The sequence below is a fragment of the Streptomyces sp. NPDC048291 genome (assembly GCF_043201715.1).
Taxonomy (GTDB): domain Bacteria; phylum Actinomycetota; class Actinomycetes; order Streptomycetales; family Streptomycetaceae; genus Streptomyces.
Window position 1 is genome coordinate 455,807 of record NZ_JBICZC010000004.1, and the last position, 113,345, is coordinate 569,151.

The following is a 113,345-nucleotide window of genomic DNA, read 5'->3' on the forward strand; positions in this document are numbered from 1 at the left end:
GACGCGGTCTGCACCTGGGCCTGCTGGCCCGCGGGCAGGTCCGCGAGGAGCGTGGTGTCGGCTGCCGTAGCCTCGGCGTCGTTGTTGGGCTGGGCAACGCTGCCCGAGGCAACACCCACGACGCTTCCGACGGCGGTGACCGCGGTGGCCGAAGCCACTGCGAATCCCCGGACCGAGATCCGGCTCACACGGTTTCCTTCCAGCATCGCCCGCTTCGGTGACCCTGGCGGACGCAATCTTGCCCCTGGCACTGGTCTCCTCACTACTGGGTCACGGGAGACACGGGCCCGGTGGGCAACTCCCCTCGGGGAGCGCCGCGTGGTGCTCGGGCGGCATACGACGTCGCTATGGAATTAGCAGTGATGCTTCTGTTGTTCCGTACCGCTGGGGGTACAGGTGTGTCGTATGCGGGGCCTGACAGGAGTGAGACTCTGCCGTAACCCGACGCCGGGTGGCAATTCAGAGTTGCGTGTGAAAGCTCACATGCGGTTTCTCCCTGGGGATTTCAGGAAACCACCACGCGCGAAGGCGCCGCCCGGCTAGGCTCGGGGCCTTTGCCGGACGGCGCCAACGGGTGGGCGGTCAGCCCAAGTTGGACACAGGGGTCAGATGGTTCAGATGTGACCGTCCTCCAGCATTTCGGTCACAAGGGCGGCGATCTGGGACCTCTCGGACCGGGTGAGGGTGACATGCGCGAACAGCGGATGCCCCTTCAGCTTCTCCACGACGGCGACCACACCGTCGTAACGCCCCACCCGCAGATTGTCCCTTTGCGCCACATCGTGGGTCAGAACGACCCGTGAATTGGCGCCGATCCGGGACAGAACGGTCAGCAGGACGTTCCGTTCCAGCGACTGGGCCTCGTCCACGATCACGAACGCGTCATGCAGGGAACGGCCGCGGATGTGGGTGAGCGGCAGCACCTCCAGCATCCCGCGGGCGGTGACCTCCTCGATGACGTCGCGACTGGTGACCGCCGAGAGGGTGTCGAAGACCGCCTGCGCCCAGGGGCTCATCTTCTCGGCCTCGGAGCCCGGCAGATAGCCCAGCTCCTGCCCGCCGACCGCGTACAGCGGCCGGAAGACCATCACCTTCTGGTGCTGCCGGCGTTCCAGGACCGCCTCCAGGCCCGCACAGAGCGCCAGCGCGCTCTTGCCGGTGCCGGCCCGGCCGCCCATCGACACGATCCCGACGTCCGGGTCGAGCAGCAGGTCCAGCGCGATGCGCTGCTCGGCGCTGCGGCCCTTGATGCCGAACGCCTCACGGTCGCCGCGCACCAGGCGGATGTTGCCCTCCGCGGTCACCCGGCCGAGCGCCTTGCCGCGCTCCGACTGGATGGTCAGCCCGGTGTGCACCGGGAAGTCGGCGGCCTCCGGGACGTACACGTGCCCTTCCTCGAAGAGGATGTCCACCTGTTCGCCGGGCAGGGTCAGTTCGGACATCCCGGTCCAGCCCGAGGAGTCCGTGATGGCGAGTTCGGCGCGGTACTCCTCGGCGAGGAGGCCGACCGACGACGCCTTGATCCTGAGCGGCAGGTCCTTCGAGACGACGGTGACGTCGTACCCCTCGGCCTGCAGGTTGCGGGCGACCGCGAGGATGCGGGAGTCGTTGTCCCCCAGGCGGTAGCCGCTCGGCAGCACGCTGGGGTCCGAGTGGTTGAGCTCGACACGGATGGTGCCGCCGAGTTCCCCGATCGGGATGGGGGCATCGAGGCGACCGTGCCGGACCCGGTAGTCGTCGAGCAGGCGCAGCGCCTGCCGGGCGAAGTAACCGAGTTCGGGATGGTGCCGCTTGGCCTCCAGTTCCGTGACCACGACGATCGGGAGCACTACCTCGTGCTCCTCGAAGCGGGCCATGGCGTTCGGGTCGGCCAGCAGGACGCTGGTGTCGAGAACATAGGTGCGCCGGTCGGACTTGCGGCGCGTTGTGCTGGTCACCACGGAAGGACGTACCCCCTCGGATGAGGTCGGGGAGCGACGATGGCGAGCTGGACCGGTTGACGGCCACCCTGCACGGGCCGAAAACCGGCCCCCCGCTGCTTCTTCCGTGCCGTGACCGCACGGTCGGGCTGGTGCAAAGGGCCTCCCGGGCGGACGGCCCCGAGCCGCCCGCTGAGATCCGATGCCCGGGGTTCGGGCGTCGACCTGTCTGGCTTATGCCCTCGAACATGCGCCGCCATGCCACGGTCCGCAACGACGCGCAGGTGAACTCCGTGTTACTCGCGCCCCAATATGGGTGATTTACGCCTCATGGGTGGCGTGCGGTCATCCACCGTGACGACGTGGTCATCCAGCGTGGCGGCGGTGCCGGGGGTCGTATGCCGTGTTGACGTCCGCCGTCACGATGACGTCACCCGCCGTAGCGGCGGTGCCGGGCGGCGTAGTCGCGCATGGCGCGCAGGAAGTCGACCTTGCGGAACGCGGGCCAGAAGACCTCGCAGAAGTAGTACTCGGAGTGGGCGGTCTGCCAGAGCATGAATCCGGACAGCCGCTGCTCGCCGCTGGTACGGATCACCAGGTCCGGGTCGGGCTGGGCACCGGTGTAGAGGTGACGGCCGATCATGTCGACGTCGACGGCGTCGGCGAGGTCCTCCATCGCGACGCCCTTGTCGTGGGCGTCGAGAATCATCGAGCGGACGGCGTCGGCGATCTCCTGACGGCCGCCGTAGCCGATGGCGACGTTCACCAGTATTCCGTCGACGTGCGCGGTGGCCTCCTCGGCCTCCTTCAGCGCGGTCTGCATCGGGGCGGGCAGCAGGTCGGGGGTGCCGACGTGGTGGACGCGCCAGCGGCCGTCGGCGGCGAGGGTGCGGACGACGTCCTCGATGATGCCGAGGAGCGGGACCAGTTCCTCCTTGGCGCGGTCGAAGTTGTCGGTCGACAGCAGCCAGAGGGTGACGACCTCGACGTCGGTCTCGGAGCACCAGCCGAGGAACTCCTCGATCTTCTCCGCGCCGACTCGGTGGCCGTGCACCGTGCTGGATCCCGCGGCCTTCGCCCAGCGCCGGTTGCCGTCCATGATGACGCCGATGTGCTTGGGCACCTGAGCGTGGTCCAGGTGGCCTTCCACCCGGCGTGCGTAGAGCCTGACGAGCAGGCCGCGCAGCTTGTCGCGCAGGTTCACTTGAAGTCCGCCCCTCGTGAATCGGATGCGGGGGTCCACGTGGAGTCGCGTGGAGTCCGCGTGCTTGGGGATGCGGGAGTCCGCGGGCCGAAGCCTACCCCTCCGGGGGTTGAGCCCGTTGACGCCCCAGGGGGCGGGGGGTTGAGGCCGGTGCGCGACCGCGGGCGGGTCGTGGCTGGTCGCGCAGTCCCCCGCGCCCCTGCGGGGCACGGCCCTGAGGCCGATTGAAAAGTGGGTGAAAAAACGGGCCGGTCCGTGGGGGGGAGACGGACCGGCCCGAGGGGGGGCTTCCACCATAACCCTTCGTAAGTGATGCTGCGCGCATCAGCACGCATCAACTACTCTCCGGAGTCGCCCGGCGACGCCCCGACGGGCCCGAAGCACTGGATTCGGGGGTCCAGCATGGCCGATTCACAACGGAATCCCAGGAAAAGTAGCCGCTTACGGGGAGATCAAGAGGGTTTGGGCCGTCTTGTGGACGACTCGCCGAGTTGTTCACCCGTCCCCCCGACGGGCTACCCCGGGTGCGAACGACGCCTTGACGGGAGCGAGTGGGGCGATACGGCACCGCGCAGCCCCCTCCACCGCGCGGTACCGCCCGCGCAGCTTTGCTCACGCGAATTACCTTGGTCTGAACTTACGTGAGCCGATCGGGTGATACGAAGCAAATGAGGTAACGATGTGAGAACACTGTGAAAATGAGAGATGAACAAAGGGGTGCACTCTTCACTTATGCGTAGATCTACGCCCTAGAGCACGAGTTGCCCCTATTGATCACTGACGCCCCTTAATGTGTCGCCTTGATCGTTTCACTCTCCGCATGGCCGCACGGGCGTCCGGACTCCCGGACGGCGGTTCTTGGCCATTCTTCGCCGCCTGGCATTCCAAGGCCGGTGCATCAGGGCCGGCGCACCGGTCTGCGGGCGTCGAAGAGGTGCCGGGAGCTGTGCGCCACGAAGGGTCCCTCCGTCTCGATCCGCCGGTGCAGGGCCCGGAGTTGCGGCTCGTACGCCTCGACCGTGAAGCCCGGGACCAGCCACACGACCTTCCGCAGGAAGTGCACGACGGCCGCGATGTCGTGGAACTCCATCCGCAGCCGCTCCGCCCGCAGCCCGGCCACCTCCAGCCCGGCCGCTTCGGCCGCGGCGCGCTCGGCGTCGGGGTGACGGCCGCCGCGGACGGCCTCCGGCTGCGGGCCGAGGAAGAACTCGACGAGCTCGAAGACGCTGGCGGGCCCGACGTGCTGCGCGAAGTACGTGCCGCCCGGCCGCAGCACACGGGCGATCTCGGCCCAGTCGGCCCGCACCGGGTGCCTGCTCAGCACCAGGTCGAAGGTCCCGTCGGCGAACGGCAGCGGGGCGTCCTCGGGCGAGGCGACGACCACCACGCCGCGGGCGCCCAGCAGCGCGCTCGCCTTCGGGACGTTCGGCGGCCAGCCCTCGGTGGCGGCGAGCAGCCGGGGCCGGTCCGGGGCCGCCGTACCGAGGGCGAAGTCGAACACCTCGCCGCCGCCGGTCTGGATGTCGAGCGCCGCCGCGGCCCGGGCCAGCCGCCCGCCGGCCGCCCGGGCGTACCCCCAGGAGGGACGTGCCTCGGTGGCCCGCCCCTCGAACCAGGAGAAGTCCCACCCCTCGGTCGGCACGGCGGCGCCCTCGGCGACGAGGTCCTCGAAGGTGCGGTGCGTGGGGTGCATGGGGTGCGTGCGCTGCGTCCGCTGCTCTGCCATGGCCGCAGGATCGCAGCGGACTGTCAGTCCCCGCTGCTAATTTCACCCGCCATGACGACCCACGACACGTACACCGCCGGCGAGAAGGACATCCTCCACGCGAGCCTGGACCGGCACCGGGACGCGGTCCTGTGGAAGCTGCAGGGACTGGACGACGAACAGCTGCGGCGCCCGATGACGCCGTCGGGCACGAACCTGCTGGGGCTGGTGAAGCATCTCGCCTCGGTGGAGTACGGCTGGTTCGTCTCGGCGTTCGGCGGCGAGGTCGAGCCACTGTGGTTCGACCCCTACACCGACGACGACCTGTCCGTCGGCCCCGGTGAGACCACCCAGCAGATCACCGACTTCTACGGCCGTGCGCGCGCCGCGTCCGACGCGGTGATCACCGGACGCCCGCTGGACACCCCGGGCCGCCCGGACTGGCGCGACCACGAGGTCTCGCTCCGCTGGGTCCTCGTCCACATGATCGAGGAGACGGCTCGGCACGCCGGGCACATCGACATCCTGCGGGAGCTGATCGACGGGGCGACGGGGGACCATCCGCGCGCCACGGGCACGGCGTGACGAAACCGCGGGCGGCGCCCCCGCCAGGAGGGGGGCGAGCGCATCAAGGCGCCGCCGTTACCGCCCCCATGGGCTCCCCCGTGGCGTGATCCCGCAGGACCAGCAGCACGTACCCCTCGTCCACAGCCTGCTGCCCGTCCCCGTCCCCGCCCTCGTCCCCGCCCTCGTACGGCAGGAAGCCGTTCCTCCGCAGCAGCCGTACGGAGGCGGTGTTCTCGGCGAAGGGGTCGGCGAACAGGGGCCGTACGGTCTCCTCCCGGAGGAAGAGGGCGAGGGCGCGGCTGCCGACGCCTCTCCCCCAGTAGGCCCGCCCGAGCCAGTACCCGGTGAAGCGGCGCTCGCCGTCCCACCAGGCGACGATGTTCCCCGCGACCTCGCCGTCCGCGACGACGGTCCGCACCCGGCCGCTCGGGTCCCCGAGCACCCGCTCCCTCCAGTGCCGGAGGAAGGCCTCGCGCGGCCGGGGCGTGAACCTCGACCGCCGGACGGCCTCCGGGTCGTGCTCGTAGGCGAGGAAGATCTCGAGGTCGTCGTCCTGCACCGGCCGCAGCCGAACGTCATCGGTCGTCATGCCGGCGAGTGTGGCACCCGCCACTGACAACGCCGGGCGGCCGGCGCTACGCCACCAGCGGCCGGACCTCCTCGGTGGTGAACCGTACGAAGCCCTCGGGGTCGGGTTCGTCCGCGGTCGGCTGGAGGATGACGGTGTCGGCGCCGGCCTCCACGAGCCGCTGCACGGCCTTGGCTACGGCGTCCGCGTCGCCGGCGACACCGAGGTCGGGGACGGACTCCAGCCCCTCCGCGACGAGTTCGGCACGGAGCCGGGCGGGGCCGTCGGACCCGGTGGCGGTCAGCAGGTACACGACCACCGTGTGCGGCTCGTCCGCGCCGCGCCCCGCGGCCAGCCGCCCCTCCTCGATGAGCCGCAGGGCCCGGCGCACCCCGTCGGGCGAGGTGGCGGAGGTGAGAACGGTTCCGTCGGCGGCGGCACCGGACAGGCGGAGGGTACGGGGTCCCTCGGCGCCGGCGAGGACCTCGACGGGGCCGGCGGGCGGCCAGTCGAGCGCGACACCGTCCAGCCGGACGTACCGCCCGTCGACCGTGACCCGCTCCCCGCGCAGCAGGGCGCGCAGGGCGTCGAGATGCTCGCGGAGCAGGGTCAGCGGGGACTCGGCGCGGGCGCCGACCTGGCCCATCCAGTCCTGCACACCGTGCCCGACGCCGACGATCGCGCGCCCCGGGAACATCCGGTGCAGCGCGGCGACCTCCATCGCGGTGACCGCCACGTTCCGCAACGGCACCGGCAACAGCCCCACCCCGACCCGCACCCGCTCCGACCACCCGAGCGCGGCCGCCGCCGCGGAGATCCCACCCTCCCGGAAACAGTCCTCCCACAACCACAACTCCTCAAGCCCCACCCCATCAGCAACACGAACGACGTCCCGAAGCCGCTCGGGGGGTAGCTGGGGACGGAAGACTGCGCCGAGTGATGTCATGGGGGAGGTATTACCCGGGGACCGACTCCGTCACAACAGAATCGTGTTCCGGCAGGCAGAGCATCCAGGTCACGGGCCAGCCTGGCTGACGTCCGGTACCCGGGCCCCGGCCCGGCGGGCGAGTTCCACTGCCTGGGGGCCGGCTCCATGGGCGTCGGCGGGGAGACCAGGGGTGTGACTCGGCAGCTGACGGATGACGTAAAGGCGGCGCGGCCCAGGTACCGCGAGCACCGCGGCGAAGCGGGGATCGCCCGCGAACCAGATCTCCCGTACCTGTGCCTTCCGTTCGGCGCCGGCACGCTTGCCGAGGCGGCCTCCCCACCAGATGGAGCGCACGTGCGAGTGCATCACCATCGTCACCTGCTGGTCCGGCACCTCAGGGTTGGGCAGGTTCAGCCAGGCATAGCCCTTGCGGACGCCGGGGATGTTGCCGATCCCGCTCTCCGGAGCTTCGTACATCTGCCAGGGGTACTGTCGCAGGATGAGCCGCGCGCGGAACGCTCCCCTCCAGTAGGCCCACTGGAGAAACGTCCGGTAGAACGCGTAGGCCATCGGGACGAAGAAGAGCCACAGAGTCCAGGTGACCGACATGCTGACGTACCACGCCAGCAACGCCACCCAGGCAACAGGCCAGAGGACCTGGCCGAGGGCGGCACAGATCAACAGCTTCGTCCAGGCCCGGCGGGTCGCCTGATCGTCCCAGGCCGTGGGATGGGTGGGCGGCATGTCAGTCCTTGTCGGGTACGTCATCGGCTACATCCGGGAGGGGGTTCTCGAAACTGACCGTGCCGGCGATCTCCTTGAGCAGGGCACAGTAGTTCCTCGCTCGTGTGACGGATGTCGTGGCGAGCGAGAGAATCGCGACGCGCCGGCTGTCGGGACACGGCACGTAGACCGTGGCCTGGAGCAGCTCGCACGGGGCACCGAGGTTCAGTTCCGGTGGCGCCGTCGTGCGTGTCTGCACGAGCGCGGCGGAGCCGCACGGCAGCTCCAGCATCTCGATGTACTCGGCGTTCTCCGCGCCGACTGCCGCGCGGGCTGCCAGGACGCTGCGCGGAGCCCATTCGGTGGCCCGCTGGGCAAGCGTGAAGAGCGACAGGAGGGGACCGCCGTCTCCCTCGTCATCTGCATGCAGACCAAGGCAACAGTGCACTGTTCCTGCTTCGAGGAGCAGTCGGGCCAGCCGGAACACCGGACCGTGCCCGGCCGACGGCTCCGCCGCCGCTGTAGGTTCGCGCTCTGCCGTCGTCAGATCATGCAGGGGGAGCGGGACGAAACCCGGAGGCAACGCGAACCAGATGTCGGCGTCGACGTTCCTGGCCGAGGCATCGATCACGTACGGGGCGCCGGTCATGAGGCCTCGCCCGCACCGCGCAGGAGGAAGTGAAGCGCGCCCATGGCCGCTGGCACGTCGATGCCCAGGGTTCTGGGTCCGTCGAGGAGGTTGCTGACCGTCTTGGCGGCATCGTTGTCCAGGGTGTCGACGAAGCTGCTCGTCACGCCATAGACGGCTGTGCCGGTCCCCAAGATCGTCGCGGGTTTGTCGATCTTCTCCACGATCGGGGCCAGCCTGCCTCCGAACACCCGCGAATGGGCCAGGAAGCTGGCCGCCCCGCCGGCAGCCTCGGCCTCGGACTTGATCGAGGAGCCGACCGACCTGAGTGACGTTCCGCCATTGGCTCCGGCTCTCGCCAGCCTCTGTCCGAGGGACAGCACTTCATCTCCCTCTGCCACGAGCGAAAGCAGTTCACCCGACTCCCCGACCGAGCGCAGTCCGAGGTAGGTGCCCTTGGCCACCGCCCCCAACCCCGGCAGCATCCCCAGGAAGTCCCCCGCGACGCCCAGCAGGTTGCTCCAGAAGTCGATGTCCAGTTCGTCCTGGGTGAAGCCGTCCTCCAGGGAGGCCAGGACCTCGGGGTCGCCGACCCGCAGGCCGAAGGCCGTTCCGCTGAGCAGGCCCGCCGCGAGGAACAGCATCCAGGGGGCGACGGCCGTGAGGCCCAGCAACGCGATCACGCCCAGTACGGCGGCGCACGCGCTGAGGATGTCGGGGAGGTTGTCGCCCAGCCAGTCGGTGAACCTGTCCCACCCGTTCGGCTCGTGCGGCGCCAGCCGGTGTGTGGCGTCGCCGATGTGCCGGGCCCGCCTGCGCGCGGTCTCCTCGTGCTCGTCGGCGAGAGCGCGGGCACGCTTCAGTACGTCGTCCAGGTCCCCCTGCGCCGCCGTGACCTCGGCGTTCGCCTTGTGCAGGGCCGAGTCGCCCTTGCCCGCGATCCGCTCGGCCTCGTCCGCGTGCCCCCGGGCCCGCCGCAACGCCTCGCGGGCCTCCTCGGCCTCGCCGTCGAGTTTCTTCGCGCGCCGCTGGAACTCCTCCAGCTCCGTGCCCCAGAGATCCAGTTGTCCGGCCGCCCGGTCGACGGAGTGGGCGCCGTTCGTCAGGTTGAGCGGCAGCGGGCCGTCCTCCAGCTGCGCACGAAACGCGACGGCCGCGTCGCCCTCCCAGTAGCTGCCGTTCATCAGCTTCGTGACCTTGGAGTGCGCCCTCTCCATCTCCTTGGCGCAGTCGGACAGCTTGCGGCGGAGGTCCCGCACCAGGTCGGTGCTGCCGGGCGCCGGGTCGAAGCCGAGATGGGGGTAGCGGCTCGCGACGGTCACTTGCCCCCGCCCCTGCTCCGCGTCTTCTCCAGCGCCTTCTCCAACGCCACGTCCACCTCGTGGAAGTCGTCCTTCGCCTTCTTCGTGATGTCCGTGAGCTCCCCGATCTGCTCGGCGATCTCCTTCGCCCCGTAGTGCCACTCCTCCTGGAACCGGTCACAGGCCCTGTCCAGGTCGTCCGTACCGAGGCCGTCGGCACCCGGGGCACGCAACGCCTCCCGCAAGGCGGTGAACGACTCCTGCGCCTTCTTCAAGTCCCTGAAGAACCTGTCCAGTTCCGTGCCGTCGATCTTCAACCGGTCAGCCATGTGCATTCCTCGTGGGGCTGGGGACGGCCGGAAGCGGGGACGCCGAAGTGACGGGCGCGAGGCGGTTCACCGGGGTGACTCCAGGTGGGGCTGGGGGTCTCTTGCCCCGCTCAACGATCTCCGCGTGCCCGGGTGACACGTATTCGGGCCTCGGACAGAACCCGCCGCCCGCGTTGTGGATACGGTCGGGGCGAGCAGCTGCGGTGCAGCCACGGAAGGGGTCGGGTGTGAGGCGCTGGCGGGACGGCCGGGGAACGTTGCTCGTGCACGGGGAGGGGGGCCGGCGGGAGGCCGTTCCGCTGGAGATCGCCGTGTCCTATCGTGCGCGCACCAGAGGGTTGCTCGGGCGGGACGGGATTGACGGCGCGATCCTGTTGTCGCCCGCCAACGGGATCCACACCTTCCGGATGCGGATGGCGATCGACGTCGCCTACCTGGACCGCCGGATGAACGTCATCGCCGTGCGGACGATGCCACCGGGTCGCCTCGGCCGGCCCCGTCTCCGTTCCCGGCATGTGCTGGAGGCGGAGGCGGGAGCGATGGCGGGCTGGGGTGTGGCGGTGGGGACGAGGGTGAGTGTCGAGGAGGGGCGGGCGGGGTGACGACCGGAGCGGCCGGGCTCGGGAGGATCCTCAGGAACCGGTCCGCGGGAACGTGACCTCCACCCGGCGGTTCTTCTTCCTTCCCTCCTCCGTCGAGTTGTCCGCGATCGGGTACTGCTCGCCGTAGCCGCGTACGTCGAAGGTGATGTTCGGGTCGTTCAGGTCCTGGTCGAGGACGCCCTGTACGGCGTTGGCGCGCTGGCGGGAGAGGACGTCTCCGTGGGCCGAGGTGCCCAGGTTGTCGGTGAAGCCGAAGACGCGGACCTGGGTCGGGTTCTGCTTCCTGATCTCGTCCGCGATCGCCCCGATCCGCGCCTTCGCCGCCGCGCTGAGCTTCGCGCTGTCCTTGCTGAACAGCACCTCGGCCTGGAGGGCGAACGTCACGTCCGCGTTGGTGTCCTCACGCCGTTCGTCACCGCTCTGGTCCTCCACGACCGACTTGATGTCCAGCACCTTGGGCTCGGCGAGGGTGGCGCCCTCGGGGAGTTTCAGGTCGGGGTCGGTGGGGTCGATCTTCACGGGGGCACCGGCGGAGGGTTCCGTGCCCGGGGGGACGCTCGGGTCACCGCCGTCCGCACGGGCGGTCGTCGCGCCGTAGAGGTTCGCGGCGAGGAGGAGCGTCGCGGCGCCCAGGGTCAGGGAGAGGCGTGGAGTGGTCACTTCGGCCTCACCCGGAGATCTTGATGGTGCCGCTGGAGAAGGTGGGGAGTTGGAGGGTGACCTCGGTGGTGTCGGCGGGTGGGGCGGGGAACTGCATGAAGACGGGGATGGTCTGGCCGGCCTGGATCTGGTTCAGATCGGTCGTGGTGAGCGGTCGTCCGTCCGTGTCGCGCAGGACGTAGTAGCGCTTCTTGCCCTTGGAGTCCACGAGCGTGGCACCGCCCAGCGACGTACCGTGCTTGACGATCTCCGTCTCGTCACCACGCAGTGCCACCGGGACCACGACCGTCTGGGAGCCGTCGTTCTTCATGTTCGCGTTGACGGTGAGGAAGCCGCCCGAGTCCCGAACCGCGGAAGTGACCTGGAGGAGGAGCCCGGAGGGACCCGAGAGTTCGGCGAGGGGCGTCGCGGACTGCCCCTCCTGCGCGCTCGGCTGGGAACCGGTGCTGCTGGAGGCCGATGCCGACGATCCGGGCTTCTTGTCACCACCGCTGTCGCCACCGCCGCCGCATCCGGCCACGCCGACGGCCAGGCCGACCGCGACGGCCAGGGCGACCGTCCCCTTGCGAGCCTTCGCAGTGAACCGAACACTCATCGCTACGCCTCCTCCTTCACTCGTCGATTCCGTTTGTCAGTCGGCCAGGTGGACGTCGAAGAGGTCCTCGGGGCCCGGGAGATGGGTGAGATCGGCCGGGTCCAGGGTCCAGTTGCGGTCCTTGCAGGTGAGTTCGGGCAGTGCGCCGCCCGCACCGGACAGCGAGAACGTGCAGAGGGGCTCGATCACGGCCGTGGCATGCGCCGTCGACTTCATGTTCTCGGTGCCGGGTACGACCGAGCTGCCCACGGTCTTGTTCGTCTCGGCGTCGACCTTGTAGCTCAGCGGCGGCGCGGCAGTGCACTGTGCCGTCGCATCATTCTGGGCGGCCAGTTCGCTGGCACGCCAACACGAGTCGGCCACCGCCACATTGCCGTCGAAGATGTCCTGCCACTTGGTCGGGTCGAGTACGTCTTTCACCCACTGGTCCGTCAGCTGGTCACGCGTGTTCATGGCCGCGGCGAGCGCCGCGGCATCGGCGGCCGTCTGGGCGCCGTTCCGGTTCACCGCGGCCTGGCCGACCGCGAAGTATGCGAAAGCGAGAAAGAGCAGGCCCCCCACAACCGTGATGTAGATGGGGAAGGCCTGCCCGGAGTCGCCGTAACGGCGGACACGCATCACACGATTTTGCCGATCTGCGTCAGGATCGCCTGCAGGATCGTGTTTCCGATACTCGTCCCCGTAACGGCCAGCACGATCGCCACCACCACCGCGATGATCCCGAGATACTCGACCGCGGTCTGACCCCGGTCGTCGGCACGGCGCTGCATTGCGACAAGCATCCTCAGCATCAGGTTGCTCATGGTGCTCCCCTCCGGGTTCGGTTCCGATCCTGGCAGCGTATGGCGGAACATACCCTTCGGTGGAGGGTCCCGAGACCCAAATCCGGACCCAGTTCACCCGGTTCTTCTCCGGCCTCATGTCAGGCCACCCCCAGCCACTTGGCCGTCGCCTGGGCGCGGGTGGGGGTGTGGAGCTTGGCGAAGATGCGGTTGATGTGGTTCTTGACGGTCTTCTCGCTGATGAAACAGACGGCGGCGATCTGCTGGTTGCTCATGCCGGACGCGATGAGGTCCATGATCTCCGCCTCCCTGCCGCTCAGTTGAAACCGGGACTGGGATGACTGTCCCACAGTGGATTGCAATTGTGAAAGGTCTGTGTGGGTAAATTTCTTTGGTAGAGCTCGTAGTTCCGGTTTCGCGTGTGCAGTTGCGTTTCCTCTGACGTGCGCGAGCAACGCGTTCGTCGCCGTCGGGGTGAAGTGCGGGCGGCCCCGGCCCACGTCCCGTACCGCCTGGGTCAGCTGCTGTGTCGTGAACTCGCCGTGGACCAGGTAGCCCCCGGCGCCCAGCCGGACCGCCTCCTGCACGAGGTCCGTCCCGTCGCTGTACGTCAGCATCATGACCGGGGCGACACGGACCAGGTGGGGCAGGGCCGCGATGCCGTCCACGCCGGGCATGCGGACGTCCAGGAGGATGACGTCGGGGCGGTGGTGCAGGGCCGCCTCGTAGGCCGCGCGGCCGTCCTCGGCCTCCGCCACCACCGTGAGGTCGTCCGCCGCGGAGAGAACGGCCGTCAGGCCCGCGCGGATCACCGGGTTGTCGTCGGCCACCAGGACGCGCAGTGCCCTTGGTCCGTCGGCCGTGCCGGTCGGGTCGGTCGGGTCGGTCATGTCAGTGGCACCTCCACTCGGACCTCCGTGCCCTTGTCGGTGGTCAGTTGGATGCGGGCGCCCACCGCCGCCGCCCGTTCCGTCATGCCGAGCAGGCCGAAGTGGCCGGTGCGGCGCAGGTCTTCCAGGGACGTGTCCGGGGGCAGGCCCCGGCCGTCGTCGTGGATCGTCACCACCAGGTGGGTGGGGGTGGTGGCGGCCCGTACGTCGACTCTCGTCGCGTGTGCGTGGCGGTGCGCGTTCTCCAGGGCTTCCGCCGCGATGCCCAGCAGCTGGCGGGCGGTGGGGGGCGGGAGCGGGACGGGGGCGGCGGGGCCGTCGTACCGGGCGGGGAGGGCCGTACGGGCGGTGAAGCCGGTCGTCAGCGAGCGCAGTTGGGAGAGTACGTCGGCCTCCGGGTCGCCGCGCAGGTCCGTCAGGAGTTCGCGGGACTCCGCCGCCGCCCGGCGTGCCGCGCGCGCCAGCAGCTCCGCCTGCCGCCTGATCAGGGCCGGGTCCAGGCGGTCCGGGGACACGGCCGCCGACGCGGCGAGGCCGTCGGCGACCAGCGCCACGCCGTACAGCGTCTTGGTCACCGAGTCGTGCATCTCGCGGGCCAGCCGGGCGCGTTCCGCGTTCGCCGCCGTGCTCGCCGCCTCGGTCGCGGCCAGGCGGGCCCGGGTCTCGGTCAGGGCCTCGGTGGCGGTGCCGAAGCGGAGCATCAGGTTGCGCAGGGTCGAGCCCATCGCTCCGGTGATGACGCAGAGGCCGGGGAGGAGGAGGGACTCGGCCAGTACCGAGTGGGGGTGCTTCAGCGCCTCCTGCGCCACCAGGAGGATCAGCGACTGGAGGGACGCGAAGACCGCCGCTCCGCGCCAGCTGTAGAGGAGGCCGGCGAGGAGCGGGGTGCAGACGCTGACGTAGGCGAGGGTGGTGTCGGGGCCCGCCGAGATCAGGAGCAGGGAGCCGAACAGGGTGTCGGCGGCCAGGAGGGTGGGGTGGCGCAGGAGGAGGGGGCCGAAGCGCTGCCAGTCCCGGAAGAGGACGTACGAGACCATGAACGTGACGACCACGGCCGAGCCGACCAGGCGGGCACCCAGGCCGGGGCTGGCGTTGAGGAGCGCGGCGGGGGTCGCCACGGCGATCATCGCCAGACGGAGGCCGAAAACCTGCCGGCACATCGCCTGGAGGGCACGGACCTCGACCTTCACACCGTCCGCGGCCGTCGTGGCGTCCGTAACCGTCGTGTCCTGCGCGGTCTTCACACCGCCCGTGACCGTCGTGCCGCCCGTGACCGTCGTGCCCTGCGCGGCCCTCACACCGTCCGTGGCCCTCACACGGTCCGCAAGCGTCTCGTCGTCCGCAGCCGCCGTGCCCGCCGCTCCGGTGGCGTAGGGCGCGGTCTTCTCGTCGGCCTCGGCCTCGGCCTGGGCCTGGACTTGAGCCTCGGCCCCGGCCGCGTCCTTGCTGGTCGCCACGGTCGTCATCTCCGCCTGCCTCCTACTTCCCCGTGACCGACCCGAAGTCGACGCCGGAGCCGAGCAGCAGGCCCGCGGCCAGCAGCAGCATCGTCGCCGGGACCATGAACGTGGTGATCATGAGGGTGGCCCTCGGTACCGCGCGGGCCGCCTTGCGGCGGGCGTTCTGGGCGTCGGTGCGGCGCATGTCCTTGGCCAGCGCGACCAGGGTGTCGACGATCGGCGCGCCCAGTTCCTCGCCCTGCTGGAGTGCCGTCACGAACATGGCGACCTGCTCGGAGTCGTTGCGGCGGCGGAGCTCCGCGAAGGCCTGGCGGCGGCTCATGCCGAGGTCCATCTGGCGCAGGGTGATGCGGAGTTCGTCGGCCCAGGGGCCCTCGTAGTGGGTGGCGACCCGGTCCAGGGCCTGGCGGAAGCCGAGGCCTGCGCCGACCACGACCGCGAGGACGTCGAGGAAGTCCGGCAGGGTGCGCTCGATGACGTCCTTGCGGAGGCGGATCGCCGACCAGATGCCGACCTCCGTCCAGAACGCGCCGAAGAGGAGGAGCAGGACGGCGACCAGCCACTGGCCGCGGAGGAGGAAGACCAGGAAGCCGGTGCCGCCGAGGGCGCCGTAGACGGCGCGGCGGGCCGCGTAGCGGTCGATGGTGAGGCCGCCGGGGTTGCCGGCCAGGTCGATCCTGCGGCGGTACTTGGCCACCTGGCGCGGGCCCATCAGGCGGAGGACCGCGGGGGCGTAGCGCATGCCCATGCGGTCGATGAGGGAGTTGGCGGCGCCGGTGCGGGTGGCGCCGACCTCCAGGGCGATGGCCAGGTCGGCGGGGAGCTTCGCGTCCGCGCGGTACATGCGGACGCCCGCGAAGACGCCGTAGACGGCGAGGGCCATGAGGAGGGCCAGGAGGAGTGCCATGTGACATACCACCTCTTACCTATACGTCGATTGCCTATACGTCGATGCGGCTGAGGCGGCGGATGAGGACGAACCCGATGACGTACAGCCCGAAGGCGATGACCACGGCCGCCTGGCCGAGCCCGGTGCCCGTCATGCGGGCGAGGGTGCCGTCCTTGACCCCGTTCATCAGGAACAGGGCGCCGACACCGAGGACCGGGACGGCGTACGACGTCATCGTCACCTGGGAGAGCTGGGTGCGGATCTCCCGCCGGGTCTCCTTGCGCTCCTCCAGGGTCTCGGTGAGGTTGCGCAGGGCGGAGACGACCTGGCCGCCGGCCCGGTTGGAGAGGACGAGCGTGGTGACGAGGACGACCAGTTCGCGCGACGGGAGCCGCTCGGCGAGCTCGCCGAGCGCGTCGTCCATGGAGTGGCCGACGGCCAACTGGTCGGCGACCTTGGCGAGTTCCTCGCCGGCCGGGGCCTCGAGCTCCTCCGCCGCCATGCCGATCGCGGTGCGCAGGGCGAGGCCGGCATGGGTGGCGTTGGCCAGGATGCGGGCCAGTTCGGGGAGTTGGCCGATGAACCGCTCGATGCGTTTCTGCCGCTGCCAGTTGAGGAACTGGACGGCGGCGAAGACGCCGAGGAGGCCGGCGACCGGACCGAAGAAGGGGGCGAGGGCGGCCTGGCCGATGAGCCAGAGGGAGGCGACGGCGGCGAGCATGTAGACGAAGAACTCGCCGGGCGTCACGTCCAGGCCCGTGGCCGCCAGCCGGAGTTCCAGGCGGCGGCCGACCGACGTGCCGCGCAGCCGGCGGTCCAGGTTGCGGAACCGGCGCCGGCGGCCGGAGAGCGGGGCCTGTCCTGAGTAGGAGAGGCGGTCCACCAGGGCGGCGCGCTGGGCCCGGCCGGAGGCGTAGGCGTGCAGGCCCAGTACGGCCAGGAGGCAGGCCAGCAGGGTGATGCCGGTGGTGAGGGTGACGAGGTCGTGGAGGGACATGGGCCGCCTACCGGGCTTCTCGGGTGGTGAGCTGGTCGAAGTGCTGGGCCACGCCGAAGGCCTGCGGGATCGGCTGGCCCGCCATGTAGAGGCGGTCGGCGGTGCGGCGCGGGAGCGGGTGGTAGCGGAAGACGCCGTGGACCCGCCCGTCGTGGGTCATGGGCTGGGCGTCGAAGCGGGCCACGGTCGCCAGCCGGTACGGCTCGCTGCCGTGGCTGTCGAGCATCGCGATCTCGGTGATCCGGCGGGCGCCGTCCGCGAACCGGGTCAGCTGGACGATCACCTCGACCGCGCTGTTGATCTGGTCGTGCAGGGCGACGAAGGGGACCTCGACGTCCGACATGGAGGCCAGGGTCTGGAGCCGGGTCAGCGCGTCCTCCGCGCTGTTGGCGTGGACGGTGGCGAGGGAGCCGTCGTGGCCGGTGGACATGGCCTGCAGCATGTCGAGGGACTCGCCGCCGCGGACCTCACCGACCACGATCCGGTCGGGGCGCATCCGCAGGGAGTTGCGGACCAGGTCGCGGATGGTGACCTGGCCCTTGCCCTCGACGTTCGACGGGCGGGACTCCAGGCGGACCACGTGCGACTGCTGGAGCTGGAGTTCGGCGGAGTCCTCGATGGTGATGATGCGTTCGTGGGCGGGGATCAGGCCGGACAGGGCGTTGAGGAGGGTGGTCTTGCCGGTGCCGGTGGCGCCGGAGACGATGATGTTGAACTTCGCCTGCACCAGGCCCGCCAGCAGGAACACCATGGGCTCGTCGAGCGAGCCGAAGCCGATCAGCTCCTGGAGGGTGAAGGAGCGCGGGAAGCGGCGGATGGTGAGGGTGGGGCCGGTCAGCGAGAGCGGCGGGATGATGACGTTGACGCGCTCCCCTGAGGGGAGGCGGGCGTCGACCATCGGGTTCGACTCGTCGACGCGGCGGTTGACGGTGGAGACGATGCGTTCGATGGTCTGCATCAGCTGGTCCGCCGAGACGAAGCGGAGCGGCAACTGCTCGACGCGGCCGCCGCGTTCGACGAAGATCGCGTCGGGGCCGTTCACCATGATTTCCGTGATCGACGGGTCTTCGAGGAGCGGTTCCAGGATGCCGAGGCCGAGGGCCTCGTCGACGACGCGGCGGATCAGCTGGGAGCGTTCGACGGTCGACAGGACCGGGCCCTCGCGGCTGATGATGTGGCCGAGGACGCGTTCGAGCCGGGCCCGGCGCTCGGCGGCGGCCAGCGCGCTCATCTCGGCGAGGTCGATCTCCTCCAGGAGCTTGGCCCGGTACGAGGAGACCAGGTGGCCGTCCTCGCCCCGGCTGCCTTGCTCCTCGGGGGAGTTGATGCGTGCCCGCAGGCTCATGGTGGTCCGTGCTCCTCGTTCAGTGGTCGACGGGCATCGTGGCGGACTTGGTGGCGTTGCCGAGGTCCTTCCACATGATCTTGGGGATGTGGACCGTGGCGGTGACGGTGACCGAGTCGCCGCCGCCGGAGGTCGCGCAGCTCACGTGGATGCCGCTGCTGACCGCGGACGCGCAGGCGGCGCCGACGTCCTGCTGCAGCGAGGCGGCGCGGGCCCCCGCCCGCGCCGCGGTACCGGCCTGCTCGGCGGCGTAGGCGACGGCGCCGAGCTGGATGCCGGCCAGGCCGACGATCAGGAGGACCGGGAGGAAGCCGAGGTACTCGACGGCGACCTGGCCGCGGTCGCGGTGCTGCCGACGGGGAAGACGGGGGTGCGGGGGGCGGGAGCGCATCTCAGTTCTTCACCTCCTCCACGGTGCCGGCGTGGCCGTGCACGGTGACGGGGAAGTCGATCGAGCCGGGGAAGAGGACCGGGACGCGCAGGGAGACGTCCGCGGTGACCGTGCCGGTGCCGCCGCACCGGTCCACCGTGGCTCCCTCCCGCCAGGAGCTGGAGAGGTCCGCCAGGGCGGCCTGCTCACAGACGCCGAAGCGTTCCCCCCGGGGGACGGCGGTGCCCGCGCGTACGCCCTCGTCGGCGGCGTTGCCCGCGAGGGTGAAGGCGTAGCCGACGAGGACGGCCTGCCACATGAGCACCAGGGTGAGGATGATGACCGGGGTCATGCCGAGGAGTTCGATGCTGACCTGGCCGCGGTCGCCCGCGGGTGCGTGGGGGCGGGCCGCGCAGTTCCCCGCGCCCCTGAAGGGGCGCTCACCGCGACGCCCTGCTTTTAGGGGCGCGGGGAACTGTGCGAACAACCCCCACCGGCCCGCACCCGACCGACGGCCCACCGCCCCCGCACCCGGCCACCGGCCTCTCACGGCAGCTCCTTGCGTCGCCGGAAGCCCACCGCCGCCCGTTCCCCGCCCCTGGCCCGTGCCCCGGACCGGCGTGGCGGTGCCGTCTCCCCCGACCTGACCAGTCCGAGCTCCCCGGCCAGCCCCCACAGCGCCTGCTTCACGGTGCTCCGTGCGTCCAGCTCGTGCATGCGGCCCGCGTCGACCGCGCCCTGGAGTTCCTTGAAGTTGGCGGGGATCGGGGTGCCCGCCATGGCCGTCCCGGTGATGCGGGCGATCAGCGCCGGCTGGATCTCCGTACCGCGCGTGTACCGGTTGACCACCACGGTCGTCTCCTCGGCCTTGCGGATCTGCAGCCGGTCCCACATCCGTACCGTCCGCTTCGCCGCCCGTACGGCGACCACGTCCGGCGTGGTGACCAGGAGGGCGAGGTCGGCGGTCTCCACGGCCGCCGCGCCCGCCCCGCCGAGCTGGGCGCCGCAGTCGACAATGACCACCTCGTAGCGGGAGCGCAGGGCGCTGAGGATCTGGCGGGCGGCGCGGTCGGTGACCTCCTCGCCGCGTTCGCCCTCGGCCGGGGCGAGGAGCAGGGCGAGCCCGGAGTCGTGGCGGAAGACGGCCTCGGCCATGACGCGTGGGGAGATGTCGTTGACCGCGGCGAGGTCGGCGACCGAGCGGCGGAACTGGACGTCCAGGTAGGAGGCAACGTCCCCGGTCTGGAGGTCGAGGTCGACGAGGGCGGTGGAGTGGCCGGAGGCCTGCGCGGCGAGGGCGATCTGGACCGCGACGAGGGTGGCGCCGGTGCCGCCCTTAGCGCCGCTGACGGTGACGACGGTGCCGCCGACGCCGGCGAAGACGTCGGCGCCGTGGCCGAGATGGCGTCGTACGCCCGTGGACCACTGGGCGACGGCCTGCACGCGGCCGGCCAGTTCCTCGTAGCTCAGCGGGAGGCCGACCAGGCCGCGGGCGCCGGAGTCCATGGCGGCGGCGAACAGGCCGGGGCTGGTGTCGGTGGTGACGAGGACGACGCCGACGGCGGGGAAGCGCAGGGCCACCTCGCGGATCAGTTCGAGGGCCGGGACGGGGCCGATGCGTTCGTGGACGACGACGACCTCGGGGAGTTCGTCGACGGACTCGGCGGCGGCCCGGGCCAGGGTGTCGACGAGTTGCGTGGAGTCCACGACGGGGGCCAGCGGTTCGGCGTCCGGGAGCTGGCTGAGCAGGGAGACAAGGGTGCGGACGGCGTCCGCGTCACCGACGGCGGGGAGGATCCTGATGGGCATGGAGGGCGCCTCTCACTTGTCCGTCGCGAGTTCGTAGGTACGGTCCTTGTCCGGCACGGTGGTCGTCGTACCGGGCGCGACCAGGGCGAGCCGGACCCGCTGGGCGAAGGACTCCGCGTAGGTGAGGCGCTGGGCGTCGAGCGTGGACAGCGCGAAGGTGATGGGGACGGCGTCGCTGGGCTGCTGGTTCCGGTTGTCCGGGTCCACGTAGCTGAGCTGGGCGCCGACGTCCAGGACCCGGGCGTCGGTCACGATGATCTTCGACTCGTCGGGGTCGCTCTGCTGCTTGCCCTCGAAGGTGGCGTAGACGTTGACCCGCGAGCCCGGGGTGATCTTGCCGGCCACCCCGGTGGCCGCGTCGATCATGATGGCGACCTCCTGCTCGCCCGGCTTCAGCTCGGGCTGGTCGACGATCATGTCGGTCTGGAGCAGCGAGCCCTTCTTGAGGGTGGTGACCGCGATCTTGCCCTGGATCTGGCTGAGGCTGGTGACCGCGTTGGCGGACAGCCACCGCTTGGGCAGCGAGATCTTCCGGAACTGGCTCGCGCTCAGCGTGGTGTACGGCGTGACGTCGGACCGGAGTTCGTACGCGGTGACCTTGGGGCCGACCTCGGACTTCGCGTTGTCGATGACCGAGAGCACGCCGGCGAACGCGGCGAGCGCGCAGAGCACCGACAGGATCAGGAGTATCACGCCGCGGCGCTGACGGGAGTTCATGGACCGTGCGACCTCATCGGGGAAGCGGGGAAAGTGGGGGAAGCAGGGGGAACCGGGCGATGGCGGGAGGTACGGGTCAGGCGGGCGTCCGCTGTTCCAGCGCGCGGGGCGCCGGCGGGTCGTAGTCGGGCGGGGTGGCGGAGCAGAAGACACAGCGGTCGCCGATGACGTCGATGCCGCACCAGTGGCAGCTGGTCTGCCGTACCGAGGTGACGAGTTGGTAGAGGACCGACAGGTCGGCGAGGTAGCTGGTGAACTCGATCATCCGGCCGGTGCCCCACCACACGGGTGACTCGGCGGGCAGCGGGGTCTCGCGCAGCCCGTGCGCGCCCCAGGCCTTGGCGAGGCCGCCGATCCAGTCGGACTGAAGCTGCCCCCTGGCGACCAGCATCCAGGTGCTGAACTCGGGGCCGTTCAGCACGGCCTCGGGGGCGACGCGGACCAGTTGCGGCTCGGGGTGGGCGACGACGCCGAACTGGGTGCCGGGCATCCAGGACTTGGCGTGCGTCTTGAGGCCGACCGGGACGCGGTCCAGTTTGGCGACGGAGCCGAGGACGGCGCCGGAGTGGATGTAGTGGGTGAGCAGCCGGCCGGCCGACGCGAGCACGCCGGGGCTGAGGTCGCAGGAGGCCAGCTGGCGCAGCTGCCGGGCCAGGACGGCGATGCCGAGCGGCGGCAGGTCGGGGCGGAACAGCGCGATCCGGTCGCTCTCCAGGAGGGAGCGCAGGGTGTGCAGGCGCCGGACCACGGCTTCCGGTACGGCGTCCGAGTAGACGACGACCACGTGTCCGTACTGCTCGATGAGACCCACGAACTCGGCGAGGGCGTGGTCGAGGGGCCGCTGGTCGAGGTCCTTCAGGACGACCGCGGGCATGGTCCGCTCGTCCTGGATGGGCAGCGCCATGTCGGCACTGGTCACGGCAATGGCAGTTGGCACGCGCAGCTCCCCGCTCTTCACACCCGGCGGCCCACCGGTGTTACTCCAATGAGCCGGGACGACTTCATTGCGTGACTTCCTCAGCACTGTAACCACGCGCCTGTGACCGGAGAACAGCGTTTGTGTAGCTGTCTGGGATCCGTGACCGCACAAGTGACGCCAAATCGGGACAGGTTGAGCATATGACCGGGGCCCGTTCAGCCCCGCGGGGACTTCCTCCGGCCTTTGAATTTGGTCTGGACCTATTGACACGTGAATTGGTCTGGACCACCTTGTTTGTCATGCCCAGACTCATCCCCCGGCTCGTGTCCCGGCATGCCGGACAGCGACGCATCCGCACCTGGTCGGCCGTGGCCACCCTCGCCACGGCACTCGCGATGGCGGGCCTGGCCTCCGCGCCCGCCTCCGCCGCCGACATCAACAACGCGAAGAACCCCGGCTTCGAGTCGGGCCTGTCCAACTGGACCTGTTCCGCGGCCAGCGGGACGACGGTCTCCTCCCCCGTGCACTCCGGCGCCGCCGCGCTGAAGGCGACCCCGGCCGGGCAGGACTACGCCCAGTGCAGCCAGACGGTGGCGGTGAAGGCCAACTCGACCTACACGCTGAGCGCGTGGGTGCAGGGCTCCTACACCTACCTCGGCGTCACCGGCACCGGCACCACGGACGTGTCGACCTGGACCCCGAACACGACCTGGACCCAGCTGTCGACGACCTTCACCACCGGCGCCTCGACCACCTCGGTGACGGTCTGGACGCACGGCTGGTACGGCCAGCCCGCCTACTACGCCGACGACTTCTCGGTCTACGGCCCCGACGGCGGAGGCGGCTCCGACCCGGCCCCGACCGTCCCGGCGACCCCGGCCGGCCTCGCGGTCTCCGGTACGACGTCCTCCTCCGCCTCTCTCTCCTGGAGCGCGGTGTCCGGCGCGACCGGCTACAACGTCTACCAGAACGGCACCAAGGTCTCGGCGGTCACCGGCGCCTCGGCGACGATCACCGGGCTCGCGGCCTCGACGTCGTACTCCTTCCAGGTCAGTGCGACCAACTCGGCGGGTGAGTCGGCGAAGTCGTCGGCGGTGACGGCGACGACCACCGCGACCGGCACCGGTGGCGGCGGCTCCGTGCCCAAGCACGCGGTGACGGGCTACTGGCAGAACTTCAACAACGGCGCGACCGTGCAGAAGATCTCGGACGTGCCGTCCTCGTACGACATCATCGCCGTCGCCTTCGCGGACGCGACCAGCACCCCGGGCGCGGTGAGCTTCACCCTCGACTCCGCCGGCCTCGGCGGGTACACGGTCGACCAGTTCAAGGCCGACATCAAGGCCAAGCAGGCGGCCGGCAAGAAGGTCATCATCTCGATCGGCGGCCAGAACGGCACGATCTCGGTGAGCGACTCGGCGTCCGCGACGAACTTCGCCAACTCCGTCTATTCGCTGATGCAGACGTACGGCTTCGACGGCGTCGACATCGACCTGGAGAACGGCATCAACGCCACGTACATGAGCCAGGCGCTGCGCTCGCTGTCGTCGAAGGCGGGCTCGTCGCTGATCATCACCATGGCCCCGCAGACGATCGACATGCAGTCGACGTCCAACGGGTACTTCCAGACGGCCCTGAACGTCAAGGACATCCTCACGGTCGTCAACATGCAGTACTACAACAGCGGTTCCATGCTGGGCTGCGACGGCAAGGTGTACAGCCAGGGCTCGGTGGACTTCCTCACCGCGCTCGCCTGCATCCAGCTCCAGGGCGGTCTGTCGCCGTCCCAGGTGGGCCTCGGCCTGCCGGCGTCGACCAGCGCGGCGGGCAGCGGCTACGTCTCGCCGACCGTGGTCAACAACGCCCTGGACTGCCTGACCAAGCTCACCAACTGCGGTTCGTTCAAGCCGTCGACGGCGTACCCCGGCCTGCGGGGCGCGATGACCTGGTCGACGAACTGGGACGCCGCGGCCGGGAACGCGTGGTCGTCCTCGGTGGGCGCCCACGTGCACGCCCTGCCGTAACCGGCGGGAGGGTCCCAGCGGCCGGTCCGGCCGCCGGGACCCGAACCGCTCCGGGCGCCACGGCCGTCCGCCGACGGCAGCCGTCGCGCCCGCGGCGCGGCACGCGGGTACGGCGTCCGCTCACGCGTACTGGACGCGGATCCTCGCGCCGTCCCCCGCGACCCCGTCCCGGACGTCGACGTACGCGCACACCTGGCGCGTGAACCACAGTCCCTGCCCCGGCTCCGGTTCGCCGCCGGGCGGCGGCACGAACCCGGCCAGCGGGTCCGCCACCGCCCGGCACAGCCGCAGTTCGCAGACGCAGGCCGGGGCCTCGCCCCAGGCGAGGATCTCGATCACCGGCCCGTGCGCGGCGGCCGCCGCCCCGACGGCCCGGCCGAACAGCCCGGCGTCCACCGCCGGAAGCCCCCGCCCCGCGGCCCAGGCCCCGACCGCCTCCGGCGCGGGCAGCCGCGCCGCGGACTGCGGCGCCGGGGGCAGCGGTACGGCGTCCAACTCCCGCACCAGGACCGGCGGCTGCTCGTACACCCCCGTCCCCGGGTGGGCCCGGCGGGCCGCGTCGACGACGGCCGGGCCCGCCGTACGGGTGTCGTACGCGCACAGGGCGGTGGTGGCGAAGGGCGCGAAGAGCAGGTTGGCGAGGGACTCGTAGCGGATCCACTCGGTGCTCTCCCGCACCGAACGACCCGCGCGCCCGGCCCAGTCGGGCTCCATGAGGAGGTGGACCCGGCCGCCGGGCCCGGCGTTCGCCGCGAGGTAACCGGCACCCCGGGCCACGGCGTTGGCGGCCGTACCCGTGTACCAGTCGGTGTGGTCGATGAAGCCGACGTCCCGGGCGTCGGCGCCGAGCGCGTCGCGCAGGGCTGCCAGCAGGCCGGGGCCGGCGATGGCGACGGGCGGGGGCTCGTCGGGCGCGGCGAGGCCCTCGGCGAGGAAGGGCAGGGCGGCGGCGACGAACCCGTCGTCCGAGCCGAACACGGCCATCCGGTGGTCGAACCGCCCCTGGGCCGCGGCGGGGCGCGCGCCCGTACTGGTGGTACTCATCGGGTCTCCTGTGCGTCGGCGCCGGACGGTCACCCGGGCGGCGGTCCGCCCGTGATCAGCCGGCCCTCCTCCCGGCCGTCCGACCAGCGTCTCCCGGCGGACCGGGTGAACGCACACGGGCATCACGCGGGCGGGTGCACTTCGGCGAGGGCCGCTTGCGGTGTCGGGCACACGCGTACACTGCGCGGCCGGTTTTACCATCTTGACCTGTTCATGCCATCACTTGGACGATGGGCGGCACCCGCACAGCCCACGCACAGGTACGTCGCACCGGACCACCCCCACCTCTCCCCCAGGAGACCTCATGCGACTTCGCACGCGCGCCTCCGGCGCCCGCGGCGGCAGACGGACCGCCGCCCTCGGCGCCCTGCTGGCCCTCGCCCTCGCGGCCCCCGTGTCGGCGACCGCGACCCACGCGACCGCCGACAGCGCCCGGCCGTCCGCCCCCTCGGCCGACGACGTCCGGCAGTACGAGATCCACCAGAGCACCACCCCCGTGACCCGCGCGGCCATCCAGCGGACCGGTGTCACCGTGGACGAGGCCGACGAGGAGACGGTGGTCGTCTCCGGCCGGGCCGCGCAGATCGCCGCGCTGAAACGGCTCGGCTACGAGGTCACGCCCCTCGGCGCGGCCCCGGACCGGTCGGCCCCCGCCGATCAGCTGCGGCTGTTCGACTTCCCGACCGCCGACTCGAAGTACCACAACTACGCGGAGACGAACGCCGAGATCGACCAGCGGCTCGCGGCCTACCCGGGCATCATGAGCAAGCAGGTGATCGGCAAGTCGTACCAGGGCCGGGACATCGTCGCCATCAAGGTCAGCGACAACGTGGCGACGGACGAGAACGAACCCGAGGTCCTCCTCACCTTCCACCAGCACGCGCGCGAGCACCTCACGGTGGAGATGGCGCTGTACCTGCTGCGTGAGCTCGGCGCCGGGTACGGCACGGACTCCAGGGTCACGAACATCGTCGACAGCCGCGAGATCTGGATCGTGCCGGACCTCAACCCGGACGGCGGCGAGTACGACATCGCCACCGGGTCGTACCGGTCGTGGCGCAAGAACAGGCAGCCCAACTCCGGTTCGTCGTACGTCGGTACGGACCTGAACCGGAACTGGAACTACAAGTGGGGCTGCTGCGGGGGCTCTTCTGGATCGACGTCCTCGGAGACCTACCGGGGTGCGGCCGCCGAGTCGGCGCCCGAGGTGAAGGTGGTCGCCGACTTCGTGCGCGGCCGGGTCGTCGGCGGCAAGCAGCAGATCAAGGCCGGGATCGACTTCCACACGTACAGCGAGCTGGTGCTGTGGCCGTTCGGCTACACGACCGCCGACACCGCCACCGGGATGACCGCGGACGACGCCGCCGCGTTCAAGGCGGTCGGGCGGAAGATGGCGGCGAGCAACGGCTACACGCCGGAGCAGTCGAGCGACCTGTACATCACCGACGGCTCGATCGACGACTACCTGTGGGGCACCCAGAAGATCTTCGACTACACCTTCGAGATGTATCCGACGTCCAGTTCCGGCGGTGGTTTCTACCCGCCCGACGAGGTGATCGAACGGGAGACCTCCCGGAACCGGGACGCGGTGTTCCAGCTGCTGGAGAACGCGGACTGTATGTACCGGTCGATCGGGAAGGAAGCACAGTACTGCGGCTAGCCGCGAGAGCACCGCTCCGGCCGTGGGGCAGCCAGGGCCGGAGCGGTCCGGCGACTACTTGTCGCTGCCGAGAACCTTGTCCTCGGCCTTGCTGTCGGCCTTGTCGTCGGCGTCGTCGGCCTCTGCCGCGGCTTCTCCCACGGGGAGGTCCGCCGCTTCCGCCTTCTCCGCCTCGCCGTCGTCGAAGTACGCGTCGAGGACCGCGTCCAGCTGCTCCTCCCACTCCTTGAAGCGGGAGCGGGACGTCGCCTCGATCTCGATGGGGTACCAGCGGCGTTCCGGCGTGTGGACGGTGATCGTGAAGCGCCTGCCGAAGCGGGGCGCCTCGGTCTCGATCGCGCCGATCTCGTCCCAGCGGAACTCGCAGTTCTCCTCGTCGAGGCTGAGGCGCACGCCCTGGCGGTCGGCCACTATCCGGGCGCGCCGGTCGGCGGCCTCGAAGGCGGGGCCCTCGGCGGTCTCATCGGCGTCGGCGTCATCCGCGTCGTCCGCGTTGTCCGCGTCGGCGGCGGCGTCCTCGGCCGGCGTGGCGTCGGCACCGGCCACGGGCTCTGGCGCCGCCTCCGCCGCTTCCACCTCCCCTGCCGCCGCTGCCTCTTCGACCTCCTCGGCCTTCTCCGGCCGGGCGTCCTCCGCCTTCGCGTCCGCGGGCTCGCCGGACGCGGGTGAGGTGAGCCCGGGGATGAAGGCCGGGTCGAATCCGGCGCCTTCCAGGGGCTGGCTGTTGGCTCCTATGCGCTGCTCCACAGCGGGCAGTATGGTCCAAAAACCTGTGCCGGACACAGCCAGCCCCGACTTCGTTATCAGACGCCTACACGAAGACGCCGAGCACGCCCGCCACCGCGAACCCCGCGACCGACAGCACCGTCTCCAGCACGGTCCAGGTCTTCAGGGTGTCCCGCTCGGTGATGCCGAAGTACTTGGCCACCATCCAGAACCCGCCGTCGTTGACGTGCGAGGCGAAGATGGAACCGGCCGAGATGGCCATGATGACGAGGGCGACGAAGGCCTGGGAGTGGTCGCCCTCGGTGAGGAGCGGGGCGACGATGCCGGCCGTCGTCACGATCGCCACCGTCGCGGAGCCCTGGGCGACCCGCAGGACCACCGAGATCAGGTACGCCAGGACGATCACCGGCAGGCCGACGCCGTGGAAGGTGTCGGAGAGGGCCTGGGCGACACCGCTCGCCTTCAGCACGGCGCCGAAGATCCCGCCCGCGCCGACCACCAGCAGGATGTTGCCGACCGGCTTGAGGGACGCGGTCGACACGGTCTCCAGGGACTTGCGGGACCAGCCGCGCCGGATGCCGAGCAGGTAGTAGGCGAGGACCAGGGCGATGGTGAGGGCGACCATCGGCGTGCCGAAGAACTCCAGCACCGAGCGGCCGGTGGAGGGGTCCAGGGCGATGGAGGAGAAGGTCGAGGCGAGGATGAGGACGAGGGGCGTGCCGATGATCGCCAGGACCGTGCCGAGCGGCACAGGCTTCTCCTGGGGTTCCACTCCCGCGGCCCGCTGCTCCGCCACCACCGCCTGCCTGGCCTCCTCGGCCGCCTCGACCATGTCCTGCGGTACGGCGACGAAGATCCGCCTGCCGATCCACGCCGAGTACGCCCACGCGGCCAGCACCGCCGGGATGCCGCAGACGACGCCCATGAGGATGACCCAGCCGAGCTGGACGTGCAGCAGCGCGGCGGCGGCCACCGGGCCGGGGTGCGGCGGCAGGAAGGCGTGGGTCATGGAGAGACCGGCGAGGAGCGGGAGGCAGTAGAGGAGGATCGACTTGCCGCCGCGCTTGGCCGCCGCGTAGACGAGGGGCGCCAGGACGAAGATGCCGACGTCGAAGAAGACCGGGATGCCGAAGACGAGGCCGGTGAGGCCCATGGCGAGCGGGGCACGCTTCTCCCCGAAGAGGTTGAGCAGACGGGTCGCCAGGACCTCCGCGCCGCCGCTGACTTCGAGGATCGCGCCGAGCATCGTGCCGAGCCCGATGATGATCGCGACATGGCCGAGGATGCCGCCCATGCCGGACTCGACGGTGGAGACGGCGTCCGAGCGCTGGACGGTGCCGAAGAGTTCGGTGACCGAGAGCCCGGCGAGCAGGCCGACGGCTATGGAGACGGCGAGGAGGGCCACGAAGGGCTGGAGCCTCGCCTTGATGATGAGGAAGAGGAGCAGGGCGATGCCGATGGCGGCGACCGTGAGGAGGCCGGCGGTGCCGTCGAGGAGGAGGAGCAGGCCTCCGGTGTGGGGTGGGGCGGTGGGGGTGGCGGAGGCGGCGAGCGGTAGGGACATGTGGGGGTCCTCTTCTGCGTAAGTGCATCGCGCTTTCGGGCAGGGGAGGTCGCCGCACGGCACCCGGGCGGGTGCCGTGCCGTGACGGACGTACGGTGTGCGGGAGTTGACGGAGTATCGGCCTCAGCCGAGGACGGCGAGGGCGTCGATCTCGATGAGGAGGCCGGCGGGCAGACCGACGTACACGGTCGTGCGGGCGGCGGGCGGGGCGGTGAGCGCCTGCTCCTCGAAGTAGGTGTTGTAGATGCCGTTCATCTCGGCGAAGTGGTCGACGTCCGTCAGATAGACGCGGATCATCATGACGTCGTCCCAGGACGCGCCGCCCTCCTCCAGGATCGCCTTGACGTTGGCGAGGGTCTGGAGGGTCTGCTCGCGCAGGGTCGGTCCTGCCGGGGTCGGGGGCCTGCCCTCCTCGGCGGGCAGGAAGCCGACCTGGCCGGCGACCTGGAGGATGTTGCCCTTGCGGACGCCGTGCGAGAACTTCGCGGGCGGGGTGGTGTGGGTCGCGGGGGTGAGGGCGGTCTTCTCGGTCATCTGGTGCCGGCTTCCTTGATCGGTGTTCTGCCTGAGTACTCGCCGCTGATCGCGTCCGCGGTACGGCGCACCTGCGGGAGCAGGGTGAGGAGTTCCTCGGCGGTGACGACGACGTTGGGCGCGGAGACCGACATCGCGGCGACGACGCGCCCGTCGGCGCCGCGGATCGGTGCGGCGACGCAGTTGATGGACTCCTCGTGGCCGCCGAGGTCGGTGGCCCAGCCCTGTTCGCGCACCCTGGCCAGTTCCTTCAGGAACGCCTCCGCGTTGGGCGTCGAACGGGCCGTGTACATGGGGTAGTCGAGCTTGTCGGCGAGGGCCCGGCGCTCGGGCTCGGGCAGGTCGGCGAGGAGCAGTTTGGCGACGGCGGCGACGGTGATGGCGACGGGCTTGCCGATCCGCGAGTACATGCGCACCGGGTAGCGGCTCTCGACCTTGTCGATGTAGAGGACCTCGCCCTCCTCGTACACGGCGAGGTGCACGGTGTGTCCGCAGGCCGTGTTGAGGCGGGCCAGGTGGGGGTGGGCGATCTCGCGGACGTCGAGGTTCTCCATCGCCTCCTGGGCGAGGGCGAAGAGGCGGGCGCCGAGGCGGTAGCGCTGGTCGGACTGGCGGTAGACGAGCCCGTGTTCGTGGAGGGTGCGCAGCAGCCGCAGTGCGGTGGACTTGTGCACGCCGAGGCGTTCGGCGACCTGGCCGAGGTCGGCGGGTCCCTCGGCGAGCAGCGGCAGGATGCTGAGCGCTCGGTCGACGGTCTGGCTCATGGGCTGGGTACCTCCTCTTCGGCCGCGTCGGCTTCGGTCCAGCCGGGGCCGAGTCGAAGTCTCCCCCACGCGTCGGCGTCCAGGGCGGTCAGCCGGTCGGTGGTGTCGCGGGCGGGGGGCGGGGCGAGGTCGGCGGGGGTGGTCAGGGCGGCGGCGGCGAAGAGGTGGCCGAGCCTGAGTGTCTGCGGGAGCGGCAGGCCGCGCAGGAGGCCGGAGAGGAAACCGGCGGCGAAGGCGTCACCGGCGCCGACGGTTGCCACGACGTCGACGGCGGGGGCGGGTTCGAAGGTGCCGGTGGGGTGGGGCCGGGGGGTGGGGACACTCACCGGCGCTGGCAGGGTGCCGCCCGCGCCCACCCTCCCCCGCTCTCGGCTTCGCGCGAGCGGGGGGACCCCCATCGCCCCGGCGGCACGACTGCCCGCGGCTGGAAAGGAGGGACGGTCGTAGCGCCCTTTTAGGGGCGCGGGGAACTGCGCGGCCAGCCCCCACCGGGCCGCGGCCGAGACGAAAGCCGTCGCCCCCGCACCGCCCTGCTTCACCACCAGCACCGCCGGCTCCGGCAACAGGTCCCGGACCGCCGACGGCCCTCCCGTCACCCCCCACGCCTGCTCCGCCTCGTCCTCCCCCACGAAGACGACGTCGGCCCGGCGGGCCAGCTCCAGCAGGATCCGCGAGCCGTCACCCGAACCCCACAGCCCCGCCCGGTAGTTCACGTCGAACGACACCAGCGGCGGCTCTCCCCCGGCGGGATCCGTCAGCTCGCGCAGCAGCCCCAGGCAGCCGTCCGACAGGGCCGCCGTGATCCCCGACAGGTGCAGGATCCGGCCCGCGCGCACCGCCGCGAGGTCCACCGTCGCCGCCGACATCGCGGACGCCGCCGACCCCGCCCGGTAGTACGCGACCTCGTGCGCGTCCGTCGCCCGGTCACCGGCCGTACGGAAGTAGACCCCGGTCGGCCGCGCCGGATCCCGGCCCACGGCCGAGACGTCCACGCCGTACGAGGCGATCGTCTCCAGCAGGTGGTCGCCGAACCCGTCCGCGCCGACCCGGCTGACCCAGCGCACGGCGTGCCCTGCGGCGGCCAGCGCACACGCGACGTTGGACTCGGCACCGCCGATCGCGCGGTCGAAGGACGGCACGTCCGCGAGGCGCCCCGGCCGGGTGGGCACAAACGTGACCATGGACTCGCCGAGCGCGACGACGTCCACGGCGTCAACGGCGCCGGTGGCCTTCACGATGGTCGTGGCTCCTCGTCGTCGGGGAAGGGTCGCTGCGGGCTCCATTGACCCGGCGTTGGCGTGGATGTTAGACAGCGGTAAGCGATATACGCAATGGACGTTGCACAGAATGCAACCAACCTGATCAGGGAGGCTCCGTGTCCCTCGACACCGGCACCGAAGCGCTCGCCCGGCTCGCGAAGGAACGCGTCGACCACCGTTTCAAGGGCCTCCCGCCGGACGCCGAGGGCCTCACCGTCGGCGAACTGGCCGCCCAGCGCCGCAACCTGTTCACGGACGGCTTCGCGACCCCGGTGCTGGCCCTGTCCGCCGAGCGTCTGGAGCACAACCTCGCGCTGATGGAGTCGTACACCGAACGGCACGGCCTCGCCTTCGCCCCGCACGGCAAGACCTCGATGGCCCCGCAGCTCTTCCACCGGCAGACCGGGCGCGGGGCGTGGGGCATCACCCTCGCCGTGCCGCACCAGGTGCGGGTGGCGCGGGCGTTCGGCACCCGCAGGGTCTTCCTCGCCAACGAGCTCGTGGACGCCCCGGCGCTCCGCTGGATCGCCGGCGAACTGGAGCGCGACGCCGACTTCCGTTTCGTCTGCTACGTCGACTCCGTGCGCGGGGTCGAGCTGATGGACGCCGCGCTGCACGGGACCGCCCGCCCCGTGGACGTCGTGGTCGAGCTGGCCGCCGGGGAGGGCGCCCGGACCGGCGTCCGTACCGAGGCGGAGTGCGCGGCGGTCGCGGACGCGGTGGCCGCGACGCGGACGCTGCGGCTGGTCGGGGTGGCGGGGTACGAGGGCGAGGTCCCGCAGGCCGACCCGGACCGGGTGCACGCCTATCTGCGCCGGCTGGTCGCCCTCGCCGTCGGGTTCGACAGGGCGGGCCGGTTCGCGGGCCTGACGGAGATCGTGGTGAGCGCGGGCGGCAGCGCCTGGTTCGACGCGGTCTCGGACGTCTTCGCCGGCATCCCCGAACTGTCGGCGCCCGTGCTGAAGCTGCTGCGCTCGGGCGCGTACGTCTCGCACGACGACGGCCGCTACCGGGACGTCACCCCCTTCAACCGGGTCCCCGAGGAGGGCGCCCTTGAGCCCGCCTTCCGGCTCTGGACGCAGGTCGTCTCCCGTCCCTCCCCGGAGCAGGCCTTCACCAACGCGGGCAAGCGGGACGCGGCCTACGACCTCGACCTCCCGGTCGCCCAGGTGATCCGCCGGGCGGGCACCGAGCGCCCGGCGACCGGGGTCGCGGTCACCGGCCTCTCCGACCAGCACGCCTGGCTGCGCACCGGCCCCGACGCGGACCTGGAGGTCGGGGACTGGGTGGGCCTCGGCCTCTCCCACCCGTGCACGTCGTTCGACAAGTGGCAGCTGATCCCGGTGGCCGAGGCGGACGGGACGGTCGTCGACTACATCCGCACGTTCTTCTAGGAGGGGTCGTGGAGCAGCTCGTCATCCGGGACGCGGACGTCGTCGACGGCAGCGGGGGACCCTCCTACCGCGCCGACGTGGTGATCGACGGCGGCCGGATCGTGTCGATCGTCAAGGAAGCCGCGGCGGCGGGCTGCCAGCGCCCGCGGGCGGTGCGGGAGCTGGACGCGGAGGGCCTGGTCCTCTCCCCCGGCTTCGTCGACATGCACGCCCACAGCGACCTGGCCCTGCTCCGCGACCCCGACCACAGCGCGAAGGCCGCGCAGGGGGTCACCCTGGAGGTCCTGGGCCAGGACGGCCTGTCGTACGCCCCGGTCGACGACCGCACGCTGGCGGAGGTCCGCGCCGCGATCGCCGGCTGGAACGGCTCCGGCGACGACATCGACGTCGACTGGGGGTCGGTCGGCGAGTACCTGGACCGCCTCGACCGGGGCATCGCCGTCAACGCGGCCTACCTCGTCCCGCAGGGCACGGTCCGTGCGCTCGCCGTCGGCTGGGAGGACCGCCCGGCGACCCCGGCCGAACTGGACCACATGCGCCGCCTGGTGGCCGAGGGCCTGGCCCAGGGCGCGGTCGGCCTGTCCTCCGGGCTCACCTACACCCCCGGCATGTACGCGCCGGACGCGGAACTGACCGAGCTGTGCAAGGTGGTGGCGGAGTACGGCGGCTACTACTGCCCGCACCACCGCTCGTACGGCGCGGGCGCGCTGGAGGCGTACGCGGAGATGGTGGCCCTGACCCGGGAGGCCGGCTGCCCGCTCCATCTGGCCCACGCCACCATGAACTTCGGCGTGAACAAGGGCCGGGCCCCCGAACTGCTGGCCCTCCTCGACGAGGCCCTCGCCGCCGGCGCCGACATCACCCTCGACACCTACCCCTACACCCCCGGCAGCACGACCCTCGCGGCGATGCTGCCGAGCTGGGCCAACGAGGGCGGCCCTGCGGCGGCCCTGGCCCGCCTGGCCGACGACGACACGTCCGAACGCATCCGCCACCACCTGGAGAGCGTCGGCTCCGACGGCTGCCACGGCGTACCCGTCGAGTGGGCCACGATCGAGATCTCGGGCGTGGGCGACCCGGCACTGTCCGGCTTCGTCGGCCGGACGGTCGAGGAGTCGGCGCGGCTGCGCGGCGAGCCCCCGTGGACGACGGCCCGCCGCCTTCTCCTGGCGGACCGCCTCGCCCCCTCGATCCTCCAGCACGTCGGCCACGAGGAGAACGTCCGCACGATCATGCGCCACCCGGTCCACACCGGCGGCTCGGACGGCATCCTCCAGGGCGCGAAACCCCACCCCCGCGCCTACGGCACGTTCCCGCACTACCTCGGCCACTACGTACGGGAGCTGGGCGTGCTCTCCCTGGAGGAGTGCGTCGCCCACCTCACCGCCCGCCCCGCGGCCCGGCTGCGCCTGCCGGACCGCGGCCTCGTACACGAGGGCTACCGCGCCGACCTCGTCCTCTTCGACCCGCGGACGGTGGCGGCGGGCTCGACGTTCGAGAACCCACGCCAACTGCCGACAGGCATCCCCCACGTCCTGATCGACGGCCGCTTCGTCATCGAGGACGGCCGCCGCACGGACGCCCTGGCGGGCCGAGCAATCCGACGCACCCCGCTGTAGCGCCCCTGAAGGGGCGCGGGGCTGTATCCGATGTGCGGCTGCCGCCGCGTGGGCGCGACCAGCCCCCACCCACCCGCACCCGAAAGCGGCGCCCCCAGCGAAGCGCTACGGCTTGGGCAGGGTGCAACCACTCGCGCTGAGGTTCAGCACATTCCCCGTCGTGAAGCACGCCGGAATGATGTACGTCTCCTCCGCGTAGTTGATCCCCTGCCGCACCGTCACGTTCCCGCTCTCGTCCACCTCGCACGGGTTGTCGACGGTGCACCGCTCCCCGTCCTCGTTGCCCGTGTTGTTGACGGCGACGACCTGCCCGGTGGTGGTGTCGATCACCGGCGACCCCGAGGTCCCGCCGATCGTGTTGCACGCGGAGGTGTAGCGGACCGAGTCCTTCCAGGTCCAGTCGCCCTCCTTGAGCCGGTACACGAACCCGTCGATGTTGCAGCTGTAGATCGTCTTCCAGTAGCCGGAGACGACCTTGATGGCGGTGCCGGCGGTCGGGTGGGTGGCGCTGACGGTCAGCGGGCTGATGCCGTAGGAGCTCTTGATCGCCGCGTACGTCGTGGTGGTGCGGTAGATCGTGACGTCCGTGTCGGTCATCGTCGAGTAGACGACCTGGTTGGCGCGGAGCGTGGCGACCCTGGTGCCGGAGGAGTTCAGCAGGCCGAAGGTACGGCTGGAGGACTGGCCGGTGATGACCTCGCCGGGCTCAGGGAAGCCGGTCTCCAGGCAGTGTCCGTTGGTGAGGACCAGCGCCGGGTCGCTGTCCGCGGAGTTCGGGAAGCGGATGACGGAGCCGGAGCAGTTGCTGAGCGAGACGGTGCCCGCGAAGTTGACGGTCACCGCGGCGGCCTTGGCCGTCTGCGGCGCCGCGACCGCCGGTGCCGTGCCGATCCCGGTGATGGCCAGGGAGGCGAGCGCGGCGACGAGAGGCTTGTTCATGTGGGGGTCCCCTCTATACGACGAGGTGACCGGAGATCTTCCGGCCACCCGCTGTTTTTGTCATGCACATTCTCAACACAAGTGGCCGCGCGGGCAAGGAGCTGTTTCAGGAACGGTGTTGGCGGATTTCCGCACAGGCGGCGTCGATGTGCTCGACCAGCATGCGGCGGGGCCGGTCACCGGCCCCCTCCGCCCAGGCGGTGGCGAGCTCCCGCAGCTCGGTCCGCAGGTAGTTACGGGCCTTCGCGTCGACCGACAGCTCCGCCCAGAACCGGTCGACCAGGCCCGCCAGCCCGACCGTCGCGCCGGCCACCGTCAGCGTCGCCCGCAGGGTCGTGAGCCACGGTTTCCGCCCGGAGAGCCGGGCCACCGCCCGCCGCAGCACCCGCTCGTCCAGCCGCATCAGGACGGTCTTGATGAGCCCTTCGAGGGCGTCGGCGCCGGTGGAGGTCCAGGCGTTGTACCAGACGGTCTCGACGTCCTTCTGCCGTAACTCCGCCTCGACCAGCCGCATCAGACTGCTCTTCCCCATGCCCCAGCCGGCGTCCACGGCAAGGGTCAACGGGGTCGCGGACCGGGAGTCGTGCAGCAGCTTGGCCAGCTGCCGGGCGGCCTGCCCGGCGCCGAGCAGATCGGCCGCGGGGCCGGTCACGGGCTCGTCGTTGAGCAGCGAGAATTCCATACGACCCCCTTCGTCCTGGGGGCCAAACTACATATTTCCGCGGCCACTTGGGACCGAGCGCACCGCCCTGCCCATGGGGGGCTCGCCCCTAACGCCCCCGGCCGCCGCCATGCCCGTGCCCCCAGCCGTGCCCCCCGTACGTGGGGCTCGCCGTCGAGGACGTGGCAGCGACCGTCGGCGACGGGGTGACGCTCGCGCCGGCGCTGCGCGTCGGGGTGGCACTCGCCGAGAGAGTCCCCGATGCCGAGGCGGGCGTCCCGGCCGTGGACGTGGCGCGGGCCGACGGCGACTCCCCGACCGGCGCGGCCGACTTCACGGAAGGTGCGGCGGACGCACCGCTCGGGCCTTCCTCCGGCGCCTGTGCCAGCGCCGACGACTCACCGGCCGTGTGCTTCGCGCGGTCCTGCTCCACCTGGCCGCCGCCGGACGACGAGGAGAAGGCGAACCCGGCGACCAGCGCGGCCACGGACGCGGCGCCCACCGCACCCACGGCGACCGCCACGTGCTTGGCGCGCAGGCCGCCCGCGCCACGGGCCGCCCGCCGCCGCTCCGCCCGGCCCGGCCCCGGCGCGGCGGACGCGACCCTCGGCAGCTCGCGTGTCTCGTCGTACGCGTTGAGCCAGCCGTGCGCGGAGGCCGGATCCCGGTACTCCTCGTACACGGGGGCCGGTCCGCCCTCGGGTCGGTAGACGCTGGGCGCCCCGGTCTCGTCCTCGGCAGGTCTCGGCATGGACGCGAATTCTAGGGAGAGGAGGACCCTTTGAGACAGCTACCGGCGATAACAGGCCAAATCAGCCCGAGGTGCCGAGCCCCGGCAGGATGGCCTCTTTCAGATCGAGAAGAACCATCACCCCGTCAGGACGGCAGGGCGAGGCCCGGCACAATGCCGGGAAACATGCCGCATGCCATCGGTCTGCCATGAGCGCGGTACGCCCGCACAACCAGTACGACAGAGCCCGGAAAATCGAACACACACACCCTCGCTCACCGATTGAGGTGATGGCGACGCGATGACGGCGTGGGCATTCGACCTTCGTACATACAGTCAGGCGACGGTGCTGAGTCCCAGACGTGAGGGCGGCGGTGACTGCGGTGCAAGGGCGCCAGGGCGTGAGGAACGCTCGGTACAGCTACCGGCTGCGGGTGTCGTCCACCGCACGTGAGGCGCTGCTGGCGGAGTGGGGGCGGTGCCGGTGGGTGTGGAACGAGTGCGTGGCTCGTTCGAAGAAGGCCCACGGCGCCGGGGAGGAGTGCGGTCCGGCCCGGCTGGACCGCATGCTGACTCAGGCCCGCGCCATGATTCCTTGGCTGGCCGAGGGCGCCAGCGTGCCGCAGCAGCAGTTGATCCGCGACTTCGGCAAGTGCCGCGCAAAGGCACTGAAGGACATCAAGGAGCGGCTGCCGGTGAGGCTCCGGGCAGGGATGCCGGGCCTGAAGAAGAAGCACCTGGTCGATCCCACGCTGAACTACACGCGGAACGGCTTCCGACTCAAGGACGGTCGGCTGCATCTCGCGGGCGGGATCGCGCTGACCGTGGTGTGGTCGCGGCAACTGCCCGCCGAGCCTTCGTCAGTACGTGTCTACCGAGACGGTCTGGGCGACTGGTACGCGTCGGTCGTCGTCCCTGCCCAGGTCGAACCCTTGCCTGCCACCGGACGGTCGCTCGGCGTGGACTGGGGCGTCAAGGAGATCGCGACCACTACCAGCGACGCCCACGATCTCGCCCACCCCGGACACGGCAAGAGGGCCAAGGCCAAGCTGTCCCGGTACGACCGCATGATGGCCCGCCGTAGACCCAGGAAGGGCCAGGCTGCGTCGAAGGGCTACCGGGAGGCGAAGCGGTGGCGGGCGAAGACTTACCAAAAGATCGCCCGGCAGCGGCAGGACACCGCACGAAAGTGGGCGAAGAAGGTCGTCCGGGATCATGATGCGATCGCGGTGGAGAACTTCCGGCCGAAGTTCCTCGCCAGGACCACCATGGCGCGCAAGGCGGCGGACGCCGCGATCGGCACGACGAAACAGGCCCTGATCGAGATGGGCCGCAAGCACGGGCGGGACGTACGTCTGGTCCATCCCGCGCACACCACCATGGACTGCGGACGCTGCGGTGCGAGAACCAAGCACGCACTCCCACTGTCAGAACGCACATACACCTGCGCCGCATGCGGAGCCGTCTCCCCAAGGGACAAGAACTCCGCGCACGTGATGCTGGTCCGGGCTGGTCTGGCCCCGGCTGGTGTTGAGGGCGTAAGACCTCCCGGAGCGCCACTCCGAGAGGCAGCCTGAGCCAGAAATCCCCTCCCACCAGGGACGGGAGCAGCCAAGTGGTGGAAAACACGGCCCGACGGGCGTTACCGCCCCGTAAGCTCACCGACATGCAGGTGATCCAGTCGACCAAGCTCGCCAACGTCTGTTACGAGATCCGGGGCCCGGTTCTCGAGGAGGCGATGCGGCTAGAGGCGGCGGGGCACCGCATCCTCAAGCTCAACACCGGCAACCCGGCCGCCTTCGGCTTCGAGTGCCCGCCGGAGATCCTGGAGGACATCCTCCGCAACGTCTCCACGGCCCACGGCTACGGCGACGCGAAGGGGCTGCTGGCCGCCCGGCGCGCGGTCGTCATGCACAACCAGACCATCGGCATCGAGACCGACGTCGAGCACGTCTTCATCGGCAACGGCGTCTCCGAGCTGATCGTGATGGCGATGCAGGGGCTCCTGGACGACGGCGACGAGGTCCTCGTACCCGCGCCGGACTACCCCCTGTGGACCGCCGCCGTCTCCCTCTCCGGCGGTACGGCCGTGCACTACCGCTGCGACGAGCAGTCGGACTGGATGCCCGACCTCGCCGACGTCGAGCGCAAGGTCACCGACCGCACCAAGGCGATCGTCATCATCAACCCGAACAACCCGACGGGCGCGGTGTACGACGAGGCGATGCTGCGCGGGCTGACCGACATCGCCCGCCGCCACAACCTGCTCGTCTGCTCGGACGAGATCTACGACAAGATCCTCTACGACGGCGCCACGCACACCCCGACCGCCGCCGTCGCCCCGGATCTCCTCACGCTCACCTTCAACGGCATGTCCAAGGCGTACCGGGTGGCCGGCTACCGGGTCGGCTGGATGTCCGTCTCGGGGCCCCGGGCGCACGCCGACTCCTACATCGAGGGCCTGACGATCCTCGCGAACATGCGGCTGTGCGCGAACATGCCGGGTCAGCACGGGGTCGTGGCCGCGCTCAGCGGACGCCAGACGATCAACGAACTCGTGCTGCCGGGCGGGCGCCTGAAGGAGCAGGTGGACACGGCCTACGAGCTGCTCACCCAGATCCCGGGCGTGAGCTGCGTCCGCCCCAAGGGCGCGCTGTACCTCTTCCCGCGCCTCGACCCCCAGGTCTTCAAGATCAAGGACGACCGGCAGATGGTCCTCGACCTGCTGCGGCAGGAGAAGATCATGGTCGTCCAGGGCACCGGCTTCAACTGGCCGGAGCCGGACCACTTCCGGGTGGTGACCCTGCCGGCGGTGGGCGATCTGCGGGACGCGATCACCCGGATCGGCCGGTTCCTGGACGGCTACGGCCAGCCGTAGGCAGCCCACGGCAGCCGCCGGGCGACCGTCCGCGACCCGGGTCAACTTTAGACGGAATCTAAGCTAGGATGGCTTCCTGTCAGAGCACAGGAGGCCATCCCATGTACGAACCGATCCGCACCAAGTCGGTCCACAGCACGATGGCCGGCCCCTCTTCCGACTTCCCCCACCGGACGCGCGAGGAGGAGCTGGACATCCAGCTCGCGGGACACCTCGCCGCGCTGCTCGCCGTCACCGACGAGCTGCGCGCGCTCGCGCCGTCCACCGACCTCGACGCCGCCGCGACCCGGCTGGCCGAGCAGGTGGCCCGGCTGCGGGGCGGGCGTACGCCGGTCCGCGCGTCACTGACGGCGGCCCAGGAGCCGGCCGCGCTGCACGAGCGCGCACATGCCGTCGCCGGCCGCGCCCTGCTGGTCGCGGCGTCCCGCGCGGACACCGCGGCGGCGATCCTCGCGGCGGAGCGCATGGACGCCCACGCGGCAGCCACGGAACTCACCACGGCCGGCTGACCCACCCCCCTACGGCCCCGGTCCGCGCGCTCCCGCAGCGACGCGCGGACCGGGTTGCCATATCTCAGTACGCTGAGGTCATGGGCATGGACTACTCGAAGATGCGCGGGATCGCCGAAGAACTCGGGGCCTACGCCGAGCAGCTCGAAGGGACCTGGAGCGTCGAGATCGGACCGTCCGGCCCGATACTGGCGATGATGCGCCCGTCGAAACGGCATGAGGGCACGATCAGCCGTATCCGCAATCAGCTGAACACCCAGCTCCAGGTCACCCACCCCGGCTACATGTGCGAGAACGGCCCGGAGATCGAGCACCCCGCCCTCGGCCGCATGCGCCGCCCCGACGCCGTGGTCATCCCCGAGGACGTGCTCGACGAGGAGGGTCTCGCTGTCGACGCCTCACAGGTGCTGGCCGTCGTCGAGATCGTCTCACCGTCCAACCCGGAAAACGACTACGTCGAAAAGATCTGCGAATACTCGGCCATGGGCATCGCCCACTACATGATCGTCGACCCCCGGAAGGGCACGATCGAAGTGCATTCAGAACCGTGCGGAAACCGCTACCGGCACATGGGCCCTTACATCTACGGCGACCTGGTGCCCTTCGGCCCCTGGCAGGTGGAGACCTCCGCTTTCCGCCGCTACGGCAAGGCAGGGAACGACCCGAACGACCCCGCCTGACGGCGCCCGGCGGACTTCGGCGCTCCGGTTTCGTTCCGGGGCGCCCCCTTCACCCCCCGTTCATCCGTTCCACCCAGGACTGAGGGATTCCGGGAGCACTCTCCACCTCGTGAGACGTATCGCTGGAATCGTCCTCGCGGTACTGCTGATCGGTGGCGTGGTGGCTGCCGTCGTCGCAGGCCGGCATGGGGATGACAAGGGCACGGCAACGAAGACCGTGCGTGGTGTGATCGGTTCGGAGAAGTCGGACTTCTTCGCCGATCCCGATGTGGTGAAGGCCCTCGCCGCCAAGGGCTTCACCGTGAAGACGGAGGCGTCCGGTTCCTGGGCCATGGAGGATCTGGACCTGAAGGGCTACGACTTCGCCTTCCCGTCCAGCTCGGCGCCCGCCGACACGCTGGCCGCGAAGTACCACGCCCGCCAGCCCCTCCCCCGCCCCTTCTACTCGCCCCTCGTCGTGGTCGCCCACCGCAGCGCGGCCCGGGTGCTGGCCGCCAACGGGCTCGCCGTGCTCGACGCGAAGGGCGGCAAGGGGACCCTGAAGATGGCCGCCTACCTGGACGCCGCCCGGCACGACCGGACCTGGCAGCAGCTCAAGGGGGCCAAGGCGCACGGGGAGCTGACCGGGACGCTGTACATCACCAGTACCGACCCGGAGACCTCCAACTCCGGCGCGCTGTACCTCGCCGCCGCCTCCTACGTCGCCAACGGGGGGAGGGTCGTGGCGAGCGACGCCGACGTCGCGAGGACCGCGCCGCTGCTGCACAAGCTGGTCAGCGTGCAGGGGGCGCAACAGCCCAGCAGCGACTCGGTGTTCAGGGACTTCATCAGCGGCGCCGGCAACCCGCTGGTGTGCCTGTACGAGTCGCAGGTGGTGTCGCTGCTCGCGGAGCAGCACGACGCCGACGACCTCGTCGTCCTCTACCCGGACACCACGGTCAACAGCGACCACACCATCGTGCCGCTCGACGACGCCGGCCGGCAGCTCGGCGAACTCCTCAGCACCGACCCGGCCCTGCGCGGGCTCGCCGTCAAGCACGGCTTCCGGCCCCAGGGCGACTCCGCCGAGTTCGTCAAGGACACCGCCGACCGCGCCGCCTACCTCAACCAGACACTGACCGGCGTCCGGCAGGCGCCCGTGCCCACCTCCGCGGTGCTGCACGAGATGGCCCGCCGGGCGCGCGGCTGACGGGGGGACCCTGTGAGCAACTTCGACAAGATGCGGCCGAGCGGCGGCGAGCACCCGCCCACGCTGAGCGGTGAGGACGTCTTCACGCTGACCCCGCCGGAGGCGGTCGCGCCGGTGCCGCGGGAGAAGGCCGGCGGGCTGGTGCCCGTCGACGACGGCGTCCGTACGGACATGGCGCGCAAGGCCTCCGACTACGTCCGGGACCTCGCCTCGCTGGACGCCCGGTCACCGGAGTTCGCGAGCAAGGTAGGCGAGATCACCGGCCTGGGCGCCGGCGAGATGCGCACCGCCGCCTCGCAGTCCAACCGCATGCTGGAGCGTGCCGTCCGCAGCCTGCCCGACAAGGGCGGCGACGCGCAGGCCAAGGTGGCCGGCTCGCTGGTCGAACTCCGCCGGGTCGTCGAGGACCTGGACCCGCGCGACCTGCCGGCGGGCAAGGGCCGCAAGTTCCTCTCCCGGCTGCCCGGCGGCAACAGGCTCCGCGACCACGTCGCCAAGTACGCCTCCGCGCAGGGCACGTTGAACAAGATCGTGGGTTCGCTGCGCGGCGGCCAGGACGAACTGCGGCGGGACAACGCGGCGTTGCAGACCGAGCGGGTGCGGCTCTGGGAGACCATGGGCAAGCTCCAGGAGTACGTGGTGCTCACCCAGGCCCTGGACACCGCCGTCGAGCAGCACGCCGCGCGGATCCCGGACCCCCAGGAGGCCGACGCCGTGCGGGCGGACGTGCTCTTCCCGGTCCGGCAGAAGCACCAGGACCTGCTCACCCAGCTCGCGGTGTCCGCGCAGGGCTACCTCGCGATGGACGTCGTACGGCGCAACAACGACGAACTGATCAAGGGCGTCGAACGTGCCGCCACCACCACGGTCTCCGCGCTGCGGATCTCGGTGATGCTGGCCTCCGCGCTCGACAACCAGAAGAAGGTGATCGAGCAGGTCAACGCGTTGCGCGGGACGACCGAGGACCTGATCAGGGGCAACGCCGAGATGCTCGCGACCCAGAGCGGGGAGATCCAGCGGATCGCCGCCGACCCGGCGGTGGGCGCCGAGACGCTGCGCTCCGCGTTCCAGCAGATCTACCGGACCCTCGACGCCATCGACACCTACAAGGTGCAGGCGACCGAGGCGATGGCCACCACCGTGCAGTCCCTCACCGACGAGCTCCACCAGGCGAGCGCCTACCTGGAGCGCAGCCGCTCGAAGAGCGCGCTGGAGGGCGGCCTCGGATGAGCAGACGCACGCTCCCCGCCCTCTCCGCCCTCCTCGCGACGGCGGCCGTCGTCCTGGCCGGCTGCACCTCCCAGAATCACGGCGACGACGACTCCACGGCCCCGAAGGCGGGCACCCTGCGGGTCCTCGCCTCCTCCGAACTCAGCGACATGACGGCCGTCTTCGACCGGGTCCGCAAGGACACCGGGGTCACGATCCGGCCCACCTACATGGGCACCCTGGACGCCATCGACCTGGTGGCCGAGGGGAAGACGGACGGCAGGTACGACGCGCTCTGGCTGTCCTCCGACGACTACCTGCGGCTGCGCCCGGAGGCGGCGAAGAAGGTCGTCTCCGAGACGTCCGTCATGTCCAGCCCGGTCGCGATCGGCGTGAAGACGGCCACCGTCCGGTCGCTGGGCTGGAAGCCGGCCGACGTCACCTGGTCCCAGGTCGAGCAGGCCGTGGAAGCCGGAAAGCTGACGTACGGCATGACCGACCCGGCGCGCTCCAACTCCGGCTTCGCCACGCTGGTCTCGGTGGCCTCCGCGCTCTCCGGCGCCCAGTCGGCGCTCACGGACGCCGACGTCACGAAGGCGACTCCCCGGCTGAAGAAGTTCTTCAAGGGCCAGACCCTGACCTCGGGCTCCTCCGGCTGGCTGGCCTCGGCCTACCAGCGGCGCGGCAACGTGGACGCCCTGCTCAACTACGAGTCGGTGCTCCAGGGCATCCCCGGTCTCACCGTGATCCGCCCGAGCGACGGCGTGATCACCGCCGACTACCCGTTCTCGTCCCTGGCCTCGACCTCCGCCGCGACCCGCGAGGACGTCCGCAGGGTGACGGAGGACCTGCGTACGGCGGCCGTGCAGAAGCTCATCACGGACTCCACCCACCGCCGCCCGGTGGTGGCCTCCGTCGCCCCGGCGGCCGGCCTGGACACCAGCCGCCGCCGCGAGCTCCCCTTCCCCGGCACCCAGTCGGTGGCCGACGGGCTCATCTCGGCCTACGAGAACGACCTGCGCAGGCCCTCCCGCACGGTCTACGTCCTGGACACCTCGGGCTCGATGGAGGGCGACCGCCTCTCCCGCCTGAAGGCGGCCCTCACCGGCCTCACCAGCGACTTCCGCAACCGCGAGGAGGTCACTCTGATGCCGTTCGGCTCGGCCGTGAAGAGCGTCAGCACCCACGTGGTCGACGACAAGTCCGACCTGGCCGCGATCCGCAAGGACACCGACGCCCTGCACGCCGACGGCAACACGGCGATCTACACCTCCCTGGAGAAGGCGTACGCCCAGCTGAACCCCTCCCAGGAGACGTTCACGTCGATCGTGCTGATGACCGACGGCGAGAACACCACGGGCGCCAAGGTCGGCGACTTCGACGCGTTCTACAACAAGCTCTCCGCCGACCGGCAGCAGATCCCTGTCTTCCCCATCCTCTTCGGCGACTCGTCCCGCGCCGAACTCCAGCACATCGCCGACCTGACCGGCGGCCGTCTCTTCGACGGCCGGCAGGACTCCCTGGACGGCGCCTTCGAGGAGATCCGTGGCTACCAATAAGGCCCTCGCCTACCTGGAGTCCCGCAAGAACCTCACCGGTTCGGCGGGCGGCCTGCTGGGCCTGGTCCTGACGTTCACGGGCGTGGCCGGCCCGTACTGGCCGGTGGTGGTGGCGGGCCTGTACGGCGCGGGCGCGCTGATCGCCCCGCCGGAACGCCCCCCGCTGCCGGACTTCCCGACGCCCTCCGCCCAACTGGAGGAGGTACGGGCCGACTTCCGCCGGCTGGAGACCTACCTGGCGGAGGTCGGCCTGCCGGCCTCGACGGAGACCCGGCTCGCCGAACTGACCGACCTGCTCACGGCGTTGCTCGACCCGGGCTGGGCCGCCGAGCTGCTGGCCCAGGACCCGGAGGGCGTCCACGTCCTGTCGCGGACGGTACGGCAGGACATCCCGGAGGCCGTCGACAGCTTCGTACGGACGCGGTGGTGGACGCGTCTGACGCCCGGACAGGAGCCGCCGGAGCGCCATCTGGAGCGCCAGCTGGGCCTCCTGAAGGAGGAGGCCGAGCAGCTGGCGGCCGGGCTGCGGGACACCGAGGCGAGGCGCCAGGAGACCCACACGCGGTACCTGGAGGACCGGAACAACTAATCCGCTGCGGTTCGGCGCCCCAAAGGGGCGCGGGGAACTGCGCGACCAGCCACGACGGCGCCGCAGACGGCAGACGGCAGACGGCCGGCCCCCCGCGGTGCACGGGGGGCCGGTGTGGGCGGTCAGGGGCAGCTGATGCGGGTGTCGCCCGCGTCGGTGGTGCAGGTGTCGGTGCCGGGGCCGCCGTTGGCGGTGTCGTTGCCGGAGACGCCGTCGGTGGTGATCACCCGGTCGTTGCCGGCGGCACCGTTCACGGTGTCGTTGCCCGGGCCGCCGTACAGGGTGTCGTTGGCGTTGCCGCCGTCGATGTTGTCGTTGCCGTAGTCGCCGTAGACGGTGTCGGTGCCGTCGTTGCCGCGGAGGGTGTCGTTGCCGCCCAGGCCGCAGATGACGTCGTTGCGGAAGGTGCCGTTGAGGGTGTCGGCGCCGCTGGTGCCGATGATCGTGCAGCCCCGGGAGTTGTTGACGGTGCCGCTCGCGGTGGCGGTGTTGTTGCCCGTCGCCGGGTCGGTCTGGGTGGCCGCGGCCCTGGCGGTGTTCGTGAGCGTGCCGGTGGCGCGGGGTTCGGCGACGACCGTGACCGTGGTGCTCGCGCCCGGGGCCAGGGTGCCGAGGGCGCAGGTGGCGCCGGTGGCGGTGGTGGTGCAGCTGCCCTGGGCGGGGGCGGCGGAGACCAGGGTCGCGCCCGCTCCGGAGAGCGTGTCGGACAGGGTGACGCCGGTGGCCGCCGCGGTGGAGCCGGCGGCGTTGGTGACGCGGACGGTGTAGGTGGCCCGGTCGCCGATGGTCACGGTGGACGGGCCCGTCTTGGTCACCGAGAGATCCGCGCTGGGCGGCGGGGGCGGGGGCGTGCTGCCTCCGCCGCCCAGGTAGCGGGCCAGGGCGAAGTCGTCGCCCGGTCCGCCCTGGCCGGCGGCGACGATCCTGCCGTCGGGCTGCACGGCCACGCCGTGGGCGACGTCGCTGCCGCCGAAGCTCGTGGCCGTCCGGCCGCCGTTGCCGAAGCCGCTGTCCAGACCGCCGTCGGTGTTGTACCGCAGGACGTTGAAGCCGCCCGGCCCGTTGCCGGCGACGACGATCCGCCCGTCGCCCTGCAGCTTCATGTCCTGGGCGCCGGCGCCGGGGGTGACGACCATGCCGTTTCCGTCGAAGCCCGGGTCCAGGGAGCCGTCGGTGTTGTAGCGGGCGATGGCGACCCGGCCGCCGCTCGAACCGGCCGCGACGATCCTTCCGTCGGGCTGGACAGCGAGCGCCTCCGCGGAGTCGTAGTCGCCGAAGTCGGTGCGCTGGATGCCGTTGGTGCCGAATCCGGTGTCGAGGCTGCCGTCGGTGTTGTAGCGGACGAGCACGAAGTCGAAGCGGGTGGACCCGACCTCGCCCGCGACCACGATCCTGCCGTCGGGCTGCACGGCCAGGGCGCGCAGGTCACCGCCCTCCTGCAGGGACGGCGCCAGGTCGGTGGTCACCTTGCCGTCGCCGCCGAAGGTGGTGTCCGGGGAGCCGTCGGCGTTGTAGCGGGCCACCGCGGCCTGACCGCCGACATAGCCCGCGGCGACGATCTTGCCGCCGGGCAGTGCCACCACGTCCGCGGCCTCCTCGGGGACGCCGAAGTCGGTGAAGACCCGGCCGTCGCCGTTGCCGAAACTCGTGTCCAGCGAGCCGTCGGCCGCCTTGTACCGGACCAGCGTGAACCAGCAGCAGTTCTCGGGCCCCCGCCAGCTGCTGCCCGCCACCACGATGTCGCCGTTGTCGGGTTGCAGGGCGACGGCGTGGGCATCGCTCCACTGGAGGCCCTCGTTCGACGGCAGGTTGTTGACGGCGGTGGTCACCCTGCCGTCGCCGCCGAAGGTGGTGTCCAGGGAGCCGTCGGCGTTGTGCCGGGTCAGCGCGAAGTCGCTCTCCGACCCGGAGCTGTCGAAGGTGGTGCCGACGGAGACGATCCTGCCGTCGGACTGCACCGCGATGTCGTTGGCGGAGTCGTTGCCGCCGAAGTCGGTGAGGACCGTGCCGTCGCCGGCGAAGGCGGTGTCCAGGTCGCCGGGGGCGGCGACCGCGGTGCCGGGCAGGGCCAGGAGCAGCGCCGCGAGGGTGGCTGCCACGGTTCCGGCCCGGACCGTGAGCGATCGAACACCAGGTGTGATCGATCGAACGTGAGGTGTGAACATGGGCGACAGCGTTCCGAGGGCGGTCCTCAGGTCGGCCCGCCACGAGCCGTCTTGCGCTCACCGGCCGCAGGAATCCACCCGCGCGGGTGAGGCCCGCACCGGCTGCCGCACACAGGCGAAGGCCTGTCGCCACCGGTCTCCCGTCGGGGCGGACGGGAGCGAGTGACGACAGGCCCAGGAGCCGCGCACGCCGTTGTACGCGGCCTCGCCGGTTCGCACCGCGGCCGGCCGTGACGATCGCTGGTCAGGGCACATCCCCCAACCGGCCGCGGAGTCTTTCCGGTGGACCGGGGGACTCAGCCCAGCCGCTCCACCAGCGCGCGGTACTCGGCCCACAGCTCCTTCGGCGTGTGCTCGCCGAAGGTGTTGAGGTGGTCGGGGACGAGCGCCGCCTCCTCGCGCCAGATCTCCTTGTCGACGGTGAGCAGGAAGTCGAGGTCGCCGTCGGCCAGGTCCAGCCCGTTGGTGTCCAGGGACGCACGCGTCGGCAGCACGCCGATCGGCGTCTCCACGCCCTCGGCCCTGCCGTCCAGCCGCTCCACGATCCACTTCAGGACGCGGGAGTTCTCGCCGAAGCCGGGCCAGACGAACTTGCCCTCGTCGTTCTTGCGGAACCAGTTGACGTAGTAGATCTTCGGCAGCTTGGCCTGGTCCTTGCCCTTGGCCACGTCGATCCAGTGGGCCATGTAGTCGCCCATGTTGTAGCCGCAGAACGGCAGCATCGCGAACGGGTCGCGGCGCAGCTCGCCTACCTTGCCCTCGGCGGCGGCGGTCTTCTCGGAGGCCACGTTGGCGCCGAGGAAGACGCCGTGGTTCCAGTCGAAGGACTCGGTCACCAGCGGGACGGCGGTGGCGCGACGGCCGCCGAAGAGGATCGCCGAGATCGGCACGCCCTTGGGGTCCTCCCACTCCGGCGCGATGATCGGGCACTGGGCGGCGGGGACGGTGAAGCGGGCGTTGGGGTGGGCGGCCGGGGCGTCGGACGCCGGCGTCCAGTCGTTGCCCTTCCAGTCCGTGAGGTGGGCCGGGGTCTCCTCCGTCATGCCCTCCCACCAGATGTCGCCGTCGTCCGTGAGGGCGACGTTGGTGAAGACGGCGTTGCCCCAGAGCGTCTTCATCGCGTTGGCGTTGGTGTGCTCACCGGTGCCGGGCGCGACGCCGAAGAAGCCGGCCTCGGGGTTGATGGCGTAGAGGCGGCCGTCGGCGCCGAACCGCATCCAGGCGATGTCGTCGCCGATGGTCTCGACGGTCCACCCGGAGACGGTGGGCTCCAGCATGGCGAGGTTCGTCTTGCCGCAGGCGCTCGGGAAGGCTGCGGCGACGTACTTCGACTCGCCCTGCGGGGGCGTGAGCTTGAGGATCAGCATGTGCTCGGCGAGCCAGCCCTCGTCACGCGCCATGACGGAGGCGATGCGCAGGGCGTAGCACTTCTTGCCGAGCAGGGCGTTGCCGCCGTAGCCGGAGCCGTAGGACCAGATCTCGCGCGACTCGGGGAAGTGCGAGATGTACTTGGTCTGGTTGCACGGCCAGGCCACGTCCGCCTCTCCTTCCGCGAGCGGGGCGCCGAGGGTGTGGACGGCCTTCACGAAGAAGCCGTCGTCGCCGAGTTCGTCGAGGACGGCCTGGCCCATGCGCGTCATCGTGCGCATCGAGACGGCGACGTACGCCGAGTCCGTGATCTCCACGCCGAGGGCGGACAGCGGCGAGCCGAGGGGACCCATGCAGAACGGGACGACGTACATCGTCCGGCCCTTCATCGAGCCGCGGAACAGGCCCTTCTCGCCGGCGAAGATCTCCCGCATCTCGGCGGGGTCCTTCCAGTGGTTGGTCGGGCCCGCGTCCTGCTCCTGCTCGGAGCAGATGAACGTGCGGTCCTCGACCCGGGCGACGTCGGTCGGGTCGGAGGCAGCGTAGTAGGAGTGGGGGCGCTTGATCGGGTCGAGCTTCTTGAAGGTGCCCTTCGCCACGAGCTCTTCGCACAGTCGCTCGTACTCGGCCTCGGATCCGTCACACCAGACCACGCTGTCCGGCTGCGTCAGTTCGACGATCTCGTTGACCCACGAGATCAGTTCCTGATGGTTGGTGGGGATGACGGTGGTGGGAGCCGCGATGTCGCGCGCCACGATTGCTCCTAAATGAGGGATTTTTGATCTTGCGGCCCTGTTTCAGGCCTTGTTGCCCCGTGGGGGCCGCGACCCGGACGCTTCGTAGCCGCTCATCCGGTGCCGACCGCACTCATTTGATCCTCCGACTCGATCTCCCATCTGTCCAGAGGGAGTCACAGATGAGCGACGTGAGGAAGGCCACGGTTTCTGCGTCCACCTGCGTTTCTTTGCGTCCACATTGAGTTCGCCTCAAGGTCTTTTTGCTCACCGATGTGAGCGCAACCGAGGCTCCGTGAGACGATGGCCACTCTTCGGCGGTCATCGAGCGAGACTGATCCGTAACTTACGGTTCCGTAGATACGATGCCCCTCATGACTGCGTCCGCCCCCGACGCGCCCACGGAACCGCCGGCCGCCGGCCGCGGTCCCGCCGCGCTCTCCTCCCTGTCGCAACAGGTCAAGCCCAAGCTGCGCGGCTGGCTGCACCTGGGCATGTTCCCGGCCGTACTCGTCGCGGGACTCGTCCTCACCGCCCTGGCCGACTCACCGCGCGGCCGTGTCGCCTGCGGGATCTTCGCCCTGACGGCGTGCCTGCTGTTCGGCGTGAGCGCGCTCTACCACCGGGGCAACTGGACCCCGCGCATGGACGGCATCCTGCGCAGACTCGACCACGCCAACATCTTCCTGATCATCGCGGGCACCTACACGCCCCTGACCATGCTGCTGCTGCCCGAAGCGAAGGGGCAGTGGCTGCTGTGGGGCATCTGGGGCGCGGCGGCCGCGGGGATCGTCTTCCGGGTCTTCTGGGTCGGCGCACCACGCTGGCTGTACACGCCCTGCTACATAGCGATGGGCTGGGCGGCGGTCTTCTTCCTGCCCGACTTCATGCGCACCGGCGGTATCGCGGTCCTGGTCCTGGTGATCGTCGGCGGCCTGCTCTACAGCGCGGGCGGCGTGATCTACGGCATCAAGCGCCCGAACCCGTCACCGCGCTACTTCGGCTTCCACGAGGTGTTCCACTCCTTCACGCTGGTCGCCTTCGTCGTGCACTACGTCGGCATCTCGCTGGTGGCCTACCAGCACGCATAGCCCTCCACCACCGCTCCCCGAGCGGCCACGGCTCCCCGAGCCGTGGCCGCTTTTTTCATGCCCTCGCCCACATTACGACATCAGCTCCCCATTGACAGCCACTAGATTTTGAGAGCTACTCTCATTTCATGGCTACTGTCGCTCATCTTGAAGAGACACATCAGAACCCCCGCCGCTGGTGGGCCCTCGGTGCCCTGGTCGCGAGCATGCTGGTGCTCGGCTTCGACACGACGATCCTCAACGTGGCGCTCCCGACCATGGCCGAGCAGCTCGGCGCCACCACCAGCCAGCAGCAGTGGATGGCGGACGCGTACGTCATCGTCTTCGCCTCGCTGATGCTCCCCGCCGGACTCCTCGGCGACCGCTTCGGGCGCCGCCGGATGCTCGTCGTCGGCCTGCTGGTCTTCCTGGCCGGCTCGGTGATGGGCTCGCTGGCCGGCGACGTGAACTGGGTGATCGCCGCCCGCGCCGCCATGGGCGTCGGCGCGGCGCTGGTCATGCCGCTCGCGATGTCCGTGCTGCCCTCGCTGTTCGGGCCCGCCGAGCGCACCCGGGCCGTCGGCATCGTCTCGGCCGCCTCGGCGCTCGGCCTGCCGCTCGGCCCGATCATCGGCGGCTTCCTGCTCAACCACTTCTGGTGGGGCTCGGTCTTCCTGATCAACGTGCCGATGGCCGCCATCGGCGTCGCCGCCTGCGTCCTCCTGCTCCCCGAGACCCGCGACCCCGCCTCCCCCAAGGTCGACGCCCTCTCCACCGCGCTCACCGCGGTCGGCCTCGGCGCCCTGGTCTACGCGATCATCGAGGCCCCCGACCGCGGCTGGGGCGACGCGCTGGTGCTGGCCCTCTTCGCGGTCGCCGTCGTCCTGGTCACCGCCCTGGTGCTGCGCGAACGCCGGGCCGGGCGCCCCATGCTCGACATGGGGCTCCTCACCCACCGCGGCTTCCTGCTCAACACCCTCGCCGCGACCCTCGTGATGTTCGTGCTGTCCGGCCTGATGTTCGTGCTGCCGCCCTACCTCCAGGCGGTCCTCGGCAACGACGCCTTCGGCACCGGCCTGCGGCTGCTGCCCATGATGGGTGGCCTGCTGGTCGCCGCACGGGCCGCCCAGCCGGTCGTCGCCCGCTTCGGCGCCCGCGCCGTGGTCTCCGCCGGCCTGGTCGTGCTCGCCTTCGCCGCCCTGCTCGGCAGCCGTACCTCGGTGAGCGACGGCTACGGCTTCACCGCGCTGTGGCTGTCCGTCGCGGGCCTCGGCTTCGGCTTCTCCGTGGTCCCGTCCATGGACGGCGCGCTCGGCGCCCTGCCCGCGGACCGGGCCGGCAGCGGCTCCGGGCTGCTGATGACCATGCGCCAGGTCGGCGGCGCGATCGGCATCGCCCTGCTCGGCAGCCTGCTGGCCGGCGCCTTCCGGGACCGGCTGGACGTCACCGGCCTGCCCGCCTCGCTCGGCCACACCGCAGGCGAGTCGGTGGTCGCCGCCCACCTGGTCGCCGGGAAGACCGGCTCCGCGCACCTGGCCGCCTCCGCGAACGCCTCGTACGTCCACGGCATGGGCCTGGTCCTGCTGGTCTGCGGCATCGCCGCGCTCGCCACCGCCCTGCTGGCCGCCGCGCTCCTGCCCAACACCCCCACCGAGCGCCCCACCGAAGGGAACGAGTCCCCGGCCGTGGCCCCCGCCACCGCCGATGCCGGACAATGACCAGCATGACGGCCGCACACTCCTCCCTCTCCCCCGCCGACAACCCCCGGCTCGGCCTGCGCGAACGCAAGAAGATCAAGACCCGCGAGGCGATCCGCTCCGCGACGTACGCGCTGGTCGAGGAGCAGGGGTACGACGCGACGACGATCGAGCAGATCGCCGAGCGGGCCGAGGTGTCGCCGTCGACCGTCTTCCGGTACTTCCCGACCAAGGAGGACATCGTCCTCACCGACGAGTACGACCCGCTGGTCCTGGAGGAGCTCCGGGACCGGCCGGCCGACGAGCCGTGGCCGGACTCCCTCCGCTATGTGATGCACCGGGCGGTCCAGCTGGGCATGAAGGAACCCGTCCGGGTCTCCCGGCTCCGCACCAGGCTGATGACCGAGGTCCCGGCGGTGCGTTCCCGGATGATGGAGAGCATGTCGGAGACCGGCCGGATGCTCTGCCAGGCCATCGGCGAGCGCACCGGCCGGGACCCGCAGAGCCTGGAGGTCCGGGTCTACGCGATGTCGATCATCGGCGGGCTCATGGAGGCCTCGATGTACTGGGCGGAGAACGCGCACGAGGACGACTTCGACGGCCTCGTCGACCGCGCCCTGAACGTCATCGAGCACGGCCTGCCCCCGGAAAACCACTGAGGTCACGGCCGTCCCCCGTGCCATCCTGACCAGGTGAACGCTGCCCAGATCCACGTCGAAGTCGCCCCCGGGCTGGCCCTGTTCGTCCCGCACGCCCGCCGCGTCGGCGTCCACCCCCTCGCCGTCGACGGCGTCTCGACCCTCGGCCACGTCATCGAGTCCCTGGGCGTCCCCCTGACCGAGGTGGGCGCCCTGGTGGTGGACGGCCGCGAGGTCCCCGTGGCCCACATCCCGGCGGACGGCGAGCGGGTGAGCGTACGGCCGGTCGCCCGCCCCCAGCGCGTCCCCGGCGCCCCGCTCCGCTTCCTCCTCGACGTCCACCTCGGCACGCTGGCCCGCCGCCTCCGCCTGCTCGGCGTGGACGCGGCGTACGAGTCGACGGACATCGGTGACCCGGCCCTCGCCGCCCGCTCGGCGGCCGAGAAGCGGGTGCTGCTCAGCCGCGACCGGGGCCTGCTGCGCCGCCGCGAACTCTGGGCCGGCGGCTACGTCTACAGCACCGGCCCCGACGACCAACTCCGTGACGTCCTGGACCGGTTCGCCCCCGACCTGCGCCCCTGGACCCGCTGCACCGCCTGCAACGGCCTGCTCAAGCAGGCGACGAAGGACGAGGTGGCGGACCAGCTGAAGGGCGGCACGCAGAAGTCGTACGACGTCTTCGCGCAGTGCGCGGAGTGCGGTCGCGCGTACTGGAAGGGCGCGCACCACCAGCAACTGGAGGCCATCGTGGCACGCGCCCTCGCCGAGTTCTCCTGAACCGGCCCGTTCCCGCGGTCAGTTGCGGCCCAGCGCCCGGTACTCCCAGCCGGCCGCGCGCCACTCGGCGGGGTCGAGGGCGTGCCGGCCGTCCACGACCCGGCGGCGGTTCACCACGGCGCCCATGACCTCCGGGTCGATCTCCCGGAACTGCGTCCACTCGGTGAGCAGGACGACGACGTCGGCGCCCGTGGCGGCCTGCAGCGCGTCGGTCCCGTACGCCAGCTCGGGGTGGACGCGGCGGGCGTTGTCCATCGCCACCGGGTCGTAGACCGTCACCTGGGCGCCGGCCCGGTGCAGGGCGGCGGCGACGTCCAGCGCCGGGGCGTCCCGGATGTCGTCGGAGTTGGGCTTGAAGGCCGCCCCGAGCGCGGCCACCTTCGTCCCGGCGAGATCGCCGCCGACCAGCTCGCGGACCAGGTCCACGGTGCGGGCCCGGCGGCGCTGGTTGATCGCGTCCACCTCGCGCAGGAAGGCGACCGCCTGGGCGACGTCCAGCTCCTCGGCGCGGTGGATGAACGCCCTGATGTCCTTGGGCAGGCAGCCGCCGCCGAAGCCGAGCCCCGGCTTCAGGAACCGGCCGCCGATCCGGTCGTCGTAGGCCAGCGCCTCGGCCAGCCGGTGCACGTCGGCGCCGGTGGCCTCGCACACCTCGGCCATGGCGTTGATGTACGAGATCTTCGTGGCGAGGAAGGAGTTGGCGGCGACCTTGACCAGTTCGGCGGTCGGCAGGTCGGCGACCACCACCGGGGTGCCCTGGGCGATGACGGGCGCGAACGCGGCACGCAGCTGCTCCTCCGCCCACGCGGACTCGGTGCCGAACACCAGCCGGTCGGGGTGCAGGGTGTCCTCCACCGCGAAGCCCTCGCGCAGGAACTCCGGGTTCCAGGCCAGCTCCACGGCGTCCCCGGCCGGGGCGGTCGCCCGGACCAGCTCCGCGAGGCGGGCCGCGGTGCCCACCGGCACCGTCGACTTCCCGACCACCAGCGCGCGGCGGTTCAGGTGCCGGGCCAGCTCGGTCACCGCGCCCTCCACGTAGCGCAGGTCCGCGGCGTAGGAGCCGGGCTGCTGCGGGGTGCCGACGCAGACGAAGTGGATGTCGCCGAACTCCGCGGCCTCCGCGAGGCTGGTCGTGAAGTGCAGCCGGCCGGATTCCTGCGCCTTGACCAGGAGTTCGGGCAGCCCTGGCTCGAAGAACGGCACCTCCCCGGCTCTCAGCAGCTCGATCTTGCCGGGGTCGACGTCGACCCCGAGCACCTCGTAGCCGAGGGCCGCCATGCACACGGCGTGCGTGGCGCCCAGGTAGCCGGTGCCGATGACGGTGAGACGGGGAGCGGCGGTGCCGTCGGGAAGAGTGTCCATGATGCCTCCGAGGGGATGTCCGGGCGGGAAACGCGCATGCCGAAGTCGCCCGGTGGTGCGGTGGGTGAAGGAGAGGGAACTACGGCCGTACGGGGCCCGGGTGCGGGCCGGGCCCCGTCACGTCACGTCAGGACGAGCAGGCGACGTTGGCGAGGCCCTTCGCCGCGTCGCTGACCTTGTTGTCGCAGCCGACCTTGTTGTTCTCGACGGGCGCGAGGTGGAAGCCGTAGCCGGGGCCGTCCACCTGCGCGGTGTTGGACTGGAAGACGTTTCCGGTGCCCCAGCCGTCGAGGATCTGGTGGGTCTGGAAGCCGTCCTCGCGGGAGTGGCTGCCGACGTTGCCCTTGATCAGCCAGTCGTTGCCCTTGACGTCGACCCAGGAGTCGTTGTGGCCCCCGCTGAGGGCGGCGCCGTCGAAGGTGTTGCCGATGAGAGAGCCCCCGGTGGTGCCCTCCTTGATGTCGACGGACTCCGCGGTGGTGTCGCTGACGTGGTTGCCGCGGATCACGTTGTCGTCGCTCTTGTCGGGCTTGCAGTCGGTGACCGTGCACCAGTTGGACTCGGCGGACCCGACGTAGATGCCCTCGCCGAACTGCTCCTTGCGCTTGCCCGTGGCGCGGACGGTGTTGTTCTCGACCACGTTGCCGGAGCTGAAGTCGCGCAGGTGGATGCCCTCGTCGCCGATGTTCTCGACGGTCAGGCCCTGGATGACGGTGCCCTGGACCTGGTCGGCCATGACCCCCTTCTGGCCGTTGCGCACGGTGAAGCCGATCAGCCGCCAGTGGCTGGCGCCGTCCAGGTGGAAGGCGTAGCCGCCGTCGACGTCCCCGGCGTCGATCACCGCGCCGGGGCCGCCGCACAGGAAGATCGGGCGGTCCGCCGTGCCGGGGGTGTCGGCGGTGAAGCGGTCCGAGTAGACCCCGTCCGCCATCTTGATGACGTCACCGGGCCGGGCCTGGTCCAGCGCGTCCTTCAGGGACTTGGCGTCGCTGACGGTGACGGTGGCGGCCGGGCACTTCACCGGGCCGGAGGCCGCGGTCGCGGCCGAACCGGTCGCGGTGGGCGTGGCCTGTCCGTCGCCGGCCGCCGTGGAGCCCGGTGCCGGGTCGGAGGCCGTGGCGCCGGGGTCGCCGGTGCCGTCCCCGTCGTCGGTGGGTTCGGCCACCGGGATGGTGGGACCGGCGGTGGGGCCGGCGCCGTACACGACGGGCCGGTCGTCGCCGGCCGAGACGCCCGCCACGATCAGCGCCACCACCGAGATCAGCAGAGCGGCCGAGGCCACCCACAGCGGCGGCCCGCCGGCCAGCCAGATCCGGCGCGCCCGTGCCACGGCGGACTCACCCGCCGCGGAACCGCCGCCGTCGCCCGAACGGTTGCCCTCGCCCGAAGCTCTGTCGTCGCCCGAAGCGCTGCCCCCGCCCGAACCTCTGTCGTCGTCCGGCGCGGGCGCCTGTGGGGTGTCGTCGCTCATTCGCTCATCACCGGCTCCCGTCGGCGGCCCGCCACGGCGACCTCGTCCGGCGGCGGGGAGGGCAGCGGTGCCTTGTCGGAGTACGGGTGCACGATGCCCGCACCCCGCGCGCCCGCCCGCCGCCTGCGCCGGCCCATGACGGCCGAGAACAGGATGAGGAGCAGGATGCCCGTCCAGAGCAGGGTCATCGGGCTCGCGTAGTGCTTGACCTTGACCCAGAAGGAGCTGGTGTCGTACCAGGCGAAGGTCTGGTTCTCCTTAATGTCGGCGCCGCCGTGGGAGCGGCTGGAGTCCAGCGCGCTGGGGCCGACCCCGCCGATCACGTTGAAGGAGACGGTCGTACCGTCCACCCCGCCGACCAGGCTGACCCCGTGGTTGGTGGCGTCCTGGACGGTGTTGCCGCGTATCTCGGCGACCGAGTCACGGACGTACACGCCGGTCTCCGGCCCGTCGATGATGTTGCCGGTGACGGTGGCGTCGGTGACGCCGTCGCGCACCGAGATGCCCTGCCGGTTCTGGCCGGTCAGCCGGTTGCCGGTGATGGAGACCTTGTCGGCGGCCAGGCGGGCCACGATGCCCATGTCGCCGCCCTCGATGCGGTTGTTCTGCACACCGACGTCGAAACCGCCGAGCACCTCGACGCCGTAGCGGCCGTTGTCCTTGGCCACGCTGTTGGCGACCGAGTTGGAGCCGTAGCTGTCGACGGCCTGCCCGGAGGCGGAGGGGCCGTCGGCGAGGGGCCTGCCGCTGAGCGTGTAGCCGTTGCCGCCGTTGCCCTCGGCAGTGGAGCCGCTGACCCGCACCTGCTGGGTGGCGCGGGAGAGGATGAAGCCGTCGCCGCCGTTGTCCTTGGCGACCGTGCGCTGCACGAGCGAGCTGGAGACGAACCGGTGCATGACCACCCCGTCCTCCAGGCTGTTCTCCACGGTCGTGTCGCTGATCTCGATCCCGGTCGCGCTGGAGATGAAGATCCCGAAGGCGTTGCCGGTGATGGTCGAGTGGGTGATCGACCCGGAGACGTAGGAGAGGCCGCCGGTGGAGAAGCGGGCGTCGGGCGTGGTCAGTTCACCGGAGGGCATGGCGGTGACGTCACCGCTGGTGGTGTTCTGGTCCTGCTCGTCGCCCTGCGCGTCGGCCCGCTCGCGCGCGGTCTTGCCGTGCACCTGGCCGGTGTCCTCCAGCGAGCCGGTGTTGGGCCGGTCGGTGCCGGTGAGGCTGAGTCCGCCGGTCCGGCCGCTCCAGAACCCGAGGTTGGCGAGCTTGGCGTGCGTCATCTCGAACTGGCCGCCGATGGTGCGGATGTAGGCGCGGCCGTCCCGTACGTCGCCGTCGGCCTTGTTGGCCTGCGGGTCCCAGCTGGTGATGGTCAGCGGCGCCTGCGCGGTGCCCTGGAGGGTCAGTTCGCCGCCGAAGGAGACGATGGAGACGAACCCGGTCCGGTTGCTGGCCATCCGCAGGGTGAGGCCGCCCGGGTTGGACAGCTTCAGCTTGGCGCCGACGTTGAGGTAGATGTTCTCGGTCAGCAGGTACGAGCCGTCCTTGCGCCGCACGAAGGTCTGCGGGGCGAGTTTCAGCAGGTCGGCGATGGTGTACGCGTTGCTGCGCTCGGTGAGGACCAGGGTGTACCCGTTGTCGGTGTCCAGCCGGTACGGCACGGTCCACTTGGTGCTCTGCAGAGGTGCCACCGAGGTGAACGCCCGTACCTGGTTGAGGCGGTGGTCCTCGTCGGCGACCAGCGCGGCCTGGGTCTCCGCGTCCTCGGCGGCCAGTTTCTGCTTCTTGTCGCCGTCCCCGTCGGCGTGGGCCGTGGCCGAGGCGCCGAGCAGCAGCGTCGCCGCCACCGCGAAGGCGCCCAGCAGGGCCGCGGTCCTGGCACCGGCCCGGCGCAGCCGGGTGCCGGGGCCGGGTCTTCTCCTCGTAGCGGGGTACGTCATGAGGGGGGTGGTCATGGCGTCAGATCACCTCGGGCTGGAGGGCGGAGTGGCTCTGGCCGCCGGCGGTTCCGGAGAGCGTGGCGGCGCTCTGGCCCTCGCCCCCGATGCTGGTGCTGCTGCGGGTGAGCCAGCCCTGCTTGTTCATGGTGACGAATGCGTACAGCTTGATCGGCAGCGAGATCATGATGACCACGACGGCCGTCAGCGGCAGCAGGAAGATCTCCTGCGGGTGCCTGCGCAGGTGCGAGTAGCCGCGGACGGCCCGGCCAAGGAGCAGCCAGATCAGCGTGAGGACGACACCGCGCGGGCTGAAGTCCAGCCGGCTCAGCAGCAGATAGCCGAGGGCCATGCCCATGGTCACCGGGGTCAGCAGGATCTGCAGCACGGTGATCTTGGTGACCAGCGGGACCCGCCACAGCCAGCCCTTGTAGAGCGCGGTGAGGTAGCACCGGTAGGAGTTGCGACTCCACCGGACACGCTGCTTCACGAAGGCCCGGAAGGACGACGGGAACATGGAGACCGCCCGCGCGGAGGACTGGTGCACGGTCTTGTAGCCAGAGGCCAGCACCAGCCAGGTCAGCCGGCCGTCGTCGCCCGCCACACAGCGGCGGCCGAGGAAGAACTCGTTCTCCAGGTTCTCCAGCACCGGCAGGACCGCCTCGCGGCGGTAGGCGGCGGTACGGCCGGACAGGCACGCCACGGCACCGGCCCGGCCCATGGCCGGAACGTAGTCGTAGTAACGGAGGTTGACCAGCCAGTCGGCGACCCGGCGCCAGACGCTGGTGGTGCGCTGGTAGACGTTCTGCTGGGTGCCCACGCCGCCGACCGTGGGGTCGGCGAACGGCATCTGCACGGCGTCCAGCAGCCCCGGCTCCCAGCGGGTGTCGGAGTCCACCAGGACGAGCAGCTCGCTCGTGGCGGCCCGTATGCCGACCCCCAGGGCGGAACGTTTCCCCCTGTGCTCGAAGGCGAGCACCCGGACCCGGGGGTCCTCCACCAGCGACAGCCGGTGCAGTACCTCGTGGTCCTCGACGTCAGGAACGATGATGATCTCGGCCGGATCCTGGGCTAGCCAGGTCTCCAGGCACTCCAGCAGGATCTCCGGATCCTCCCGGTAGGCCGGGACCACCACGGAGACGCTGGTACGGAAGTTGTTGACGACCGGCTTGGCGAACCGCGAGAGCACCGCCCGGTACAGCCAGAGTGCCCAGACGAACAGTCCGGCCAGCCCCAGCGGCATCAGCTCTCGCCACGAAGTCTCCCCCACAGCCTCGACGATCCACGACCAGACCTGGTCGAAGAACTCGGACAAAATTGTGCTCTCCCCCCACATAACGCGACTGCCACGGCCCGAAATACGACAGAACCGGGCACTGCTCCAGCGATGCTAGGGGCTCATGGGTGAACAGCGATCACACAAAGCACAAACTTCACTTACAAAGTCTTCACACCCATCCCGCCCCAACCGTGACGGCGGGTCACACCCGTCACAGCGATGGCTGGATCTTATGAGGATGATGTGAAGAACGTGAACTCGCCTGATAAATGGCATGTTTCGGCGCAACGACCGGAAAGTGCGCTGTGGCGCCCTGTATGGGGCGCGGGGAACTGCGCGACCAGCCCCCACGCACCCGCACCCGCACCCGCACCCGCACCCGACAACGCGCCCACAGGCATCGGCGCACCTCAGCCCCCGAGCGCCACCTTCAGCCGCTCGGGGTCGACGGTCGGGGCATCACACGTGAAGTTGCGGCACACGTACGCCGCCGCCTCCCCACCCACCAACGGCCGCCCCGCGAGCAGCGGGAACTCGTCGCTCTCCACCGTCCCCACGGCCACCACCGCGCCGGGCGCCGTGCCCAGCAGTGCCGTGCGGTGCAGATCGGCCATGCGGGGATCCGCCGCGTCCGGTCCGACGACCGCGACCTCGCGCGGACCGTCCAGCAGCGCCTCGGCGACGGCGAGCCCCCACCCGACGAAGCGCGGCACGCGCGGTCCGAGCGTCCCGACGATCCCCAACGCCCTTTCCGCCGCGGTCCGATGAGGTTCGGCACCGGTGTGCGCCGCGTAGCCGAGCAGGGCACCGGCCGCCGCCGTCCAGCCGGAGGGCGTGGCGTTGTCGGTCGGGTCCTGCGGCCGGCGGATCAGCTGCTCGGCGTCGGCGGCGGTGTCGTACAGGGCCCCGCTCTCCGGGCTCTCCTGGTCGGTGAAGCGGGCCAGGACATGGTCGAGGAGGAGTCCGGCGAACTCCAGCCAGACGCCCTCGCCGGTCACCGAGGCGAGCGCGAGGAAGCCCTCGGCGACGTCGCCGTAGTCCTCCAGCACGCCCGCGTTGGCGCCGGCCCTGCCGTCCCGGCTGGTGCGGGCGAGTCGCGCGCGGTCGTCGAGGTGGAGCCGTACGAGGAGATCGGCGGCGCCGACGGCGGCCTCGACCAGGTCGGGGCGGTCGAAGTAGGCGCCGGTCTCGGCGAGCGCGGCGACGGCGAGGCCGTTCCAGGCGGCGACCACCTTGTCGTCCCTGCCCGGGGCCGGGCGCTCGGCCCGTGCGGCCAGCAGCCGCCGCCTGACGGACTCGATCCGCTCGGCGTCGAACACGCCCTCCTGTTGCGGGAGTTGCAGCACGGACTGCCCCTCCTCGAAGGTGCCCTCCGCGGTGACGCCGAAGTACCGGGCGGCCAGGTCCGCGTCGTCCTCGCCGAGGACCTCGCGGAGCCGGGCGGGCGTCCAGACGTAGTAGGCGCCCTCGACGTGGCGTCCGCTCCCGTCGTCGCTGTCGGCGTCGAGCGCCGAGGCGAACCCGCCCTCGGCGGTGCGCAGTTCGCGGACCATGAAGTCGGCGGTCTCCAGCGCGACCCGGCGGGCCAGTTCCGACCCGGTGGCCCGCCACAGGTGGGCGTACACCCGGCAGAGCAGGGCGTTGTCGTACAGCATCTTCTCGAAGTGCGGCACGACCCAGTCGCGGTCGACGGAGTAACGGGCGAAGCCGCCGCCGAGCTGGTCGTAGAGGCCGCCCCGGGCCATCCGCTCACAGGTGTCCACGGCCATCTGCAGCGCGCCCTCGGAACCGGTGCGGGCGTGGTGCCGCAGCAGGAACTCGATCACCATGGACGGCGGGAACTTTGGGGCGCCGCCGAATCCGCCGCGCTGCGGGTCGTACTCGCGGGTGAGCCCGAGCAGCGCCTGCGCGAGCTCCTCCTCACCGGGCGGCCGGCCACCCTGGTGCCCGAGCTCCCGCTGCGCGAGATCCCGCACGATCTTCCCGGCCACCTCGGCGACCTCCTCCCGCCGGTCCGCCCACGCGGCCCTGACCCCCTCCAGCACCTGCCGGAAGGAGGGCATGCCGTGCCGGGGCGCGGGCGGGAAGTAGGTGCCGAAGTAGAAGGGTTCGGCATCCGGCGTGAGAAACACGGTCATGGGCCAGCCGCCCTGCCCGGTGGCGGCCTGCACAGCCTCCATGTACACGGCATCGACGTCCGGCCGCTCCTCCCGGTCGACCTTGACACTGACGAAGTGCTCGTTCAGGTACTCGGCGGTCGCCCCGTCCTCGAAGGACTCGTGGGCCATGACGTGGCACCAGTGGCAGGAGCTGTACCCGACGCTCAGCAGGACGGGTTTGTTCGCGGTCCGCGCGGCCTCGAAGGCTTCGGCCGACCAGGGCCACCAGTCGACAGGGTTGTCGGCGTGCTGGAGGAGGTACGGGGACGTCTCATGGGCCAGTCGGTTCACCCTCCCACTCTCCCACGGGGTCGGGAGCCGCGTAGAAGCGCAGGTTGACCCGGCGTGCCCCGTCGGGAGCGGTGTCGCCGGGGTGGCCGTACCGGTCGAGGAGTTCCTGGTAGTCGCGGACGAAGGCGTGCAGGTCGTCCTTGGTCATCCAGGTGCCGGCGCGCCGGACCTGGGCCCAGCCGCCCGGCCCCCGGTACTCCCGGTGGGCGCGGTGGAAGAGGCGGGTGTCCAGCTCGATCTTCAGCAGGGCGAGCTGCTCGGCCGCCGCGTACTCCTCCGGGGCCATCGTCGCCGGGTCGGGTGTGGTGTGGCTGAAGGGCAGGCTCCGCCACCAGCGTTCCCGGCCGCCGGACTTCTCCGGGATCTCCTCGATGAGCTTCTGTTCGGCGAGTTTGCGCAGGTGGTAGCTGGTGGTGCCGGAGCTCTCGCCGAGTTCGCGGGCGAGCACGGTGGAGTTGGCCTCGCCGTGCCGGCCGAGGTAGTCGAGGATCCGGCGGCGCAGGGGGTTGCCGAGGGACTTGTAGAGGGCGGTGCGTTCGAGGCTGGTCAGCTCGGCGGGCGCGGGTGCGGGTACGGGTGCGGCGGGCCCGGGTGGTCCGGCCGTGCGGGGCGTGCCGTCGGTCATGCGGCCACCGTATCCCCGTCGCCGGAAGCCCTGTCGCCGAGAACCCCGCGAACCCTGAGACATCCCTGAGCCTCCCTGACGCTTCCCCGATGTCTGCCGAATTTTCTTTGCAGAATTTTCTCTGCGGTCTAGCGTGAAGGCAATGGCGGAGGAGCCGCACGGATTCACAGGTTCCACAGCCGCCGATCCGGAACAAGGCGAGGGGGATCAGATGTTGGACCGGTTGGCGGTGGTGCAGACCCGGCAGACCCGGAGGACGAAGCGGATGAGGCGGCTGAAGCGGTGGGCACTGATCCTTCTCGGATCGTCCTCCGTGCTGCTCGTCCCGTGGATGGTGGTGCTGGCGCTGACGCTGCCCACCAAGACCGAGGTGCACAACTGGTCGCTGGCCTGGATCGGGCTGGACGTCCTGATGGCGGCGGGGTGCGCGGCGACCGCGGTGCTGGGATTGCGGGGCGACGTCCGGGCCCGGCTCACGGCCTCGGCGACGGCGTCGGTGGCCGTGCTGGACGCGTGGTTCGACATAACGACGTCGCCGTTGGGCACGGCGCTGGTGGAGGCGCTGGCGAGCGCGGTGGCGGAGGCGGGGCTGGCGGCGGCCTGCGTGTACCTGGCCCTGTCCAAGGGCTGGGGCCGGATACCCGCCCACCCCGGTCCGGCCGCCCGGTAGCCGCGACCACCACCGAACGCGACCACCACCGAACCCTCACCCACCCCCTGATCGTCACCCTCTCGCCATCGCGCCCCTTCGCAAGGACACTTGTGGACAAAGGAGTTGCAGCTGGAGGGGGACGGAACATGCGGGACGCCCACCGGGCGGAAGCCGATCGGCTGCTGGTGCGGGCCGTGGAGGAGGAGGTCCGCCGTTCGGGCGGCCGTATCGACGGGCAGGTGCTGCTGGTGCGGGCCCGCGGCGGCCTGGCGGAGATGGAGCGCACGGCCGCCGAGGAGTACACGGCGTACACCCACGCCCTCGACGAGACGGAGGCGGACCGGCCGAGCTTCGGCCGGCGCTACGCGAAGGAGGGCTCCGGAACTCCCCTGCTGGTCGCGGCCGTAGCGGCGGTCGCCGCCACCGTCGCCGACCTCTCCCTGGGCACCGGGGCGGCCACGGCGCTCGGCGCGGGCGTGGCCGTCGGGGTGATCGGGGCGGCGGCCACGGTCGTCAAGGTCGCCGGCTCCCATCTGCCCGCCGCTCATCACCACGCCGGCGCGGCCGGTCAGCCCGGCGGTCCCGAGCAGCTGCGGCTGCAGTGGCTGACCGCGCTGGAGGTGCGGGGCATCCGGCCGTTCCTCGACCAGCAGCGGGTGCTCAGCGCCTCCACGGGACCGAAGAAGCAGGGCCCGGGGCTGCGCGGCGCGGACAAGAGCGCGGCGGCCCGCAGGCGTTCGGTGCTTGAGCAGTCGTTCGGTCAGCTTCCCGACGCGGACCGCCCGTTCGCCGGCCGGCAGCAGGAGCTGGCGCGGATCCGGCAGTGGGCGCAGGCGGCCCGGGCGGCCACCGAGACCCGGCCGACCGTGGTGGTCCTGCACGGGGAGCCCGGCTCCGGCCGTACCGCCCTCGCGGTCCGGGCCACCCACGAGCTGCGGGACCTCTTCCGGGGTGCGGTCGTCGTGGACCTGCGCGGCGCCAGCCGGGAGGAGCCGCCGCTGTCGACCCGGGACGCCCTGCTGCATCTGCTCAACCGGCTGGGCGCGCCGCGCGAGCAGCTGCTGTTCCGTGAGCGTTCCTCCGCCGACCAGCAGGTCAAGCGGCTGAGCGAGCTGTACCACCAGCACCTCAGGGGTCTCCCGGTGACGATCGTGCTGGACGACGCCTCGGATCCGGAGCAGGTGCGCACGCTGGTGCCGGAGCGTTCCGACAGCCTGGTCCTGGTCACCGCCCTGGACCAGCTCGACCTGCCCGCCGACCTGCCGGCCTGGGTGCACCGGCTGCCGGTGACCGCGCTGGACGCGGCCGGCGCGGAGGAGTTGCTGGGCGCGGCGGCCGAGGACGTGTCGGGGCCGTACGACGCACAGTCCGCGGACCGGATCCGGGAGTTGTGCGGCGGGCTGCCGCTGGCGCTGCGGGTGGCGGGGTCGTCGCTGGGTTCGCGGTCACCGCTCCAACTGGCCTCGGACCTGGGCGCGTACGGTCCGGTCGGGCCGGTGGAGCGGGTGCTGTGGCTGCGGTACACCGACCAGCCGGAGACCGGGCGGCGGCTGCTGAGAAGGCTGGCGCTGGCGGGCCGGGCCTCGATGGGTGCGGCGGCCGCGGCGGCGCTGCTAGGCGCCGACGAGGCGGAGGCGACCCGGCATCTGGTCGCACTCACCCGGGCCGGTCTGATCGACCACGTCCGTGGCAGCCGCTACCGCCTGCACGACCTGGTCCGCTCGTTCGCCCAGGCGCGCCTCCTGGACGAGGAGACGCCCGCCGACCGTACGGCGGCGCAGGAGCGGCTGATCGTGAACTACGCGGAGCTGGCCGACTCGGTGCTGCGGCTGGTCGACGGCAACATGTCGACCCGCTCGGACCGGTTCAGCCCGCACGGCTTCACCTCGCTCGACGAGGCGCTGCGCTGGCTGGACGACGAGTCGAGCTTCATCACGGCGGCGCTGCGGCACGCGGAGGGCGTCGACCAGGCGGCGGTGCAGAACCTGCTGGGGGCGCTGTGCGACTACTGCCTGCTGCGCGGGGACCTCTACCGGCTCGGTGAGATCAGCGAGCTGGCCCAGGCCGTCGACCAGGGTCTCCTGGTCCGCTCGGTGCAGTGGCGTACCGGTATCGCGGCCCGTCAGCTGGGTGAGCTGGACAAGGCCCGCACCACTCTGACCTCGGTCGTCGACCTCTACCTGGAGGCGCATCACGACGCCGGTGCGGCCCGCGCACTGTGTTCGCTCGGGATCACCCTGCACCACCAGGGCAACCTGACCGAGGCGGCGGCCAAGCTGCAGGAGGCCCTGGAGCTGCAGGCGGCCCCGGAGCTGGCGACCGACCGGGCGTGGACGATGCACGCGCTGGCGGCGGTGCAGCGCGACCGGGCGCTGCTGCCCGAGGCCCTCGACCTGCTCACCCGCTCGCTGGTCCTGCACCGGGAGGGCGGTTCGGTGCACGGCGAGGCGTGGGCGCACTTCCAGCTCGGCCAGCTGGCGCTGCGCATGGGCGAGGTGGCGCGGGCGGAGCGGGAGCTCGGGGCGGCGCTTGACCGTTACCGCCGTACCCGGGACGCCCGGGGCGAGGCCTGGGCGCTGACCCAGCTGGCGCGGGCCCGGCTGGTGGCCGGCGACGCGTCCCCGGCCGCCGACGGGCTGCGGGCGGCGGCGGCCCGGCACCGGGAGAACGAGGACGCGCGGGGTGAGGCGTGGACGCTGTACTACCTGGGCCTGGCCCTGGAGGAGAACGGCACCCTGGACCGCGCGGTCCGTGAGCTGGAGCGCTCGCGGACGATGTTCTCCCGGATGCGGGACGTCTACGGCCTGGCCTGCGCCCGCCACCACTCGGCCCGGGTCACCCGCGACCAGCGGGCCGCGCAGACCGGCTCGCTGCGCAACTCGGGCTTCGCCCGTCAGCTCCTCGTGGACGCCCGCGCCGACTTCCAGCGCATCGGTGTGGTCCACGGTGAGGCCTGGACCTGCCTGGAGCTGGCCGTCGTCGACGCCGGCAACACCCGCACGCAGCAGGCCCTCGCCCTGTGCGAGGAGGCGGTCGCCCTGTTCACGTCGTACGGCGACCGGCGCGGCGAGGACTGGGCCCGCTTCCTGCGCTGCACCCTGCTGCCGTACGCGGCGCCCGGCGGGGTGGAGGTGGGTACCGCCGTCGCCCAGGAGGAGCTGGCCCAGCTCGCCCGGGACGGGCACCCGCTGCGGGACGGGAAGCTGGCCGAGTACGTCACGGCGTACGGGCTGCTCCTGGAACGCGGGGTGCAGCTGGAGTCGGGCTGGCAGGCCTGGCGTCTGGGCATGGTGCCCGGCCGGCACGCCCGCGAGGTGATGGGCGTGCCGGTGCCGGCCGGGACGTGACGCCGGTCGGGCGCCGGTCAGCTCTTGGGATCGGCCGCCGGCGCCTTGGAGTCCGCGCCGGCCCCGGCGGGCTGGGCGGGCTCCTTGAAGTCGACCTTCTGCATGTGCTTGTTCATGGACTTCATCAGGCCCCAGACCGCGAGGGCCATCACCGCGAAAACGATGAAGCCGAGGACTCCGGGGGTGACCTTGTTCTCGTCGACCTCCTTGGCGAGGGGGACGAGGTGCGTCAGTGCCAGGCTTGCGCTCATGTCAGGCATTGTCGCGGATGCCCGCAAAGAGGTCGTCCTCGGGGAGGGAGGTATCGACGAGGGACTTCGCCAGCTCGTACTCCTCGGTCGGCCAGACCTCCCGCTGGAGGTCCATCGGCACCTTGAACCAGCCGCCGTCCGGGTCGATCTGCGTGGCGTGCGCGATCAGCGCCTTGTCACGGATCTCGAAGAAGTCCGCGCACGGGATGTGCGTGGTCAGGGTGCGCTCGGAGCGCTCGATCTCGTTCCACCGCTTCAGCCAGTCCCCGTACGGCGACTCCAGGCCCCGCTCCAGCATGGCGTTGTGCAGCGCCTCGGTGCGCGGGCGGTTGAAGCCCTGGTTGTAGTAGAGCTTCTGCGGCTGGAAGACCGGCCCGAACTCGGCCTCGGGGTACTTCTCGGCGTCGGCCGCGCCGTCGAAGGCGACCATCGAGATCTTGTGGGTCATGATGTGGTCGGGGTGCGGGTAGCCGCCGTTCTCGTCGTAGGTGGTGATCGCCTGCGGACGGAACGCGCGGATCTTGCGGACCAGCTCGCCGGCTGCCTTGTCGACGTCCTCCAGGGCGAAGCAGCCCTCGGGCAGCGGCGGCAGCGGGTCGCCCTCGGGCAGGCCGGAGTCGACGAAGCCGAGCCACTCCTGCTTGACGCCGAGGATCTCGCGGGCCTCGTCCATCTCCTTCTTGCGTACCTCGTGGATGTGCTCCTCGATGTACTTGTCGCCCTGCAGCTTGGGATTGAGGATGGAGCCGCGCTCCCCGCCCGTGCAGGTCACGACCAGCACGTCCACCCCCTCGGACACGTACTTCGCCATGGTGGCCGCGCCCTTGCTCGACTCGTCGTCGGGGTGGGCGTGGACGGCCATCAGTCGCAGCTGGTCAGTCAAGACTCAATCCTTGGTAACTCGGCGCCCCGGTAGCTCGGGGGCGATCGGCGGCTTCTATAGTGACCGAATCGGGGGGCGAATAATTCCGGGGTCCGGAGGACGATCATGAGTACCGCGAGCACGCGGCTGCCCGAGGGCCGATACGGCAGCTCCTCGGACGAGCGCGCCGACCGCAAGCTCAGGGTCGCCGGTGCGGTGCTGGGTGCCCTGCTGCTCGTCCTGGTCGGCTACTGGGCCTACCACTATGTCGTACAGAACAAGATCAGCGCGCAGGTCGTGACCTTCGCCGCCTCGGCCGACGCCGTCGAAGTACACCTGGAGGTCCACAAGGACTCCGGCACCTCCGGCTACTGCACACTGCGCTCCCAGGCGGCGGACGGCTCCGAGGTGGGCCGGGCGGACTTCCGCTTCACCGGGTCCGCGACCGAGATCGACCGGGTGGTCACGCTCCGTACCACGGCCCGGGGCACCACGGCGGAGCTGCTCGGCTGCCACGCCGACTGACATCAGTCCGAATACGTAGGCGCTGACCTGCGTTGACGTGATTCTGATGCCTTATGTCCTCCCCCTTCCGCCGTTGAATTGTTAGGCTCGTGGTTTCGCCCTTCCATGAAGGAACATGCTTCCGGGTAGGGCGATGCTTTGTATTCCCAGTACCGACGAGGAGCACCTGTGACCCAGACCAGCGAGAACGTCACCTGGCTGACCCAGGAGGCGTACAACCAGCTCAGGGCCGAGCTGGAGTACCTGTCTGGTCCTGCGCGCACGGACATCGCCGCCAAGATCGCGGCCGCGCGCGAGGAGGGCGACCTGCGCGAGAACGGCGGGTACCACGCGGCCAAGGAGGAGCAGGGCAAGCAGGAGCTCCGTGTGCGCCAGCTGACCCAGCTTCTGGAGAACGCCAAGGTCGGCGAGGCCCCGGCGTCCGCGGACGGCGCCGTCGCGCCCGGCATGGTGGTGACCATCGCCTTCGACGGCGACGAGGACGACACCATGACGTTCCTCCTGGCCTCCCGCGAGTACGCCAGCGCCGACGTCGAGACCTACTCGCCGCAGTCCCCCCTGGGCACCGGTGTGATCGGCCACAAGGTGGGCGAGGACGCGGAGTACGAGCTGCCGAACGGCAAGAAGGCCTCGGTGAAGATCCTGAAGGCCGAGCCCTACTCGGGCTGACCCGGACAGACACCCGCCCCCGGCGTCCGCGTGACGCCGGGGGCCTTGTCGTACCCCGGCGTAAAATGACCCGAGGGTGTGTGTGGGTGCCCGCCTGTCCCCCGTAGGCGTAGGTCACGGTTCTCATGGACCTCAACACCATCACCGAAGTCATCCGGCGACCGCCCGAGCGGCCGGGCGCGGAGTGGCGGCAGGGTGATGCCTGGCTGGCGGGCGGGACCTGGCTCTACTCCGCGGAGCAGCCGGAGCTGCGCCGGCTGATCGACCTGACGGCGCTGGGCTGGACGCCCCTGGTCCCGACGCACGCGGGGCTGGAGATCGGCGCCACCTGCACCGTTCGCGATCTGTACGCCTTCCCCTGGCCGATCGGCTGGACCGCGGGGCACCTCTTCCGGAGCAGCTGCGAGGCGTTCCTGTCCTCGTTCAAGGTCTGGAACGCGGCGACCGTCGGCGGCAACATCTGCCTGTCCCTGCCCGCCGGTCCGATGATCACGCTGACGGTGGCGTTGCAGGCGCGGTACGAGCTGTGGGCGCCCGACGGGTCCGTGCGGTTCGTCGACGCCCTCGACTTCGTGACGGGCGACCACCGCAACATCCTCGCCCCCGGGGAGCTCCTGCGGCGCGTCACCGTCCCCGGGCACGCGCTGCGCAGACGCACCGCGCACCGCCGTTTCACGCTGACCAGGCTCGGCCGCTCGACGGTGTTCCTCGTCGGCACGCAGCGGCCGGGCGGCAACGACCTGCAGCTCACCGTCACCGCCGGCACCACCCGCCCGGTCCGCCTCGCGTACGACTCGCTGCCCGACGCCCGGACCCTGCGGCAGGACATCGACGGCCTGCCGGCCGGCCTGTGGTTCGCCGACCCCAACGGGACCCCCGGCCACCGCCGTCATCTGGCACGGCACTTCGCCGAGGAGATCCGCCGCGAACTCACGGCTGGGGACCTGTGATGAGCTACCTCGTGAACGGCGCGGAATTCGACCGGGAACCGGCCCCCGGCCAGTGTCTGCGCACCTTCCTGCGCGAGCTGGGCCACTTCGGCGTCAAGAAGGGCTGCGACGCCGGGGACTGCGGCGCCTGCACGGTGTGGCTGGACGGCGTCCCCGTGCACAGCTGCGTCACCCCCGCGTTCCGCGCGGAGGGCCGTGAGGTGACCACGATCGAGGGACTCGGCGGACCCGGCGCCCCGCATCCCGTGCAGCGGCGGTTCGAGGACGCCCCGGGGTTCCAGTGCGGCTTCTGCACCGCGGGCATGATCATGACGGCGGCGGCCCTCACCGAGGACCAGAAGGCGGATCTGCCCCGGGCGCTCAAGGGCAACCTGTGCCGCTGCACCGGATACCGGGCGATCGAGGACGCCGTACGGGGCGTCCGCGCGGTGGAGACGGCGGCACCGGGCCGGGCCGTCGGGACGAGCGTGGGCGCGCCCGCGGGCCGTGACGTGGTGACCGGGCACGCCGAGTTCACCATGGACACGCACATCGAGGGCCTGCTGCACCTCAAGGTGCTGCACTCGCCCCACGCGCACGCCCGGATCCGCTCGGTCGACAGGCGTGCCGCGCTCGCGGTGCCCGGCGTGCACCGGGTCTACACCTGGGAGGACGTGCCGCGCCGACGCTTCACCACGGCGATCCACACCGACCACCTGGTCGACCCCGACGACACGTACATCCTCGACGACACGGTCCGCTTCGCCGGCCAGCGGGTCGCCGCGGTGCTGGCCGACACGGTCGGGGCGGCCGAGGAGGGCTGCCGACGGCTCGTGGTCGCGTACGAGGAGCTGCCCGCGGTGTTCGACCCCGAGGCGGCGATGGCCGACGGGGCACCCCAACTGCACGGCTCCCACGACCCGTTCGTCCACGACCCGGTCCACAACGTCCTGCTGGAACTGCACGCGCACATCGGCGACGTCGACGCGGGGTTCGCCGCGGCCGACGTGATCCACGAGGGCACGTACCACTCGCCGCGGGTGCAGCACGCGCATCTGGAGACCCACGGCTCGATCGCCTGGCTGGCGGACGGCCGGCTGAACGTCCGCACCAGCTCGCAGTCGCCGTCGGTCGCCAAGGTCAAGCTGGAGCACCTGTTCGCGCTCCGCCCGGACCGGGTGCGGGTGTTCTGCAAGCGGGTCGGCGGCGGGTTCGGCGGCAAGCAGGAGGTGATCACGGAGGACCTGGTCGCGCTCGCCACCCTGGACACCGGACGGCCCACCTGCCTGGAGTTCACCCGCGCGGAGGAGTTCACCACGGCCTCGCCGCGGCATCCGATGACCCTGACGGTCCGGCTCGGCGCGAAGGCGGACGGCACGCTCACCGCCGTCCAGGTGCACAACGTGTCGAACACCGGCGCCTACGGCAACCACGGCGGCGAGACCCTGTACGCGGGCGGCGCCGCCGTCATGATCTACCGCTGCCCGAACAAGAAGTACGACGCGTACTCCGTCTACACGAACACCGTGCCGAGCGGGGCGCTGCGCGGCTACGGCATGACGCAGCCGGCGTTCGCCGTGGAGTCGGCGATGGACGAGCTGGCCCGGGCCCTGCACCTGGACCCGCTGGAGCTGCGCCGGCGCAACATCGTGCGGCCGGGCGATCCCCTGGTCGCCCTGCACGACGGCCCCGACGACGTGGTCTTCGCCGAGGACGGACCGGCGCGGTGCATCGACCTGGTGGACGCGGCCCTGGCCCGTACGGCGGGACAGCCGCCTCCCGGCCCCGAGTGGCTGGTCGGAACCGGCACGGCGAGTTCCCTGCACGAGACCGCGCCGCCGACGGAACACCTCTCCGAGGCCTGGGTCACCCTCGGCGACGACCTCGTCTACGAACTGGCGGTCGGGACCGTCGAGTTCGGGGAGGGCACCTCCACGGCCCACGTCCAGATCGCGGCCGGGCAACTGGGCACCACACCCGCGCGGATCCGTCTGGTGCAGTCCGACACCGACCGCACGGGGTTCGACACCGGCGCCTTCGCGAGCGCGGGCCTCTCCGTGGCGGGCAACGCCGTCCTGCGGGCGGCCGACGCCGTGCGCGACCGCATCCTGGCCTACGCCGCCGCGTACACGGGCGTCCATGTCGTGCTGTGCACGCTGGACGACGACGGCGTCGTCTGCGGGGACCGGCGGGTGCCGCTGGCCGAACTGGTCGCGTCGGCCCGGGCGCGCGGCATCCGTTTCACCGCCGCCCGCAAGGCGTACGGCTCGCCCCGGGGCGTCACCTCCAACACGCAGGGGTTCCGGGTCGCCGTGCACCGTGTGACGGGCGAGATCCGGATCCTGTACAGCGTGCACGCGGCGGACGCCGGGGTGGTCATCAACCCGGCGCAGGTCCGCGGCCAGATAGAGGGCGGGGTCGCGCAGGGCATCGGGTTCGCGCTGACCGAGAACCACCACGTCGACGGCGACGGCGTCATGACCAACCCGAACCTGCGGAACTACCGCATCCCCAGCTACGCCGACGTCCCCCGTACCGAGGTCCTCCTGGTCGGCTCGACGGACTCGGTGGGCCCCCTGCGGGCGAAGGGGATGGCGGAGTGCTGCATCAACCCGGTCGCCCCCGCCCTGGCGAACGCGGTGCACGACGCCACGGGCGTCCGCTTCCGCGCGCTGCCGCTGACCCCGGAACGCGTCTACGGCCGGCTCCCCGCGGAGCAGTCGGTGCCGACGGGCCGACGGCCGTGAACACCGGGCCGGCAGCCATGCACACCGAGGAGAACGCGGCCTCCGCGGCGACGGCGATCATCGGCCAGAAGGTGCTGCCCGGCAGGGAGCGGGAGTTCGAGTCGTGGCAGGAGAACCTCAACACCGCGGCCTCCCGCTACCCCGGCTTCCTCGGCGCCGAGATCTCCCCGCCGACACCGCTGCAACCCGACTGGGTCATCGTGTACCGGTTCGACTCGGTGGCCCACCTGCAGGCGTGGATCAACAGCGGGACCCGGCAGCGGTATCTCGACACCGGTGCCGGGTACTTCGACGGCCCGGCGACCCAGCAGGTGGTCAGCAGCGGCACCCGGTCACCGGATCCGCTGGTCACCGTGGTGGTGACGCACCGCGTGCGCCCGGACCAGGTCGACGACTTCCTCGACTGGCAGCGGCAGATGGTCCAGGCGGAGAGCAGGTTCGAGGGGTTTCGCGGGACCGAGCTCTTCCGTCCGGTCGAGGGGCTCCAGGAGGAATGGACCACCCTGTACCGCTACGACAGCGCCGAGCACCTCGACGCCTGGCTGACGTCGCCCGAGCGCCAGGAGGTCCTGGCCGGGGGCGAGAAGTTCAGCGACTACGAACTGCGCACGATCGACAACTCGTTCGGCAGCTGGTTCGCCTTCGAGGGCAACGGCCGGGACACTTCGCCGCCGCCCTCCGAGACCAGGACCTCCCTCGCCATCTGGGTCGGCCTGTACCCGACCGTCGTGCTGCTGTCGCTGGCCCTGTCCCCGCTGCACCTGCGGCTGTGGATCGGCCTGCTCGTGGGCAACCTGCTGTCGAGTTTCCTCATGAGCTTCCTGACCATGCCCTACTACGTGAACCCGCTGCTCGGCCGCTGGCTGCGGCCGCCGCCGGACGAGCCCCGGGCCCGGAGCGACCTCCGGGGCCTGGGCATCGTCGCGGCGGCGATGGCGTTCTGGGCCGTCGTCTTCTACCTCGTCACGGTCCGGTTCTGGACACTGCCCTGACCGGTGGTGCCGCGGCCGTCAGCCGGCTGCCCGGCGGTACTTGCGGACCGCGAGCGTCCGGAACGCCAGGATGATCACGACCGACCAGATCAGCGAGGCCCAGACCGGGTGCTGCATGGGCCAGGCGTCGGAGGCGTTGAAGCCCGGCGGGAGGTTCCCGAACAGCTCACGGCAGGCCTGCACGGTGGCACTGAACGGGTTCCACTCCGCGATGTGGCGCAGGAAGGCCGGCAAGTGGTTCGCGTCCACGAACGCGTTCGAGATGAACGTCAGCGGGAACAGCCAGATCAGACCGCCCGACGTCGCCGCCTCCGGAGTGCGCACCGACAGGCCGATCAGCGCACCGATCCACGAGAACGCGTACCCCAGCAGCAGGAGCAGACCGAAACCGGCGAGCACCTTGCCGATGTTCTCGTGCGTACGCCAGCCGACGATCAGCGCGACGACCGCCAGCACCACCAGGGTCAGCGCCGTCTGCACCAGGTCGGCGAGGGTACGCCCAGTCAGGACCGCGCCGCGCGCCATCGGAAGCGACCGGAACCGGTCGATGAGGCCCTTGTGCATGTCGTCCGCGATACCCGCACCGGCCCCCGCCGTGGCGAACGTGACGGTCTGCGCGAAGATGCCCGCCATCAGGAACTCACGGTAGGCCTGGGTCGAGGTGGACGAACCAACCGTGATCGAACCGCCGAACACGTAGGTGAACAGCACCACGAACATGATGGGCTGGATCAGCCCGAAGATGAGCATCTCGGGGATCCGGCCCATGCGGATCAGGTTTCTGCGGGCCACGACCATGGAGTCGTTCACGGCGCTCACTTCACGGCCTCCTTGCGGGTGTTCTTCTTGTTCGCCTGCTTGCCGGCCTGCTCGCCGGTGCCCTCGGGCTTCTCCTCGGCCACGTGTCCGGTCAGGGACAGGAAGACGTCGTCGAGGGTGGGGCGGCGCAGGGCGATGTCGTCGATCTCGATGCCCCGGGAGTCAAGCTCGCGGATGACCTCGGCGAGCAGCTTGGCGCCGCCGGTGACGGGCACGGTGAGCTTGCGGGTGTGGTCCTCGACGGTGGTGTCGCCCTTGCCGAACCCCGTCAGCACCTCCGCGGCGGTCCCTATGTGGTCGCGCTCGTGCACCACGACCTCGACGCGCTCGCCGCCGGTGCGGGCCTTGAGCTCGTCGGAGGTGCCCTGGGCGATGACCTTGCCGTGGTCGACGACCGCGATGTCGTGGGCGAGGTGGTCGGCCTCCTCCAGGTACTGGGTGGTGAGCAGCAGGGTGGTGCCGCCGGAGACCAGCTGCTTGATGACCTCCCACAGCTGCTGGCGGTTGCGGGGGTCGAGGCCGGTGGTCGGCTCGTCCATGAACATCACCGGCGGGGAGACGACGAGGGCCGCGGCGAGGTCGAGGCGGCGGCGCATGCCGCCGGAGTAGGTCTTGGTGGGGCGGTCGGCGGCTTCGGTGAGGTGGAACTGCTCCAGCAGCTCGACCGCGCGGGCCTTGGCCTGCTTGGCCCGCATCTGGTAAAGCTGGCCGACCATCTGAAGGTTCTCGCGGCCGGTGAGGTATTCGTCGACCGCAGCGAACTGTCCGGACAGGCCGATGGAGCGGCGTACCGCGTCCGGCTGTGCGAGCACGTCCACACCCGCGACGACGGCCCTGCCGCTGTCGGGACGGAGCAGGGTCGTCAGGCAGCGGACGGCCGTGGTCTTGCCCGCGCCGTTCGGCCCGAGCAGTCCGAGGACCGTGCCTTCGGGGACGTCGAGGTCGACGCCGTCCAAAGCCCTTACGTCGCCGAAGGTCTTGACCAGACCTTCGGCATAGATGGCGCCTGGCATATGGATCTCCACGTCGTCGGGGATGGTGCGCAAAAGGCTAGATATGCGGGCCTCGGTCCGCCTATGGTTTTCCGCCGGGCACGAAGCGGGCAGGGGCAGCGGGGGCCACGCGACACACCATAACGCGATGTATCGCGTCCGTCGACAGATTTCCTCGAACGAGTGAATGAACAGGTACTGGCCTGGACGTTCTCCGCCGGGGAACGGCCGCCGCGCTCAGTCGATGACCGTGTAACCGGCCTCGCGCAGGGACCGGCCGACCTCCGTGCAGTGGGCCGGGCCCTTGGTCTCCAGGTGGAGTTCGACCTCCGCCTCCGCCAGCCCGAGGCGGGGATCGGTGCGGACGTGGCTCACGTCGAGGACGTTCGCGTCGACCCCCGACAGCACCCCGAGCAGGGTGGCGAGCGCACCCGGCCGGTCGGTCAGCCGCAGTCGTACGGCCAGGTAGCGGCCCTGCGCGGCCATGCCGTGCCGCAGCACCCGCTGCAGCAGCACCGGGTCGACGTTGCCGCCGGACAGCACGGCGACGACCGGTCCGGCGAAGGTCCCGGGCTCGGCGAGCAGCGCCGCGACCGGGCTCGCGCCGGCCGGTTCCACGACCATCTTGGCCCGCTCCAGGCAGAGCAGCAGCGCGGCCGACAGCTGGTCCTCGCTGACCGTGCGGACCTCGTCGACCAGCTCCTCGACGAGCGCGAACGGCACGTCACCGGGCCGTCCCACCCTGATGCCGTCGGCCATCGTCGCCGGGTTCGCCACCGTGACCGGGTGCCCGGCCGCCAGCGAGGGCGGATACGCCGCCGCGCCCGCCGCCTGGACGCCGACGATCCGCACGTCCGGCCTGACCGCCTTCACCGCGACCGCGATCCCGGCCGCGAGCCCGCCGCCGCCGATCCCGACGACGATCGTGCCGACCTCCGGGCACTGGTCCAGGATCTCCAGTCCCACCGTGCCCTGACCGGCGATGATGTCCGGGTGGTCGAAGGGGTGGATGAACACCGCGCCGGTCTCGGCCGCGTACTCCTGGGCGGCGGCCAGCGTCTCGTCGACCACCTGGCCGTGCAGCCGCACCTCCGCGCCGTACTCCCGGGTGGCACTGATCTTGGGCAGCGGGGCGCCGTCGGGCATGAACACCGTCGAGTGCACGCCGAGCAGCGACGAGGCCAGCGCCACGCCCTGCGCGTGGTTCCCGGCGCTCGCGGCGACGACCCCGGCGGCGCGCTCCTCGGGCAGCAGCCCGGCGATCCGCACGTAGGCGCCGCGCAGCTTGAACGAACCGGTCCGCTGGAGGTTCTCGCACTTGAGGTGCACCGGCGAGCCGACCAGCTGGGACAGGTGCCTGCTGCCCTCCATCGCGGTCGCCCGCGCCACGCCCGTGAGCATCTTCTGGGCGCCCCGTACATCGTCGAGAGTGACGGGGCGCAAGGAGTCAGCCGTGCTGTAGCTCATGACTCAAGTCTCGCAGTTCACAGGCCGGAGGCGCGGGTGTGACCAAGCTCCGAGACCGGTTTGCGCAGCGCCGGTACGGCTCGCCCCCTGTCCGCGTACTCTGTCCCCCACATCAGCACTCCTTTTCATGAAGCGAGCCCCCGGCCATGCCCACAACACCTGAAATGTCGATGGACATGACGACCGTCGGTGACCCCGGCCTTCTCGACACTCTGCAGCACGAGGTGGCGGTGTTCGCCCGACGTGCCGAACAGACCCGGCTCGGCGGTGTCGGGCAGGTGCGCAACTCCATGGACCGCGCCGCGTATCTGCTGCTCAACCGCCTCGACAAGGAAGGCCCCATGGGGGTCAAGGCGCTCGCCGCGAGCATGGGCATCGACTCGTCCACGGTCACCCGGCAGGTGGCCCCGCTGGTCGACACCGGGCTCGTCAAGCGCACCTCGCACCCCGAGGACGGCCGGGCCGTGGTGCTCCAGCTGTCCCCGCGCGGGCTGTCGCGGCTGGAGGAAGTGCGTTCGTCGCGGCGCCAGTTGATGGCGGAGCTGACGCAGGACTGGGAGCCGGCGGAGCGCGAGGCGTTCTGCGCGCTGCTCACCCGCTTCAACAGCGCGCTGTCCGCGCGCATGGCGGTGCCGCCGGGCACGGACACCCCGCCGGCGACCTGACCGACCCGCGGCCTCCTGACCGATCTCGGTGTCCTGACCGACCGCAGGCGTGCTGACTGGCTGACGGCCTCCTGACCGGACCGCCGGCCTCCTGACCGTCCCTCCTGACCGTCCACCCGATCCGGTCGCGGCGGGGCTTCCCCGGGCATCCGCCGAGCCCGCCACGCGTGCGTGCCGCGCGCATCCGTCACGCGCGCGTGCCGCGCGGCTCTTGACCGTGGGCCCGACCCTGGCCTCATATGAGACCGGGCCCCGGCATACCCGTGTCCGGGCCCCCACAACCGGGGAGGGACGGTGCGCGATCGGCAGGCGCTGCAGGACGCCCGCCGGGCCCGGGAGTTCGAGGCGTTCGTCGCGGGCGCGGCGGGTCGGCTGCTGCATGCCGCCACCCTGCTGACCGCCGAGGCGCCGGACGCCAACCCCCGCGCGCGGCGCCTGCTGACCCGCGCGCTCGCGCACACGTACGCGTGCTGGGACCGGCTGCGCGGCGAGGACCCCTACGACCGGGCCCGTCAGTACCTCGCCCTGCGCTTCGCGAACACCGCCTGGCACCAGTACGGCGGCCCGCTCAGCCGCACCCGCCCGCACCCCGGCAGCGCCCTCGCCGGGCTCACGCCCCGGGAGCGCCTGATCCTGGTGCTGCGGCTGTACGAGGGGGTCGCCGAAGAGCAGACTGCGGCGCTGCTCGGCCTGCCCGCGGAGCGCGTGCACGCCCTCTGCGACCGGGCGACGGCCACCCTGCTGCATCCGCCGCGGAAGCCGACGCCGGCGGTGCTGGAGGCGAAGGTGGCGCCGTCGTGAACCGTGTCGAACGGGAGGCCGCGGCCCGGCGGGTCATGGAACGGACACCGCCCCCGGTACCGCCCGACCTCTACGGCGAGGTGGTGCGCCGGGGCGGCCGGATGCTGCGGCGCAGGCGCCGGGCCCGCCGCCTGCTGTGGCTGCTGCTGTGCGCGGCGACCGTGGTGTTCGCGGTGTGGGCGGCGACGGTGCATCCGTGGGTGGAGCCGCCGTCCACGACGACTCCGCCCATCGTCGGCTGGTGAAACCGCTCGTCGGTTGGTTCAGACCGCTCGTCGGCTGGTGAAACGATCAGCCGAGCGCCTGCTGGAGGTCTTCCAGCAGGTCGTCGACGTTCTCGATGCCCACGGACAGGCGCACCAGGTCGGCGGGCACCTCCAGGGCGGAGCCGGCCGCCGAGGCGTGCGTCATCCGCCCCGGGTGCTCGATCAGGGACTCGACGCCGCCCAGGGACTCGCCGAGCGTGAACACCTTGGCGCGGTTGCAGACCTCGACGGCCGCCTCCTCGCCGCCCGTGACCTGGAAGGACACCATGCCGCCGAACGCCTTCATCTGCTTGGCGGCGGTCTCGTGCCCCGGGTGCTCGGGCAGGCCCGGGTACAGGACCCGCGTCACGCGCGCGTGCCGGCTCAGCATGTCGGCGATCTTCGTGGCGTTCTCGCTGTGCCGGTCCATGCGCACCGCGAGCGTCTTGGTGCCGCGCAGCACCAGCCACGAGTCGAACGGCCCGGCGACCGCGCCCATCGCGTTCTGGTGGTAGGCGAGCTCCTCGCCGAGCGTCTGGTCCGACACGATCAGCGCGCCGCCGACCACGTCCGAGTGACCGCCCATGTACTTCGTCAGCGAGTGCACGACGACGTCCGCGCCGAGCGCGAGCGGCTGCTGGAGGTAGGGGGTGGCGAAGGTGTTGTCGACGACCAGCCGGGCGCCCGCGTCGTGGGCGACCTGGGCGACGGCGGCGATGTCGGTGATGCCGAGCAGCGGGTTGGAGGGGGTCTCCACCCAGACCGCCTTGGTCTTCGGGGTGATCGCGGCCCGCACGGCGGACGGGTCGCTGGTGTCGGCGACGGACCACTCCACGCCCCACCGGGAGACGACCTTCGCGAACAGCCGGAACGTGCCGCCGTAGGCGTCGTTCGGGATGACCACGTGGTCGCCGGGGCTGAGCAGCGTGCGCAGCAGGGCGTCCTCGGCCGCCAGTCCGGACGCGAACGCGAGGCCGCGCCGCCCGCCTTCCAGGGCCGCGAGGTTCTCCTCCAGGGCGGTCCTGGTCGGGTTGGCGCTACGGCTGTACTCGTAGCCGCCGCGCAGGCCGCCGACGCCGTCCTGCTTGTAGGTCGAGACCTGGTAGATCGGCGGTACGACCGCACCGGTGAGGGGGTCCGCCGTGTTGCCCGCGTGGATGGCGAGCGTCTCGAAGTGCTGACTGATGTGGTGCCTGTCGCTCATGGTGGACGAGCCTAGTGCTCCGACGGCCCCGGCGCGTTGTCCACAGGCCGGACCACCGTTTGTCCACAGGCCGGGGCACCGGTTGGCCAATTGTCGGCGCCGTCTGGTTCGCTTGACGCATGGCAATTCTCTGGGCCCTGATGGCGCTGCTCCTGCTGAGCTTCGTGCTGCTCCCCATCCTGCGGCGGCGGCGCGGCATGATCGAGCAGGTCCACCCGAGCCACCCGGACGCCGCCGACCCGGCGGACTACGGCTTCGTGCGCGAGGAGGACCTGGACATCCGCATGCCGGGGCCCGACCAGGACCTGCTGGACGTCCTCGACGTCGTGCAGCGCACCCAGGACTACCGGGCGGCCTCGCAGCTGCTCGCGGGCACGGAGATCACGGGCGAGCTGCGCTGGCAGCGCGTGCAGGCCTTCGCCGGCGCGGCGGCGCTGGAGCTGAAGGAGCGGCCGGGCGGGGTCAGCGAGACGCCGGGCGGGCAGTGGCTGCGGGTCTGGCGGGCCGAGCAGCCCAAGGACGCGGGCGGCGCGGCCGTCCACGCGGAGTTCCTGGTCCAGCAGGCATGGCGGACGTCGACGCCCGGCACCGACGACTTCCGGATCATCATGGAGGAGGCCAGGGACGCCTGCGGGCAGGCGGCACTGCTCTCCCCCGGCGACCCGGTGCCGTACATCGTCGAGCTGTCGGTGGCGCGCGGGCTGAACTACCCGCAGCCGGAGTTCGAGCAGCTGTGGCTGAAGATCCTGGACCGCGCACCCACGCACATGGGGGCGCACCTCGCGGCGCTGCACTACTGGTGCGAGAAGTGGCACGGCTCGCGCGAGCTGGCGTACTCCTTCGCCGAGGCCGCCGCCGCCCGCGCCCCGCAGGGCTCGCTGCTGGCCGCGATGCCGCTGTTCGCGGTCTTCGAGCACCTGCCCGAGGTGAACCTGGTGGCGAGCTTCTACCAGAGCGAGGTCGTCACCAAGGCCGTGCACGGCGCCCTGCACGCGGTGCACTCGGCCCGTCAGGACGACCCGATGCTCGCGCACGTCCGTCACCTGCTGGTCTTCTTCCTGGTCCGCTCGGAGCGCTGGGCGGAGGCCATGGGCGAGCTGATACGCGTCGACGGGCATGTCGGGGCCCTGCCCTGGACGCTGTCCGCGAACCCGGCCGCCGAGTTCGCCCTCTTCCGCGCGCTGGCGGTGGCGGGCTACGAGGCGAACGGCGGCAGCCCGGCGACGCTGCACATCTGAGGGGGGCCGACAAGAGAAGGGGGCCGCGCCGCGTTCCGGCTGCGGGCCGGTGGGGGCTCGGCGCGCGGTGCCTCCCCCAGCCTTCGGCCGGGGTACCCCGGCGCCCCTTACGGGGTTCCTGAGTCCCGTTCGTTTTCCGTTGGCCCCGTTCCCCGGGGTCCTGTGGGGGGATCTGCCCGATGGGCGCAACTCTGCGGGCGCTGCGCGCCCTTGTTCTGCTCTGCGGTTTCTACCTGCTGAGCCTCGTGCTGCTGGCGGTGGTGGCCGTCGTCGACGTGGCGGCGGTGACGTGGGTGCCGGACGCCTTCGCCGGGAAGATCGTGATCGTTTCCCTGCTGCTGGCGATCCCGGTCGTCAGGGGCATGTTCATGCTGCGCACCCCCAAGGGCGAGGACCCGCCCGGCCTCCCGGTCACGGACGCCGACGAGCCCCGGCTGTGGGCACTGGTGCGGGAGCTCGCGGCGGCCACGGGCACCCGCGCACCGGACGCCCTCGTGCTCACCGGTGACGTCAACGCGGCGGTCGCCGAGGAGCCCCGGCTGCTCGGCCTGCGCCCGGGACCGCGCCGCCTCTACCTGGGCGTGCCCCTGCTGACCGGGCTGACCGAGGCCCGGCTGACGGCGGTACTCGCCCATGAGTACGGCCACTTCACCGGCGGTGACACCCGGCTGTCGGCGCTCGTCGTGCGCGGCCGGGCGCAGATCGTGCGGACCGTCGGGCACCTCCACGCGCGGGCCGACAGCAAGGAGGCCGCCGAGCGCGCCCGGCAGGAGAAGGCCGCCGCCAGGCGCACCGCGAAGGGCAGACAGGCCAAGAAGATCGACACCGCCGGCGCCGGCCTCACCTACCGGCTGATGGCGGCGCTCTACACGGCGTACGCGAAGCTCTACATGCGGGCCACGCTGTCGACGGCCCGCGCGCAGGAGTACGCCGCCGACCTGGCCGCCGCGCGGATCGCAGGCCGGGACGCGACGGCGTCGGCGCTCCGTGAGATCCCGGTCCTGTCCGCCGCCCACGACTTCTACCTCGACGCGTACGCGACGCTCGGCCTGCCGGCCCGGCAGCTCCCGCCGCGCGGGCAGTTCTTCGGCGGCTTCGGCCGGATGCTGACCGCGCGCGAGACGGAACTGGCAAGACTGCGGCAGGAGTTGCCGACGGAGCCCGGATCGGCGTACGACTCGCATCCGCCGGTCGCCGACCGGGTACGGCGGATCGAGGAGCTCCCCGCCGACGGCCGCGGCGAGCAGGACGACGGCCCGGCCCTCGCGCTGCTCGCCGACCCGGCCCGGACCCTGGCCGCGCTGGAGGACGCGGTGCTGACCGACGAGGTGGGGCGGTTCGGGCGGGCCGGGGAGTGGGAGCAGCTGCTGAGCTCGTCGATGGCCGCGGGGCTGGCCGCGCTCGACACCCCGCTGCACCGGGCGCTCGCCTCCCACACCGAGGACCGGCCGACGCTGCCCGCACTGCTCCGGCTGATCGACGACGGCGAGCTGTGGCAGCTGGCGCGGCGGCTGCCGCTGTCCGAGCAGGTGGCGACAGCGGAAGACCCGGCGTTCCGGGACTCCGCACGGCCGGTGCTGCGCGACTCGCTCCGGAGCATGGTGCTGGCCGAGTTCAGCGCGCGGTCGCTGCTGCACTGGGAGTTCTCCTGGTCGCGTCCGGCGGCGGTGCGGCTACCCGGTTCCGCGTCCGACCTCGACGGTGAGGCGGGCACGGAGGCCGCACTCCACGCCGCGGTGGCCGCCGCGCTGGCCGACCGCCCCGACACCGGCCCGCTACGGGCACTGCTGCCACCGACCCCACAGCCGGCCTGACCCGGCCGCGGGCACGGACACGCGCACGGGCGGGCGGAATCCTGACGGCATCCACCACGTTGTCCTGGTCACCACCACAAACCGCCACACCACACCGCACCGCACCGCACTGCTCCGCCCCACCCCGCTCAGCCCGCCAGGGAGACCCCATGTTCTTCGGCCGCACCCCCCAACTACCCACCCCCGAACAGGCGCTCAAGGGCCGGCCCGCGCCGGTGTTCGAGGTCCCCGACCGCCACACCGTCCTCGGCAACCCCCTCCTCGGCCCCTACCCCGAGGGCCTGGAGATCGCCGACTTCGGCCTCGGCTGCTTCTGGGGCGCCGAACGGAAGTTCTGGCAACTCCCGGCAGGCGTGTGGACGACGCTCGTGGGCTACCAGGGCGGCCACACCGAGAACCCCCTCTACGAAGAGGTCTGCTCGGGCCTCACCGGCCACACCGAAGTCGTACGCGTGGTCTACGACCCCAAGGTGATCTCGTACGACCGCCTCCTGAAGACCTTCTGGGAGTCCCACAACCCCACGCAGGGCTTCCGCCAGGGCAACGACGTCGGCACCCAGTACCGCTCGGCGATCTACCCCCACACCCCCGAGCAGACGGCAACCGCCGAAGCCAGCCGCAAGACCTACCAGAAGGTCCTCACCGGCTCCGGCTACCGCACCATCACCACCGAGATCCTCCCGGCCGACGGCCGCCCCTTCTATCCGGCCGAGGCACATCACCAGCAGTACCTCGACAAGAACCCGGCGGGCTACTGCGGGCTCGGCGGGACCGGTGTCTCCTGTCCGGTCGGGGTCGCGAAGGTCACCGAGGCGTGACTCCCGCCGCCGGGACCGGACGGGGGTCAAGCTGAGTGACCTGTCCGCGGGGAACCGTAAAAGGTGGGTGGGCGTCCTGAAGGCCATGATCAACAGTGCAGGTTCGGCGGCACACGGGTGGAGACGCGGGGTGGCGGCTTCATCAGCCGTGGTTGCGGCGGCCATGGTTCTGGCCGGGTGCGGGAGCGGCACGCCACAACCGGTCGGGGATCCTGATCCGGGCGGACGGTTGCTTGCGGCGATAAGACCGGTGCTTGCCGTCGCGCCGGCGGGGGCGCACATCTCTTCGAGGGACGCGGTCAAGCCGAGGTGGGACTCGTGTGACGGGATCGAGTCCACTTACGGCTGGGACGAGCCGACGGTGGCCCTGTCGTTCACCGGCGGGGGCACGGACGCGCAGGTCGTCGCGCATCTGAAGTCAGCCTTGGACAAGTTGGGCTGGACCTTCGATACCGCGAACTCCGCCCCCAGCGGGCCTTGGTACTGGCACAAGACCGTGGCCGGGCACGTCCAGGGCATCGTGCAACTACTCGGCGGTTCGGCCTTCACCCCCTCCGACTGGGACCTCCAGGCCACCACTCCCCCGGCCACCCACCCGGTCACCGGCTGTTGAACCACCTGCCGACGAACGCCGGAGAACCGCGCACCGCGCACCAAGTCAAGATCAGCAGAAGGCTGATCAGGTGGTAGCTGGTCCGGCACCTGGGCGAGTCGCCAGGTGATGCCAGGCATGATGACACCGCTCGACGCAGTCCCGAGCCCGTCGGCGGGTGTCGGCGACGGCCAGGAGAGCGACCAGCAGTCGAAACGCCCTCGGAAGGTCGTACGCGGGAAGCTGGGCCATGTTCAGCCGCCACCGCGTCAGCATGACAGCCGGCGTGTACGTCGGCCGTATGCCCGATCGCGCGATGGCTTCAGGTACGTCCGTCTCCGTGGCGCGGGCCTGAACACAGAACTGCACCAGGGCTCTGACGACCAGACGCTGCTCGTCCTCCGGACGGCGGGCGAACCGTGCCGCGCCGTCCGTCACTGGGCGAAGCCCCTGGCGTCGTGCCGTATGACCGGCGTCCGGCGTCCCGCCGGTGAGCGGGCGGGCGCGTCTGCCCCCGCCCGCCAGGTGATCAGGGAGCGTCGATGAGGCCGTACTTCGGCACGGTCACCGTACGGGCGCCCGGCGTGCCGCCGAGGACGACCTTGCGGTACGTGACGTTGTTGGCCGTGCTCTGCTCCTTGAGCCGGTTGTCCGGGTTGGCGATGACCTGGATGTAGTAGGTGCCGTTCGGCAGGTCCGAGACGTCGAAGGACTGACCGGGCCGGTACTGGCTGTAGGTGTCGCCGTTGCCGACGTCGAGCACCTCGCGCACCGAGACGGCGGTCTCCTCACCGCAGGCAGTGGCGAGGTCGGTGTTGTACGGGTGCCAGTTGGCGTTCTTCACCGTGTAGTCGATGGCGTCGGTGTTGGCCAGGCAGAACGCCTCCTTGCCGCTGCGGACGATCTCCTTCTTGTCCGCGCCGAGCAGCCGGTAGCTGGCGAAGTCGCTGAAGTGCCAGTGCTGGTGGCCCTCCCGCGGGTCCCACTCCATGGTGCCGGTGGGTGTGTACCCGACCTGCTTGCCCTTGGCGTCGTAGAAGTACTGGTACGCGTCCATCTTCTCCGCGCCGGGCTTGCGGAACCCGTCCACGACCAGCGGCGAGGGGCCCCCGTTCCAGACGGTGGCGCTGAAGGCGAGGTAGTCCTTGCCTGCGACGGCACCCGCTCCGCCCTCGGCCCCGTCGGTGATCGCGATGCCGTACGCGGGAAGGGCACGCAGGTCGGGCTTGGGCATGTCGGCGGCGACGGCCGCTTTGCCGACCGGACGTCGGGCGGCCGGCTTCAAGGTCTTCGACGCGCTCTGCTGCCCGCGCTTGGCGCCGGCCAGACCCTGCCCCCCGCCGGAGTCCTGCTGGCGGACCGTCACCTTGACGGTCTGCGTCTTGTCCGGTATTCCGAACAGGTCGCGATACTTCTTGGCCACCGACACCTTCGCGGTGTAGACGCCGGCCGGCAGGTCGATCGCGTCGTCCCCGCGGAAGCCCTGGGACGTGGCGGCCGCCCAGCCCTTCTCGACACCCCACACCCCGCCGAGCGCGAACGGGTTGTCGGAGCAGCCGTCGGGGTACTTCGAGGTGGCCGGGGCATCCGGCCGGATCCGGCCCGCCCGGTTGTTCGGGCAGAACGACTGCGTGGTGTCGACCTTCTTCGCACCCGACTCGTCGCTGATGCTGACCTTGAGGAAGCCCGGCAGACCCGAGAAGTCCTTCACCAGGTTCTTCGGCAGGGTCTTGGTCACCGTCCGGCCGCCGGAGCGGATCACCTGCGACGCGACGACAGGGTCGTTGTAGGACTTGCGCGTCACCCGCAGCTCGAACGGTCCCCCGTCGACCGTGATGTAAGTGCCGAGGTCCAGGTAGATCCCCGGCGCGCCTTCCCAGCGGTCGACGGTCACCGCGGGGGTGGCGGCGATCAGTTGGAGCTTCGGCGTGCCCGCCGGTGTCGCCGCTCCCGCGCCGGGCGCGGCGAGGGTTCCGGCGGCGCCGACGGTGAGGGCGGCAGCGGCGATGACCGCCGAACGCCGTAAGGCATTGGGGTGGTGTCTGGTCATGAGTGCTCTTTCTGCGTCTGGTCGGGACGAGTCGTGCACGTCTGCAGGCACGGCAGGAGGTGCTTGTGTGCCATCTGTGAAAAGGGTAAGAAGCCGACACAGGTTGCCTGGCAACCGAAAGTCGCCCTGAATGTCGGCCCGTTGCCGCCGTCGACTCGGTGCTCGACGACCGCCTGCCGCTCGGTCGGGCCGGAGAAAACACGCAGCCAGGGTGCGCGGCATCTGCGCCGACGGATCGTTCCCCGGGCAGTGCGGACCCGGCGGGACGGGAGTGCCGTGCCCGGTCGGGGTGACGGCGGCCGGGGCATGAGCTGCGACCTGTTCGAGAGGTAGCGGGTGGCAGCCCGCCCGACGAGGCTCACGCCTGCTCGGCCGGGGCTACCGGGGCCTGGACGAGAAGCAGAGCAGCGTCGTCGTCGAGGCCCTCTTCCAGCTTCTCGGAGAATTCCTCCGCGACCGTGACGGCGAGCAGGACGGACTGCGCAGAATCTTCCGCGACTACTCACGTCGCGCCGAAAGATGACGGTCCTGCCGCCGGACGGCTCCGACGGCTCCAACGCGTGCTCCGCCCACCGACGCCCGGCACCAGGTACGGCGACGGGCAGCCGAAAATCAGTGGTCCCCTGGTCGGGCCGACCTCACGCTGGACGTCATGGAAGAACCGCTACGCGGGATTCGTGCGGCCTACACCGAGTCCACGATTACCGTCTACCAGGCGTACGCCCCGGAAATCGGCCTGCCCGCAGTCCGCGAGGGCCGTTTCCCCGCCGTGTGGGAGCGGGACAGGATGACGTGGATCATCACGCCGTGTTGACAGACCCTTGCCCGTCGCTGTCGCCGAGGACCGGAGGCGGGCGGACGGGCCCTGACATGCCACCCGGTAGCTGCCTCAGACCGTGCGTTAACCTCTCGATCCATGTCTGACCTGCCGGATCACTCCAGTGCGACCATCGACGCGATAGTCGATCACGTCGGCCGCTCCACGCTTCCCTTCCAGCGAGCACACCGGGAGGAACAACACGCGACGGCCTTCTGGTTCAACGACCTCGTGGAAACGACCTCCGAAGGTGAGGTCATCCGGCAGTACCTCGTGACCGCGAGTGAGCCGGCACGAGTCGACTTGGCCGAGTTCACCCTGCGCCCCGCACTGTGCGCACCCGTGATGAGCGCCGAGAAGCTCATGATGCTCGACTTCGCGGAGGGGTGGACTCATCTCGGTGACCTGGGGGTGGCGGTCATGCCCTCCACCGGGCTGCACGCGCACGGCGCCCGCAAGGGCTGGCACTGGACGACCGACGAGATCACCGACGGCATCGCGGCCACGGAAGGGGACATCGCCGGCCTCGGTGAGTCGCCGGTCCCGGCCTATCTGCTGGGACACGTCAACGACGGGGACGGCACCCGGGAGCAGGCTGTCGTGGTCGGCCGGATCACACGCTCAGGCGACGGCGGCATCCGGTGGACCGGGGACCTGCCACAAGGGTGCGTGGGCGCACCAGTGTTCATTGGCGCACCCGTCGGCGAGGACAGTTTCAAGCTGGTCTGCGTCGGGGTGGCACTCTCCGCCGACGACCACCACACCGTTGCCCCCTTCGACCGCATCCGCGCCGCCGTGAGCGCCCTCCCGCCGAGCAGCACGTCAGCCCCTGACGGGGCCGGAACCGGTCCGCGGACAGCCGGGAAGAAGCAGCGCTGGTGGCGGCGACGCAGCTGACGCCGCACCGCATGCCGGGCCACGATCAGCCTGAACACCGCTTGATGGACGGGGTTCTGAACGCGGCTTGACATGAGTCATCAAGCAGCGTTCACAGCCCGCAAGAATCTGTGCCCACGCGCTGGACCGAGGCCACCTCTGGGCCTGCCTGTCGAGGCGAGGATCATTGGCCCGTGATGAAGTGGACGAAGGAGACGCCCCCGGTCGGCCAGTCCGAGCACGAGCCCGAACTCTCGGACTACCAGCGGGCGATGCGGAACCGAATTCTCGCGGCGCCGGTGGTGCCCGCGCCCGACCCCTGGCGACCCGTCTTTGAGTCCGAGTACGGCGTCCCTGTCGGCGGACTGCTCGGGATCGGCTTCGCGACGGACCCCGACACCGGTCACGATCTGGTGATGGTCGTCTCCCACGACGGGCTCGGACTTTTCGACGCCGTCACCGGCGAGAAGATCGCGCGGGATCGTGAGGCTGACCTTGAGGACAGCGGCCGCGACGCGGATCCCGCCGAGTGGTGTCCTGGACTGGGACCGGTCGTCGGAAGCCGGGTGCGGATCGCGGGACTTTTCGGCGGAGGACTGCACACCACCAGCGGAGACGGTTGGAAGCTGGAGGTCGTTGCCCCGGCGTGGCCGAACGAGCGTGTCCTGCTCTCCCGCGACGGCGGTCTGCCGCACTCCGGCCCATACGGGGAACGCTGGTGGCACATCTTCCACTCCGACTACTCCGAACTCCGTACCGCTGGATTCTCGCCCTCCGGCCAGACCCTTGCCGTAGCGACGAGCAGCGACCTTTCTCTGTGGACCCGTGAAGCGGACACCGGCACCAGCCGCTCCGGCAACAGCGAAACCTGACCGCGGAGGCGGCAGCGGCGTCACGCCGTGTCAGCCGTCGAAGCGGATCCAGTTGACCGGCGTGTCACCCAGTGACGCAAGAGCGGTGCGATGGGTTGCGCCGGCCCAGACACTGAAACCGGCGTCACCACCCTCGCCCGAGACATGCAGAACGAGTCCTGGAGCCGCGAAGAAGCGTGTGGGGAACGCAGCGCAGAAGGGCCGTAGGGGCACGGGGAGCAGTCCTTCGGTGAGCTGGTCGAGCTGTTCTTCCGTGACCTCGTCGCACAGAGCCACGTACTCCGCACCCATGGAAGCCTCGAAGAGCGAGAACTGGATGAGGAAACCGCTGAGCGGTTCCCGCTCGGCGATCGGAGGTTCGTCGTACTCGCGGAACCAGACGGTCGGATCGGCTTCGGGGCCGTCGAGCGTCCACATCAGCGACCAGAGGAAACCTCCCTGGTTCTCTTCGCCGAATACGAGCATCTCCCCTCTAGGGTCGGTCTGAAGCTTGGAGGGGGGAAGGATTCGGTTCTGCACTCCCAAACAGCGAGGGCGGTGCTGGGACAGCCGGTAGAAACGCCCCAGTCCTTCAGGCAGATCCACAGGAGGTTCCTGAACTGGCGGTAGTTCGGCAGTCTCAGCCGCGGCGGGGTACCAGCCGGTGATGAACTGTTCGAGCGCACGGACTCGGTCATCGTTCACCTGTCCGAGCCATTCCAGGTTCGGGAGATCTGCCGGCGGGAGGCAAGGCCGGACCCGGTCCAAGTCGAGCCTGCTCAACGGTGAAGCGAGGCGAAGGGCACAGTCGGTGAGGATGTGTTCGCCGGAGCCCGGACGGAGCACCGTGCTTGCCTGGATAACGGATCCGGTACCTAGATACACCAGGCCTTCCGGGTTCCGGACCGCCAGGTGAACCGGCAGCTTCCTTTCATCTACGCCCCGCTCCCACGGCTCATCCATCAGCCGTTTCCTGACGGGCGTCGGTGCAGGGCCCACCAGACGGAGCTCGTCGGCGTTCCACACGCAACTCCTACCGAGAGCGTCTCCGGCTTCTACGATAATCAGCGTCCCCGCCTCGCCGATGATGACCGTGGCGCTCCCGAAGGCGAACCACTCCCGGACCGCCGTGCTACCGCAGAGCGCGTACGCCCGCTCATCGTCCACGAGCGACATGGGAGACATCGCGTGAGAGTGATCAACCATGCACACATCTTCCTCGACGATCCGACGCCGACCGCCCACGTGCCGGACGTAGCTCGGCAGCAGCAAACCCAGAAGTCTGTGAACGCTGCTTGACGTGGATCAAGCCGTCGTTCCGGTGGATGATGTACCGCTGCGGCTGGGGCACCAAGGAAGGGCAGGAGACCGTTCTCGCTGTCGAGATCAGCCGGGACGGATTCGAGTGGGCGCTGCGCAACGCGTGTCTGTCGAGCTACGCCCGCGGGGTACACGCCGACCGAGCCGCCTGGCAGCGTCAGTTGAAGCGTGCGCCCGCCCGCCTGCAGTGGGACCCCGAGCGGGATCTGCACCTGCAGCCCCTGCCGTACCGGTCCCTGCAACCGGGGCTCTCCGGAGAAGCCGTACGACGCTACGCCGCGACCCGGCTGCTGCCGCCGGAACGCCCGCATCCCGCCGGAGACGAATCACTGGCCCACCTCATGGAGTGACGGGCTGCCCCGCCGAGCGGCCCCAGGCGCATCGTGTCCGCGGCGGAAGGAAGCCCGGCCGGGAGCCGCCTCGGTTCGTCACGGGGCGTTGTGGAGGGAAGAATGGGACTCCCGCGCCGTGTGAGGTGGTGGCGATGCCTGCTTGGCACCTGCGCGAATATCACGAGGACGATCTCGACCAGGCCATCGACATCTGGGATCAGAGCCGCCGGGCCGACGAGGACCAGGTGTTCGCGGTCTCCGAGGTCATGTCGGCGGCCAAGGCCGGACAGCCGGCGGTCGTGGCCGTCGTCGGCGACGAGCTGGTGGGCATGGCGGTGGCGCAGGCGTACGGCAAGCGCGGCTGGATCCTCCTGGTGGCGCTCGCCTCCCGCTGGCGCGAGCGCGGGATCGGGAGCGCCCTGCTCTTCGATCTCGAACGGCGGCTGCGGGCACTGGGCGTGCGCCACATCAGCGCGCTGCTGCCCGCCGACGCGGCGGGGACGAAGGCCCTGGAGAACTCCGGCTACCGCTTCCGCGACGGGCTCACCTACTACGAGAAACTCGAACCCGTCGAGACCGCCAACGCCGAGGTCCTCGCGGCGCTGGGCGGGCGCATACTGCCCGAGGGCCTCTGGAACGCCATGGCCGGCATGGAGGAGGAGAAGCAGGTCGTCGAACGCCGTGTCGTGCTCCCGCTGACCGAACCGGCACTGGCGGACCGCTACGGGGTGGCCCCGCCCAAGGCGATCATTCTCTTCGGTCCGCCGGGCACCGGGAAGACCAGCTTCGCCAAAGCGGTCGCCTCCCGGCTCGGCTGGCCGTTCGTGGAACTCTTCCCGTCCCGGCTCGCCGCCGACACGAGCGAGGGCCTGGCCGTGGCGCTGCGCGAGGCCTTCGCGGACCTGGCGGAACTGGACTCGGTCCTGCTCTTCATCGACGAGGTGGAGGAGATCGCCGGCGCGCGCTCCGGAAAGGCCGTCGATCCCGGGCACGGCGTGACCAACGAGCTGCTCAAGCTCATCCCCGTCTTCCGCGAGCACGACGCGAGGCTGCTGGCCTGCGCCACCAACTCGGTTCGCTCGCTCGACGCGGCGTTCCTGCGGCCGGGCCGGTTCGACTACGTCATCCCCATCGGCCCGCCGGACGCGACCGCCCGCGCGGCGATCTGGCACCGCTATCTCAGAGCCTCCGCCGAGTCCGTGGACATCGCCCGACTCGTCCGCGCGAGCGAGCTGTTCACCCCGGCCGACATCGAGTTCGCCGCACGCAAGGGCGCACAGGCGGCATTCGAGCGCGAGGTCACCGATCGGCAGGGCCGGCCGGCCACCACCGAGGACTACATGAGCGCCATCGCCGACACCCGGCCGACGCTCACCGCACAGGCCATCCAGGAGTTCGCGGAGGACATCGACAAGTACCGTCGCCTCTGACCCGGACGCCCTGTCCGGCTGCGGGCGCGGACGTAATTCGCTTGCCCCGGCCACGGGGCGGCGCTGGACTGTGGGCCGAGTCCGGACGCCCCGAGTCGTGGTGCCGGTATACCGGGGAGGCAGCGCCGCCTATGGAGATCCGTCCCACGACCGACAAGGATCTCGACGTCTTCGTCGACACCGTCCATGCCGCGTTCGCGCTCTTCCCGGAACCCCCGGTCGAGGGCGGCGGGCTCTGGTGGTCGGCGCTGGAGACGGAGCGCTGCCTGCTCGCCCTGACGGCGGACGGGCGGCCGGTCGGCACCGCCGCCGCGTACACCTTCGAGCTGACCCTGCCCGGTGCGGCCCTCGTCCCCGCCGCCGGGGTGACCGCGGTCGGCGTCCTGCCCTCGCACCGGCGCCGGGGCGTGCTCAGCGCGATGATGCGGCACCAGCTCGCCGACCTGCGCGCCCGCGGGGAGTTCCTCTCCGTGCTGCTGGCCTCGCAGGCCCCGATCTACGGCAGGTTCGGCTACGGACCGGCGACCTACACGTCGCGGCTGACGGTGCCGCGCCACCGGGCCGCCCTCATGGTTCCCCGCGCGCACGCGGTGACCGACGCGCCGACAACCGGGCCGGGCAGCGGCTCAAGCAGCGGCTCAGGCGGCGGCTCAGGCGGCAACCCAAGCAGCGGCTCGGTCGAGGTGCTGCGTCGTGCCGAATGCGGCGAGATCCTGGAAGAGGTCTACGACCGGTACCGCCGGGCCCAGCCCGGCGCGCTGTCCCGGCCGCACCGCTGGTGGGCCCTGCGCGCGGGGCAGCCCCCGGTCGCGCCGGCGCCGCGCTACATCGCCGTCCACCGGGACTCCGACGGGGTTCCGGACGGGTATGCCAGCTACGCGGTCGACTCCGGCACCCTGACGGTCGACGAGACCATCGGCACCGACGACGCCGTCCTCACGGACCTGGCCCGGTTCGTACTCGGGCACGACCTGGTCTCCCAGGTCGTGTTCAAGCACGTCCCGCCCGGGCACCCGCTGCGCTGGCAGCTGACGGACTTCCGCGCCGGTGAGGTGAGCGGCGACACCGACTGGCTCTGGGTACGGCTGCTGGACGTGCCGCGGGCCCTGACCGCGCGCGGCTGGTTCACGGACGGCGAGCTCGTCCTCGACGTCGACGACCCGTTCCTCGGCGAACACGACCGCTACCTGCTGACCGTCCGGGACGGCAGGGCCGACTGCGTCCCCACGGACCGGCAGCCCGACCTGTCCCTCGACGTGCGCGACCTGGGCTCCGTCTACCTCGGCGGCACCGCCCCGGGCACGCTCGTACGTGCCGGACACGTCCGGGCCCACCACCCGGGCGCGGCCGCCCTCGCCGACGCCCTCTTCCGCACCGACCGCCCGCCGCACTGCCTGCACTGGTTCTGACCCGGATCCCGCCTCCCGGCTCCCGGCTCCCGGCTCCCGGCGATGAGGCTCTCCGCCGTCCGGCCCGGGCCCGGCGGGAGAGTCGCGGACGGAGACGTCGGGGAGGACCATCGGAGTGACGGAGGCAAGGTGGTGTGGCTATGGGGACGCCGTCGATGCATTTCAACGAGAGTCCCGAGGATCCGTTCGCCCTCGGCCGTGGGGCCTCGGCCGTGCTCGACGAACAGGGCACCGTGGTCGGCTGGAGTGTACGCGCGGAGGAGTTGCTGGGCTATCCGGCCGGGAAGGTGCTCGGACGGGGGTGGCGGGACCTCCTGGTCGACGCCCGTGACCTGGCCGTCGTACGGTCCGTGGTCGTGGAGGCCGTGAAGACGGGGGGCTGGTTCGGGGTTCTGCCCGTCCTGCACCGCGACGGGCACCGTGCCGAGATGGCGTTCCGGGCCCGGGCGATCACCCGGGAGGGCGGCCGTCAGGAGTGGCTGCTGGTCGGGGCCCCCGCCGCCGAGGTCATCGCCTGGCAGCGGGACCGGGCGCTGCTGGACGGCCTGTACCGGCGGTCCCCGATCGGTCTGGTCACGTACGATCCGGACCGGAGGGTCATCCGGGTCAACCGTGCGGTCGAGAAGGCGAGCGGCGTCCCGGCGGAGGCGCCGGTGGGCCACCGCCCCCGCGAGTTCATGGTCGACGAGGACGCGGGGCCCGCGGACGAACGGGTCCGGCACGTCCTGGAGACCGGCGAACCGCTGATCTTCACCGAGCAGTCCGCCCGGGCCCGCCACGATCCGGGCCGGGAGCGGATCGTGTCCGTCTCCGCGTTCCGGATGGAGGACCCCTCGGGCCGGGTGCTCGGCGTGGCGGAGACGATCGAGGACGTGACCGAACGTCACCGGGCGCAGCGCAGGCTCGCCCTGCTGAACAAGGCGAGCGCCCGGATCGGAACCTCGCTGGACGTGACACAGACCGCTCGGGAACTGGCCGGAGTGGTCGTCCACGGCATGGCCGACCACTGCTCGGTGGACCTCCTCGAACCGGTGACACTCGGTGACGAACCGGTTCCCGGTGCGGCGGGTCCGCTGCTCCGGGCCGCCCTCGCGCCACCGGAGCACCGCGTCCCGTACCAGGAGGGCGAGGTGGTCCCGCTGTTTCCGGAGTCCCCGCAGGCGCGGTGTCTGGCCGAGCGCCGCCCGATCCTCGAAGGGCTGCTGTCCCTGCGGCCCGAGTGGTACGCCATGGACCGGCGGCGGATCGAGATCGCCTCGGGTCTCGGCGTCCATTCGCTGATCGCGGTGCCGCTGGTCGCGCGCGGCCTCGTGCTGGGCGTGGTGAGCCTGTGGCGGTCGCGCAACGCGGAGCCGTTCGAGGACGACGACGCCGCCGTGGCCGAGGAGCTCTCCTCGCGCGCGGCCGTCTGCATCGACAACGCGCGCCGCTTCACCCAGCAGCAGAGCGCCGCCCTGACCCTGCAGCGCAGTCTGCTGCCGAGCGTGGCGTCCGACCTGCCGGCCGTGGAGGTGGCCTGCCGTTACCTGCCCGCGAGCGGTGAGCCGGGCATCGGCGGCGACTGGTTCGACGTGATCCCGTTGTCGGGTGCCCGGGTCGCCCTCGTGGTGGGGGACGTGGTCGGCCACGGGATCCACGCCGCGGCGTCGATGGGCCGGCTGCGCGCCTCCGCCCGCACCCTGGCCAGCCTCGACCTGGAGCCGGACGAGGTGGTGGCGCGGCTGGACGACCTGGTCAGTCTGCTCGCCACCGAGCAGGAGGCGAACGCCGACGGCAACCACTCGGCGGTCGAGCAGGTGCTCGGGGCCACCTGCCTCTACGCGGTCTACGACCCGGTCTCCCGGCACTGCTCCCTGGCCCGCGCCGGCCACCCGGCGCCGCTGATGTCCACCCCGGACGGCGCGGTGACGGTCCTCGAACTGCCCGCGGGTCCGCCACTGGGCCTGGGCGGACTGCCGTTCGAGACGTACGAACTCGATCTCCCCGAGGGGACGCTGCTCACGCTCTACACCAACGGTCTGCTGGAGGCGCGCAACGGCGACGTGGACGCCGCGCTCCTGAACCTGCACGCGTGTCTCGCCCACACCGCCGAGCCCCTGGAGCAGATCTGCCACTCCGTCGTCGAGGCGCTGCTGCCCAAGGGCCACCTGCCCAGCGACGACGTCGCGCTGCTCATCGCCCGTACCCGGGTGCTGCGGTCGCAGGACGTCGCCTCCTGGCAGTTGCCCCTGGAGGCGACCTCCGCCGCCCGGGCCAGGGAACTGACCACGGCGACACTGACCGAATGGGGGCTGCCCGAACTGGCCTTCACCACCGAGCTGGTCGCCAGCGAGCTGGTCACCAACGCCTACCGGTACGCGGCAGGACCCGTCGTGCTGCGCCTCATCCGTACGCACTCGCTGATCTGCGAGGTGTCCGACACCAGCCACACCGCCCCCCATCTGAGGCGGGCCCGCAGCACGGACGAGGGCGGACGCGGGCTCTTCCTGGTCGCACAGCTCACCGAGCGGTGGGGCACGCGTTACGCCCACGACGGCAAGACCGTCTGGACGGAGCAGCCGCTGCCGCCCGCGTGACCCGCGTCGCGCGGCACGGCAGCCGCCGCCCCCTGCGGTTCAGCCGGTGGGCACGCCGCACTCCGGCTCGGCGGGCCGGTCCCGGCGAACCGTCAGTTTCCGCTGGGTGGGCCGGAAGTAGTGGTCCAGCGCCCAGGCGGCCACCCGGGCGCCGGCCCGGCAGCCGGCCACGTCCGCGGTGCGGGAGTGGACGCCGCCCCACACGCGGGCGTCGACGACGTCCCGGTCGAGGTCGTCGGCGGACCCGTAGTACCGCGTGGTGCCGGTGACGTCGGAGGGGACGTGGAGGTCGATGTGCGAGGTGCCGAGGACGCCGGTCAGGGCGCGGGCCACGGCGGCGGCGACGGTCGTGTGGCCGGCGACGTAGTCCGGGTGGGGCGGGGTGACGAGCAGCGGCTCCCAGGCGGGGTCCGCCGTCGTCGCGGGGTTGCCGTCGGTGTCGGCGAGCCGGATGGCGGTGATCGGACGCCAGGAGCCGTAGTGGTACTTGGCGTCCCATGCCGTGACGACGGCGTCGGCCGCCGACGCGTTCACCGCGGCGAACAGCCGGGCCGTCGCGGCGATGCCGAGCCGGTGCCGGGCGGCGTGATCCCGTACGGCCGCCTGGACCTGTTCGACCAGGTTGCCGCTGAAGAAGAGGGCGGTCTCGGTCTGCCGCGCGGTCCTGCCCGAGCCGGTCTTCGCACCCATGGCCTTCAGCTCCCGGAGGTCCTCGGCGTAGGCGGCCGAGGAGAGGGCGGGCGGGCCGCCGGGCCGGAACTGCCGCGGGGAGGAGAGCAGGAGGGGGCGGAGCCCGGCGAGCCAGGTGTCGATGAAGGGCTGGAACGCGGGTGGGGTGGGCCGCCAGACCCCGGGTGCCGGGGCGGCGGTGAAGGGAAGGTCCGCGAACCTGCCGTCCCCTTCCCGGAGTTCGAGGATGCGGGCGGCGGCGCGCTTGCCGTGGTGCACGCCCTGGTCTCTGGACTGGCCGGCCGGGAGAGCGGCGAGCGAGTCCGCGTAGGCGGTGTCCAGCCGTGTCCTGAAGGCGGGGAAGTACGCGAGCAGCACGTCGTGGGCGGCGGTGGCGGCGGCCGCCGCGGAGGACGCCGTGGCCGGGCCGTGCTCGCGCCACTTGTACAGGGCGTATCCGCCCTCGATCCCCACCACGGCGTTGTACACGGCGACGGAGACGAACCCCTCCCAGATCGCCGCCTGCCCGGAGGGGCGTGGGCCGAGGGCGGCCTTGACCGTGTCGGTGGCGACGGCGTTCCACTCGCGGACCACGGCCGCCGGGTCCGCCGCGGTCCGGGGGCGCGCGTCGGAGGGAGTTACGGGGCGGGTTCCGGAGGGAGTTCCGGGGTGGGTTCCGGGCGGAGTCGTCGCGGCGGTGAGCGTCACGAGGGCGACGGCCGCGACGGCGCAGAGGAATCCCCGGACATGTGAACGCGGCGGGGCGGGGCGAGGGGGCTCTTGATGCACAGCGTGCTCCCTGGGGTCGATTGCCCGAAAGACTTAGCAACGGCCCACTGGCGGAGCAAGACAACTCGCCGCGAACCGGACAGGCCGGGGGCGCCGCCGGGGCGCCGTCTGAGGTCTCGCCGCCCGCCGTGCGGGGATCACCGCCGGACGGGGGACGGACCCCTTAGGCCGGATGCCGTCGCCGGGGTGCGGGCCGGTACGGCCCGCCACAGGATCCTGCTCATGCTGACATCTGCTGAGATACGGCCCTGTTCCCCTCCGGCGCGGCGCGGCGGTGCGCGTCATGCCATATCCGCGGCTCTCGCCTGCGGTGTGCTGCTGGCCGGCACCGCGGCGTGCGGCGGAGCCGACGGTCACCGGAGTCATGTCGGTGCCCCGGGTGTCAACAACCCGGCCGCGCCCGGCTCCCCCGGCCCGGAGAACGGCCCGCGCCTTCCGGGCGTCGGAAGCCGCATGGGCAGGCACGTACCGGCCGACGCCCAGCAGGCCGTGGTCGTCTACGGCGACGGCACGGACTCCGCCGAGAGCACCGTCGTGCTCTACGAGAAACAGGGCACCACCTGGAAGCGCGCCGGCGGCTGGCCCGCGCACAACGGCAGGCTGGGCTGGACGACCGACCACCGCATGGACGACGAGCGCAGTCCCGTCGGCGTGTTCTCCCTGACGGACGCGGGAGGGTCGCTTGAGGATCCGGGCAGCCGTCTGCACTACTGGTACGACGACAACGCCTTCGCCTCGATGATCGAGGACGGTGACGACCACGTCCACGACTTCGACTACGTCATCGCCATCGACTACAACCGGCTCACGGGTGTCCCGCCGTTCGACTGGAGCCGTCCCGACGGGGTGGAGAAGGGCGGCGGCATATGGCTGCACCTGGACCACGGCGACGGCACGTCCGCGTGTGTCACCGTGCCCGAGTCCGGCATGAAGACCCTGCTGCACACCCTCGATCCGCGCCGCCACCCGGTGGTGGTGATGGGTGACCGGAAGCGGCTGAGCGCCTGACGGCCGGCCACGGGCCGGCAACGACCGTGCGTCGGGTGGGCGGCGACGCCGCCGCCCGACGGCACGCGCCCCCTACCATCCGGGGCAGGGGGCCGCAGGCGACCTCCGGATGGGGGGAGCCATGCAACCGACCGCTTCACGGCCGGTGTTCCGGCGCTTGCTCGGCACAGCCGTGGCCGCCGTCGCCCTGGCCGCGACCTCCGGGTGCACGGTTCCCGTCGACGCCGTCACCGGTGTCTCCGTGACCGGCGACGGGCAGTTGCTCGGCGTCATGATGATCTGCGGGCACCACATCGACGGCGCGACCCTCTACGTGGACAGCGCCGACACCGACAAGGCGGTGATGGTCGGTTCGTGGAGGTCCGACCGCCCCCGCAAGGCCGGTCTCGTGCGCTGGCCCCTCGAATCCCCGGCCGCGGGCTGGACCACGACCCGGGCTCCCGCCCCGCTCGCCGCCGGGACGGCCTACGCCCTCTACGGCTGGACCGAGGACAACTCCTGGTCGGCGAGGAACGTCTCCTTCACCCGCGCCGACCTGGACCGGCTCGCGCCGGGAGAGGTCCTGTACGACGACGTCTCGGACGACGGCGACGAGTCCGCGGTCACCGTCCCCATGGCGCAGTTCGAGGCCAGGGCCTGCCGGGACATGTGACGCACCGGCGCTACGCTGCCGTGCATGCAGGGGACGCGTCTCGACACCGGCCGGATCCGGGCGGCCCGCCGGGTGATCGACCCGGTCTTCCTGGACACTCCGCTGTACCGCTGCGAGGCGCTGGAACCGGGTCTGGGATGCGCGGTGAGCATCAAGCTCGAAACGGCGAACCCGGTCCGCAGCTTCAAGGCCCGCGGCACCGAGCTGGTCGCGAGCCTGCTCGCCGAGCAGGGGACACCGGCCGTGGTGTGCGCGAGCGCGGGCAACCTCGGGCAGGCCCTCGCCTGGTCCGGCCGTGTCCGGGGACTCGACGTCACCGTCGTGGCCTCGCGGTTCGCGACCGCGGCCAAGCTCGACCGCATCCGCGCGCTGGGCGCCAGGCTGGAACTGGTGGACGGCGACCACGAGACGGCCCGTGCGCGGGCGGCGGCCGTCGCGCGCCGCGACGGCATCCGGCTGGTCGAGGACAGCCTGGACATCGAGACCTGCGAGGGCGCGGCGACCATCGGCCTGGAACTCGTCGGCACCGCGCCGTCGTTCGACACCGTCCTGGTCGCTCTCGGCGGCGGGGCGCTGGCCACCGGTGTGGGGCACGTGGTGAAGGCCTCGGCGCCCGAGGTCGAGGTGATCTGCGTCCAGCCGCTGGGCGCACCGGCGATGACGCACTCGTGGCACCGGCGGCGCGTCGTCAGCACCGACTCGGCCGACACCATCGCCGACGGCGTCGCCGGCCGGCACCCCGTCCCGGCCGTCCTGGACGACCTTCTGCTGGTCGCCGACGACGCCGTCCTGGTCCGGGAGGAGTCGATCGTCGCCGGTATGCGGATGCTCCTCCACCACGCCGGTCTCGTCGTGGAACCGTCGGCCGCGCTCGGCATCGCGGCGATCCTCGAGGACCGCGACCGCTTCGCCGGACGGCACGTGGTCACCGTGGTCTGCGGCAGCAACGTCGACGTGGACGCCTACCACCGCTGGGTCGGCGCCGCCCCCGTCCGCGGGTCCTGACGGCCGCTCCTGACCCGTCTCCCGTCCACGACGAAGCGCGCGAACCGGGTGAAACCGGTGGACCGGGCGGCACGGGAGCCGGGCCGCGGACCGGCTCGACCGCGACCGGGCCGTGTCGTGCCCGGCGGGTCGCGGGGCGGCTCCGGCCGGGCGGCGGATCGTCCGTTCCCCGGCCGGCGGCGTGGGCCGGGGCGCTCCCCGGTCCGGCGAAACCGTCCGCTCGGTCCTCCCCGTCGCCGCCGGGTCCGGATCGCTGAGCCGTCAGCCCTCCGCGCGGACCGGCAGCTTCCAGCCCGGGCGCGGGAAGTGGCAGGTGTAGCCCTCCGGGTAGCGCTCCAGGTAGTCCTGGTGCTCGGGCTCCGCCTCCCAGAAGGGGCCGACCGGCTCCACCTCGGTGACGACCTTGCCCGGCCACAGACCGGAGGCGTCCACGTCCGCGATCGTGTCCTCGGCGATCCGCTTCTGCTCGTCGTCGACGTAGTAGATCGCCGAGCGGTAGCTGAGGCCGATGTCGTTGCCCTGGCGGTTGCTGGTGCTCGGGTCGTGGATCTGGAAGAAGAACTCCAGGAGAGTGCGGTAGTCGGTCTTCTCGGGGTCGAAGAGGATCTCTATGGCCTCCGCGTGCGTGCCGTGGTTGCGGTAGGTCGCGTTCGCCACGTCACCCCCGGTGTAGCCGACCCGGGTCGCCGTCACGCCCGGCTGCTTGCGGATCAGGTCCTGCATCCCCCAGAAACAGCCGCCCGCCAGCACGGCCCTCTGCGTCTGCACGGTCATCGCGACCCCTCCAATACTCGTCGGCCCGGTCATCCGGGCTCCTCGGCTCGCACACCGGCGGCCTCCGATGTCCACCCCCCTCAACGCGTGAGGGTTCCCGGCGATTCCGTGCCCGCCGCAGGGTCCGCCGCCGGGTCCGCCGCCGGCTCCTCGTCGAAGGTCATCTCCGGCGGGGCCTTGCGGAAGCCCCTGGTCAGGTAGGCGAGGTAGCAGACGCCGAGGGCCAGCCAGACCAGGCCGAGGGTGCGGGCCCGGTCGTCGAGGTGGCACAGCAGCCACACGTCGACGACGGCGCCGACCGCCGGGAGCAGGACGTACGACCAGACGGCGGGACGGCGGCCCGCGCGGCGCTCGCGGACGTAGGTGGCGATGACGGAGAGGTTGACGAAGGTGAAGGCGGTGAAGGCGGTGAAGGCGCCGAAGTTGATGAAGGAGGTGGAGGTGGCGACGTTCAGGCGCAGCGCGATCAGGCCGACGGCACCGGCGAGGAGGATGTTGAAGGCGGGGGTGCGGTACCTGGGATGGATGCTGCCGAAGACCTTCTTCGGCAGCACGGAGTCGCGGCCCATCGCGTAGAGCAGCCATGCCGTGCTGGCCTGTGCCGCGATCCCGGAGGCGAACTGGGCGACGATCAGGCCGGCCAGGAAGACGGAGGAGAACAGGTCGCCGCCGACCGCCTTGGCGATCTCGAACGCGGCCGAGCTGGAGTCGGTGAACGCGTACCCGGGGTGGGCCAGCTGGGTGGCGTAGGCGACGACGACGAAGATGCCGCCGCCGAGCAGCGCGGTCAGCAGGATGGCCCGGGGGATGGTGCGCTGCGGCTCGACGGTCTCCTCGGTGAGCGTGGTGACCGCGTCGAAGCCGAGGAAGGAGTACGCGGCGATGGCGGCGCCCGCGGAGACGCCCGCGAGGCTGGTGGCGTGGTTCGCGAACGGTGTGGTGCTGACGATCGCGGCCGCTCCCTGGTGCTGGAGGACGTGCCGCGGACACAGCAGCGCGAAGATCGCGACGACCAGCACCTGGAAGACCATCAGCAGGTCGTTCACCCGCTCCGCGGTCTTGATGCCCCGGATGTTGAGCGCGGTGGTGACGGTGATGAACGCGATGATCCACACCCAGAACGGGACCGAGGGGTACTGCGCCTGGAGGTAGGCCCCGCCGATGAGCCAGATGACCATGGGCAGGAAGAAGTCTGTGCGCGGACGGCGTCCTGGAGCGCAGGCGGGGCCGCAACGGCGGCACGCTGGTCGCCGAACAGCCGCCCCGGGGGGGCGTCGACGCGGCCGAGGCGTACCACGGGCAGAGTGCCGAGGTGCACCGCCTGATCGACGACCGGACCGTCCTGGAGTGCGGGATCGCCCATCTCGCGACGCACGGTGTGTCCGCCGAGGCCCTGGACGAGCTCGACGGGCTGGTCGCGGCCATGGACCGGGCCGAGAGCTGGGCGGAGTTCCACTCCTGCGACGAGCGGTTCCACCTCGCCGTGGCCCGCGCCACCGGCCTCGACGCGAGCGTCGAGACCTACGGCACCGTGCTGCGCCGGCTCTACGCGTACTACCTGCCCTACCCCCTCGCCGCACTGCGCGAGTCCAACGACGAGCACCGCGCCCTGGTGGCGGCACTCCGCGCGGGCGACGCGCGCGGGGCGGCCGACATCGCCCGCCGCCACGTCGAGACACTGCACCGGACGATGTTCGTGGGCCTGATGCGCTGAGCAACGGCGCGCCCCCGCAAGGGGCGCTGGGGTCCCCCGGCCGAAGGCTGGGGGAGGAACTGCGCGACAAGCCCCCACCGGCCCGCAGTCGGCAGACGGCAGACGGCAGACGGCAGACGGCAGACGGCAGATCACGGAACCGATATTCGGTTGCCCGGACTCGCGCCTGCGGGCTCAATGGCATGCATGGCCGACATCCAGGGCTCGTACGACGAACTGTTCACCGCCGTGCCCTCCGCTCTCGCCGGATTCGTCGCCCACGGCGACGTCGGCGGCGCCGTGGCCGTCTTCGTGGACGGGAAGCCGGTGGTGGACGTGTGGGCCGGGTTCGCCGACGCCGGCCGGACCCGGGCGTGGGAGCGGGACACGATCGTCAACGTGTACTCCGTGACCAAGACGATGACCGCGCTGTGCGCGCTCGTCCTGATCGACCGGGGGAGGCTGGACCCGGACGCGCCGGTCGCCCGCTACTGGCCGGAGTTCGCCGCGGCCGGCAAGCGGCACGTGCTGGTTCGGCACCTGCTGTCGCACACCGCCGGGCTGCCCGACTGGGAGGGCCCGGTCGAGGAGCTGTACGACTGGACGGCCGCCACGGCGCGGCTCGCCGGGCAGGCCCCGCAGTGGGAGCCGGGGACCGCGGCCGGGTACCACTCGCTCACCCAGGGGTTCCTGGTGGGCGAGGTGCTGCGCCGGATCACCGGGCGGACCGTGGGCGAGTTCTTCGCCGCGGAGGTGGCCGGGCCGCTGGGCGCGGACTTCCATCTCGGCCTCGGCCCCGAACACGACGGCCGGGTCGCCCTCACCGTGCCGCCGCCGGGCAGGGACGAGGAGTACACGGCGGGTGCGGCGAACAGCGACGCGGCCCCCACCGCCGCCACCCCCCTGCGCGTCCGGGACGGCAACGGCCTCGCCTGGCGCCGCGCGCAGATCCCCGCGGCGAGCGGCTACGGCAACGCCCGCTCGGTCGCGCTCGCGCAGTCCCTGCTCGCCTGCGGCGGAACCGTCGGCGGGGTCCGGGTGCTGTCCCCCGAGGGGTGCGAGCGGGCCAGGGAGGTGCAGTTCGAGGGCGAGGACCGCATCCTTCGCATGCCGGCCCGGTACGGCCTCGGCTACGGCCTCTTCGGCAACGCCCTCGGCTGGGGCGGCTGGGGCGGCGCGCTGGTCTGGGTCGACCCCGACGAGCGGCTGGCGCTGGCGTACGTGACGAACCAGATGCGCGAGCCCGCCGCCGACAACCGGGGCATGGAGCTGGTCATGGCCGCGCAGGACGGCCTCACGGGACTGCGGGCGACATGAGCGGCGGCTTCTCCCCCGTGAGCCGGATCTCCCTCGTCGGCGGGGGCTGGGACGCGCCCGAGGTGTACGGGCCGTTGGTACGGGCCGCGGGCGGCGGCCGGATCGGGTGTGTCGTCGTCGACGAGGGCGACGGGGCGGAGCAGTTCGCGCGGTACGCGGAAGCCTTGCGGAGCGCGGGGGCCGAGGCCGCGGTGCCGTTGCTCGTGCCGCTCGGGGGCCGGTTCGAGCCGGACGCGCTCCTGGCGAACGCGCCGGCCGGACTGCTGGTCTGCGGTGGGCTCACACCCGCGTACCAGCAGGCGTTCGCGGCGTGTGCCGAGCGGCTGACCGGGCTGCTCGCCGAACACCGCATCCCGTACGCCGGGTTCTCCGCGGGTGCCGCGCTCGCCGCCCGGCGGGCCGTGGTCGGCGGCTGGCTGGCGGACGGGGTGCCGGTCTGCCCGCCGGACACCGCGGAGGATCTCGACGAGGTCGCCGTGCGGCCGGGCCTCGGCCTGGTGCCCTTCGCGGTGGACGTGCACGCGGCCCAGTGGGGCACCCTGGGCCGGCTGGTCGCGGCGGTGTCGCGCGGATCGGTCCGGTACGGCGTGGCGATCGACGAGAACACCGTGCTGGAAGTGCCGGAAGCGACGGAAACGACGGACGGGCGGGGCCGGGTCGGCGGGCGCGGGCACGTCCATGTCGTACGGCCGGCGGCCGACGGCGACCCGGCGGGTGCGGTCGTACGGTCGTACGCGCCCGGCGAGTCCGTGCCGCTGGGTCAGCCGCCGCTGCCGTAGGGGCGGGTGAGGATCTCCAGGCGGTGGCCGTTGGGGTCGTCGAAGTAGGTGCCACGGCCGCCGTCGTTGGTGTTGACCTCGCCGGGACGGCTGTGGGACGGGTCGGCCCAGTAGGTGAGGCCGGCCGCCCGGACCCGGGTGAAGATCTCGTCGAAGTCCTCCTCGGAGACCAGGAACGCGTAGTGCTGCGGCGGGATGTTCCCGGGTGTCTCCATGAAGTCGAGGGTGACGCCGTTGGGTACCGCGACGGGGACGAACGGGCCGTAGTCCGGGCTGACTTCGAGGCCGAGGATGTCGGCGAGGAACCTCGCCGACGCGTGCTTGTCGTGTGCGGCGACGATGGTGTGGTTCAGGTTCACGGTCATCGTGGGACCTCCTCCCGTCCAACGTACTCCCGACACCAGTTAAGGTAAGGCTCACCTTAGTCATTGATCGGGAGAGTTAGTCGTGCGTACGTTGAGGTCGAGGGCCGTCCTGGCCGTGTCCGCCGTCTCCGTGGTGGGCGGCCTGCTGGCCGGCTGCTCGTCGTCCGGCGGTGACGGCGATGCCGGTACCGCCGCCCACGGCGACGGAGCCGTGAACGAGGTCGCCGGCGCCTCCGAAGGGCCCTCCGCCGCGCCCAGCGCGCTCGCCGACGGGATGGGCTCCGACACCGATGCCGACGGCGTCTTCCCGCGCACGGTCACCCACTTCGAGGGCAGCACCACCATCAAGGCACAGCCGAAGCGGATCGCGGTGCTCAGCACCGGGCAGCTGGACGACCTCCTGACCCTCGGCATCGTGCCGACCGCCGGCACCCGCGCCGAGAACGCCGGACTGGTCCCCGACTACCTCGCCGACGCCTTCCCGCAGCACGAGAAGAAGCTCGCCGCGATGACCGACGCGGGCACCCGCACCGCGCCCAACCTGGAGTCCCTGGCCGCCGCCAGGCCCGACCTGATCCTGGTCAACGACTCGCTCGGCGACCTCTACCCCCAGCTGTCGAAGATCGCGCCCACCGTGGTCACCGCCGGCCAGGGCATCAACTGGAAGCGGGACCTGCTGCTCGTCGGGGACGCGGTCGGCGAGGGGCAGCAGGCGCAGGACCTCCTCGACGGCATCGTCGGCAACGCGAAGGAGAGCGGCTCCGCTCTCGACGGCTCGGCGACCGTGTCCATGGTCCGCTTCACACCGGACCGCACCCGGATGTTCGGTGTCTCCTCCTTCACCGGCTCGATAGCCGTCGACATGGGCCTGTCCCGCCCGAAGTCCCAGCGGTTCAACGCGATCTCGCAGGACATCAGCGCGGAGAAGGTCGACATCGCCGACGGCGACTGGATCTTCTACTCGGTGCAGGGCGACGCGCAGAAGACGGACGCGGCGACCGTGCTCGCCGGGCCGCTGTGGAAGTCCCTGAAGGCGGTGCGTGCCGGGCACGCCGTGCAGGTCGACGACGACCCCTGGTACCTCAACGCCGGTCCCACGGCCGCACGTCTGGTCGCACGACAGCTCGCCGAGCACCTCCGGTAAGTGCGCCGCGCCCTGCTCTGGCCGACGGCCGCCCTCGCGGTGGCCGTCGTCGCCGTGCTCAGCCTCGCCGTCGGCACCCGTGCGGTACCGCCGGCGACCGTCCTCGACGCCCTGCTGCACGGCGGGGCCTCCCCCGACGCGCTCGTCGTCCGCTCCCTGCGCCTGCCCCGCACCGAGGTCGGCCTCACCGCGGGCGCCGCGCTCGGCCTGGCCGGCGCCACGCTCCAGGCCGTCACCCGCAACCCGCTCGCCGACCCCGGCATCCTCGGCCTGAGCCAGGGGGCGGCGGCCGGGGTCGTGCTCGCGATCGTCCTCGACGGCTCCGGGTACGGCTTCGGGGCCTACGTCTGGTACGCCTTCACCGGCGCCGTCGTCGCCGCGTGCCTGGTGTACGGGGTCGCGGCGCGCGGGCGGGGCGGGGCGTCCCCGGTGAAGCTGGCGCTGGCCGGCACCGCCCTGTCCGCGATGACCGCGGGCGCGACCACCGTCGTCCTCACCTCCAGCTCGGCCACCCTCGACCAGTTCCGGTTCTGGCAGGTGGGGGCGCTCAGCGGGCGGGACGCGGGGACGGTCGTACGGATGCTGCCGTTCCTGGCGGTGGGCGCCGTGCTGGTGCTGTGCTGCGCCCGGGGTCTTGACGCGCTCGCGCTCGGCGACGAGACGGCGCGGGCGCTGGGGCACCGGGTCCATCTGGTCCGGGGGTGCGCGGCGCTGGGCGCGACACTGCTGACCGCTGCCGCGGTGGCGGCGGCCGGGCCGATCGCGTTCGTCGGGCTGGTGGTGCCGCATCTGGCACGGCGGCTGGTCCGGGGTGGCGGGTACGGGCGGGTACTGCCGCTGTCCGCGCTGCTGGGAGCGGGTCTGCTGGTGGCCGCGGACGTGGTGGGACGGGTGGTGCGGGCTCCTGCGGAGGTGCCGGCGGGTGTGATGACGGCGTTGGTGGGGGTGCCGGTGCTCGTGGCACTGGTCCGGCGGAAGGGAGCCGTGGCGTGAGGCGCACCCGGGGCCGGGGGGTGGGGCCGCTCACCGGCGCTTGCCGGGTGCCGCCCGCGCCCACCCGTGCCGCCCCAGCGGCACGACTGCCCGCGGCTGAAGTGGCTGACACGAGCGCCCGCAGGCAGCGCCCCGTAAGGGGCGCGGGGAACTGCGCGAGCAACCCCCACCGGCCCGCAGGTGGATTCGTGCTGCGGCCGCACCCCCGTTTCTCCCTCGTCCTCCACAAACGGTCGATCCTCGTCGCCCTCGCGCTGCTCGCCCTGCTCGCCGCCGCCATGGTCACCTCGGCCTGCGTCGGCCAGACCTACATCTCTCCCCCGGACGTCTGGCGCACCCTGCGCGGCGCCCCCACACCCTACGAACTCGTCGTCAACGAGCTGCGGGTCCCCCGGATCGTGCTCGGCGCTCTCGTCGGCGCGTCCCTCGGTGTCGCCGGGGCGCTGGTGCAGACGGTCACCCGGAACCCGCTGGCCAGCCCCGACGTCATCGGCGTCGGGCACGGCGCCGCCGCCGCGACCGTGGTCGCGCTGGCCACCGGAGCCGTCGCGGCGCCCGGTGCGATGCCCGTCGTCGCCGTCGCCGGCGGGCTGACCGCCGCCGCTCTCGTCTACGCGCTCGCCTGGCGCCACGGCATGCAGCCCAGCCGCTTCGTGCTCACCGGCGTCGGTATCGGCGTCGCCCTGTCCGCCGTCGTCCAGCTGTATCTCACCGACAGCGAGCTGGACGCGGCCGAACAGGTCAAGCTGTGGCTGACCGGCAGCCTGAACGGGCGGGGCTGGGAGCAGGCCGGGCCGCTCGCCGTGGTCCTCGCCCTCGCCGTGCCGGGGCTGGCGTGGGCCGGCCGGGCGGCCCGGCCGCTCGGGCTCGACCCCGACACCGCCGCCGCCCTCGGCCTCCGCGTCGACCGGGCCCGGCTCGGCCTCACCGCGCTCGGCGTCGTGCTCGCCGCCGCCGCGACCGGTGCCGCCGGGCCCGTCGGGTTCGTCGCGCTGACCGCGCCCCAGCTGGCCCGGCGGCTCACCCGCACCCCGCAGCTGCCGCTGGTCTGCTCGGCGCTGACGGGCGCGGTCGTGCTGGTGGCCGCCGACCTGGTGGCCCGCACCCTGGTCCCTCCGCTGGAGATCCCGGTCGGTGCGCTGACCTCCCTGGTCGGCGGCCCCTATCTGCTCTACCTGCTGGGCCGCAGGCGGGAACGGTGACTCAGATCGTCGCCGTGTCGATCACGAAGCGGTAGCGGACGTCGCTGTTGACGACCCGCTCGTACGCCTCGTTGATCTGGTCGGCGCCGATGACCTCGATCTCGGCACCCAGGTTGTGCTCGGCGCAGAAGTCGAGCATCTCCTGGGTCTCCGGGATACCGCCGATGCCGGAGCTGCTCAGGCTGCGGCGGTTGCCGAAGACGGAGGAGAGCAGGATGTGCACCGGCTCCTCGGGGATGCCCACGTTCACCATGGCGCCGTCGGTCTTCAGCAGCGACAGGTAGGCGTCGAAGTCGAGCGGCGCCGACACCGTGTTGAGGATGATGTCGAAGGTGCCCTCGAGGTTCTCGAAGGTCTTCGGGTCGCTGGTCGCGTAGTAGTGCGTGGCGCCCAGCTTCAGCCCGTCGTCCTTCTTGCGCAGGGACTGGGACAGGACGGTGACCTCCGCGCCCAGGGCGGCGGCGATCTTCACGCCCATGTGGCCCAGGCCGCCGAGGCCGACGACCGCGACCTTCTTGCCGGGACCGGCGTTCCAGTGCTTGAGCGGGGAGTACGTGGTGATGCCGGCGCACAGCAGGGGGGCCGCCACGTCGAGGGGGAGGCCGTCGGGGATGCGGACGACGTAGTTCTCGTCGACGACGACCTTCTGCGAGTAGCCGCCGTAAGTGGGCTGCCCGTCCTTGCCGACGGCGTTGTACGTCCAGGTCGGACCGCCGCCGGTGCAGTACTGCTGGAGGCCGGCCTTGCAGTTGTCGCACTCGCGGCAGGAGTCGACCATGCAGCCGACGCCCACCCGGTCCCCCACCGCGTACTTCGTGACACCCGGGCCGACCTCCGAGACGACGCCCGCGATCTCGTGACCGGGCACCATCGGGAAGATCGCCGTACCCCAGCCCTCGCGGGCCTGGTGGATGTCGGAGTGGCAGATACCGGCGAACTCGATGTCGATGAGGACGTCGAACTCGCCGACCGCGCGCCGCTCGATCGTGGTCCGCTCCAGCGGGGCCTTCGCGGCGGGCGCGGCGTAAGCAGCAACAGTGGTCATGAGGGGGGTTCTCCTAATGGTGTCTTCGCGCCCGGTCGTCTTCTGCCTCCCGGGCACGGCTCCAGCCTCCTCCACGCTACGTCCGCCACCCAGCCCCCGCCTCTGCGTACGTCTGCCGTGCCTACCACCGGCGGGGTCAGGTTCCGGTGCGTACGACCATGAATACTGGACGTATGGAAGACCTCCCCCTGCCCTCCTCCGAACCGGCGTCCCTGGACCGGCGTGCCGAGCTCAGCGAGTTCCTGCGCACCAGGCGGGCCCGGCTGCGCCCCTCCGACGTGGGGCTGCCGGACTTCGGGCGGCACCGCAGGGTGCCGGGACTGCGGCGCGAGGAGCTGGCGCAGCTGGCCGGGGTGTCGGTCGCGTACTACACGCGCCTGGAACAGGGCAACGGGCGGAACGTGTCGCCGGAGGTGCTGGACTCGATCGCCCGCGCGCTGCGGCTCACCGACGCCGAGCACGCGCATCTCATGCATCTCGCCAAGGGCAAGCAGCACAAGAAGAAGGCGTCGGCGCGGCCGCAGCAGGTGCGGGCCTCGCTGGGGCAGCTGCTGGAGTCGCTGGACAGCGTGCCGGCGTACATCGTGGGGCGGCGCTCGGAGATCCTCGCGTGGAACAGGATGGCGGCCGCGGTCTTCGGCGACTGGGCGGAGCTGCCGGTGACGGAGCGCAACTGGGCCCGGCTGACGTTCCTGCGGCCCGACTACCGGGAGCTCTTCGTCGACTGGGAGCAGAAGGCGATCGACATCGTGTGCCAGCTGCGGATGGACGCGGGCTGCTACCCGGACGACCCCCGGCTCTCCGCGCTGGTGGGCGAGCTGTCGGTGAAGAGCGAGGAGTTCCGACGGCTGTGGGCGACCCACGACGTCAAGGAGAAGTCGTACGGGGTGAAGCGGATGCACCATCCGCTGGTGGGTGAGGTGTCCCTGAACTACGAGTCGTTCCGGATGCCCGGCGACCTGGACCAGGCCCTGGTCACCTACCACGCGGAACCGGGTTCGGCGTCGGCCGAGGCGCTGCGCCTGCTGGCCAGCTGGGGCACGGACGCCACCCGGGTCGCTCCGACGGCCTGAGGGTCGGCGGGCGCCGGTCTGCGGTAGGCATGGAGAACGGCCCGTCGGAAGCCGCGCTTCCGACGGGCCGCTCGCTGGGGTGCTACTCAGCGGCCACGGCTCACTTTCCGTGGTACGCGTTGTAGATCGAGACCGCCGACTTGTTGCCCTTCTTGTCGACGACCGTGGCGCGGAACGAGATCGCCTTGCCCCTGGCCGGGTTCCTGACGGTGATCTTGCCGTGGGCGACCGTCGTCTTCCGCCAGTTCCGGCCGTGGTCGTAGGACACGTAGACCGTGAGCGACTTCAGGTTGCGGCCGGCCGCCGCGCCCTCGACGGTGACCGGGAAGGTGGCCTTCTTGCCCGCCGTGACGCGGCTGTCCAGGCCGGTGCCGGCGCCGAAGTGGACGGTGGAGGCCGGCAGCTGGGCCAGCGGGGTGGTGCTGCCCGGCTTCTTCGAGCGGAAGGTCCAGCTCGCGTCGACCCGGGTGGAGGCGGCGGCGACCCTGGCCGAGCGGACCACCGAGGTGGTCAGCTTGTACGCGGCGTCGCCGGACGGCACCGTGAACACGCCGTCGCCGAAGAGCGGGTCCTTGTTGGAGCCGACCTTCGTGCCGTTGCGGTAGAGGGTGGTGTTCACCGACAGGAAGTCGGAGGACCCGGCGTGCCGGGCGCCGTCCGCGAAGAGCGGGACGATGCCGTAGATCTGGTTGCCGTCCCGGTACAGGCCGTACCCGCTCCCGCTGCTCAGCTCCGGTCCGAAGACGGCCGTGTTGAAGGTGTTCCGGTAGCTCTTGCCGGCCTTGTACGTCTTCGGGTCGCCGAGTGTGTAGTAGGCGTCGGCGACCGGCACGCCCTGGGCGTCGTGGCCGGAGAACTGCGTGGCGTCGAAGGCCCACTGGGCGCCGTCCACGGTGGAGACGTGGAAGGTGCGGGTGCCCGGCAGCTTCTGCTCCACCGCGTCGCCCATGACGAAGTCCTCGCCGACGACCCCCCACGGAGCGATCGAGCCGGTCTTGCCCGGGGCCGAGGCTCCGACGGCGTTCCTGACCGTGGCGAGCTCACCGGCCTTGAAGTGCCGGACCTTGCCGCCCTGCAGCTTCTTGACCCGGGCGCTGGTCGCGACGTCGTACTCCTCGCCGCTCCCCTTGGTGAACTGGCCGCTCCAGGTCTGGGTCAGACCGCTCGCGACCTCGCCGCCCAGCGGTGCCACCCGGACCTTGTCGAAGCTGTCCATGGCGACCCCGAACCCGATGCCCGCCGGGTCGTACATGTAGTCGATCGTCGCCATGTGCGGCTTGGCCCCGGCGTCCGGCACCGTGATGTCGGCGGCCTTGGTGGTGCGGGCGTCGATGGTGAGCGTGAGGTCCTTGGTGACGTCGAGCTTCGGGTTGACGAGCCAGTCGACACCGCCGTCGAAGGTGGTGAGGTTCTTGGCGATCCAGGCGTCGAGCAGGTACGTGCCCTTCGGCACCCGGAACGTGGCGGTCCCGGTGTCCGAGACCGGCACGACGAAGTCGCGGCCGTCGCCGAGGCCCGCGTAGTTCACGAGGTCGGTGCTGTAGACACCGGTCGGGTTGCCGTCGCGCCCGATGTGCTTGACGGTGACGCTGTACGACTGCACCTCACGCTGGACCGCCGCCGCCGTGCGGATGCTCTGGCCGCCGCCGGTCGCCGTGACGTACGCCGAGTAGGCGCCGTCGAGGGTGCCGCCCAGCTTGGTGTCGACGGTCAGGCCGACGGAGGCCGTGCCGCCCGCCGGGACGGTCACCTGGGCCGCGTCGAGCTTGAAGAAGCCGGCCGGGGCCGCCGCACCCTTGGGGTCGGTGGCGGACGACGTCAGCGTGAGCGTCACGTCGGAGGTGCCGGTGTTGCGGTAGGTCAGCTGCTTGGTGACCGGGGTGTCGTCGGTGTGCGGCCACTGCTGCACACCGAAGTTCACCGACACCGGGTCGGCGAGCACGGTCTGCTTGATGGCCTTGTCGACGGCTATCCGGCCCGAACCCTGCTCGAACGGCGTGTAGTTGCCGCCCTTCGCGGAGCCGGTCAGGGCCGCCTTCAGCTCCTGGAAGCCCCAGTCGGGGTGCTCCTGCTTGAGGATCGCGGCGGCGCCCGCGACGTGCGGGGTCGCCATCGACGTACCGGAGATGGTCAGGTAGCCGGGCGGGTTCTCGCCGACCTCCTGGTCGATGACGCTGCCCTTGGCCGCCGCCGCGGTGATGTCGACGCCGGGCGCGGTGACGTCCGGCTTGATGGAGCCGTCGGCGGCGGGTCCGGTGGAGGAGAAGTCGGCGAGCTTGTCGTTGCCGTCGACGGCACCGACGGTGAGCGCGTCGGCGGCGCTGCCCGGCGAACCGATCGACTCGGGGCCCTCGTTGCCCGCGGCGATCGCGAACAGGATGCCCTTCTGCTCGGAGAGCTTGTTGACCTCGGCTTCGAGCGGGTCGATCTCCGGGGTGTCGAAGCCGCCGAGGCTGAGGTTGACGACGGAGGCGCCCTCGGCCGCCGCCCACTCCATGCCGGCGAGGATGCCGGAGTCGTCACCGGAGCCGGTGTCGTCCAG

At 71.4% G+C, this 113,345-nt stretch carries 103 protein-coding genes and 2 pseudogenes (2 of these 105 running past the window's edge); 49 read left to right on the forward strand and 56 right to left on the reverse strand.

Annotated elements, in window-relative coordinates; all coding sequences use genetic code 11:
* The 4 genes from ACGF5O_RS12900 to ACGF5O_RS12915 all read right to left on the reverse strand — a co-directional run.
* Positions 1-206 carry the 5' end (the start) of a transglycosylase SLT domain-containing protein gene (locus ACGF5O_RS12900; RefSeq protein WP_393809917.1) on the reverse strand. It extends 508 nt beyond the left edge of the window, so the window shows 206 of its 714 coding nt (coding positions 1-206); its start codon is at positions 204-206; the stop codon falls past the left edge of the window.
* Between the two features lie 408 nt (positions 207-614).
* Complete coding sequence (locus ACGF5O_RS12905; protein ID WP_393809918.1) at positions 615-1,940, reverse strand: PhoH family protein; 1,326 nt, start codon at positions 1,938-1,940, stop codon at positions 615-617.
* A gap of 409 nt (positions 1,941-2,349) precedes the next feature.
* Positions 2,350-3,123: an isoprenyl transferase gene (locus tag ACGF5O_RS12910; RefSeq protein ID WP_393809919.1), complete on the reverse strand. Its 774-nt coding sequence runs from the start codon at positions 3,121-3,123 to the stop codon at positions 2,350-2,352.
* 898 nt (positions 3,124-4,021) lie between these two features.
* The gene (locus tag ACGF5O_RS12915) at positions 4,022-4,849 is read right to left on the reverse strand and encodes a class I SAM-dependent methyltransferase (RefSeq protein WP_393809920.1); all 828 of its coding nucleotides are present in this window, start codon (positions 4,847-4,849) and stop codon (positions 4,022-4,024) included.
* Between the two features lie 51 nt (positions 4,850-4,900).
* Between ACGF5O_RS12915 and ACGF5O_RS12920 the strand changes: the two genes are divergently transcribed.
* Positions 4,901-5,413, forward strand: coding sequence for a DinB family protein (locus ACGF5O_RS12920; protein WP_393809921.1), 513 nt, complete (start codon positions 4,901-4,903; stop codon positions 5,411-5,413).
* Between the two features lie 43 nt (positions 5,414-5,456).
* Here ACGF5O_RS12920 and ACGF5O_RS12925 read toward each other — a convergent pair whose 3' ends face one another.
* From ACGF5O_RS12925 to ACGF5O_RS12950, 6 genes are all read right to left on the reverse strand, one after another.
* Positions 5,457-5,984, reverse strand: a complete 528-nt coding sequence (locus ACGF5O_RS12925; protein ID WP_393809922.1) for a GNAT family N-acetyltransferase — start codon at positions 5,982-5,984, stop codon at positions 5,457-5,459.
* A gap of 46 nt (positions 5,985-6,030) precedes the next feature.
* Positions 6,031-6,909 carry an LLM class flavin-dependent oxidoreductase gene (locus tag ACGF5O_RS12930; protein ID WP_393809923.1) on the reverse strand — a complete coding sequence of 293 codons (879 nt, stop codon included), beginning with the start codon at positions 6,907-6,909 and terminating at the stop codon, positions 6,031-6,033.
* A 69-nt stretch (positions 6,910-6,978) separates the two neighbouring features.
* The gene (locus tag ACGF5O_RS12935) at positions 6,979-7,635 is read right to left on the reverse strand and encodes a hypothetical protein (protein ID WP_393809924.1); all 657 of its coding nucleotides are present in this window, start codon (positions 7,633-7,635) and stop codon (positions 6,979-6,981) included.
* A gap of 1 nt (position 7,636) precedes the next feature.
* On the reverse strand, positions 7,637-8,263 hold the full coding sequence (locus ACGF5O_RS12940; RefSeq protein WP_393809925.1) for a hypothetical protein: 627 nt from the start codon (positions 8,261-8,263) through the stop codon (positions 7,637-7,639).
* Positions 8,260-9,564: a hypothetical protein gene (locus ACGF5O_RS12945; protein WP_393809926.1), complete on the reverse strand. Its 1,305-nt coding sequence runs from the start codon at positions 9,562-9,564 to the stop codon at positions 8,260-8,262. The genes ACGF5O_RS12940 and ACGF5O_RS12945 overlap by 4 nt, the downstream gene beginning before the upstream one ends.
* Entirely contained in the window at positions 9,561-9,872 is a 312-nt protein-coding gene (locus ACGF5O_RS12950; RefSeq protein ID WP_393809927.1) for a hypothetical protein, read from the reverse strand. The genes ACGF5O_RS12945 and ACGF5O_RS12950 overlap by 4 nt, the downstream gene beginning before the upstream one ends.
* Positions 9,873-10,099: 227 nt before the next feature.
* On the opposite strand from ACGF5O_RS12950, the gene ACGF5O_RS12955 reads away from it, so the two are divergent.
* Entirely contained in the window at positions 10,100-10,474 is a 375-nt protein-coding gene (locus ACGF5O_RS12955; protein WP_393809928.1) for a DUF192 domain-containing protein, read from the forward strand.
* 30 nt (positions 10,475-10,504) lie between these two features.
* Here ACGF5O_RS12955 and ACGF5O_RS12960 read toward each other — a convergent pair whose 3' ends face one another.
* The 14 genes from ACGF5O_RS12960 to ACGF5O_RS13025 all read right to left on the reverse strand — a co-directional run bounded on the left by ACGF5O_RS12960 (position 10,505) and on the right by ACGF5O_RS13025 (position 21,892).
* Positions 10,505-11,134, reverse strand: coding sequence for an OmpA family protein (locus ACGF5O_RS12960; RefSeq protein WP_393809929.1), 630 nt, complete (start codon positions 11,132-11,134; stop codon positions 10,505-10,507).
* Between the two features lie 7 nt (positions 11,135-11,141).
* Positions 11,142-11,729 (reverse strand): hypothetical protein, encoded by a 588-nt coding sequence (locus tag ACGF5O_RS12965; protein WP_393809930.1) that lies wholly within the window; start codon positions 11,727-11,729, stop codon positions 11,142-11,144.
* A 36-nt stretch (positions 11,730-11,765) separates the two neighbouring features.
* Positions 11,766-12,347 (reverse strand): pilus assembly protein TadG-related protein, encoded by a 582-nt coding sequence (locus tag ACGF5O_RS12970; RefSeq protein WP_393809931.1) that lies wholly within the window; start codon positions 12,345-12,347, stop codon positions 11,766-11,768.
* Entirely contained in the window at positions 12,347-12,532 is a 186-nt protein-coding gene (locus ACGF5O_RS12975) for a hypothetical protein (protein WP_393809932.1), read from the reverse strand. The genes ACGF5O_RS12970 and ACGF5O_RS12975 overlap by 1 nt, the downstream gene beginning before the upstream one ends.
* Before the next feature lie 119 nt (positions 12,533-12,651).
* Positions 12,652-13,401: a response regulator gene (locus ACGF5O_RS12980; protein ID WP_393809933.1), complete on the reverse strand. Its 750-nt coding sequence runs from the start codon at positions 13,399-13,401 to the stop codon at positions 12,652-12,654.
* Complete coding sequence (locus ACGF5O_RS12985) at positions 13,398-14,867, reverse strand: sensor histidine kinase (protein WP_393809934.1); 1,470 nt, start codon at positions 14,865-14,867, stop codon at positions 13,398-13,400. The genes ACGF5O_RS12980 and ACGF5O_RS12985 overlap by 4 nt, the downstream gene beginning before the upstream one ends.
* 13 nt (positions 14,868-14,880) lie before the next feature.
* Positions 14,881-15,768 (reverse strand): DUF5936 domain-containing protein, encoded by an 888-nt coding sequence (locus tag ACGF5O_RS12990; RefSeq protein WP_393809935.1) that lies wholly within the window; start codon positions 15,766-15,768, stop codon positions 14,881-14,883.
* Positions 15,769-15,802: 34 nt separating this feature from the next.
* Entirely contained in the window at positions 15,803-16,747 is a 945-nt protein-coding gene (locus ACGF5O_RS12995; RefSeq protein WP_393809936.1) for a type II secretion system F family protein, read from the reverse strand.
* A 7-nt stretch (positions 16,748-16,754) separates the two neighbouring features.
* Positions 16,755-18,092, reverse strand: coding sequence for a CpaF family protein (locus ACGF5O_RS13000; protein WP_393809937.1), 1,338 nt, complete (start codon positions 18,090-18,092; stop codon positions 16,755-16,757).
* Positions 18,093-18,111: 19 nt separating this feature from the next.
* Positions 18,112-18,483 (reverse strand): TadE/TadG family type IV pilus assembly protein, encoded by a 372-nt coding sequence (locus ACGF5O_RS13005; RefSeq protein ID WP_393809938.1) that lies wholly within the window; start codon positions 18,481-18,483, stop codon positions 18,112-18,114.
* 1 nt (position 18,484) lies between these two features.
* A complete protein-coding gene (locus ACGF5O_RS13010) occupies positions 18,485-18,814 on the reverse strand; it encodes a pilus assembly protein (RefSeq protein ID WP_393809939.1) in 330 nt (109 codons plus the stop codon).
* 194 nt (positions 18,815-19,008) lie between these two features.
* Positions 19,009-20,271 carry a CpaE family protein gene (locus ACGF5O_RS13015; RefSeq protein ID WP_393809940.1) on the reverse strand — a complete coding sequence of 421 codons (1,263 nt, stop codon included), beginning with the start codon at positions 20,269-20,271 and terminating at the stop codon, positions 19,009-19,011.
* A 12-nt stretch (positions 20,272-20,283) separates the two neighbouring features.
* Positions 20,284-20,988, reverse strand: a complete 705-nt coding sequence (gene cpaB, locus ACGF5O_RS13020) for a Flp pilus assembly protein CpaB (protein WP_393809941.1) — start codon at positions 20,986-20,988, stop codon at positions 20,284-20,286.
* A 76-nt stretch (positions 20,989-21,064) separates the two neighbouring features.
* Positions 21,065-21,892 carry a hypothetical protein gene (locus ACGF5O_RS13025; RefSeq protein WP_393810132.1) on the reverse strand — a complete coding sequence of 276 codons (828 nt, stop codon included), beginning with the start codon at positions 21,890-21,892 and terminating at the stop codon, positions 21,065-21,067.
* A gap of 314 nt (positions 21,893-22,206) precedes the next feature.
* Between ACGF5O_RS13025 and ACGF5O_RS13030 the strand changes: the two genes are divergently transcribed.
* The gene (locus tag ACGF5O_RS13030; protein WP_393809942.1) at positions 22,207-23,931 is read left to right on the forward strand and encodes a chitinase; all 1,725 of its coding nucleotides are present in this window, start codon (positions 22,207-22,209) and stop codon (positions 23,929-23,931) included.
* 120 nt (positions 23,932-24,051) lie between these two features.
* Here ACGF5O_RS13030 and ACGF5O_RS13035 read toward each other — a convergent pair whose 3' ends face one another.
* Positions 24,052-24,975: an MEDS domain-containing protein gene (locus ACGF5O_RS13035; protein WP_393809943.1), complete on the reverse strand. Its 924-nt coding sequence runs from the start codon at positions 24,973-24,975 to the stop codon at positions 24,052-24,054.
* A 304-nt stretch (positions 24,976-25,279) separates the two neighbouring features.
* On the opposite strand from ACGF5O_RS13035, the gene ACGF5O_RS13040 reads away from it, so the two are divergent.
* Positions 25,280-26,635, forward strand: a complete 1,356-nt coding sequence (locus ACGF5O_RS13040; protein WP_393809944.1) for a M14 family metallopeptidase — start codon at positions 25,280-25,282, stop codon at positions 26,633-26,635.
* A 54-nt stretch (positions 26,636-26,689) separates the two neighbouring features.
* Here the strand turns inward: ACGF5O_RS13040 and ACGF5O_RS13045 are convergent, their stop codons facing one another.
* The 5 genes from ACGF5O_RS13045 to ACGF5O_RS13065 all read right to left on the reverse strand — a co-directional run bounded on the left by ACGF5O_RS13045 (position 26,690) and on the right by ACGF5O_RS13065 (position 31,404).
* The gene (locus ACGF5O_RS13045) at positions 26,690-27,382 is read right to left on the reverse strand and encodes a hypothetical protein (RefSeq protein ID WP_393809945.1); all 693 of its coding nucleotides are present in this window, start codon (positions 27,380-27,382) and stop codon (positions 26,690-26,692) included.
* A gap of 64 nt (positions 27,383-27,446) precedes the next feature.
* On the reverse strand, positions 27,447-28,925 hold the full coding sequence (locus ACGF5O_RS13050) for a GntP family permease (RefSeq protein ID WP_393809946.1): 1,479 nt from the start codon (positions 28,923-28,925) through the stop codon (positions 27,447-27,449).
* Positions 28,926-29,048: 123 nt separating this feature from the next.
* Entirely contained in the window at positions 29,049-29,459 is a 411-nt protein-coding gene (locus tag ACGF5O_RS13055) for a RidA family protein (RefSeq protein ID WP_393809947.1), read from the reverse strand.
* Positions 29,456-30,223, reverse strand: a complete 768-nt coding sequence (locus ACGF5O_RS13060) for an IclR family transcriptional regulator (protein ID WP_393809948.1) — start codon at positions 30,221-30,223, stop codon at positions 29,456-29,458. Before ACGF5O_RS13060 ends, ACGF5O_RS13055 begins: the two co-directional genes overlap by 4 nt.
* Positions 30,220-31,404: a PfkB family carbohydrate kinase gene (locus tag ACGF5O_RS13065; protein WP_393810133.1), complete on the reverse strand. Its 1,185-nt coding sequence runs from the start codon at positions 31,402-31,404 to the stop codon at positions 30,220-30,222. Before ACGF5O_RS13065 ends, ACGF5O_RS13060 begins: the two co-directional genes overlap by 4 nt.
* Positions 31,405-31,598: 194 nt before the next feature.
* On the opposite strand from ACGF5O_RS13065, the gene ACGF5O_RS13070 reads away from it, so the two are divergent.
* Entirely contained in the window at positions 31,599-32,876 is a 1,278-nt protein-coding gene (locus ACGF5O_RS13070) for an amino acid deaminase (protein ID WP_393809949.1), read from the forward strand.
* Between the two features lie 8 nt (positions 32,877-32,884).
* Complete coding sequence (locus ACGF5O_RS13075) at positions 32,885-34,495, forward strand: amidohydrolase family protein (RefSeq protein ID WP_393809950.1); 1,611 nt, start codon at positions 32,885-32,887, stop codon at positions 34,493-34,495.
* A gap of 105 nt (positions 34,496-34,600) precedes the next feature.
* Here the strand turns inward: ACGF5O_RS13075 and ACGF5O_RS13080 are convergent, their stop codons facing one another.
* From ACGF5O_RS13080 to ACGF5O_RS13090, 3 genes are all read right to left on the reverse strand, one after another.
* Positions 34,601-35,434: a trypsin-like serine peptidase gene (locus tag ACGF5O_RS13080; protein WP_393809951.1), complete on the reverse strand. Its 834-nt coding sequence runs from the start codon at positions 35,432-35,434 to the stop codon at positions 34,601-34,603.
* Positions 35,435-35,540: 106 nt separating this feature from the next.
* Complete coding sequence (locus ACGF5O_RS13085) at positions 35,541-36,116, reverse strand: P-loop NTPase fold protein (protein ID WP_393809952.1); 576 nt, start codon at positions 36,114-36,116, stop codon at positions 35,541-35,543.
* Positions 36,117-36,204: 88 nt separating this feature from the next.
* Positions 36,205-36,846, reverse strand: coding sequence for a hypothetical protein (locus ACGF5O_RS13090; RefSeq protein WP_393809953.1), 642 nt, complete (start codon positions 36,844-36,846; stop codon positions 36,205-36,207).
* A 353-nt stretch (positions 36,847-37,199) separates the two neighbouring features.
* Between ACGF5O_RS13090 and ACGF5O_RS13095 the strand changes: the two genes are divergently transcribed.
* From ACGF5O_RS13095 to ACGF5O_RS13130, 8 genes are all read left to right on the forward strand, one after another.
* Positions 37,200-38,402, forward strand: coding sequence for an RNA-guided endonuclease InsQ/TnpB family protein (locus ACGF5O_RS13095; RefSeq protein WP_393810134.1), 1,203 nt, complete (start codon positions 37,200-37,202; stop codon positions 38,400-38,402).
* 89 nt (positions 38,403-38,491) lie between these two features.
* Positions 38,492-39,703, forward strand: coding sequence for a pyridoxal phosphate-dependent aminotransferase (locus tag ACGF5O_RS13100; RefSeq protein WP_393809954.1), 1,212 nt, complete (start codon positions 38,492-38,494; stop codon positions 39,701-39,703).
* A 101-nt stretch (positions 39,704-39,804) separates the two neighbouring features.
* Positions 39,805-40,212: a hypothetical protein gene (locus tag ACGF5O_RS13105; protein ID WP_393809955.1), complete on the forward strand. Its 408-nt coding sequence runs from the start codon at positions 39,805-39,807 to the stop codon at positions 40,210-40,212.
* Between the two features lie 86 nt (positions 40,213-40,298).
* A complete protein-coding gene (locus ACGF5O_RS13110) occupies positions 40,299-40,892 on the forward strand; it encodes a Uma2 family endonuclease (protein WP_393810135.1) in 594 nt (197 codons plus the stop codon).
* Positions 40,893-41,001: 109 nt separating this feature from the next.
* Complete coding sequence (locus ACGF5O_RS13115; RefSeq protein ID WP_393809956.1) at positions 41,002-42,081, forward strand: hypothetical protein; 1,080 nt, start codon at positions 41,002-41,004, stop codon at positions 42,079-42,081.
* 30 nt (positions 42,082-42,111) lie between these two features.
* On the forward strand, positions 42,112-43,311 hold the full coding sequence (locus ACGF5O_RS13120; RefSeq protein WP_393810136.1) for a toxic anion resistance protein: 1,200 nt from the start codon (positions 42,112-42,114) through the stop codon (positions 43,309-43,311).
* Positions 43,308-44,849: a substrate-binding domain-containing protein gene (locus ACGF5O_RS13125; protein ID WP_393809957.1), complete on the forward strand. Its 1,542-nt coding sequence runs from the start codon at positions 43,308-43,310 to the stop codon at positions 44,847-44,849. Before ACGF5O_RS13120 ends, ACGF5O_RS13125 begins: the two co-directional genes overlap by 4 nt.
* Positions 44,836-45,438, forward strand: coding sequence for a hypothetical protein (locus ACGF5O_RS13130; RefSeq protein ID WP_393809958.1), 603 nt, complete (start codon positions 44,836-44,838; stop codon positions 45,436-45,438). Before ACGF5O_RS13125 ends, ACGF5O_RS13130 begins: the two co-directional genes overlap by 14 nt.
* Positions 45,439-45,560: 122 nt before the next feature.
* Here ACGF5O_RS13130 and ACGF5O_RS13135 read toward each other — a convergent pair whose 3' ends face one another.
* Both ACGF5O_RS13135 and ACGF5O_RS13140 read right to left on the reverse strand, forming a co-directional pair.
* Positions 45,561-47,537, reverse strand: coding sequence for a calcium-binding protein (locus tag ACGF5O_RS13135; RefSeq protein ID WP_393809959.1), 1,977 nt, complete (start codon positions 47,535-47,537; stop codon positions 45,561-45,563).
* A gap of 362 nt (positions 47,538-47,899) precedes the next feature.
* On the reverse strand, positions 47,900-49,726 hold the full coding sequence (locus ACGF5O_RS13140; protein WP_393809960.1) for a phosphoenolpyruvate carboxykinase (GTP): 1,827 nt from the start codon (positions 49,724-49,726) through the stop codon (positions 47,900-47,902).
* A 353-nt stretch (positions 49,727-50,079) separates the two neighbouring features.
* Here ACGF5O_RS13140 and ACGF5O_RS13145 point away from each other — a divergent pair, with 353 nt between their 5' ends.
* The 4 genes from ACGF5O_RS13145 (at position 50,080) to ACGF5O_RS13160 (ending at position 53,887) form a co-directional block, all read left to right on the forward strand.
* Positions 50,080-50,796: a hemolysin III family protein gene (locus ACGF5O_RS13145; RefSeq protein WP_393809961.1), complete on the forward strand. Its 717-nt coding sequence runs from the start codon at positions 50,080-50,082 to the stop codon at positions 50,794-50,796.
* Between the two features lie 128 nt (positions 50,797-50,924).
* Positions 50,925-52,493: an MFS transporter gene (locus ACGF5O_RS13150; protein ID WP_393809962.1), complete on the forward strand. Its 1,569-nt coding sequence runs from the start codon at positions 50,925-50,927 to the stop codon at positions 52,491-52,493.
* Complete coding sequence (locus tag ACGF5O_RS13155) at positions 52,490-53,131, forward strand: TetR/AcrR family transcriptional regulator (protein ID WP_393809963.1); 642 nt, start codon at positions 52,490-52,492, stop codon at positions 53,129-53,131. Before ACGF5O_RS13150 ends, ACGF5O_RS13155 begins: the two co-directional genes overlap by 4 nt.
* Positions 53,132-53,164: 33 nt before the next feature.
* Complete coding sequence (locus ACGF5O_RS13160; RefSeq protein WP_393809964.1) at positions 53,165-53,887, forward strand: Mut7-C RNAse domain-containing protein; 723 nt, start codon at positions 53,165-53,167, stop codon at positions 53,885-53,887.
* An 18-nt stretch (positions 53,888-53,905) separates the two neighbouring features.
* On the opposite strand, the gene ACGF5O_RS13165 is transcribed toward ACGF5O_RS13160, so the two are convergent.
* From ACGF5O_RS13165 to ACGF5O_RS13190, 6 genes are all read right to left on the reverse strand, one after another.
* Positions 53,906-55,249, reverse strand: a complete 1,344-nt coding sequence (locus tag ACGF5O_RS13165; RefSeq protein WP_393809965.1) for a UDP-glucose dehydrogenase family protein — start codon at positions 55,247-55,249, stop codon at positions 53,906-53,908.
* Positions 55,250-55,376: 127 nt separating this feature from the next.
* On the reverse strand, positions 55,377-56,720 hold the full coding sequence (locus ACGF5O_RS13170) for a nitrous oxide reductase family maturation protein NosD (RefSeq protein ID WP_393809966.1): 1,344 nt from the start codon (positions 56,718-56,720) through the stop codon (positions 55,377-55,379).
* Positions 56,717-58,669, reverse strand: a complete 1,953-nt coding sequence (locus ACGF5O_RS13175; protein ID WP_393809967.1) for a right-handed parallel beta-helix repeat-containing protein — start codon at positions 58,667-58,669, stop codon at positions 56,717-56,719. The genes ACGF5O_RS13170 and ACGF5O_RS13175 overlap by 4 nt, the downstream gene beginning before the upstream one ends.
* 4 nt (positions 58,670-58,673) lie before the next feature.
* On the reverse strand, positions 58,674-59,966 hold the full coding sequence (locus ACGF5O_RS13180; RefSeq protein WP_393809968.1) for a glycosyltransferase family 2 protein: 1,293 nt from the start codon (positions 59,964-59,966) through the stop codon (positions 58,674-58,676).
* A gap of 374 nt (positions 59,967-60,340) precedes the next feature.
* The gene (locus ACGF5O_RS13185) at positions 60,341-62,380 is read right to left on the reverse strand and encodes a thioredoxin domain-containing protein (protein ID WP_393809969.1); all 2,040 of its coding nucleotides are present in this window, start codon (positions 62,378-62,380) and stop codon (positions 60,341-60,343) included.
* Positions 62,361-63,005 (reverse strand): ArsR/SmtB family transcription factor, encoded by a 645-nt coding sequence (locus ACGF5O_RS13190; protein WP_393809970.1) that lies wholly within the window; start codon positions 63,003-63,005, stop codon positions 62,361-62,363. Before ACGF5O_RS13190 ends, ACGF5O_RS13185 begins: the two co-directional genes overlap by 20 nt.
* Before the next feature lie 211 nt (positions 63,006-63,216).
* Between ACGF5O_RS13190 and ACGF5O_RS13195 the strand changes: the two genes are divergently transcribed.
* Positions 63,217-63,675: a hypothetical protein gene (locus ACGF5O_RS13195; RefSeq protein WP_393809971.1), complete on the forward strand. Its 459-nt coding sequence runs from the start codon at positions 63,217-63,219 to the stop codon at positions 63,673-63,675.
* Positions 63,676-63,803: 128 nt separating this feature from the next.
* A complete protein-coding gene (locus ACGF5O_RS13200; RefSeq protein WP_393809972.1) occupies positions 63,804-67,004 on the forward strand; it encodes a tetratricopeptide repeat protein in 3,201 nt (1,066 codons plus the stop codon).
* Between the two features lie 17 nt (positions 67,005-67,021).
* On the opposite strand, the gene ACGF5O_RS13205 is transcribed toward ACGF5O_RS13200, so the two are convergent.
* On the reverse strand, positions 67,022-67,264 hold the full coding sequence (locus ACGF5O_RS13205) for a hypothetical protein (RefSeq protein ID WP_362595153.1): 243 nt from the start codon (positions 67,262-67,264) through the stop codon (positions 67,022-67,024).
* Positions 67,257-68,138, reverse strand: a complete 882-nt coding sequence (gene mca, locus ACGF5O_RS13210; protein WP_393809973.1) for a mycothiol conjugate amidase Mca — start codon at positions 68,136-68,138, stop codon at positions 67,257-67,259. The genes ACGF5O_RS13205 and mca overlap by 8 nt, the downstream gene beginning before the upstream one ends.
* Positions 68,139-68,243: 105 nt before the next feature.
* Between mca and ACGF5O_RS13215 the strand changes: the two genes are divergently transcribed.
* The 5 genes from ACGF5O_RS13215 to ACGF5O_RS13235 all read left to right on the forward strand — a co-directional run bounded on the left by ACGF5O_RS13215 (position 68,244) and on the right by ACGF5O_RS13235 (position 73,979).
* Positions 68,244-68,642: a DUF4307 domain-containing protein gene (locus tag ACGF5O_RS13215; RefSeq protein ID WP_393809974.1), complete on the forward strand. Its 399-nt coding sequence runs from the start codon at positions 68,244-68,246 to the stop codon at positions 68,640-68,642.
* 168 nt (positions 68,643-68,810) lie between these two features.
* Positions 68,811-69,311, forward strand: coding sequence for a transcription elongation factor GreA (gene greA, locus ACGF5O_RS13220; protein ID WP_362312720.1), 501 nt, complete (start codon positions 68,811-68,813; stop codon positions 69,309-69,311).
* 125 nt (positions 69,312-69,436) lie between these two features.
* Positions 69,437-70,261, forward strand: coding sequence for an FAD binding domain-containing protein (locus ACGF5O_RS13225; RefSeq protein ID WP_393809975.1), 825 nt, complete (start codon positions 69,437-69,439; stop codon positions 70,259-70,261).
* Positions 70,261-72,987, forward strand: coding sequence for a molybdopterin-dependent oxidoreductase (locus tag ACGF5O_RS13230; protein WP_393809976.1), 2,727 nt, complete (start codon positions 70,261-70,263; stop codon positions 72,985-72,987). The genes ACGF5O_RS13225 and ACGF5O_RS13230 overlap by 1 nt, the downstream gene beginning before the upstream one ends.
* Positions 72,984-73,979, forward strand: coding sequence for an antibiotic biosynthesis monooxygenase (locus ACGF5O_RS13235; RefSeq protein WP_393809977.1), 996 nt, complete (start codon positions 72,984-72,986; stop codon positions 73,977-73,979). Before ACGF5O_RS13230 ends, ACGF5O_RS13235 begins: the two co-directional genes overlap by 4 nt.
* Positions 73,980-73,997: 18 nt before the next feature.
* Here the strand turns inward: ACGF5O_RS13235 and ACGF5O_RS13240 are convergent, their stop codons facing one another.
* The 3 genes from ACGF5O_RS13240 to ilvA form a co-directional block, all read right to left on the reverse strand.
* The gene (locus ACGF5O_RS13240; protein WP_393810137.1) at positions 73,998-74,777 is read right to left on the reverse strand and encodes an ABC transporter permease; all 780 of its coding nucleotides are present in this window, start codon (positions 74,775-74,777) and stop codon (positions 73,998-74,000) included.
* A gap of 17 nt (positions 74,778-74,794) precedes the next feature.
* On the reverse strand, positions 74,795-75,811 hold the full coding sequence (locus ACGF5O_RS13245) for an ATP-binding cassette domain-containing protein (RefSeq protein WP_393809978.1): 1,017 nt from the start codon (positions 75,809-75,811) through the stop codon (positions 74,795-74,797).
* A gap of 216 nt (positions 75,812-76,027) precedes the next feature.
* Positions 76,028-77,257 (reverse strand): threonine ammonia-lyase, encoded by a 1,230-nt coding sequence (gene ilvA / locus ACGF5O_RS13250; RefSeq protein ID WP_393809979.1) that lies wholly within the window; start codon positions 77,255-77,257, stop codon positions 76,028-76,030.
* Between the two features lie 164 nt (positions 77,258-77,421).
* On the opposite strand from ilvA, the gene ACGF5O_RS13255 reads away from it, so the two are divergent.
* The 3 genes from ACGF5O_RS13255 (at position 77,422) to ACGF5O_RS13265 (ending at position 78,968) form a co-directional block, all read left to right on the forward strand.
* Positions 77,422-77,922 (forward strand): MarR family winged helix-turn-helix transcriptional regulator, encoded by a 501-nt coding sequence (locus ACGF5O_RS13255; RefSeq protein WP_393809980.1) that lies wholly within the window; start codon positions 77,422-77,424, stop codon positions 77,920-77,922.
* Between the two features lie 294 nt (positions 77,923-78,216).
* Positions 78,217-78,723, forward strand: coding sequence for a sigma factor-like helix-turn-helix DNA-binding protein (locus ACGF5O_RS13260; protein ID WP_393809981.1), 507 nt, complete (start codon positions 78,217-78,219; stop codon positions 78,721-78,723).
* A complete protein-coding gene (locus ACGF5O_RS13265; protein WP_393809982.1) occupies positions 78,720-78,968 on the forward strand; it encodes a hypothetical protein in 249 nt (82 codons plus the stop codon). The genes ACGF5O_RS13260 and ACGF5O_RS13265 overlap by 4 nt, the downstream gene beginning before the upstream one ends.
* A 46-nt stretch (positions 78,969-79,014) precedes the next feature.
* Here ACGF5O_RS13265 and ACGF5O_RS13270 read toward each other — a convergent pair whose 3' ends face one another.
* Positions 79,015-80,172, reverse strand: coding sequence for a cystathionine gamma-synthase (locus tag ACGF5O_RS13270; protein WP_362595138.1), 1,158 nt, complete (start codon positions 80,170-80,172; stop codon positions 79,015-79,017).
* Between the two features lie 119 nt (positions 80,173-80,291).
* On the opposite strand from ACGF5O_RS13270, the gene ACGF5O_RS13275 reads away from it, so the two are divergent.
* The 4 genes from ACGF5O_RS13275 to ACGF5O_RS13290 all read left to right on the forward strand — a co-directional run bounded on the left by ACGF5O_RS13275 (position 80,292) and on the right by ACGF5O_RS13290 (position 84,655).
* The gene (locus tag ACGF5O_RS13275) at positions 80,292-81,410 is read left to right on the forward strand and encodes a hypothetical protein (protein ID WP_393809983.1); all 1,119 of its coding nucleotides are present in this window, start codon (positions 80,292-80,294) and stop codon (positions 81,408-81,410) included.
* A 179-nt stretch (positions 81,411-81,589) separates the two neighbouring features.
* Positions 81,590-83,224, forward strand: a complete 1,635-nt coding sequence (locus ACGF5O_RS13280) for a M48 family metalloprotease (protein ID WP_393809984.1) — start codon at positions 81,590-81,592, stop codon at positions 83,222-83,224.
* Positions 83,225-83,373: 149 nt separating this feature from the next.
* Complete coding sequence (msrA, locus tag ACGF5O_RS13285; RefSeq protein WP_393809985.1) at positions 83,374-84,042, forward strand: peptide-methionine (S)-S-oxide reductase MsrA; 669 nt, start codon at positions 83,374-83,376, stop codon at positions 84,040-84,042.
* A 250-nt stretch (positions 84,043-84,292) separates the two neighbouring features.
* Positions 84,293-84,655, forward strand: coding sequence for a hypothetical protein (locus tag ACGF5O_RS13290; protein ID WP_393809986.1), 363 nt, complete (start codon positions 84,293-84,295; stop codon positions 84,653-84,655).
* Positions 84,656-84,721: 66 nt separating this feature from the next.
* Here ACGF5O_RS13290 and ACGF5O_RS13295 read toward each other — a convergent pair whose 3' ends face one another.
* Together ACGF5O_RS13295 and ACGF5O_RS13300 are read right to left on the reverse strand one after the other, a co-directional pair.
* On the reverse strand, positions 84,722-85,159 hold the full coding sequence (locus ACGF5O_RS13295; protein WP_393810138.1) for a DUF5958 family protein: 438 nt from the start codon (positions 85,157-85,159) through the stop codon (positions 84,722-84,724).
* Between the two features lie 4 nt (positions 85,160-85,163).
* Complete coding sequence (locus ACGF5O_RS13300; RefSeq protein ID WP_393809987.1) at positions 85,164-86,684, reverse strand: lysyl oxidase family protein; 1,521 nt, start codon at positions 86,682-86,684, stop codon at positions 85,164-85,166.
* A 658-nt stretch (positions 86,685-87,342) separates the two neighbouring features.
* Here ACGF5O_RS13300 and ACGF5O_RS13305 point away from each other — a divergent pair.
* The 3 genes and pseudogenes from ACGF5O_RS13305 to ACGF5O_RS13315 all read left to right on the forward strand — a co-directional run.
* A pseudogene (locus ACGF5O_RS13305) lies at positions 87,343-87,483 on the forward strand (DUF4291 family protein); the annotation flags it as partial.
* Between the two features lie 117 nt (positions 87,484-87,600).
* The gene (locus tag ACGF5O_RS13310) at positions 87,601-88,398 is read left to right on the forward strand and encodes a hypothetical protein (protein WP_393809988.1); all 798 of its coding nucleotides are present in this window, start codon (positions 87,601-87,603) and stop codon (positions 88,396-88,398) included.
* Positions 88,399-88,574: 176 nt separating this feature from the next.
* Positions 88,575-89,249, forward strand: a complete 675-nt coding sequence (locus ACGF5O_RS13315) for a hypothetical protein (RefSeq protein ID WP_393810139.1) — start codon at positions 88,575-88,577, stop codon at positions 89,247-89,249.
* Positions 89,250-89,279: 30 nt separating this feature from the next.
* Here ACGF5O_RS13315 and ACGF5O_RS13320 read toward each other — a convergent pair whose 3' ends face one another.
* Positions 89,280-90,395: a hypothetical protein gene (locus ACGF5O_RS13320; RefSeq protein ID WP_393809989.1), complete on the reverse strand. Its 1,116-nt coding sequence runs from the start codon at positions 90,393-90,395 to the stop codon at positions 89,280-89,282.
* A 128-nt stretch (positions 90,396-90,523) separates the two neighbouring features.
* Here ACGF5O_RS13320 and ACGF5O_RS13325 point away from each other — a divergent pair.
* From ACGF5O_RS13325 to ACGF5O_RS13340, 4 genes and pseudogenes are all read left to right on the forward strand, one after another.
* Positions 90,524-90,898: pseudogene (locus ACGF5O_RS13325) on the forward strand (DUF4291 family protein); the annotation flags it as partial.
* Positions 90,899-91,032: 134 nt separating this feature from the next.
* Positions 91,033-92,310, forward strand: a complete 1,278-nt coding sequence (locus tag ACGF5O_RS13330; protein WP_393809990.1) for an ATP-binding protein — start codon at positions 91,033-91,035, stop codon at positions 92,308-92,310.
* A gap of 131 nt (positions 92,311-92,441) precedes the next feature.
* Positions 92,442-93,719, forward strand: a complete 1,278-nt coding sequence (locus ACGF5O_RS13335; protein WP_393809991.1) for a GNAT family N-acetyltransferase — start codon at positions 92,442-92,444, stop codon at positions 93,717-93,719.
* A gap of 155 nt (positions 93,720-93,874) precedes the next feature.
* A complete protein-coding gene (locus ACGF5O_RS13340) occupies positions 93,875-96,295 on the forward strand; it encodes a SpoIIE family protein phosphatase (protein ID WP_393809992.1) in 2,421 nt (806 codons plus the stop codon).
* A 39-nt stretch (positions 96,296-96,334) separates the two neighbouring features.
* On the opposite strand, the gene ACGF5O_RS13345 is transcribed toward ACGF5O_RS13340, so the two are convergent.
* On the reverse strand, positions 96,335-97,558 hold the full coding sequence (locus ACGF5O_RS13345) for a vanadium-dependent haloperoxidase (protein ID WP_393809993.1): 1,224 nt from the start codon (positions 97,556-97,558) through the stop codon (positions 96,335-96,337).
* 648 nt (positions 97,559-98,206) lie between these two features.
* Between ACGF5O_RS13345 and ACGF5O_RS13350 the strand changes: the two genes are divergently transcribed.
* From ACGF5O_RS13350 to ACGF5O_RS13360, 3 genes are all read left to right on the forward strand, one after another.
* Positions 98,207-98,761 carry a hypothetical protein gene (locus ACGF5O_RS13350; protein WP_393809994.1) on the forward strand — a complete coding sequence of 185 codons (555 nt, stop codon included), beginning with the start codon at positions 98,207-98,209 and terminating at the stop codon, positions 98,759-98,761.
* 157 nt (positions 98,762-98,918) lie between these two features.
* A complete protein-coding gene (locus tag ACGF5O_RS13355) occupies positions 98,919-99,413 on the forward strand; it encodes a hypothetical protein (protein ID WP_393809995.1) in 495 nt (164 codons plus the stop codon).
* A gap of 24 nt (positions 99,414-99,437) precedes the next feature.
* Complete coding sequence (locus tag ACGF5O_RS13360; RefSeq protein WP_393809996.1) at positions 99,438-100,418, forward strand: threonine/serine dehydratase; 981 nt, start codon at positions 99,438-99,440, stop codon at positions 100,416-100,418.
* 261 nt (positions 100,419-100,679) lie between these two features.
* Here ACGF5O_RS13360 and msrA (ACGF5O_RS13365) read toward each other — a convergent pair whose 3' ends face one another.
* Positions 100,680-101,192, reverse strand: coding sequence for a peptide-methionine (S)-S-oxide reductase MsrA (gene msrA, locus ACGF5O_RS13365; protein WP_393809997.1), 513 nt, complete (start codon positions 101,190-101,192; stop codon positions 100,680-100,682).
* Between the two features lie 80 nt (positions 101,193-101,272).
* Positions 101,273-102,370 (reverse strand): APC family permease, encoded by a 1,098-nt coding sequence (locus ACGF5O_RS13370; RefSeq protein WP_393809998.1) that lies wholly within the window; start codon positions 102,368-102,370, stop codon positions 101,273-101,275.
* 134 nt (positions 102,371-102,504) lie between these two features.
* On the opposite strand from ACGF5O_RS13370, the gene ACGF5O_RS13375 reads away from it, so the two are divergent.
* From ACGF5O_RS13375 to ACGF5O_RS13385, 3 genes are all read left to right on the forward strand, one after another.
* Positions 102,505-102,906: a FadR/GntR family transcriptional regulator gene (locus tag ACGF5O_RS13375; protein WP_393809999.1), complete on the forward strand. Its 402-nt coding sequence runs from the start codon at positions 102,505-102,507 to the stop codon at positions 102,904-102,906.
* A gap of 186 nt (positions 102,907-103,092) precedes the next feature.
* Complete coding sequence (locus ACGF5O_RS13380) at positions 103,093-104,202, forward strand: serine hydrolase domain-containing protein (RefSeq protein ID WP_393810000.1); 1,110 nt, start codon at positions 103,093-103,095, stop codon at positions 104,200-104,202.
* On the forward strand, positions 104,199-104,981 hold the full coding sequence (locus ACGF5O_RS13385; protein WP_393810001.1) for a hypothetical protein: 783 nt from the start codon (positions 104,199-104,201) through the stop codon (positions 104,979-104,981). The genes ACGF5O_RS13380 and ACGF5O_RS13385 overlap by 4 nt, the downstream gene beginning before the upstream one ends.
* On the opposite strand, the gene ACGF5O_RS13390 is transcribed toward ACGF5O_RS13385, so the two are convergent.
* A complete protein-coding gene (locus ACGF5O_RS13390; protein ID WP_393810002.1) occupies positions 104,963-105,346 on the reverse strand; it encodes a VOC family protein in 384 nt (127 codons plus the stop codon). The two genes, ACGF5O_RS13385 and ACGF5O_RS13390, sit on opposite strands and share 19 nt — an antisense overlap.
* 91 nt (positions 105,347-105,437) lie before the next feature.
* Here ACGF5O_RS13390 and ACGF5O_RS13395 point away from each other — a divergent pair, with 91 nt between their 5' ends.
* The 3 genes from ACGF5O_RS13395 (at position 105,438) to ACGF5O_RS13405 (ending at position 108,685) form a co-directional block, all read left to right on the forward strand.
* The gene (locus ACGF5O_RS13395) at positions 105,438-106,490 is read left to right on the forward strand and encodes an ABC transporter substrate-binding protein (protein ID WP_393810140.1); all 1,053 of its coding nucleotides are present in this window, start codon (positions 105,438-105,440) and stop codon (positions 106,488-106,490) included.
* Positions 106,491-107,483 carry a FecCD family ABC transporter permease gene (locus ACGF5O_RS13400; RefSeq protein WP_393810003.1) on the forward strand — a complete coding sequence of 331 codons (993 nt, stop codon included), beginning with the start codon at positions 106,491-106,493 and terminating at the stop codon, positions 107,481-107,483.
* A gap of 188 nt (positions 107,484-107,671) precedes the next feature.
* Positions 107,672-108,685 carry a FecCD family ABC transporter permease gene (locus ACGF5O_RS13405; protein WP_393810004.1) on the forward strand — a complete coding sequence of 338 codons (1,014 nt, stop codon included), beginning with the start codon at positions 107,672-107,674 and terminating at the stop codon, positions 108,683-108,685.
* Position 108,686: 1 nt separating this feature from the next.
* Here ACGF5O_RS13405 and ACGF5O_RS13410 read toward each other — a convergent pair whose 3' ends face one another.
* Positions 108,687-109,730: an NAD(P)-dependent alcohol dehydrogenase gene (locus ACGF5O_RS13410; RefSeq protein ID WP_393810005.1), complete on the reverse strand. Its 1,044-nt coding sequence runs from the start codon at positions 109,728-109,730 to the stop codon at positions 108,687-108,689.
* 173 nt (positions 109,731-109,903) lie between these two features.
* Between ACGF5O_RS13410 and ACGF5O_RS13415 the strand changes: the two genes are divergently transcribed.
* A complete protein-coding gene (locus ACGF5O_RS13415; protein ID WP_393810006.1) occupies positions 109,904-110,803 on the forward strand; it encodes a helix-turn-helix transcriptional regulator in 900 nt (299 codons plus the stop codon).
* A 100-nt stretch (positions 110,804-110,903) separates the two neighbouring features.
* Here the strand turns inward: ACGF5O_RS13415 and ACGF5O_RS13420 are convergent, their stop codons facing one another.
* On the reverse strand, positions 110,904-113,345 hold the 3' portion of the coding sequence (locus ACGF5O_RS13420) for a S8 family peptidase (RefSeq protein WP_393810141.1). 816 nt of this gene lie beyond the right edge of the window; only the last 2,442 of its 3,258 coding nucleotides appear in the window; its start codon lies off the right edge, out of view; the stop codon is at positions 110,904-110,906.

Bases quoted from the DNA above. Each gene is read 5' to 3' on its own strand.
- cpaB (WP_393809941.1), bottom strand. From the start codon at position 20,988: ATGAACTCCCGTCAGCGCCGCGGCGTGATACTCCTGATCCTGTCGGTG.
- ACGF5O_RS12990 (WP_393809935.1), bottom strand. From the start codon at position 15,768: ATGGCACTCCTCCTGGCCCTCCTCATGGCCCTCGCCGTCTACGGCGTC.
- ACGF5O_RS13175 (WP_393809967.1), bottom strand. From the start codon at position 58,669: ATGACCACCCCCCTCATGACGTACCCCGCTACGAGGAGAAGACCCGGC.
- ACGF5O_RS13080 (WP_393809951.1), bottom strand. From the start codon at position 35,434: ATGAACAAGCCTCTCGTCGCCGCGCTCGCCTCCCTGGCCATCACCGGG.
- ACGF5O_RS12940 (WP_393809925.1), bottom strand. From the start codon at position 8,263: ATGACCGGCGCCCCGTACGTGATCGATGCCTCGGCCAGGAACGTCGAC.
- ACGF5O_RS12920 (WP_393809921.1), top strand. From the start codon at position 4,901: ATGACGACCCACGACACGTACACCGCCGGCGAGAAGGACATCCTCCAC.
- ACGF5O_RS13145 (WP_393809961.1), top strand. From the start codon at position 50,080: ATGACTGCGTCCGCCCCCGACGCGCCCACGGAACCGCCGGCCGCCGGC.
- ACGF5O_RS12965 (WP_393809930.1), bottom strand. From the start codon at position 11,729: ATGAGTGTTCGGTTCACTGCGAAGGCTCGCAAGGGGACGGTCGCCCTG.
- ACGF5O_RS12935 (WP_393809924.1), bottom strand. From the start codon at position 7,635: ATGCCGCCCACCCATCCCACGGCCTGGGACGATCAGGCGACCCGCCGG.
- ACGF5O_RS13385 (WP_393810001.1), top strand. From the start codon at position 104,199: ATGAGCGGCGGCTTCTCCCCCGTGAGCCGGATCTCCCTCGTCGGCGGG.
- ACGF5O_RS13015 (WP_393809940.1), bottom strand. From the start codon at position 20,271: ATGCCCATCAGGATCCTCCCCGCCGTCGGTGACGCGGACGCCGTCCGC.
- ACGF5O_RS13125 (WP_393809957.1), top strand. From the start codon at position 43,308: ATGAGCAGACGCACGCTCCCCGCCCTCTCCGCCCTCCTCGCGACGGCG.
- ACGF5O_RS12915 (WP_393809920.1), bottom strand. From the start codon at position 4,849: ATGGCAGAGCAGCGGACGCAGCGCACGCACCCCATGCACCCCACGCAC.
- ACGF5O_RS13340 (WP_393809992.1), top strand. From the start codon at position 93,875: ATGCATTTCAACGAGAGTCCCGAGGATCCGTTCGCCCTCGGCCGTGGG.
- ACGF5O_RS13090 (WP_393809953.1), bottom strand. From the start codon at position 36,846: ATGCCGAGACCTGCCGAGGACGAGACCGGGGCGCCCAGCGTCTACCGA.
- ACGF5O_RS12950 (WP_393809927.1), bottom strand. From the start codon at position 9,872: ATGGCTGACCGGTTGAAGATCGACGGCACGGAACTGGACAGGTTCTTC.
- msrA (WP_393809985.1), top strand. From the start codon at position 83,374: ATGTTCTTCGGCCGCACCCCCCAACTACCCACCCCCGAACAGGCGCTC.
- ACGF5O_RS13205 (WP_362595153.1), bottom strand. From the start codon at position 67,264: ATGCCTGACATGAGCGCAAGCCTGGCACTGACGCACCTCGTCCCCCTC.
- ACGF5O_RS13065 (WP_393810133.1), bottom strand. From the start codon at position 31,404: ATGGTCACGTTTGTGCCCACCCGGCCGGGGCGCCTCGCGGACGTGCCG.
- ilvA (WP_393809979.1), bottom strand. From the start codon at position 77,257: ATGAGCTACAGCACGGCTGACTCCTTGCGCCCCGTCACTCTCGACGAT.
- ACGF5O_RS13190 (WP_393809970.1), bottom strand. From the start codon at position 63,005: ATGACCGACGGCACGCCCCGCACGGCCGGACCACCCGGGCCCGCCGCA.
- ACGF5O_RS13390 (WP_393810002.1), bottom strand. From the start codon at position 105,346: ATGACCGTGAACCTGAACCACACCATCGTCGCCGCACACGACAAGCAC.
- ACGF5O_RS13155 (WP_393809963.1), top strand. From the start codon at position 52,490: ATGACCAGCATGACGGCCGCACACTCCTCCCTCTCCCCCGCCGACAAC.
- ACGF5O_RS13005 (WP_393809938.1), bottom strand. From the start codon at position 18,483: ATGCGCTCCCGCCCCCCGCACCCCCGTCTTCCCCGTCGGCAGCACCGC.
- ACGF5O_RS13230 (WP_393809976.1), top strand. From the start codon at position 70,261: ATGAGCTACCTCGTGAACGGCGCGGAATTCGACCGGGAACCGGCCCCC.
- ACGF5O_RS13300 (WP_393809987.1), bottom strand. From the start codon at position 86,684: ATGACCAGACACCACCCCAATGCCTTACGGCGTTCGGCGGTCATCGCC.
- ACGF5O_RS13360 (WP_393809996.1), top strand. From the start codon at position 99,438: ATGCAGGGGACGCGTCTCGACACCGGCCGGATCCGGGCGGCCCGCCGG.
- ACGF5O_RS13035 (WP_393809943.1), bottom strand. From the start codon at position 24,975: ATGAGTACCACCAGTACGGGCGCGCGCCCCGCCGCGGCCCAGGGGCGG.
- ACGF5O_RS13350 (WP_393809994.1), top strand. From the start codon at position 98,207: ATGGGCAGGCACGTACCGGCCGACGCCCAGCAGGCCGTGGTCGTCTAC.
- ACGF5O_RS13315 (WP_393810139.1), top strand. From the start codon at position 88,575: ATGAAGTGGACGAAGGAGACGCCCCCGGTCGGCCAGTCCGAGCACGAG.
- ACGF5O_RS13225 (WP_393809975.1), top strand. From the start codon at position 69,437: ATGGACCTCAACACCATCACCGAAGTCATCCGGCGACCGCCCGAGCGG.
- ACGF5O_RS13240 (WP_393810137.1), bottom strand. From the start codon at position 74,777: ATGGTCGTGGCCCGCAGAAACCTGATCCGCATGGGCCGGATCCCCGAG.
- ACGF5O_RS13330 (WP_393809990.1), top strand. From the start codon at position 91,033: ATGCCTGCTTGGCACCTGCGCGAATATCACGAGGACGATCTCGACCAG.
- ACGF5O_RS13415 (WP_393810006.1), top strand. From the start codon at position 109,904: ATGGAAGACCTCCCCCTGCCCTCCTCCGAACCGGCGTCCCTGGACCGG.
- ACGF5O_RS13380 (WP_393810000.1), top strand. From the start codon at position 103,093: ATGGCCGACATCCAGGGCTCGTACGACGAACTGTTCACCGCCGTGCCC.
- ACGF5O_RS13110 (WP_393810135.1), top strand. From the start codon at position 40,299: ATGGACTACTCGAAGATGCGCGGGATCGCCGAAGAACTCGGGGCCTAC.
- ACGF5O_RS12930 (WP_393809923.1), bottom strand. From the start codon at position 6,909: ATGACATCACTCGGCGCAGTCTTCCGTCCCCAGCTACCCCCCGAGCGG.
- ACGF5O_RS13165 (WP_393809965.1), bottom strand. From the start codon at position 55,249: ATGGACACTCTTCCCGACGGCACCGCCGCTCCCCGTCTCACCGTCATC.
- ACGF5O_RS13100 (WP_393809954.1), top strand. From the start codon at position 38,492: ATGCAGGTGATCCAGTCGACCAAGCTCGCCAACGTCTGTTACGAGATC.
- ACGF5O_RS13030 (WP_393809942.1), top strand. From the start codon at position 22,207: ATGCCCAGACTCATCCCCCGGCTCGTGTCCCGGCATGCCGGACAGCGA.
- ACGF5O_RS12985 (WP_393809934.1), bottom strand. From the start codon at position 14,867: ATGACGACCGTGGCGACCAGCAAGGACGCGGCCGGGGCCGAGGCTCAA.
- ACGF5O_RS13150 (WP_393809962.1), top strand. From the start codon at position 50,925: ATGGCTACTGTCGCTCATCTTGAAGAGACACATCAGAACCCCCGCCGC.
- ACGF5O_RS13085 (WP_393809952.1), bottom strand. From the start codon at position 36,116: ATGGAATTCTCGCTGCTCAACGACGAGCCCGTGACCGGCCCCGCGGCC.
- ACGF5O_RS13105 (WP_393809955.1), top strand. From the start codon at position 39,805: ATGTACGAACCGATCCGCACCAAGTCGGTCCACAGCACGATGGCCGGC.
- ACGF5O_RS13370 (WP_393809998.1), bottom strand. From the start codon at position 102,370: ATGGTCATCTGGCTCATCGGCGGGGCCTACCTCCAGGCGCAGTACCCC.
- ACGF5O_RS13335 (WP_393809991.1), top strand. From the start codon at position 92,442: ATGGAGATCCGTCCCACGACCGACAAGGATCTCGACGTCTTCGTCGAC.
- msrA (WP_393809997.1), bottom strand. From the start codon at position 101,192: ATGACCGTGCAGACGCAGAGGGCCGTGCTGGCGGGCGGCTGTTTCTGG.
- ACGF5O_RS13040 (WP_393809944.1), top strand. From the start codon at position 25,280: ATGCGACTTCGCACGCGCGCCTCCGGCGCCCGCGGCGGCAGACGGACC.
- ACGF5O_RS13410 (WP_393810005.1), bottom strand. From the start codon at position 109,730: ATGACCACTGTTGCTGCTTACGCCGCGCCCGCCGCGAAGGCCCCGCTG.
- ACGF5O_RS13000 (WP_393809937.1), bottom strand. From the start codon at position 18,092: ATGAGCCTGCGGGCACGCATCAACTCCCCCGAGGAGCAAGGCAGCCGG.
- ACGF5O_RS13025 (WP_393810132.1), bottom strand. From the start codon at position 21,892: ATGGCGCTGCCCATCCAGGACGAGCGGACCATGCCCGCGGTCGTCCTG.
- ACGF5O_RS13215 (WP_393809974.1), top strand. From the start codon at position 68,244: ATGAGTACCGCGAGCACGCGGCTGCCCGAGGGCCGATACGGCAGCTCC.
- ACGF5O_RS13050 (WP_393809946.1), bottom strand. From the start codon at position 28,925: ATGTCCCTACCGCTCGCCGCCTCCGCCACCCCCACCGCCCCACCCCAC.
- ACGF5O_RS13120 (WP_393810136.1), top strand. From the start codon at position 42,112: ATGCGGCCGAGCGGCGGCGAGCACCCGCCCACGCTGAGCGGTGAGGAC.
- ACGF5O_RS13060 (WP_393809948.1), bottom strand. From the start codon at position 30,223: ATGAGCCAGACCGTCGACCGAGCGCTCAGCATCCTGCCGCTGCTCGCC.
- ACGF5O_RS13010 (WP_393809939.1), bottom strand. From the start codon at position 18,814: ATGACCCCGGTCATCATCCTCACCCTGGTGCTCATGTGGCAGGCCGTC.
- ACGF5O_RS12975 (WP_393809932.1), bottom strand. From the start codon at position 12,532: ATGAGCAACCTGATGCTGAGGATGCTTGTCGCAATGCAGCGCCGTGCC.
- ACGF5O_RS13270 (WP_362595138.1), bottom strand. From the start codon at position 80,172: ATGAGCGACAGGCACCACATCAGTCAGCACTTCGAGACGCTCGCCATC.
- ACGF5O_RS13275 (WP_393809983.1), top strand. From the start codon at position 80,292: ATGGCAATTCTCTGGGCCCTGATGGCGCTGCTCCTGCTGAGCTTCGTG.
- ACGF5O_RS13170 (WP_393809966.1), bottom strand. From the start codon at position 56,720: ATGAGCGACGACACCCCACAGGCGCCCGCGCCGGACGACGACAGAGGT.
- ACGF5O_RS12970 (WP_393809931.1), bottom strand. From the start codon at position 12,347: ATGCGTGTCCGCCGTTACGGCGACTCCGGGCAGGCCTTCCCCATCTAC.
- ACGF5O_RS13310 (WP_393809988.1), top strand. From the start codon at position 87,601: ATGTCTGACCTGCCGGATCACTCCAGTGCGACCATCGACGCGATAGTC.
- ACGF5O_RS13195 (WP_393809971.1), top strand. From the start codon at position 63,217: ATGTTGGACCGGTTGGCGGTGGTGCAGACCCGGCAGACCCGGAGGACG.
- ACGF5O_RS13245 (WP_393809978.1), bottom strand. From the start codon at position 75,811: ATGCCAGGCGCCATCTATGCCGAAGGTCTGGTCAAGACCTTCGGCGAC.
- ACGF5O_RS13200 (WP_393809972.1), top strand. From the start codon at position 63,804: ATGCGGGACGCCCACCGGGCGGAAGCCGATCGGCTGCTGGTGCGGGCC.
- ACGF5O_RS12925 (WP_393809922.1), bottom strand. From the start codon at position 5,984: ATGACGACCGATGACGTTCGGCTGCGGCCGGTGCAGGACGACGACCTC.
- ACGF5O_RS12995 (WP_393809936.1), bottom strand. From the start codon at position 16,747: ATGTCCCTCCACGACCTCGTCACCCTCACCACCGGCATCACCCTGCTG.
- ACGF5O_RS12980 (WP_393809933.1), bottom strand. From the start codon at position 13,401: ATGACCGACCCGACCGACCCGACCGGCACGGCCGACGGACCAAGGGCA.
- ACGF5O_RS13255 (WP_393809980.1), top strand. From the start codon at position 77,422: ATGTCGATGGACATGACGACCGTCGGTGACCCCGGCCTTCTCGACACT.
- ACGF5O_RS13280 (WP_393809984.1), top strand. From the start codon at position 81,590: ATGGGCGCAACTCTGCGGGCGCTGCGCGCCCTTGTTCTGCTCTGCGGT.
- ACGF5O_RS13055 (WP_393809947.1), bottom strand. From the start codon at position 29,459: ATGACCGAGAAGACCGCCCTCACCCCCGCGACCCACACCACCCCGCCC.